The sequence below is a fragment of the Roseateles sp. genome (genome assembly GCF_047654805.1).
Lineage (GTDB): Bacteria > Pseudomonadota > Gammaproteobacteria > Burkholderiales > Burkholderiaceae_C > Pelomonas.
Genome location: NZ_JASGIV010000001.1, coordinates 5,841,478 through 5,953,974, shown reverse-complemented (window position 1 = coordinate 5,953,974; position 112,497 = coordinate 5,841,478). Strand labels below are relative to the sequence as shown.

At 68.3% G+C, this 112,497-nt stretch carries 101 protein-coding genes and 1 riboswitch (2 of these 102 cut by a window edge); of the genes, 43 read left to right on the top strand and 58 right to left on the bottom strand.

Annotated elements, in window-relative coordinates:
- A protein-coding gene (locus tag QM732_RS26985) for a substrate-binding periplasmic protein (RefSeq protein WP_415659172.1) crosses the window boundary here: on the bottom strand, positions 1-561 show its 5' portion. 222 nt of this gene lie to the left of the window's left edge; only the first 561 of its 783 coding nucleotides appear in the window; it begins with the start codon at positions 559-561; its stop codon lies beyond the left edge, outside the window.
- A 117-nt stretch (positions 562-678) separates the two neighbouring features.
- On the opposite strand from QM732_RS26985, the gene QM732_RS26980 reads away from it, so the two are divergent.
- On the top strand, positions 679-864 hold the full coding sequence (locus tag QM732_RS26980) for a hypothetical protein (protein ID WP_415659171.1): 186 nt from the start codon (positions 679-681) through the stop codon (positions 862-864).
- Positions 865-872: 8 nt separating this feature from the next.
- Here the strand turns inward: QM732_RS26980 and QM732_RS26975 are convergent, their stop codons facing one another.
- Positions 873-1,523: a response regulator gene (locus QM732_RS26975; protein ID WP_415659170.1), complete on the bottom strand. Its 651-nt coding sequence runs from the start codon at positions 1,521-1,523 to the stop codon at positions 873-875.
- A 189-nt stretch (positions 1,524-1,712) separates the two neighbouring features.
- Here QM732_RS26975 and QM732_RS26970 point away from each other — a divergent pair, with 189 nt between their 5' ends.
- From QM732_RS26970 to QM732_RS26955, 4 genes are all read left to right on the top strand, one after another.
- Complete coding sequence (locus QM732_RS26970; protein ID WP_415659169.1) at positions 1,713-2,042, top strand: BON domain-containing protein; 330 nt, start codon at positions 1,713-1,715, stop codon at positions 2,040-2,042.
- Between the two features lie 134 nt (positions 2,043-2,176).
- On the top strand, positions 2,177-2,590 hold the full coding sequence (locus tag QM732_RS26965) for a response regulator transcription factor (protein WP_415659168.1): 414 nt from the start codon (positions 2,177-2,179) through the stop codon (positions 2,588-2,590).
- A complete protein-coding gene (locus tag QM732_RS26960; RefSeq protein WP_415659167.1) occupies positions 2,553-4,022 on the top strand; it encodes a CHASE3 domain-containing protein in 1,470 nt (489 codons plus the stop codon). The genes QM732_RS26965 and QM732_RS26960 overlap by 38 nt, the downstream gene beginning before the upstream one ends.
- A 115-nt stretch (positions 4,023-4,137) precedes the next feature.
- A complete protein-coding gene (locus QM732_RS26955) occupies positions 4,138-4,578 on the top strand; it encodes a hypothetical protein (RefSeq protein WP_415659166.1) in 441 nt (146 codons plus the stop codon).
- On the opposite strand, the gene QM732_RS26950 is transcribed toward QM732_RS26955, so the two are convergent.
- Entirely contained in the window at positions 4,575-7,070 is a 2,496-nt protein-coding gene (locus QM732_RS26950; protein WP_415659165.1) for an EAL domain-containing protein, read from the bottom strand. The two genes, QM732_RS26955 and QM732_RS26950, sit on opposite strands and share 4 nt — an antisense overlap.
- A 212-nt stretch (positions 7,071-7,282) precedes the next feature.
- On the opposite strand from QM732_RS26950, the gene QM732_RS26945 reads away from it, so the two are divergent.
- Complete coding sequence (locus QM732_RS26945) at positions 7,283-7,717, top strand: hypothetical protein (RefSeq protein WP_415659164.1); 435 nt, start codon at positions 7,283-7,285, stop codon at positions 7,715-7,717.
- 12 nt (positions 7,718-7,729) lie between these two features.
- On the opposite strand, the gene QM732_RS26940 is transcribed toward QM732_RS26945, so the two are convergent.
- Entirely contained in the window at positions 7,730-9,148 is a 1,419-nt protein-coding gene (locus QM732_RS26940) for a M28 family metallopeptidase (RefSeq protein WP_415659163.1), read from the bottom strand.
- Between the two features lie 71 nt (positions 9,149-9,219).
- Here QM732_RS26940 and fusA point away from each other — a divergent pair, with 71 nt between their 5' ends.
- From fusA to QM732_RS26915, 5 genes are all read left to right on the top strand, one after another.
- A complete protein-coding gene (fusA, locus tag QM732_RS26935; protein WP_415659162.1) occupies positions 9,220-11,274 on the top strand; it encodes an elongation factor G in 2,055 nt (684 codons plus the stop codon).
- Between the two features lie 76 nt (positions 11,275-11,350).
- The gene (locus QM732_RS26930) at positions 11,351-11,932 is read left to right on the top strand and encodes a hypothetical protein (protein ID WP_415659161.1); all 582 of its coding nucleotides are present in this window, start codon (positions 11,351-11,353) and stop codon (positions 11,930-11,932) included.
- Between the two features lie 356 nt (positions 11,933-12,288).
- Complete coding sequence (locus QM732_RS26925; protein ID WP_415659160.1) at positions 12,289-12,480, top strand: hypothetical protein; 192 nt, start codon at positions 12,289-12,291, stop codon at positions 12,478-12,480.
- 76 nt (positions 12,481-12,556) lie between these two features.
- The gene (locus QM732_RS26920) at positions 12,557-12,793 is read left to right on the top strand and encodes a hypothetical protein (protein WP_415659159.1); all 237 of its coding nucleotides are present in this window, start codon (positions 12,557-12,559) and stop codon (positions 12,791-12,793) included.
- Between the two features lie 68 nt (positions 12,794-12,861).
- The gene (locus QM732_RS26915; protein WP_415659158.1) at positions 12,862-13,704 is read left to right on the top strand and encodes an HDOD domain-containing protein; all 843 of its coding nucleotides are present in this window, start codon (positions 12,862-12,864) and stop codon (positions 13,702-13,704) included.
- Here QM732_RS26915 and QM732_RS26910 read toward each other — a convergent pair.
- The 3 genes from QM732_RS26910 to QM732_RS26900 all read right to left on the bottom strand — a co-directional run bounded on the left by QM732_RS26910 (position 13,689) and on the right by QM732_RS26900 (position 15,469).
- Complete coding sequence (locus QM732_RS26910; RefSeq protein ID WP_415659157.1) at positions 13,689-14,315, bottom strand: PEP-CTERM sorting domain-containing protein; 627 nt, start codon at positions 14,313-14,315, stop codon at positions 13,689-13,691. The genes QM732_RS26915 and QM732_RS26910 overlap by 16 nt on opposite strands.
- A 100-nt stretch (positions 14,316-14,415) precedes the next feature.
- Positions 14,416-14,934, bottom strand: a complete 519-nt coding sequence (locus QM732_RS26905) for an RNA polymerase sigma factor (protein ID WP_415659156.1) — start codon at positions 14,932-14,934, stop codon at positions 14,416-14,418.
- Between the two features lie 52 nt (positions 14,935-14,986).
- A complete protein-coding gene (locus QM732_RS26900) occupies positions 14,987-15,469 on the bottom strand; it encodes an Lrp/AsnC family transcriptional regulator (RefSeq protein ID WP_415659155.1) in 483 nt (160 codons plus the stop codon).
- A gap of 118 nt (positions 15,470-15,587) precedes the next feature.
- On the opposite strand from QM732_RS26900, the gene hppD reads away from it, so the two are divergent.
- Positions 15,588-16,727, top strand: coding sequence for a 4-hydroxyphenylpyruvate dioxygenase (gene hppD, locus QM732_RS26895; protein WP_415659154.1), 1,140 nt, complete (start codon positions 15,588-15,590; stop codon positions 16,725-16,727).
- Here hppD and QM732_RS26890 read toward each other — a convergent pair.
- On the bottom strand, positions 16,679-17,545 hold the full coding sequence (locus QM732_RS26890; protein ID WP_415659153.1) for an esterase/lipase family protein: 867 nt from the start codon (positions 17,543-17,545) through the stop codon (positions 16,679-16,681). The genes hppD and QM732_RS26890 overlap by 49 nt on opposite strands.
- Positions 17,546-17,581: 36 nt before the next feature.
- Here QM732_RS26890 and QM732_RS26885 point away from each other — a divergent pair, with 36 nt between their 5' ends.
- Together QM732_RS26885 and QM732_RS26880 are read left to right on the top strand one after the other, a co-directional pair.
- Positions 17,582-18,259, top strand: a complete 678-nt coding sequence (locus QM732_RS26885) for an FFLEELY motif protein (RefSeq protein WP_415659152.1) — start codon at positions 17,582-17,584, stop codon at positions 18,257-18,259.
- Between the two features lie 95 nt (positions 18,260-18,354).
- A complete protein-coding gene (locus QM732_RS26880) occupies positions 18,355-20,106 on the top strand; it encodes a long-chain-fatty-acid--CoA ligase (protein ID WP_415659151.1) in 1,752 nt (583 codons plus the stop codon).
- 70 nt (positions 20,107-20,176) lie between these two features.
- On the opposite strand, the gene QM732_RS26875 is transcribed toward QM732_RS26880, so the two are convergent.
- Genes QM732_RS26875 through purE form a run of 4 tightly spaced genes read right to left on the bottom strand, consistent with a single transcriptional unit; the run spans position 20,177 to position 23,775 of the window.
- Positions 20,177-21,136, bottom strand: a complete 960-nt coding sequence (locus QM732_RS26875) for an esterase (protein ID WP_415659150.1) — start codon at positions 21,134-21,136, stop codon at positions 20,177-20,179.
- Between the two features lie 25 nt (positions 21,137-21,161).
- A complete protein-coding gene (locus QM732_RS26870) occupies positions 21,162-22,148 on the bottom strand; it encodes an L-threonylcarbamoyladenylate synthase (RefSeq protein WP_415659149.1) in 987 nt (328 codons plus the stop codon).
- The gene (locus QM732_RS26865; RefSeq protein WP_415659148.1) at positions 22,148-23,311 is read right to left on the bottom strand and encodes a 5-(carboxyamino)imidazole ribonucleotide synthase; all 1,164 of its coding nucleotides are present in this window, start codon (positions 23,309-23,311) and stop codon (positions 22,148-22,150) included. Before QM732_RS26865 ends, QM732_RS26870 begins: the two co-directional genes overlap by 1 nt.
- On the bottom strand, positions 23,308-23,775 hold the full coding sequence (purE, locus tag QM732_RS26860) for a 5-(carboxyamino)imidazole ribonucleotide mutase (protein WP_415659439.1): 468 nt from the start codon (positions 23,773-23,775) through the stop codon (positions 23,308-23,310). The genes QM732_RS26865 and purE overlap by 4 nt, the downstream gene beginning before the upstream one ends.
- A 113-nt stretch (positions 23,776-23,888) precedes the next feature.
- Here purE and QM732_RS26855 point away from each other — a divergent pair, with 113 nt between their 5' ends.
- Positions 23,889-24,833 (top strand): tetratricopeptide repeat protein, encoded by a 945-nt coding sequence (locus QM732_RS26855; RefSeq protein WP_415659147.1) that lies wholly within the window; start codon positions 23,889-23,891, stop codon positions 24,831-24,833.
- A gap of 31 nt (positions 24,834-24,864) precedes the next feature.
- Here QM732_RS26855 and QM732_RS26850 read toward each other — a convergent pair whose 3' ends face one another.
- The 7 genes from QM732_RS26850 to fba all read right to left on the bottom strand — a co-directional run bounded on the left by QM732_RS26850 (position 24,865) and on the right by fba (position 33,937).
- Complete coding sequence (locus QM732_RS26850) at positions 24,865-26,517, bottom strand: serine/threonine protein kinase (RefSeq protein ID WP_415659146.1); 1,653 nt, start codon at positions 26,515-26,517, stop codon at positions 24,865-24,867.
- Between the two features lie 128 nt (positions 26,518-26,645).
- Positions 26,646-27,767, bottom strand: coding sequence for a hypothetical protein (locus QM732_RS26845; RefSeq protein ID WP_415659145.1), 1,122 nt, complete (start codon positions 27,765-27,767; stop codon positions 26,646-26,648).
- Positions 27,768-27,912: 145 nt separating this feature from the next.
- Positions 27,913-28,809 (bottom strand): phosphoribosylaminoimidazolesuccinocarboxamide synthase, encoded by an 897-nt coding sequence (locus QM732_RS26840; protein ID WP_415659144.1) that lies wholly within the window; start codon positions 28,807-28,809, stop codon positions 27,913-27,915.
- A gap of 30 nt (positions 28,810-28,839) precedes the next feature.
- Positions 28,840-29,211: a response regulator gene (locus QM732_RS26835; protein WP_415659143.1), complete on the bottom strand. Its 372-nt coding sequence runs from the start codon at positions 29,209-29,211 to the stop codon at positions 28,840-28,842.
- A gap of 2 nt (positions 29,212-29,213) precedes the next feature.
- On the bottom strand, positions 29,214-32,348 hold the full coding sequence (locus tag QM732_RS26830; protein WP_415659142.1) for a PAS domain S-box protein: 3,135 nt from the start codon (positions 32,346-32,348) through the stop codon (positions 29,214-29,216).
- Between the two features lie 102 nt (positions 32,349-32,450).
- Entirely contained in the window at positions 32,451-32,876 is a 426-nt protein-coding gene (locus QM732_RS26825; RefSeq protein WP_415659141.1) for a gamma-glutamylcyclotransferase family protein, read from the bottom strand.
- Positions 32,873-33,937 (bottom strand): class II fructose-bisphosphate aldolase, encoded by a 1,065-nt coding sequence (fba, locus tag QM732_RS26820; RefSeq protein WP_415659140.1) that lies wholly within the window; start codon positions 33,935-33,937, stop codon positions 32,873-32,875. Before fba ends, QM732_RS26825 begins: the two co-directional genes overlap by 4 nt.
- Before the next feature lie 145 nt (positions 33,938-34,082).
- Here fba and QM732_RS26815 point away from each other — a divergent pair, with 145 nt between their 5' ends.
- Entirely contained in the window at positions 34,083-35,102 is a 1,020-nt protein-coding gene (locus QM732_RS26815; RefSeq protein WP_415659139.1) for an STAS-like domain-containing protein, read from the top strand.
- 6 nt (positions 35,103-35,108) lie between these two features.
- On the opposite strand, the gene QM732_RS26810 is transcribed toward QM732_RS26815, so the two are convergent.
- Complete coding sequence (locus QM732_RS26810; RefSeq protein ID WP_415659138.1) at positions 35,109-36,008, bottom strand: pirin family protein; 900 nt, start codon at positions 36,006-36,008, stop codon at positions 35,109-35,111.
- Entirely contained in the window at positions 36,005-36,562 is a 558-nt protein-coding gene (locus QM732_RS26805) for an NADPH-dependent FMN reductase (RefSeq protein ID WP_415659137.1), read from the bottom strand. The genes QM732_RS26810 and QM732_RS26805 overlap by 4 nt, the downstream gene beginning before the upstream one ends.
- 53 nt (positions 36,563-36,615) lie before the next feature.
- On the opposite strand from QM732_RS26805, the gene QM732_RS26800 reads away from it, so the two are divergent.
- Positions 36,616-36,810 (top strand): heavy-metal-associated domain-containing protein, encoded by a 195-nt coding sequence (locus QM732_RS26800; protein ID WP_415659136.1) that lies wholly within the window; start codon positions 36,616-36,618, stop codon positions 36,808-36,810.
- Between the two features lie 11 nt (positions 36,811-36,821).
- Here the strand turns inward: QM732_RS26800 and QM732_RS26795 are convergent, their stop codons facing one another.
- The 6 genes from QM732_RS26795 to QM732_RS26770 form a co-directional block, all read right to left on the bottom strand.
- Positions 36,822-39,044, bottom strand: a complete 2,223-nt coding sequence (locus QM732_RS26795) for a molybdopterin cofactor-binding domain-containing protein (RefSeq protein ID WP_415659135.1) — start codon at positions 39,042-39,044, stop codon at positions 36,822-36,824.
- Positions 39,045-39,054: 10 nt separating this feature from the next.
- On the bottom strand, positions 39,055-39,510 hold the full coding sequence (locus QM732_RS26790) for a (2Fe-2S)-binding protein (protein ID WP_415659134.1): 456 nt from the start codon (positions 39,508-39,510) through the stop codon (positions 39,055-39,057).
- Between the two features lie 129 nt (positions 39,511-39,639).
- Entirely contained in the window at positions 39,640-42,393 is a 2,754-nt protein-coding gene (locus QM732_RS26785) for a TonB-dependent receptor (protein ID WP_415659133.1), read from the bottom strand.
- A gap of 238 nt (positions 42,394-42,631) precedes the next feature.
- Positions 42,632-45,025 carry a CHASE2 domain-containing protein gene (locus tag QM732_RS26780; RefSeq protein WP_415659132.1) on the bottom strand — a complete coding sequence of 798 codons (2,394 nt, stop codon included), beginning with the start codon at positions 45,023-45,025 and terminating at the stop codon, positions 42,632-42,634.
- Positions 45,022-46,668: a FecR domain-containing protein gene (locus tag QM732_RS26775; protein WP_415659131.1), complete on the bottom strand. Its 1,647-nt coding sequence runs from the start codon at positions 46,666-46,668 to the stop codon at positions 45,022-45,024. The genes QM732_RS26780 and QM732_RS26775 overlap by 4 nt, the downstream gene beginning before the upstream one ends.
- 44 nt (positions 46,669-46,712) lie before the next feature.
- A complete protein-coding gene (locus QM732_RS26770) occupies positions 46,713-47,405 on the bottom strand; it encodes a TetR/AcrR family transcriptional regulator (RefSeq protein ID WP_415659130.1) in 693 nt (230 codons plus the stop codon).
- Positions 47,406-47,556: 151 nt separating this feature from the next.
- On the opposite strand from QM732_RS26770, the gene QM732_RS26765 reads away from it, so the two are divergent.
- From QM732_RS26765 to QM732_RS26715, 11 genes are all read left to right on the top strand, one after another.
- Positions 47,557-49,164 (top strand): carboxyl transferase domain-containing protein, encoded by a 1,608-nt coding sequence (locus QM732_RS26765; RefSeq protein WP_415659129.1) that lies wholly within the window; start codon positions 47,557-47,559, stop codon positions 49,162-49,164.
- Positions 49,165-49,169: 5 nt separating this feature from the next.
- Positions 49,170-49,721 carry a GNAT family N-acetyltransferase gene (locus QM732_RS26760; RefSeq protein ID WP_415659128.1) on the top strand — a complete coding sequence of 184 codons (552 nt, stop codon included), beginning with the start codon at positions 49,170-49,172 and terminating at the stop codon, positions 49,719-49,721.
- Positions 49,718-50,503, top strand: coding sequence for an enoyl-CoA hydratase/isomerase family protein (locus QM732_RS26755; protein WP_415659127.1), 786 nt, complete (start codon positions 49,718-49,720; stop codon positions 50,501-50,503). The genes QM732_RS26760 and QM732_RS26755 overlap by 4 nt, the downstream gene beginning before the upstream one ends.
- Positions 50,504-50,511: 8 nt before the next feature.
- The gene (locus tag QM732_RS26750) at positions 50,512-51,111 is read left to right on the top strand and encodes a DUF4126 domain-containing protein (protein ID WP_415659126.1); all 600 of its coding nucleotides are present in this window, start codon (positions 50,512-50,514) and stop codon (positions 51,109-51,111) included.
- Positions 51,108-52,409 carry an adenosylmethionine--8-amino-7-oxononanoate transaminase gene (bioA, locus tag QM732_RS26745; protein WP_415659125.1) on the top strand — a complete coding sequence of 434 codons (1,302 nt, stop codon included), beginning with the start codon at positions 51,108-51,110 and terminating at the stop codon, positions 52,407-52,409. The genes QM732_RS26750 and bioA overlap by 4 nt, the downstream gene beginning before the upstream one ends.
- A complete protein-coding gene (locus tag QM732_RS26740; protein ID WP_415659124.1) occupies positions 52,396-53,610 on the top strand; it encodes an 8-amino-7-oxononanoate synthase in 1,215 nt (404 codons plus the stop codon). Before bioA ends, QM732_RS26740 begins: the two co-directional genes overlap by 14 nt.
- Positions 53,607-54,284 (top strand): dethiobiotin synthase, encoded by a 678-nt coding sequence (gene bioD, locus QM732_RS26735; RefSeq protein WP_415659123.1) that lies wholly within the window; start codon positions 53,607-53,609, stop codon positions 54,282-54,284. The genes QM732_RS26740 and bioD overlap by 4 nt, the downstream gene beginning before the upstream one ends.
- A complete protein-coding gene (gene bioB, locus QM732_RS26730) occupies positions 54,281-55,321 on the top strand; it encodes a biotin synthase BioB (RefSeq protein WP_415659122.1) in 1,041 nt (346 codons plus the stop codon). The genes bioD and bioB overlap by 4 nt, the downstream gene beginning before the upstream one ends.
- A gap of 98 nt (positions 55,322-55,419) precedes the next feature.
- Entirely contained in the window at positions 55,420-57,138 is a 1,719-nt protein-coding gene (locus QM732_RS26725; protein ID WP_415659121.1) for a hypothetical protein, read from the top strand.
- Positions 57,139-57,151: 13 nt separating this feature from the next.
- A complete protein-coding gene (locus QM732_RS26720; RefSeq protein WP_415659120.1) occupies positions 57,152-59,134 on the top strand; it encodes a biotin carboxylase N-terminal domain-containing protein in 1,983 nt (660 codons plus the stop codon).
- Position 59,135: 1 nt separating this feature from the next.
- Positions 59,136-60,047 (top strand): hydroxymethylglutaryl-CoA lyase, encoded by a 912-nt coding sequence (locus tag QM732_RS26715; RefSeq protein WP_415659119.1) that lies wholly within the window; start codon positions 59,136-59,138, stop codon positions 60,045-60,047.
- Here the strand turns inward: QM732_RS26715 and QM732_RS26710 are convergent.
- The 4 genes from QM732_RS26710 to QM732_RS26695 form a co-directional block, all read right to left on the bottom strand.
- Positions 60,044-60,472 carry a nuclear transport factor 2 family protein gene (locus QM732_RS26710; RefSeq protein ID WP_415659118.1) on the bottom strand — a complete coding sequence of 143 codons (429 nt, stop codon included), beginning with the start codon at positions 60,470-60,472 and terminating at the stop codon, positions 60,044-60,046. The two genes, QM732_RS26715 and QM732_RS26710, sit on opposite strands and share 4 nt — an antisense overlap.
- A gap of 127 nt (positions 60,473-60,599) precedes the next feature.
- Complete coding sequence (locus tag QM732_RS26705) at positions 60,600-62,852, bottom strand: M56 family metallopeptidase (RefSeq protein WP_415659117.1); 2,253 nt, start codon at positions 62,850-62,852, stop codon at positions 60,600-60,602.
- The gene (locus tag QM732_RS26700; RefSeq protein WP_415659116.1) at positions 62,849-63,247 is read right to left on the bottom strand and encodes a BlaI/MecI/CopY family transcriptional regulator; all 399 of its coding nucleotides are present in this window, start codon (positions 63,245-63,247) and stop codon (positions 62,849-62,851) included. Before QM732_RS26700 ends, QM732_RS26705 begins: the two co-directional genes overlap by 4 nt.
- Before the next feature lie 130 nt (positions 63,248-63,377).
- Complete coding sequence (locus QM732_RS26695; protein ID WP_415659115.1) at positions 63,378-63,833, bottom strand: VOC family protein; 456 nt, start codon at positions 63,831-63,833, stop codon at positions 63,378-63,380.
- A gap of 63 nt (positions 63,834-63,896) precedes the next feature.
- On the opposite strand from QM732_RS26695, the gene QM732_RS26690 reads away from it, so the two are divergent.
- Positions 63,897-64,349 (top strand): YciI family protein, encoded by a 453-nt coding sequence (locus QM732_RS26690; protein ID WP_415659114.1) that lies wholly within the window; start codon positions 63,897-63,899, stop codon positions 64,347-64,349.
- Positions 64,350-64,433: 84 nt separating this feature from the next.
- Positions 64,434-66,236, top strand: a complete 1,803-nt coding sequence (locus QM732_RS26685) for a hypothetical protein (RefSeq protein ID WP_415659113.1) — start codon at positions 64,434-64,436, stop codon at positions 66,234-66,236.
- A gap of 14 nt (positions 66,237-66,250) precedes the next feature.
- Here the strand turns inward: QM732_RS26685 and QM732_RS26680 are convergent, their stop codons facing one another.
- The 5 genes from QM732_RS26680 to QM732_RS26660 form a co-directional block, all read right to left on the bottom strand.
- Positions 66,251-67,468, bottom strand: coding sequence for a 6-phosphofructokinase (locus QM732_RS26680; protein WP_415659112.1), 1,218 nt, complete (start codon positions 67,466-67,468; stop codon positions 66,251-66,253).
- A gap of 132 nt (positions 67,469-67,600) precedes the next feature.
- A complete protein-coding gene (locus QM732_RS26675) occupies positions 67,601-69,814 on the bottom strand; it encodes a putative bifunctional diguanylate cyclase/phosphodiesterase (protein WP_415659111.1) in 2,214 nt (737 codons plus the stop codon).
- A 127-nt stretch (positions 69,815-69,941) separates the two neighbouring features.
- Positions 69,942-72,215: a YgiQ family radical SAM protein gene (locus tag QM732_RS26670; RefSeq protein WP_415659110.1), complete on the bottom strand. Its 2,274-nt coding sequence runs from the start codon at positions 72,213-72,215 to the stop codon at positions 69,942-69,944.
- An 85-nt stretch (positions 72,216-72,300) separates the two neighbouring features.
- Complete coding sequence (locus QM732_RS26665; RefSeq protein ID WP_415659109.1) at positions 72,301-72,516, bottom strand: cold-shock protein; 216 nt, start codon at positions 72,514-72,516, stop codon at positions 72,301-72,303.
- Positions 72,517-72,644: 128 nt separating this feature from the next.
- Entirely contained in the window at positions 72,645-72,869 is a 225-nt protein-coding gene (locus QM732_RS26660) for a bacterioferritin-associated ferredoxin (RefSeq protein ID WP_415659108.1), read from the bottom strand.
- Positions 72,870-72,975: 106 nt separating this feature from the next.
- Between QM732_RS26660 and bfr the strand changes: the two genes are divergently transcribed.
- On the top strand, positions 72,976-73,452 hold the full coding sequence (gene bfr / locus QM732_RS26655) for a bacterioferritin (RefSeq protein ID WP_415659107.1): 477 nt from the start codon (positions 72,976-72,978) through the stop codon (positions 73,450-73,452).
- Between the two features lie 4 nt (positions 73,453-73,456).
- Here the strand turns inward: bfr and QM732_RS26650 are convergent, their stop codons facing one another.
- Positions 73,457-73,933 carry a DUF1854 domain-containing protein gene (locus QM732_RS26650; protein WP_415659106.1) on the bottom strand — a complete coding sequence of 159 codons (477 nt, stop codon included), beginning with the start codon at positions 73,931-73,933 and terminating at the stop codon, positions 73,457-73,459.
- Positions 73,930-76,134 (bottom strand): ABC transporter ATP-binding protein, encoded by a 2,205-nt coding sequence (locus QM732_RS26645; protein WP_415659105.1) that lies wholly within the window; start codon positions 76,132-76,134, stop codon positions 73,930-73,932. The genes QM732_RS26650 and QM732_RS26645 overlap by 4 nt, the downstream gene beginning before the upstream one ends.
- A gap of 123 nt (positions 76,135-76,257) precedes the next feature.
- Between QM732_RS26645 and cphA (QM732_RS26640) the strand changes: the two genes are divergently transcribed.
- Positions 76,258-78,432 carry a cyanophycin synthetase gene (cphA, locus tag QM732_RS26640; RefSeq protein WP_415659104.1) on the top strand — a complete coding sequence of 725 codons (2,175 nt, stop codon included), beginning with the start codon at positions 76,258-76,260 and terminating at the stop codon, positions 78,430-78,432.
- 11 nt (positions 78,433-78,443) lie between these two features.
- Positions 78,444-81,014, top strand: a complete 2,571-nt coding sequence (gene cphA, locus QM732_RS26635; RefSeq protein WP_415659103.1) for a cyanophycin synthetase — start codon at positions 78,444-78,446, stop codon at positions 81,012-81,014.
- Here cphA (QM732_RS26635) and QM732_RS26630 read toward each other — a convergent pair.
- Positions 81,011-81,766 carry a substrate-binding periplasmic protein gene (locus tag QM732_RS26630; RefSeq protein ID WP_415659102.1) on the bottom strand — a complete coding sequence of 252 codons (756 nt, stop codon included), beginning with the start codon at positions 81,764-81,766 and terminating at the stop codon, positions 81,011-81,013. The genes cphA (QM732_RS26635) and QM732_RS26630 overlap by 4 nt on opposite strands.
- Positions 81,767-81,935: 169 nt before the next feature.
- Here QM732_RS26630 and QM732_RS26625 point away from each other — a divergent pair, with 169 nt between their 5' ends.
- Together QM732_RS26625 and QM732_RS26620 are read left to right on the top strand one after the other, a co-directional pair.
- Positions 81,936-83,384 (top strand): ArnT family glycosyltransferase, encoded by a 1,449-nt coding sequence (locus QM732_RS26625; protein WP_415659101.1) that lies wholly within the window; start codon positions 81,936-81,938, stop codon positions 83,382-83,384.
- Entirely contained in the window at positions 83,381-83,749 is a 369-nt protein-coding gene (locus tag QM732_RS26620) for a GtrA family protein (RefSeq protein ID WP_415659100.1), read from the top strand. The genes QM732_RS26625 and QM732_RS26620 overlap by 4 nt, the downstream gene beginning before the upstream one ends.
- Here QM732_RS26620 and QM732_RS26615 read toward each other — a convergent pair.
- The 5 genes from QM732_RS26615 to QM732_RS26595 form a co-directional block, all read right to left on the bottom strand.
- Positions 83,736-84,527, bottom strand: coding sequence for a ChbG/HpnK family deacetylase (locus QM732_RS26615; RefSeq protein ID WP_415659099.1), 792 nt, complete (start codon positions 84,525-84,527; stop codon positions 83,736-83,738). The genes QM732_RS26620 and QM732_RS26615 overlap by 14 nt on opposite strands.
- Positions 84,524-85,480, bottom strand: a complete 957-nt coding sequence (locus tag QM732_RS26610) for a glycosyltransferase family 2 protein (RefSeq protein ID WP_415659098.1) — start codon at positions 85,478-85,480, stop codon at positions 84,524-84,526. Before QM732_RS26610 ends, QM732_RS26615 begins: the two co-directional genes overlap by 4 nt.
- 81 nt (positions 85,481-85,561) lie before the next feature.
- Complete coding sequence (gene pyk / locus QM732_RS26605) at positions 85,562-86,992, bottom strand: pyruvate kinase (protein ID WP_415659097.1); 1,431 nt, start codon at positions 86,990-86,992, stop codon at positions 85,562-85,564.
- A gap of 69 nt (positions 86,993-87,061) precedes the next feature.
- Entirely contained in the window at positions 87,062-87,556 is a 495-nt protein-coding gene (locus QM732_RS26600) for a GNAT family N-acetyltransferase (RefSeq protein WP_415659096.1), read from the bottom strand.
- Between the two features lie 17 nt (positions 87,557-87,573).
- Positions 87,574-88,146 carry a helix-turn-helix domain-containing protein gene (locus tag QM732_RS26595; RefSeq protein WP_415659095.1) on the bottom strand — a complete coding sequence of 191 codons (573 nt, stop codon included), beginning with the start codon at positions 88,144-88,146 and terminating at the stop codon, positions 87,574-87,576.
- Between the two features lie 21 nt (positions 88,147-88,167).
- On the opposite strand from QM732_RS26595, the gene QM732_RS26590 reads away from it, so the two are divergent.
- The gene (locus tag QM732_RS26590) at positions 88,168-89,118 is read left to right on the top strand and encodes a DMT family transporter (RefSeq protein WP_415659094.1); all 951 of its coding nucleotides are present in this window, start codon (positions 88,168-88,170) and stop codon (positions 89,116-89,118) included.
- Here QM732_RS26590 and QM732_RS26585 read toward each other — a convergent pair.
- The 10 genes from QM732_RS26585 to def all read right to left on the bottom strand — a co-directional run bounded on the left by QM732_RS26585 (position 89,060) and on the right by def (position 98,727).
- Complete coding sequence (locus QM732_RS26585) at positions 89,060-91,399, bottom strand: NADP-dependent malic enzyme (protein WP_415659093.1); 2,340 nt, start codon at positions 91,397-91,399, stop codon at positions 89,060-89,062. The two genes, QM732_RS26590 and QM732_RS26585, sit on opposite strands and share 59 nt — an antisense overlap.
- A gap of 136 nt (positions 91,400-91,535) precedes the next feature.
- Entirely contained in the window at positions 91,536-92,702 is a 1,167-nt protein-coding gene (locus QM732_RS26580; protein ID WP_415659092.1) for a hypothetical protein, read from the bottom strand.
- Positions 92,703-92,736: 34 nt separating this feature from the next.
- Entirely contained in the window at positions 92,737-93,930 is a 1,194-nt protein-coding gene (locus QM732_RS26575) for a phosphoglycerate kinase (RefSeq protein ID WP_415659091.1), read from the bottom strand.
- Between the two features lie 64 nt (positions 93,931-93,994).
- The gene (locus QM732_RS26570; protein WP_415659090.1) at positions 93,995-94,324 is read right to left on the bottom strand and encodes an AzlD domain-containing protein; all 330 of its coding nucleotides are present in this window, start codon (positions 94,322-94,324) and stop codon (positions 93,995-93,997) included.
- Entirely contained in the window at positions 94,321-95,037 is a 717-nt protein-coding gene (locus QM732_RS26565; RefSeq protein WP_415659089.1) for an AzlC family ABC transporter permease, read from the bottom strand. Before QM732_RS26565 ends, QM732_RS26570 begins: the two co-directional genes overlap by 4 nt.
- A gap of 26 nt (positions 95,038-95,063) precedes the next feature.
- On the bottom strand, positions 95,064-95,822 hold the full coding sequence (locus QM732_RS26560) for a head GIN domain-containing protein (protein ID WP_415659088.1): 759 nt from the start codon (positions 95,820-95,822) through the stop codon (positions 95,064-95,066).
- Between the two features lie 133 nt (positions 95,823-95,955).
- A complete protein-coding gene (locus QM732_RS26555; RefSeq protein ID WP_415659087.1) occupies positions 95,956-96,318 on the bottom strand; it encodes a hypothetical protein in 363 nt (120 codons plus the stop codon).
- Positions 96,319-96,354: 36 nt separating this feature from the next.
- Complete coding sequence (gene htpX, locus QM732_RS26550; RefSeq protein ID WP_415659086.1) at positions 96,355-97,200, bottom strand: zinc metalloprotease HtpX; 846 nt, start codon at positions 97,198-97,200, stop codon at positions 96,355-96,357.
- A 58-nt stretch (positions 97,201-97,258) separates the two neighbouring features.
- Positions 97,259-98,191: a methionyl-tRNA formyltransferase gene (fmt, locus tag QM732_RS26545; RefSeq protein ID WP_415659085.1), complete on the bottom strand. Its 933-nt coding sequence runs from the start codon at positions 98,189-98,191 to the stop codon at positions 97,259-97,261.
- Entirely contained in the window at positions 98,191-98,727 is a 537-nt protein-coding gene (gene def / locus QM732_RS26540; RefSeq protein ID WP_415659084.1) for a peptide deformylase, read from the bottom strand. The genes fmt and def overlap by 1 nt, the downstream gene beginning before the upstream one ends.
- A 127-nt stretch (positions 98,728-98,854) precedes the next feature.
- Here def and QM732_RS26535 point away from each other — a divergent pair, with 127 nt between their 5' ends.
- From QM732_RS26535 to QM732_RS26525, 3 genes are all read left to right on the top strand, one after another.
- Positions 98,855-100,018, top strand: a complete 1,164-nt coding sequence (locus QM732_RS26535) for a LysM peptidoglycan-binding domain-containing protein (protein ID WP_415659083.1) — start codon at positions 98,855-98,857, stop codon at positions 100,016-100,018.
- Positions 100,019-100,155: 137 nt separating this feature from the next.
- On the top strand, positions 100,156-101,262 hold the full coding sequence (gene dprA / locus QM732_RS26530; RefSeq protein ID WP_415659082.1) for a DNA-processing protein DprA: 1,107 nt from the start codon (positions 100,156-100,158) through the stop codon (positions 101,260-101,262).
- An 86-nt stretch (positions 101,263-101,348) separates the two neighbouring features.
- A complete protein-coding gene (locus QM732_RS26525; protein ID WP_415659081.1) occupies positions 101,349-101,801 on the top strand; it encodes a DUF494 family protein in 453 nt (150 codons plus the stop codon).
- Positions 101,802-101,871: 70 nt separating this feature from the next.
- Here the strand turns inward: QM732_RS26525 and QM732_RS26520 are convergent, their stop codons facing one another.
- The 4 genes from QM732_RS26520 to yajC are packed head-to-tail and all read right to left on the bottom strand — an operon-like array spanning position 101,872 to position 107,664.
- Positions 101,872-104,316, bottom strand: coding sequence for a DUF1631 family protein (locus QM732_RS26520; RefSeq protein ID WP_415659080.1), 2,445 nt, complete (start codon positions 104,314-104,316; stop codon positions 101,872-101,874).
- A 44-nt stretch (positions 104,317-104,360) separates the two neighbouring features.
- On the bottom strand, positions 104,361-105,395 hold the full coding sequence (gene secF, locus QM732_RS26515) for a protein translocase subunit SecF (protein WP_415659079.1): 1,035 nt from the start codon (positions 105,393-105,395) through the stop codon (positions 104,361-104,363).
- A 12-nt stretch (positions 105,396-105,407) separates the two neighbouring features.
- Entirely contained in the window at positions 105,408-107,285 is a 1,878-nt protein-coding gene (secD, locus tag QM732_RS26510) for a protein translocase subunit SecD (protein WP_415659078.1), read from the bottom strand.
- A 58-nt stretch (positions 107,286-107,343) separates the two neighbouring features.
- Positions 107,344-107,664, bottom strand: coding sequence for a preprotein translocase subunit YajC (yajC, locus tag QM732_RS26505; RefSeq protein WP_415659077.1), 321 nt, complete (start codon positions 107,662-107,664; stop codon positions 107,344-107,346).
- Positions 107,665-107,823: 159 nt separating this feature from the next.
- Between yajC and QM732_RS26500 the strand changes: the two genes are divergently transcribed.
- The 4 genes from QM732_RS26500 to ahcY form a co-directional block, all read left to right on the top strand.
- The gene (locus tag QM732_RS26500; RefSeq protein ID WP_415659076.1) at positions 107,824-109,572 is read left to right on the top strand and encodes a diguanylate cyclase domain-containing protein; all 1,749 of its coding nucleotides are present in this window, start codon (positions 107,824-107,826) and stop codon (positions 109,570-109,572) included.
- Complete coding sequence (locus tag QM732_RS26495) at positions 109,556-110,647, top strand: DNA glycosylase AlkZ-like family protein (protein ID WP_415659075.1); 1,092 nt, start codon at positions 109,556-109,558, stop codon at positions 110,645-110,647. Before QM732_RS26500 ends, QM732_RS26495 begins: the two co-directional genes overlap by 17 nt.
- 68 nt (positions 110,648-110,715) lie before the next feature.
- Positions 110,716-111,885, top strand: a complete 1,170-nt coding sequence (gene ppk2 / locus QM732_RS26490; protein ID WP_415659074.1) for a polyphosphate kinase 2 — start codon at positions 110,716-110,718, stop codon at positions 111,883-111,885.
- Positions 111,886-111,919: 34 nt separating this feature from the next.
- Positions 111,920-111,999, top strand: a riboswitch (S-adenosyl-L-homocysteine riboswitch).
- Between the two features lie 74 nt (positions 112,000-112,073).
- On the top strand, positions 112,074-112,497 hold the start of the coding sequence (gene ahcY, locus QM732_RS26485) for an adenosylhomocysteinase (RefSeq protein ID WP_415659073.1). The gene runs 989 nt beyond the window's last position; only the first 424 of its 1,413 coding nucleotides appear in the window; its start codon is at positions 112,074-112,076; its stop codon lies off the right edge, out of view.

Sequence of the window (112,497 nt, the reverse complement as noted above, 5' to 3'; positions counted from 1 at the left end):
GGCGAGCACGCCGTCGATCCGACCGATATCCAGCATGTGCCACAGGCTGCGCCGGGCCGACACCTGCGTCAGCGCCGCACGGAAAACCTCGTTGCCCAGCAGCTCTGCATAGTCAGGGCCATAGACGACGCCGATCTGGACACCCAGCTTCAGGCCGGGCCGCCAGGCCTCCTGCAACCGCGTCGCGGAGCCGAACTCGTTCGCCCGGCCCGCGCGCACAAATAATCGGTTGGACAGGGCGATGTGCTGCGGCACCCAGTGGGCGTAGGCCTCGCGCTCGGGCCGGCGCAAAGCGCCCGGCAGCATGTCGAGGCGGCCGGCCTCCAGCTCGACAAGGGCCCGAGCCCAGGGTAGCTCGACCCAAACCGCGCGGCAGCCCAGGCGCTGAAGCGCCTGCTCTATCAGGTCGACCTGCAGGCCCGTGACGCGGCCTGCCTGATCACGCATGGTGTAGGGCGGGTCGGGATTCCAGCGCACCCGCAGCTCGCGGGCGGCCAGCGGCAACGCGACGAATGCCAAGCAGGCCAGGCCCAGGCGCAGCAATGACCGGAAGAAGAGCACCCCCGCATTCTGCTGCGAGATGCGCGTGTCGGCGCTCTCCGACACGCGACAGCGTTGCAGACCGATATCTGGCACGTCGGGCCGACGCGAAGCTCAGGCCCACAACCGGAGCCGCCCATGCCACCCGACGCAACGCTGCACACCCCTTTGGCCGAAACCCGTCCGCATCGCCACGTCTGGTCGTTGCTGACGTGCTGGTGGTCGTCCTCCACGGCCTCGCACGAGGCAGAGCTCGGTTATGAGTCGGCGCTGCCCTGGACGCTGGGCGACGAGGCCCCGCCGGATCTCGGCGAGACGCGCTGACCGCCCCGCTACTGGATCAATCCGTTCTTCAGCGCGTAGTAGGTCAGATCGCTGTTGGTCTGCAGCTTGAGCTTCTCCAGAACGCGCGTGCGATAGGTGCTGACGGTCTTCACGCTGAGGAATAGCGCCTCGGCGACATGCCCCACGGTCTCGCCCTTGGCCAGTCGCAGGAAGACCTGGAACTCACGTTCTGACAGCGCCTCGTGCGGGGGCTTGTCGGCCGCCGCACCGGGGCCCGAACCGCCGACGACGCTCTCCGCCAGTTGCTCGGCCACAGCCGGACTGATGTAGCGCCGTCCACGCGAAACGAGGCGGATGGCGTTGGCGATCTCTTCGGGATCGCATTCCTTGTTCAGGTAACCGCTGGCACCCTGGCGCAGCAGCGTCGTCGCGTAGTGCGCCTCAGGAAAACCGCTCAGGATGAGCACGGGCAGCTCCGGGAAGCGTGCCTTGATGGCTGCCAGCGCATCCACACCGCTCTGGTCAGGCATGGAGATGTCCAGCAACAGCACGTCGACCTCGCCGCCGCGTGCCATCTCCAAGGCATCGTGGCCGCTGGAGCCTTCGCCGGTGACGCGCAGATCGACGTGGTCGGACAAGTACTGGCGCAGGCCGGTGCGCACGATGGCGTGGTCGTCGACGATACCGATACGGATCATGGTGGGTTGCTTGGTACAGGCAGTGCCGCCAGCGTAGCAGTCTGGTGCACAGGCCGCGAGAGTACCCGTCCTACATCGGCGCCGGCCGAGTCCCACAGGGGGCTGCGCTGCAGGACTATGCCGACGGGTCTTGACGGGCGCGATAGTGGTTCCAGCGACTCCCCAGGTCGCCCACCACAGGAGATTCAAATGTTCAACAAGCCCATCCTGACCGTCGCCCTTGCCACCGCCCTCACGGCCACGCTGGCCACTACCAGCGGCTGCGCCGTCACCCGCAACCAAGAGACCGTGGGCACCTACGTCGACGACGCAGCGCTGACCACCCGTGTCAAGGCCAAGTTCGCCGCAGACCCCACCGTCAGCGCCATGGCCATCAGTGTCGAGACGATGAAGGGCACAGTGCAGCTGTCCGGCTTCGCCAAGTCGTACGAGGAGAAGTCCATGGCAGAAAAACTGGCCCGCGAGACGTCGGGCGTCGTCGCAGTACGCAACGACATCGCGGTGCGGCAAGGCTCCTGAGGGCGTGATGGGGCCTGCTCATTTAGCCAGCCCCTAGGACAAGTCCTACAACGCGATGCGTTGCCGGCACTGCCGGCGCCAGGCCGAAGCGGTCCATACTTCAGCCTCATCCTCCCTACCCCAGTCGTCGGGTCATGCCAGCACTCAAAGCCTTCATCGTCGAAGACAGTCCGGTGATCCTTGAGAACCTCATTGCGACGCTGGAGGAGCTGGCCCAGGTGGAGGTGGTCGGCTCGGTAGCCGACGAGGCCGGCGCCGTGCGCTGGATGAAGCGCGACCCTGGCGCCAGTGCTGACCTCTTCATCGTCGACGTGTTCCTGCGCTCCGGCACAGGACTGGGGGTATTGCAGGCGGCCCAGCAGCTCGGCGTGCGGGCCCGCCGCGTCGTGCTGACCAACTACGCTACGGAGGAGATGCGCCGCCGCTGCGCCAGCCTGGGCGCGGAGCGCGTCTTCGACAAGAGCCGCGAGCTCGACGACCTGATCAGCTATTGCGCCGAACTGGCGGAACATGCCCCATCCGCGCGCCCTGCAGCCGCGGCCAGCTGAACGGCTGCGCGTGCTGCGTCATCTCGATCCTTGGCTGGAAGGCGCCAGCCGCAACCGTGGCCTGGCGCTGGGTCTGGCCACGCTGGCGGCCGCGGCCGTCATGGGTGTCAGCGAGGTGGCCTTCCGCGGTGCCGACGAGGCGTTGAAGGTTTCGCAAGCCCGCCACGTCGCGCGCAACGATGGCCTGCGCCTGCGCGAGCTGCTGACCGACGCCGAGACAGCCCAGCGCGGGTATCTACTTACCGGCCGCGACGACTACCTCGCGCCCATCCGGCTGGCCGAGCGCGAGCTGCCCAGCGTACTGGCGCGGCTGCGCGGCCAGTACGCCAGCTCCGAGTGGGAGGCACTGGTGGCCGACGCCAGCCGGCGCGCGAGCGAAAAGCTCTCAGAGCTGCAATTGGTCGTCCAGCTCTACCGCGAGGGCCAGGACACGGCCTGGCAGGGACTGGTGGAGACCGACATCGGCCGAGAGAAGATGCAGGCAGTGCGTGACGCCGTTGCCCAGCTCGACCAGCACGAGTTGGTGCAGATCGCCAGCGAACGCGACGCCGTCTTCCGCTCCCTGACCTATGGTCGCATCGGCACGCACGGCCTTACGCTGCTGAGCCTGTTCGGCCTGGCCGTCTTCCTGCGTCGCAACGAGGCGCTGCACCGTGCACGCCGCGAGCATGCCCAGGAACTCGCGCTGGAGCGCGACCGGCTTGATGGCGAGGTGGCGCGCCGTACCGCGGAGCTGACCGAGCTGGCCCACCACCTGCAGACGGTGCGCGAGGACGAGCGCGCCCACCTTGCCCGCGAACTGCATGACGAGCTCGGCGCACTGCTGACGGCAGCCAAGCTCGACGTCGCGCGCATCCGGCGCATGACACGAACGCAGGCCCCGGAGATCGACGAGCGCCTCGGGCACATGAGCGAGTTGCTGGACCAGGGCATTGCGCTCAAGCGCCGCATCATCGAAGACCTGCGCCCCTCGGCGCTGTCCAACCTTGGGCTGATCCCGGCGCTGGAAATCCTGACGCAGGAGTTCGCCCAGCGTTCCGGCCTGCAGCTCAGTCTGGAGCTGGTCGACGCGCCCACCAACGAGGCGGGGCGACTGGCGCTGTATCGCCTGGTTCAGGAGGCACTGACCAACGTGCTGCGCCACGCCAAGGCCAAGCATGTGCGGGTGTCTCTGAACGAGGCCGACGACTGGCTGCAGCTACATATCCGCGACGACGGCCAGGGCTTCAACCCCGAAGCCGTGGGCGCCGGCCATCACGGCCTGCTGGGCATGCGTTATCGCATTGAGAGCCTGGGGGGCACGCTGCAGCTGCTGTCCGCCGCAGGCCGCGGCACGCTGGTGCTGGCGCGCCTGCCTCGTGCCGAGCCGGAACCCGAACCCGAGCCGCCACCGGCCACGATGCCGGGCGACCTGGGCGGACCGATACGCTAGCGGCGCCCTCTTCGCACCGTCCTACAGGCCAAGACTGCACAGGCCGACAACGCGCCGCCGGCCGGCCACCCAAACTCTTGCCAGCGCGTCACGGACGCAATCAAGGAGAGGGGCCATGCGACTCCCGAATTCCCTGCACGCTGAAGGCTGGCGCGAGCAGATGACAGCGCAGCAGCGCCTGCCCGCGAGGCCCTTCGCCTCACACGGCGCCGACTCGGCCTCGCCGCCCCTGCACAGCAGGCAGCGCCATGCGCTGGCCATCATCGCCGTCGTCGCGGCGTTGGGCGCGAGCGCCGGGCTGAACCTCATCGACGACCCGCGGCCGCTCGATGTTCAGATGAGCTCCGCCCTGCGCCGCGCCGGAGAAGCGCTCAAGGATTGGCAGAACCAGCTGTCGCACGGCCTGCAGGTTTCCCTGCGCTCCGTGGCCGACGGCAGCGAGCATCCACCCACGGAGGCTGCCTTCGTAGCCGATACCGCGCCAGATACCCCGCAAGCTGCCGTCCTGGATGCCAACGATCGCGTCCAGTCCGTCCAACCTGTCGGGCGACGCTAGGCCGGCTGAACCTCGCCGGTGCTGGCCAGCACGTCAGCCAGTGGCTGCGGCCGGTGCAACAGGAAACCCTGCACCTCCCCCACCCCCAGGCGTACCAGCTCCAAGAGAACCTCGGGCGTCTCCACGCATTCGGCCACCGTCGTCAGCCCCAGCGTGCGCGCCGCATCGACAAAGCTGCGCACAGCCACCTGGTCCAGCGGGTCGGTCATCAGCGCCCGCACAAACTGGCCGTCGATCTTCAGCAAGTCCACCGGTAGCACCTTAAGGTAGCTGAAGGACGAGGAGCCGGCGCCAAAATCGTCCAGCGCGATGCGCGCGCCCAGGGCCTGCATCTGCTTGATGAAACGCGCCGCCTCGTCGAGCTGCGTGATGACGGCAGTCTCGGTAATCTCCAGGCACAGGGCCGCTGCGCGGGTTTGGCCGAGGGCGGTCAGCAGCGCCCTCGCCTCCTGGTGGTATGCCGCATCCTGCAACGTCAGCGCCGACACGTTGATGGCCAGCGACGCAATCTCCGGCACATCAGCACGCTGCAGCAGCTCGACGGCCCGGCGCAGCACCCAGCGATCCAGCCGCGGCGCGAGGTGAAAGCGCTCTGCCGCCGGCATGAAGGCGCCCGGCAGCACGCGGCTGCCGTCACGCTCGCGCAAGCGCAGCAGGAGTTCGCCGCGCAGCCGGCCGTCGTCCTGCCCCTGGGCGGGCAGCACGCGCTGCAGATCCAGCTCGAAGCGGTCCTCGTCCAGCGCCTGCTGCAGTCGCGTGGCCCAGCGGTGCTCGCTCTGATGGGCACGCAGTGCGGCATCGTCGGGCGACCACAGTTGCACGCGATTGCGGCCCTGCTCCTTGGCCGTCATGCAGCAGGCATCGGCCTCGCGCAGTACCGTGTCCGCGTCGGGCCAGCGCGCGTCCAGCGGCGCCACGCCGATGCTGGTACCAATGCGAAAGCGCTGCTCGCCATGCACGTAGCGATACTGGTCCATCGTGTCGCAGAGCTTCTGCGCCACGTGCCGCGCCTCTTCCAGCGAGCAGTTCTCCAGGATGGCGGCGAACTCGTCTCCACCGAGGCGGGCCACGGTGTCGCGACCACGCACGCCGGCCTCCAGACGCCGAGCCACCTCGCGCAGCACTTCATCACCGGCGGCATGGCCGCAGTGATCATTGACGAGCTTGAAGCGGTCCAGGTCGAAGGCCAGCAGAGCATGCTGACTGCCGTCGCGGCGCGCCCGCTCCAGCGTGCGCGTCAGGCGCTGACCGAACTCGACGCGGTTCACAAGGCCGGTCAAGCCGTCATGGCTGGCGCGCCAACGGATCTCGTCGAACTGGCGGCGCTGCTGCGTCACGTCGCGAAACACCAGCACAGCGCCCAGAACACGGCCCTCCGCGTTGCGTATGGGGGCCACTGAATCGTCCACCGCGCGCAGGGCACCGTCGCGCCCCAGCAGCACGGCACCGGCAGGCAGTCGGGCCGGACGGCCGCTCGCGAGGCAGCGCTGCACCGGGTCGCCCAGTGGTTCACGGCTCTCCTCGTGCTGCGCCACGAAGACCTGTCCGGCAGGCCTGCCGCGCGCCTCGACGGCGGACCAGCCCGTCAGCCGTTGGGCCACTGGGTTGAGCCAGGTGACGCGTCCCAGTGCATCTGTCGTCAGCACCGCGTCGGCGATGGACTGCAGCGTCACTTCCAGTAGCTCATGCTGCTCCTCCAGTTGCTGCTGCAGCCGCCGCGCCTCGCTGACGTCCCAGCACACGCCCGACAGGCGCAATGGCCGGCCCGTCGCGTCGCGCAGCACGCGGCCGGAACCACGCAGCACGTGGGCACTGCCGTCGGGCCAGCAGATCCGCCATTCACCCTCCAGCTGCGGGCCGCCGTGCAGCGCTTCGCGCACCGCTCGGGAGGCCGCGCCGCGGTCCTGCGGATGCAGGCGCCGCCGCCAGCGCGCGATGCTGACCTGCTGCCCGTGGGCCGCCTCGCCATGCAGCCGCCACATCGTGTCGTCCCAGGCCAGCCGGCCCAGGCGCAGGTCCAGGTCCCAGACGCCGATGCCGCCGCTGTGCGTGGCCAGGTCCAGACGGTCCAGAGTGCGTTCAAGTTCGGCGCGTACCTCGGCCGGCTCGCTGACGTCCAGCATGACGACGCCGACGCGGCGGCTAGCACTATCCTCGTCGGGCCGGCCGACGACGCGCAGCACGCGGCGCGCAGGCGCCTCGCAGGGAAGCTCGACGTCCCAGCCCTGGCCTTCGCCTGCGGCACGCTGCAGGGCCGCGTCCAGCATGGCGGCGCCGTCGGGGCCGAAACGCTGCAGCAACGCCACCAGCGTCGGCACCTGGCCGACCGGCAGACCCAACAGCTCACAGGCCGAGTCCGACAGCGTCAGTTGGCCGGTGTCGGCCTGCCATTCCCACGCGCCGACGCCGGCCAGCCGGCTACAGCGCTCCAGGAAGCGCGCGTTCTGTGCCAGCGCCAGCTCGGCAGCCGACAGCGCCGTGGATTCGCTCATCAATGCTTGCTCCGTCGACAGGACGGGCAAGCTTCAGACCTGGGGCCACGCCGCAACGTCGGCAGGGCGGGCGCAACCGTGTAGGACAACGCCGCGATCAAGCCCAACTGCCCGCTGTCCTACAAGCCCGGCGCCGTCGCGCTGACAACGGGGCCGCTTGCGGCAACGTTCCACTGGGGCAGCGGCGGCGCCGCGCCTTTCAGGAGAACACCATGCACACAAGCCGAAACACCTCTACACGCTGGCTCGCACCCGTCCTTGTCGGCCTGGCCACGCTGGCGACCCTGCCATCGGCCCACGCGGCCGATGTAGGCGTGTCCATCGGCTTCAGCCAGCCAGGCTTCTACGGCCGGGTGGACGTGGGCCGCTATCCGACACCGGTGCTGGTCGCGCCACAGCCTGTCGTCATCGGCCGTCCGGCCTACCGCGCCGATCCGGTCTACCTATGGGTACCGCCCCAGCAACGCCGCGACTGGCGCCACAACTGCTACCGCTACCGGGCCTGCGGTACGCCGGTCTACTTCGTCGACGACGGCTGGTACCGCCAGAACGTCATCGTCCACCGCGATCGCCGCGGGCACGACCACCGTCGCGATGATCGGCACGACCATGACCGCGGCCGCGGCCATGGGCACGGCCGGGACTGACGGCCCCGCCCATCAGCGACGCGGCAGCGGATAGCTCGCCAGACTCGCGAAGCCCTTCTTGGATACCGCCTGCACGCCGAACACCACGTTGTCCTTGGACACCGGCAGCGTCACTCGCGTGGCACGTCCTACGTCCTTGGACTGCTGCCAGGCGGCCGAGTCGGTCTCGCGCCAGACGATGCGGTAGCCGGCGACTTCGGGATCGTCACTGGCCTGCCACTCAAGCGTGGAGTCGTTGGTCAGCTCGCGTGCGTCCAGCCTCACGCCCTTGAGCGGAGCCGGCGCCCAGGCCAGCGTCGCCAAGCCTGCCAGGTTGGCGCGGGTCACATCGGCCACGAAGCCAAAATCGACGAATTCAGGCAGATCCCCGTAAACCACGCCGTTCTCCGTCCTGGGATTCTGGTGCTGGTGGGCGAAGTTCTCGAAGGGTTCGGTAATTCGCACGGCAGCGTAGCCACGCTCCAGAAAGGGGATGTGGTCGCCGCCACGCAGGTAGCGGTCACGGCGCTGGATGAGCTGCACCGTGAAGCCGGGCATGGCGGCCTCGGCCGCGGCCTTGACGTGGCGGCCCAACTGGTGAGTCGGCAGGTCCTCGTTGCCCCCGGCCTGCAGCAGCGGTAGCAGTTCGGCTTGCATGGCCGCGACGACCTTGGCGTCGGTCTCGCTGGGCGCGCGGTTGGCGTTGGCTGCCATCAGCAGCCGCAACAGGGGATCGAGTCCGTCGGCGAACAGGCGCAGGCGCTTGGGGTCGTACTGCCCGGCATCGCCGCGCGAGCTGCCGATGATGTCGTTGGTGATCATTGCCTCGACGTTGGTGCCGGCGGCACGCGCCTCGCGCGCCCATTGCGCGGCGCCCAGCAGCCCCTGTTCCTCGCCGGGCACGGCCATGAAGACCAGCGTCGCGTCGAACTGTCGTTTGGCCATCACGCAGGCCAGCTCCATGACCGCGGCCGTGCCCGAGGCGTCGTCGTTGGCGCCGGGCGCCTCGCCCAGGCTGTCCATCACGTCGCTGTTGCGCGAGTCATAGTGGCCGCTGACGACCAGCGTGCGTCCCTTGGACGCGCCGCGCCCCGGCAGCGTCGCGACGACGTTCACGAGCTCTGTGGGCTGGTTGACGCGGTTGCCGGCCGGTTCGACAAAGCTTTGCTCCTCCACCTGCAGCCGCCCGCCGGAGGCCTTGGCGCAGGTTGACAGTTCGGCAGTGATCCAGCGCCGCGCCGCGCCGATGCCGCGCGTGTCAGAGCCGATGTCGGACAGCGTGTGCCGGGTGCCGAAGCTCACCAGCTTGCGGATGCGTGCCTCGATGCGCGCCGGGCTGACCTCGGCCAGCATGACCTTGAGCTCGTCGGCCGGCAGGGGTTGTGCCTGGGCCATGGCGGCCCCGGACGCGGAGGAAAGGACTAGGGCGAGGGCAGTGAGGCGTGCGTGCATGCAAACGATTCTGCCCTTGCCGCGCCGACCGGCTTCTTCTACGCTGGGCCCACCACCGATGGAGGGCTGCCATGAGCGAGAGCCTGGACGCACGTATAGGCACGATCCGCACGGTCGCGCTGGTCGGACCGGCCGCGGCCGGCAAGACGCTGCTGCTGGATGCACTGCTGGCGCATGCCGGCGCCATCCCGCAAGCCGGCAGCATCGAGCGCGGCAGCACGGTCAGCGACCATGACCCGCTGGAGAAACGCCTGGGGCATTCGCTGCAATCCAGCCTCGCCCACTTCACGCATGGTGGCATCCGGGTGCATGCCATCGATACCCCCGGCGCCCCGGACTTCGTCGGCCAAGCCCTGCCGGCGCTGGAGGCGGCAGACACGGCCATCGTCGTCATCAACGCGCTGAACGGCATCGAGTTGATGGCGCAGCGCCTGCTCATCGCCGCCGGCGAACGCGGACTCGCCCGCCTCATCGTCGTCAACAAGATCGACTGCCCGGATATCGACCTGGCCCACTTGCTGGCCCAGATCCGCGAGGTCTTCGGCAGGGAGTGCCTGCCGCTCAACCTGCCCAGCGATGGCGCCAAGCGCGTCGCAGACTGCTTCTTCGCGGCCTCAGGAGAGGCCGATTTTTCGTCCGTGGCCGACGCGCACCGCGCGCTCGTGGAGCAGGTCGTGGAGGTGGACGCCGCCTTCGTGGACCGCTACCTGACCGACGGCGACGTCGACCCACGCGAGCTGCATGCGCCCCTGGAACAGGCGCTGCGCGAGGGCCACCTGATCCCGGTCTGCTTCTGTTCCGCGAAGACCGGCGCTGGCGTCGCCGAGCTGCTGTCTGTCATCGAGCGGCTATGCCCCAACCCAGCCGAGGGCAACCCGCCGCCCTTCCTGGAAGGCAAGGGTACCGAGCCGGCACCCTACCCCGCCCGCCCCGACCCGGAGGCCCATGTGCTGGCCCATGTCTTCAAGATCGTCTCAGACCCCTACCTGGGCAAGCTGGGTGTCATGCGAGTGCACCAGGGTCGAGTGGCCAAGGGCGGCCTGCTCTTCGTCGGCCACGCGCGCAAGCCGATCCGTGTAGGCCACCTCTTCATGCTGCAGGGCGCCAGGCATGTGGACATCGACGAGGCCCTGCCCGGCGACCTCTGTGCTGTCGCCAAGGTGGACGACATAGCCTTCGACGCCGTGTTGCACGACGCTCAGGAGGACGAGCACATCTTCCTTCAAGCCCTGGACTTTCCGACACCCGTGCACGGCCTGGCCATCAGCCCTGCGCGGCGCGGCGACGAGCAGAAGCTCTGGGAGGTGCTGGCGCGGCTGGTGGACGAGGACCCCTGCCTGCGCATCGAGCAGGTCGGGGAAACCCACCAGACCCTGGTCTACGGGCTGGGCGAGCTGCACCTGCGCCTGCTGCTGGAACGGGTTCGCGAGCTGTACAAGGGCGAGGTCGTCACCGAGCCGCCGCGCATCGCCTACCGCGAGACGGTCGCGGCGCCGGCCGAGGGGCACTACCGTCACAAAAAGCAGAGCGGCGGCGCCGGCCAGTTCGGCGAGGTCTATCTGCGCATCGAGCCGTTGGAGCGCGGCGCCGGCTTCGAGTTCGTCGACGCGGTCAAGGGCGGCACCATCCCGGGACAGTTCATGCCCGCCGTCGAGAAGGGCGTGCGCTCGGCACTGGCCAGCGGCGTCATTGCCGGCTACCCGCTGGTGGACCTGCGAGTGGTCGTCTACGACGGCAAGCACCACTCAGTGGACAGCAAGGAAATCGCCTTCGTCACCGCCGGCCGCCGCGCCCTGATCGCGGCCGTACGCGAGGCCCGGCCGCTAGTGCTGGAGCCCATCGTGCAAGTCGAGATCACCGTCCCCGAGCACAGCATCGGCGACATCACAGGCGATCTGGCCTCGCGCCGCGGCCAAGTCAACGGCACGCGCGCCGCCGTGCCAGGCAGTCTGATCGTGCAAGGGCTGGCGCCACTGGCCGAGCTCTCGAGCTACCAGTCGAGACTCAACGCGATGACGGCCGGCGAAGGCCGCTACACGCTGCTGCTGTCACATTACGAAGCTGTGCCGCCCAACACGCAGGCGACCCTGGTGGGGGCCTACAAGACGGGCGACGAGGCCGAATAGCCCGTGGCCAGGGGGCAGCGCACTGCCATCCTCCCTTCGGGCGCTGGAGGTGAAGAGCAATTTATCATTGCACCCCATGCCCAGCGCCCCCCGCGACGTCGCGCAGATCCGATTGGACAACGCGATGCGGCTGTTCGAAGAGTTCGTCAGCGCCACCGTCAAACATGCCGATGCAGCCACCTTGCGTGGCCTGGAGCGGCGTTTCGCCGAGAGACTTCAGATCCAGCCGAGCTACTGGAGCCAGATCAAGGGCCGTTCGCGCCAGATCGGCGAACGCCTCGCGCGCCAGTTCGAGCAACTCTGCCACAAGCCGCCGGGCTGGATGGACCTGGAGCACGGTCTGGCCGCAACGCCCGCGCCACTGACGTCCATGGCCGCCGCACTGGCGCCGGCCGCGGCTCCGACCGAGCCCTCCCCCAGCCTGCCCCACGATGACGACGAGCGCTTCATCATCGGCCTGGTGCTGACCTACTACCGCCGCCACCCGCAGCGCGCCCGCACGCGGCTGCTGGACCTGCTCGGCGAAGTGCTGACGCCCGAGCCCACAGGTGCCCCGCGCACGCCCCCAAAACCGGCCGCGCCCAGCCCGCAGGCCGAGTTGGACGAGTGGCGTCGACTGCAGGCCGGCATCGCCCCGCTAAAGCCCAAGAAGCGCTAAGTTCCAAACCGAGGACAGCGCACGCTGTCCGACGCGGGACAAAAGGCAGCCGGTCTGCATGCCCGTCAGCATCGGCCAGCACATCCACCGTTGGACGGCGCCAGCGCCCCATCTTAGGGGTGTTGGATAAAAACCGCTTGCGCAAGGGCAACGTTTGTTTATCATTTGCGCAAGTCGTGATGCAGAAGTCCCCTGGCATCGCGGCGAGGTCGCACACCCCAGCCCCTGACCGCCCGGCCCGCCTGTCTCGAGTGCAGGCCCCGGGCCCCAGAACCTTTTCGCGCAAAAGCCGGCCCATCTAGGTCGAGCCGCTGCATTGCCCGCCGTGCCGCGCATGGCATCCACCGGAGCACACCATGCCCCAGTTCACCTCCCCGCGTCCCATGCAGCTGAATCTGCGCAAGCCGCGCAACCCGCTCGTCGCACCGGCCTTGAAACGCCAGGCCGGCCGACACCAGAGCCCGCAGGACGCCCGTGCCCAACGCCAGCAGGCTCGCCTGGACCTGCGACGACTCCTGCGCGAACGCTTCCCCGACGACAGCCCCTGACCCAACCGCACCGTCCGCCCGTCATCCATGGTCGATCCATGTCATGAGGGCCGGCCGGCTGCCCAAGGAGACCCTCATGAGATTGATCGAGCTGAGCGGCCCCGATGCCGCCGACACCCATGCCGCCTGGGCCCGCCGCTGGGCTCGGGTGAAGCGCGCGGCGCGCGCCATCCGGCTGGTGTTCTCGCCCGCCTACCGGCGACGCCGCGCCCGCAACCACCTGGAGTTCTACGCCGAGGCCGGCGCGCCCGAAGGGGCGCTCTACGTCGACGGCAGGCTGACTGCGCAGCTGGAAGGCGTGCGCAGGCTGTGAACTGAGGCCGAAATGGGGGTCGCATGCGACGAGCATGCGGCCCCTCATCGTCCTAGCATCGGGGCATCATGCCCTCCCCCTTGCGCATCACCATTCCGTTGCCCAGCCTCGATGACTGGGTCGATGCCTTCGCCCGGGCGGAGATCCCTGTGCTTGCCGAGACGGCCGAGGCGCTGGAGCAGATGCGCGCGACAGAGGATGACGTTGACGCACACAGCCTGGGCGAGATGATGGCGACTGATCCGCTGATGACGCTGAAGGTGCTGGTGCATGCCAGCGAGCAGCGCCGCGGCCGCGACGCCGGGCTTCGGGCCGACGCCGAGACGGTGACTGCGGCCCTGGTGCTCACGGGCATCTCGCCCTTCTTCCGCGACTTCGGCCCGCAGCCGACGCTTGAGGCGTTGCTGGCAGACCACGAGGAGGCCCTGCTGGGTCTGTCACGCGTGATGCAGCGCGCCGAGCGGGCATCCCGCTACGCGCTTGGCTTCGCTGCCCATCGCGCCGACCCTGACGCCGCCATCATCCACAGCGCCGCGCTGCTCCACGACTTCGCCGAGATGCTGCTGTGGGTGCACGCTCCCGAACTGGCACTGAGGATCGCCGAGCTGCAAGAGGCCGACCGGCAACTTCGCAGCGCCGTCGCCCAGCGCCAGGTGCTGGGCATCGCGCTAGCCGACCTGGAGCAGGCGCTGATGCGGTACTGGCATCTGCCAGAACTGCTCACCCGGATCACCAGTGACAAGGACGGGCGCGACCCGCAGGTCCGCTGCGTCCAGCTCGCCGTGCGGCTGGCAAGGCATACGGCCCGGGGCTGGGACGACGCGGCCGTGCCGGACGACCTGCACGACATCGCCGACCTGCTCAATCTCGGCGAAGCTCACACCCTCAAGCTGCTTCACGAATTCGACTGACGCCGACGCCAGGCCAGAAGTCCCGCCAGCCCCAGCGTGCCCAGCACCGCGGTGCCCGGCTCCGGTACGGCCGCCGCCGTGAAGTTGGCGTTGTTGGGCGCGAAGTCCGAGATGGCCGCATTGCCCGCGAAGGCGCCATCGCGCGGCCAGAGGTTGAAGGTGTAGTCCAGCTTGTTCGTGAAGCCGGTACTTGGCAGCAGGCTGCCGCTGACGACTCCGGTGATGGTCCGGCCGCTGATCGTCACCGAGCCTGCCGGTAGCGCACCAGCGCCGGCCACCGTGCCGGTACCGTCCGGCCGCAGGATGACGACGCGGTCGAAACGCACGCCATTCAGGCCCAGACTGCTGAAGCCGGTCGTGCCCGCGCCGCGATTGACTCCCCAGACGTAGAAGCCCGTGGCTGTGCTTCCGACATTGCCATCCATCGTGGCGGTCAGCGTGAAGAGATCGGTGGAGGCGTTGTAGAAGACGCTGGCGCTCAGCACGTCGAGGTCGGCGCTGGCGCTGCTGCCGGCAAAGGTGGCGAGAAAGTCGCCCCTCGGGTCGGTGATGCCGTCCAGCGCCTGGCTGGCCAGCGGAAGGCCCAGCAGGGCGAGGGCGGCTAAGGTCATGACAAGAAGGCGCATGGGGACTCCTGAGAGGCGTTCATTGGCGGGGCCGATACGCCCCACCCAGGTGGACGGCCGTCATGGCACGCTATTCCCCGCATCCCTAGAACTTCGGTCGCCGGGCTTCCTGGGACATCAACTGGCGCAGCCTCTCGCGGCCGCGCGACAGGCGCGACATGACCGTGCCCGCCGGGATGCCCAACGCCTGCGCGACTTCGGCGTAGGCCATGCCGTCCAGCGCGACGAGGAGCAGCACGTCGCGCTGCTCCCGAGGCAACGCGAGCAAGGCGCGCTGCAGATCGCGTAGCGCAAGCCGTTCGGCCTGCGCGGCAGCGACCGGGATCTCCGGCGCCTGCCCGTCCAGGTCCACGGTCTCAAGGCGCCCGCGCCGCAGCGCGTCGACATGCAGGTTGTGCATGATGCTGAACAGCCAAGTGCGCATGTCGCCCACGCCCTGCCAGTGCCCCACGCGCGACCAAGCGCGCTCCAGCGTGTCCTGAACCAGATCGTCGGCGTCCTCCCTGTTGCGCCGCAGCACCCGTGCGTAGCGGCGCAGCCGCGGCAGCCAGCCGAGCACCTGCACGGGGTCAGGGCGGGATGGGATGGGATCGAGCGTCGCCATGGCCGGTGGATTCCACCTCCCGTCGGCCCGGTTCAAGCCGGGCGCGGCCCGCTCAAACCGGCACGGCAGTCGTGTTCTTCAACCGCTCCAGCACGAAGCTCGTCTTGCAGTCCTGCACGCTCGGATGCATCAGCAGCGTGTCGCTGATGAAGCGCGCGTAGTGCTGCATGTCCTGCACCAGCACCCGCAGCAGATAGTCCATCTCGCCGGTCAGCGCAGCGCATTCGACGACCTCGGGCCAGGTCTGCACCGCAGCGCGGAACAGGTCACGCGGGTTGCGCAACGGGTTGTCGGTCTGCTTTTCCAGCCTGACGTTGATGTAGGCCGTCAGCCTCAGGCCTACGCGCTCAGGTGGCACCAGTGCCACATAGGCCGCGACGACACCCGCCTCCTCCAGCCGGCGCACGCGGCGCAGCACTGCCGACGAGGACAGGCCGGCCTCGCCGGCCAGCGCGTCGTAGGTAACCCGGCCATCCTGCTGCAGCGCCCGGAGGATGCGGCGATCTATGGCGTCGAGCTCCAAAGAAGCTTCCATCGGGCACATTTTGCAGCATTCCAGCTTCACCAAGGAATATTGCGCCGCATATTGCATGAAACCTGCGCAACACGCGCCGGAGAATTTCCTGCTTAAGACATTTCCTGACGAGGCAGACATGGCCAAGTTCACTCCCTGGGACAACCCCATGGGCACCGACGGCTTCGAGTTCATCGAGTTCGCCGCGCCGGATCCGGCCGCGCTCGGCAAGCTGTTCGAGACCATGGGGTTCGCCGCCGTGGCGCGCCACCGCCACAAGAACGTGACGCTGTACCGTCAAGGCGGCGTCAACTTCATCATCAACGCCGAGACCGACTCCTTCGCCCAGCGCTTCGCGCGCCTGCATGGCCCGTCGATCTGCGCCATCGCGTTCCGCGTGCAGGATGCAGCGCATGCCTACCAGCGGGCCCTGGAGCTGGGCGCCTGGGGCTTCGACAACAAGGCCGGTCCCATGGAGCTGAACATTCCAGCCATCAAGGGCATCGGCGACTCCCTCATCTACTTCGTCGACCGCTGGCAGGGCAAGAGCGGCGCCAAGGCCGGGGCCATAGGCAACATCTCCATCTACGACGTGGATTTCGTGCCGCTGCTGGACGCGGCCGGCCAGCCGGTGGACCCCAACCCCGCGGGCCACGGCCTGACCGAGATCGACCACTTGACACACAACGTCTTCCGCGGCCGCATGAAGGAATGGTCGGAGTTCTATGAGCGCTTCTTCAACTTCCGCGAGGTGCGCTACTTCGACATCGAGGGCAAGCTGACCGGCCTGAAGAGCAAGGCGATGACCAGTCCCTGCGGCAAGATCCGCATCCCCATCAACGAGAGCTCCGACGACAAGAGCCAGATCGCCGAGTACCTGGACCTGTACCACGGCGAAGGCATCCAGCACGTGGCGCTGGGCACGACCGACATCTACGGCACGGTCGAAGGCATGAAGAACGGCGGCGTGGTGTTCCAGGACACCATCGACACCTACTTCGACCTCATCGACAAGCGCTTGCCTAACCACGGCGAGAATGTCGACGAGCTGCGCCGCCTGCGCATCCTGATCGATGGCGCCACCCATCTCGGCGTGGACAACGAGCTGCTGCTGCAGATCTTCACCAAGGAAGTGATTGGCCCGATCTTCTTCGAGCTGATCCAGCGCAAGGGCAACGAAGGCTTCGGCGAGGGCAACTTCAAGGCCCTGTTCGAGAGCATCGAGCTGGATCAGATCCGCCGCGGCGTGCTGAAGGACGAGTCGGCCAAGGTCGTTTGAAGACACCGCCAAGCCTGGCCAGAGTGGACCAGGCCCATGTGGCCCACGCTGTCAACGCGGTGCGCCCGCGCACCGCTCAGTATGGCGGTCTCCGCCGGATTGACGACCTGGTCGCAGGGCGTCCAGAAACAGTCGAGATCCGGCAGGCCGGGGAGGTCCGCCAGCCAGGCACTGCCCTGGCGCATCTGAGCAGCGTTGACGCCCATGCCCAGTGCCGCCATACGCGTACCCTGGTGGGGGGAGCCCAGCGTGATCGCCCGCGGCGCTTCGTCGTGCCCGTCCCCGTAGCGGCGCCACCAAGCCCTCAGCGCCAGCCCGCCCATGCTGTGCGCGCATAGCACGGGCATGCGTCCCGTGAGGGCCTTGAGCCGGCGCACGCCGGCTTCGATCTCATCGGCGTAAGCGTCGATGCTGCCGAAGGCGGGCTCCAGCGATGGCGCCACGAAAGCGATACCCAGCCTGCGCAGTCGCCTCATCCAGCCGTTCCAGCGCCCGCGGTTGCAGGAGAAGCCGTGTACCAGCAGCACGCCAACCCGCGCGCCCGCCGGCAGATGGTCGGGTTCAGCCCATTCGCGCCAGGGCTGCCGCCACGAGAACGCCAGCTCGCTGGCGATGGCCTCTCCCCCCCAGGCCCGCAGCAACTGACCCCAGCCCGGCGCCGGCCGGTTTACCCATCGCAGCTGCACGAAGCCGAAAGCCAGCACAAGGCTCTGCAGACACAGCGTCAGCAGCCCCCAGCCCCATCCAGCCAGCCAGCCCACCGCCAGCGCCAGCGCCAGACGCAGCACCATCCAGATCCTCTGCAGCCTCCCGTTCATCGGCCCAGTCTAAGCGGGCAGAATCGCCAGCGCCCCATGGATGAACTGAGCGCCGAATCCCTGCTGAAGGAACTGCGAGCCGTCGATGCCGAACGCGCCCGCCGTGCCGCCGACCCCGAGCTCGACGCGCGCGTCCAGGCCCTGAAGGCCTACCAGCAGCGCCGCTTCGCCGATACCTACGCCGACCTGCTGGCCCACCCGCGCTACGAGGCCGCGACGCGCTTCTTCCTGCACGAGCTCTACGGCCCTGACGACTACCGCCAGCGGGACGCCCAGTTCGCCCGAGTCATCCCGACGCTGACGCGCCTGTTCCCTGACGAAGTCGTCGACACCGTGGCCAGGCTGGCCAGGCTGCATGCCTTGTCAGAGCACCTGGACACACGCATGGCCGACCACCTGCTGTCGCCCGATATCACGCCAGCCGAATACGCCATCGCCTGGCGCGCGTGCGGGGAGCCTGCCTCGCGCCAGCGCCAGATCGACCTGACGATGGCGGTGGGCCAGTCGCTGGACCGGCTAACGGCGAAACCGCTGCTGCGCCAGACGCTGCGGCTGATGCGGGGGCCGGCGCAGGTGGCGGGGCTGGGCACGCTGCAGGCCTTCCTAGAAAGCGGCTTCGACACCTTCCGCGCGATGCGGGGCGCCGGAGAGTTCCTGGCCACAGTCAGGCAGCGCGAAGAGGCGCTGGCCCGCACCTTGTTCAATGGCGGCTGAGAGCTGTTGTCGCCGCGGCGACGTAGGGCAAGTCCCCTAGGCGAGGGACACGAGGCAACCCAAGATCAGAGACCTTCTCCCGCCGAGGTCTGCCGATGACTGCCGCCGTTGCCGCCCTTGATGACGCCCACGTCCTGAGCTCACGCGACAAGCCCTGGCTGGCCAGTTACCCGGCCGGCGTGCCGGCGCAGATCGACAGCCGCATCCATGGCTCGCTGGTGGACCTGCTGAACGAGGCCTTCCGCCAGCATGCCCAGCGCGACGCGGCAATCTGCATGGGCCAACGCATGCGTTTCGCCGAGATCGACCAGCTGTCCACCCAGCTCGGCGCCTGGCTGCAGGCTCAAGGGCTCAAGCAGGGCGACCGCGTGGCCATCATGATGCCCAACCTCCTGCAGTACCCGGTGGCCATCGCAGCCATCCTGCGCGCGGGGTTCGTCGTCGTGAACGTGAACCCGCTGTACACGCCGCGTGAGCTGGAGCATCAGTTGAAGGACTCCGGCGCCCGCGCCATCGTCGTGCTGGAGAACTTCGCCCACACGCTGTCGGAGGTCATCGCTGCAACCGACGTGCGCCATGTAGTGCTGGCGTCCATGGGCGACCTGTTGAACTGGTGGAAGGGCCCGCTGATCAACTTTGCCGTGCGCCACGTGAAGAAGATGGTGCCGGAGTTCCGCCTGCCGGCAGGCGACGGCCGCACCGTCGTGCGCTTCAACGAAGCGCTGAGCCACGGCGACCGCCTGCGCCTGAAGAAGCCCGAGCTTGGGCCTGACGATGTCGCCTTCCTGCAATACACCGGCGGCACGACCGGCGTGTCCAAGGGCGCCACGCTGCTGCATCGCAACATCGTCGCCAACATCCTGCAGGTCGAGGCATGGTTCCAGCCCATGCTGGCCAAGGTACCCGGCTATGCGGACGGCAACGTGCAGTTCACCAATGTCTGTGCGCTGCCGCTGTACCACATCTTCGCGCTGACGGCCTGCTTCATGCTCGGCGCGCGCATGGGCCACCTGAACATCCTGATACCCAATCCGCGTGACATCCCCGGCTTCATCGAGACACTGCGCGGCCACAGGATCCATATATTCCCGGCCGTCAACACCCTTTTCAACGCGCTGGCCAACGAGCCCGGCTTCTCGCGGCTGGATTTTTCCGAGCTGGTCATCTCCAACGGCGGAGGCATGGCCGTGCAGCAGGCCACGGCCGAGAAGTGGCTCAAGGTCACCGGCTGCCCAGTCGTGGAGGGCTACGGCCTGTCCGAGACCTCGCCGGCCGCCACCATCAACCCGCTGGACCAGCGCGCCTTCAACGGCAGCATCGGCCTGCCCATCCCATCCACCGAGATCGCCATCCGCGACGACGATGGCCGGGACGTCCCCCTCGGCGAGCGCGGCGAGATCTGCATCCGCGGCCCGCAAGTCATGGCCGGCTACTGGAAGCGCCCTGACGAGACAGCCAACGTGATGGACGCCGACGGTTTCTTCAAAAGTGGCGACATCGGCATCATGGACGAACGAGGCTATGTGCGTATCGTCGACCGCAAGAAGGACATGATCCTGGTCAGCGGCTTCAACGTCTATCCCACGGAGATCGAGCAGGTCGTCAACCTGTACCCCGGCGTACTGGAGTGCGCTGCGGTGGGCGTGCCGGATGCCAAGTCCGGTGAAGCCGTCAAGCTCTTCGTCGTCAAGAGCGACCCGGCACTGGCCGAGGAAGACCTGACCAGCTATTGCAGCCAGCAGCTGACAGCCTACAAGCGCCCTCGCTTCATCGAGTTCCGCGACGAACTGCCCAAGAGCAACGTCGGCAAGATCCTGCGCCGCGAACTCAGGACCAACACCGCCTGAGTTCCTGCAGGCGCCGCCAGGGGCCTTGGCGGCGCGACCTTGAAGGGGCGGTCAGCGCGCAGGGACGGGTTTAGAACGGATTGTTCCGCGCCCGGCTCAGATACATCGTGCCGATGCGGCTCTGCGCACTGGGGCCCAGCAACGTATCACCGGCCCACAGCCACTGCGAGGCGTTGGCGTCGACTTGCAGCGTACTCGTCGTGCAGTCCTGAGGAGCGACATCGGCACGGCAGGCCGCATGCGTCACGTCGGTATAGCCGAAGGCGGACGGGAAGCGCGCGATCTGCTGAATGGTTTCATCCGTCAGCACCAGACCGATCAGCCGGCCGTCGTTCAACAGGTTCAGTCGCAGCGCGGTGTTGAAGGCCGTGCTCAGATCGTCCAGGAAAATGGCGCGATCGATGTCCGTCTGCTGCTCCTTCTCCTTCTGGCCGAAGGGCGTCAGGCCCACGTCGAAGATCGTGCTCACCACCACGCGGCCGTTGGCGTTGGCGATGCGGTTGACCTGGTCGGCCAGCAGCTTCCCGCGGGCCTTGGCCTCGCCGAGCAGCGATTCGCGGCTCTGCAGCGGGAACTGGCGGTAGAGCTCCACGATGTCATTGACACCCACCATGATGGTCACCAGATCCTTGGGACCAAAGCGGTCGTTGGACAGGTGCTGGTCGATCTTGTCTCGCACGTCGGCGACCTTGACGCCGGCAGCGGCGTACATGATGCCCTGTGGCAGCGCGACGAAGTCGCTGTTGCATTGCGGATAGACGAAGTTGAAGCCACTGGCCACAACCTGGCTCCAGACCGGGTTGAGCCTGCAGTCCGGAAGCTGGGTGTCGGTGCTCAGGCCGTTGATCGTGTACTTCTTGCCGGTCTGCAGGATGGCGGCGCTGTCGTCGCCGAAGGTGATGATGCGGGTCGGCGCGAACGGGTCGATCTGCTCGGTGCTGCCGCCGCCGCAGCCGGCGACCAGCGCGGCCACGCTTACCGTGGCCAGGGCCAGGCCGCGCTTCAATTTCTGGGAGACAACACGTTGCATGACGATGAACTCAGGGCAGGAAAACTCAATCGTTGAAGGCAGCTGCGGCCCGGCTGAGCCGGTCCCGGACGCCATCCCAGGCCGGGTCGCGCGGAGGCGCCTCGACCCAGATCTCGCGGGCGCCGGCCGCATCCATGGCCCGCAGCACCGCAAACAGTTCGTGGGCCGACGCCGCCGGGTCGGCCGGCATGGCCTGCCAGCGCCACGCCGGCAACTGGGCGCGTGAATATACCGCCACCCCTTCCAGGCTTCCGCTGGCGACAGCTGTGGCAAAACGTAAAGCCAGATGCTCGGCGTCCAGCAAGCGCACGCGGGCACTGGGCGCATAGTGGGCTGCCAGCGTTCCCGAGGCCTTGGGCGCGGCGGCGTCCGGCTCGTGCAGCGCCTCGCCCAGCACGGCCTCGATGCGTGCGCGGCCGACCAGTCCCGGGCGCAGCAGTGCCGGCCTCGCGCGGCTGCAGTCCACGATGCTGGACTCGATGCCCACCTCGCAGGCCCCCCCATCCAGCACCATCAGCCCGGTGCCGAACTCCTCGACGACATGGCGGGCCAGCGTCGGGCTGACACGGCCGAAGCGATTGGCGCTGGGTGCGGCCACGCCGTCGACGCCCAGCACGCGCGCAGCGGCCAGTACCGCACGAGCGACCGGGTGGGCTGGCGAGCGCAGCGCCACCGTCGCATGGCCGCCGGCCGCAGCCTCGGCCATGCCGGGTCGGCGCGGCACGATGACTGTCAGCGGCCCCGGCCAGAAGGCCTCCATCAACCGGCGCGCCGTGGCGGGCAGGTGGTCGGCGAAGGACTCGGCGCTGGCTTCGTCCAGCACATGCACGATGAGCGGGTGGTCGCTGGGCCTGCCCTTGGCGGCAAAGATCTTGGCAACCGCGGCGTCACGGTCCGCCCGCGCGGCCAGGCCGTAGACGGTCTCGGTCGGCAGGCCGAGCAGCTCGCCGTCCGCCAGCCGCTGCGCGGCAGCCTGGATGGCCGCGGGATCGTTGCCGGGCAGAAGCAGCATCAGAACGAGGTGGGCAGGCCCAGGATGGCAGCTGCCTCGGCCGCGACCAGCCGCGCCGCCTGCGGCGTCTCAGCGGTGATGTTCAGGTGCCCCATCTTGCGGCCGTGACGGGCCTCGGCCTTGCCGTACAGGTGCAGGTGAGTGCCAGGCAGGGCCAGCACGCGGTCCCAGGCGGGCGGCGTCGGCCCCCCGTCATCGTTGAACCAGAGGTCGCCCAGCAGGTTGAGCATGACGCTGGCCGAATGCTGGCGTGGCTGAGGCAACGGCAGGCCGGCCAGGGCACGCACCTGCAGCTCGAACTGCGACACGTCGGCACCATTCATCGTCCAGTGGCCAGAGTTGTGCGGGCGCGGTGCCATCTCGTTGACAACCAGGCGACCATCCTCCAGCCAGAAGAACTCGATGCACAGCACGCCGACATAGCCCAGGGCATCGGCCACCTGCCGGGCGGCGGCGACGGCCTGGCCCTGCACCTCGGCCGGCACGGCGGGCGCGGGCACCTCGGTAACGGCGAGGATGCCTGCACGGTGCAGGTTCTGCTGCACGGGGAAGTTGACGAGCAGCCCGTCCGCGCCGCGCGCGACAAGCACGCTCAGCTCGGCCTTCAGCGGTAGCAGCTGCTCAAGCACGCAGGGCACCCGCTTGAGCCGGCCCCAGGCCTCGGCAAGCTCAGCAGCCGTCGATACGCGCACCTGGCCCTTGCCGTCATAGCCCATGCGGCTGGTCTTCAAGATACCCGGCAGCAGGGCCGGATCCACTGCCGCCAGCTCGATGTCATTCGTGATCACTGCGTGCGGCGCACAGGGGACGCCGGCCGCCTCGAAATGGGCCTTCTCGACCGCGCGGTCCTGGCAGACGGCCACGGCAGCAGCGGCAGGCGCCACGACACGCATGCCGGCAAGCGTCTCCAGCGCGACGGCGGGCACGTTCTCGAACTCGGTCGTGATCGCATCGCAGTCACGAGCCATCTGGGCCAGGCCCACCGGGTCCAGGTAGTCGGCCTTCACATGCTTCTCGGCCACGGCGCCAGCCGGGCTGATGGCGTCCGGGTCCAGCACGATGCAGCGATAGCCCAGCGCCTGGGCGGCATGGACAAACATGCGACCCAACTGGCCACCGCCGAGGACACCCAGCGTTGCGGCACCAGGGAGCAGCGCCGTCATCCGTGCAGCTCCGCGGTCATGGCCTGCGCGGCGGCCGTCTGGCGGGCACGGAACGCGTTGAGCCTGTCCAGCAGCACCGCATCGCCCGTGGCCAGCATCGCAACAGCGAAGAGCGCCGCATTGGCCGCACCGGCATTGCCGATGGCGAAGGTCGCGACCGGGATGCCCTTGGGCATCTGCACGATGGAATGCAGCGAGTCGACGCCCTGAAGATGGCGGCTGGCCACCGGCACGCCCAGCACCGGCACCGTGGTCTTCGCTGCCAGCATGCCCGGCAGGTGGGCCGCGCCGCCGGCGCCGGCGATGACGGCTTTCAGGCCCCGGCCGGCGGCGGCCTCGGCATAGGCGAACATTTCGTCCGGCATGCGGTGGGCCGACACCACCCGGGCCTCGAACGCGACACCGAACTCGGTCAGAATCTCGGCCGCCTGCTTCATCGTCTCCCAGTCACTGCTGGAGCCCATGACGATGCCGATGACGGCGTCCGGGTTCTGGGGGGCTGGGGTGGACAAGGTCGCGCTCCGGGGCTCAGAAAAGCCTTGAATTGTAGGTGGCGCGTCCACAACTGCCCTCAGCCATGATTGACATCACCCTCCAGAACTTCGAAGCCGAACTCATCCACGCCTCCCAGCAGTGCCCCGTGCTGCTGGATATCTGGGCGCCCTGGTGCGGTCCCTGCCGCACGCTGGGCCCCATCCTGGAGAAGCTGGAGACCACCTACGCCGGCCGCTTCAAGCTGGCCAAGCTCAACAGCGACGAGGTGCCGGAGATCGCCACGCAGCTCAGCCAGATGTTCGGCGTGCGCTCCATCCCGTTCTGCGTGATGTTCGTCGACGGCCAGCCAGTGGACGGCTTCGTCGGCGCCCTGCCAGAGGCGCAGATCCGCGAGTTCCTGGACAAGCATGTGCCTCCCGGCGAGCAGTTGGAGGCCGAGGCCGACCTGGCTGACGCCCAGGACCTGCTCGCCGACGGGGACCTGGAAGCTGCGCTGGGCAAGCTCGCCCATGCCGTGGAGACCGACCCGGGCAACGATACGGCCCGCTTCGACTACGTCAAGGCCCTGCTGGAGCTTGGGCTGGTGCAAGACGCCCGAGCCGCCTTCGCTCCGGTGGCCACCAAGGCGGCCGATACGCTGACGCCCTCGCCCCGCCTGGCCGCGCTGGCCATCTGGCTGGCGGCCTTCGAAGCCGGCGGCGACCCGGCCGCGCTGCAGGAGTCCATCGCCGCCAACAAGCGCGACTTCGATGCCCGCTTCGCGCTGGCCCAGCACCATCTCGCCCAGCAGCGCTTCACCGAGGCCATGGACGAGCTGCTGGAAATCATCATGCGTGACAAGGCCTGGAACGGCGAGGCCGCACGCAAGGCCTATGTGGCCATCCTGGAACTGCTGACCAAGCCCGCGCCCAAGCCGGCGGCCGAAGCCAAGAGCGGTACGCTGGAGCTGGCCGGCAAGGCTGCCATCGTGCAGACCGATCCGCTGATCGACCAGTACCGCCGCAAGCTGTCGATGGCGCTGTTCTGACGCCTGCCCCCAGCGCGACCGTTCAGGACGCTCAGGGCGCGCCGATCCGGCTGCTGCGGATCTCCCGCAGCTTCACGCACTCGGGATCGTTCTGGTAGATGGGTTTCTCGCACTGCCGGTCGATGCACCAGGCACGGGCGAACAGCACGCGCTTACCGCAGGCCTCGCTGGCCGTCTTGGGTTCGTTCGAGGCTGGCGCGGCCGCAGAGGCGGGCACGGCTTTGGCCGGCAACGTCCCGGCCGTGGCGGCAGCCGCCGGCTCGGACGGGGCGGATACGGGGCTGCGCTGCGCGGGGCGGAAGTCGCCGGCCTTCTCTGTGAGGACGGGTTTGGGCGCCGCGTCGCGGCGCGGCGGCACAGATGCGGGCGCTGGCACTGGCCGGGCAGGCGCGGCCGCCAGCGAAGCGGGCGCGGATGGCGTCGCCACGGGCTGCGGGGTCGGAATGCTGGCTGGCGGTTCGTGCCGGGGCGCGAGCATGGCCGCCGAGGCTGCCGGTTCGGCGGGCGTGCCCTCGGGCTGGGGCGGGTTGCCGCGCAACTGCATGACGAAGAGACCGAGCAGCAGCAGCGCGACGACACCGCCACCCGCCACGGCCACCCTCGGCCAGGAGCGCTGGCTGGTGGATGCCGGCGGACTGCGCACAGGGGCCGGGGGCGGCGCCCCCTTGCGCGGCGGCATGACGACGGTCGCAGCGGGATCGTTCGGCTGCGACGGCGTACCCAGCACGCTGTCGGCGAACTCGATATCCAGCGGCGCGGTCCGCTGCAGCGCCGGCTGGGCTGGAGGCACTTCGGCACGGCCGTCGAGCACCTCCCGCCAGGCCGCCACGCTATGCGGCCGCTGGTGGGGCGGCACGCGCAACGCCCAGTCCAGGCCGGCAAGGAACTCCTTCGAATAGCCAGGGACGGCCAGCGGCGTGAGCTCGTCGCCCATGGCCCGGGCCGTGGCCGGTGGCGGCGGTCGGCCGGTAAGCAGCTCGTGCATGGCGGCTGCCAGCGCGTAGAAGTCGGTCCAGGGGCCTTGGCGCAGCGACGTGGCCTCGGCGTATTGCTCGATGGGCGCGAAACTGGGCTTGAGAATGGCCGTGAAGACCTGTGTGCGGTCGCTGATGGCCTGGCGGGCGGCACCGAAATCCAGCAGGATGGGTGGGCTGCCGTCAGCAGGGAGGAAGATGTTGTCGGGCGCGACGTCGCGGTGCCAGACCTGCTGGGCATGCAAGGTTTCCAGGCCGTCGAGGACGGCGTCGAAGATGCGCCGGACCCAAGCCTCGGGCGGCGGCGTCGGGCGTGTCTTGCGGGCCTCGCGCAGGTTCTGGCCGACAAGGCGGGGCATGGCCATGTAGGCCGTGCCGTTGGCCTCCCAGAAGCGGTAGACCTTGAGCAGCGACGGGTGGTCGAAGCGGGCCAGCAGCTTGGCCTCATTGACGAAGCTTCGGCGGCCAAGCTCGAAAGTCTCCTTCATAGACACCGAACGCACCGACACCTGGGAGCGCCCATCGCGTGACGCGAACTGGCTGGGCATGTATTCCTTGATCGCGACCTCGCGCTCAAGGGAATGGTCGCGCGCCAGGTAAACGATGCCGAAGCCGCCGACGCCCAGCGTGCCGAGGATCTCCAATTCGCCGAACCGCGTGCCGACGGGCAAGGCGTTGATGGCCTCGTGGTCGTGCGCGTCGCTGCTCACGGACGCGCCTTTCGCACTACGTGCGGCGCCGCCATGTGGGATCGAGCCCCGTGGGGCGGCCATGCGTTGCTCATAGGCCGGCGAGGGTAACGCAGCCAGGCCACACGGGCAGCCCGGAAAAAGCCCGGTCAGCGTGGCGGAGTGCCCATTCCTGCCGTACTCAGCCGCCCGGCCCAGAGGTGGCGCTGGTCAGCGTCCTGGCCCCAAGCCTCCTGAGCGGCGTCACCATGGCGGGCCGCCAGGCCGTCCTCGTGCAGCCGGGCATAGACCTGGGCGAGCCGGGCGTGCAGCGCGGCTCGCTCGTCGATGTCGCAGTGGGGCGAGTCCTCGGCCAACACCTCCACCGCGGCCTGGTCGGCGAGCGCTCGCGCGCGCGAGGCCTCGCCAGTGTTGGCCCAGCACCATGCCAGGTCGGCCAGCAGGCTGCCACCGGTGCGGGCCAGGCCAGCACCCACGGCCTCGGGCAAGTGCGCTTCCAGCAACGCAGCGGCGGCCGTGAAATCCCCCTGCACAGTCAGCAGTTGGGCACGCAGCAGCGGCGTCAGGTCGGCTCGGGCCGAACCACCCACGGCGTCGTCGAAATGGCCGATGGAATCCACGCCCAGTAGCACAGCCGGCGCCTCACCGGGCTCACCAGCCAGCGCCGCATGGCGGATGCGCAGCGCGCGCATCTGCATCTGGTTGTAGAGCAGGGCGGCGAGGCCGGCATCGTCACCATCCGCGCTGGCGGCGCGGCGACCCCAGGCATACCAGGCGGACGCGGCGGCCTCGTCCTGGGCAAGGTCCCAGGCCATGCCCAGGGCCGAGGCGACGCGGCAGGCTGCGGCGTTGTCCGCCGGCGCGGCCAGCACGGCGGCCGCATGGGCGACGAGGAGGTCGATGTCACGGTCGACGAAGGCCATCTGCGCCAGCCAGGCGTCGCATAGCGCCTTCAGCGTGGTCAGGCCGCCGGCCTGAGCCATCACCAGGGCTCGGCGCACACGCTCACGGGCCCCGCCACCGAAGGCGCCGAAATAAGCCGTCAGGCCTTCGGCCAGATGCAGCCAGGCGGCCAGATCGACCCGTGGATGGGCCAGCGCCCGGACCTGCAACCGGCTGAGCTCCTCGCGGGCCTCGGCCTCGCGGCCATGGCGCAGCCACAGGATGGCGCGCTGGACCTGCAGCACGGCGGCGCGCGCCGGCATCGCAGCGGCGGAAGCGATCTCGGCGTCAAGACGCTGCGCCAGCCGACTGCGAAGCCTGACGCTCACGGACGCGCCCTTCGCACTACGCCCTGCCCGGCCGACGTCACCGCCAGGTACTTGCCAGCCATGCAATGCCCGCAGGGGTCTTGCAGGTCCGGGCTCACTCCCGTCCGGCGAAAGCAAGCTTGCTGGATATGCCCCCGCACGGCGCTCATGCGGTCAGCCGCTGCAGGGCCTCTTCATACTTCTGCACGGTGTTGGCGATGACTTCGGCGGGCAGCGCTGGCGCAGGAGCCTTCTTGCCCCAGGGCTGACCGTCGATACGCACTGCTTCCAGCCAGTCGCGCACGAACTGCTTGTCGTAGCTCGGCGGGTTGCTGCCGGGCGCATAGCTCTCGACTGGCCAATAGCGCGAGGAGTCGGGCGTCAGCACCTCGTCCATCAACGTCAGCGTGCCGTCTGCATCCAGGCCGAACTCGAATTTGGTGTCGGCAATGATGATGCCCTTGGTCAGCGCGAAGTCGGCGGCGCGCCGGTAGAGCTGGATGGAGATGTCGCGCACGCGTGTGGCCAGTTCAATGCCGATGATGCCGGCAGCCTGCTCGAACGAGATGTTCTCGTCGTGGTCGCCCATCTCGGCCTTGGTAGCCGGAGTGAAGATGGGAGCGGGCAGCTTGTCGGCATTGCGCAGGCCAGCCGGCAACGCAACGCCGCACACACTCTGCGTCTTCTGGTACTCGGCCCAGCCGCTGCCGGCCAGGTAGCCGCGCACGACGGCCTCGATGGGCAGGGGCTTGAGGCGCTTGACCAGCATGGCACGGTCGCGGATCTGCTCGCGCTCCTCGCCTGTGACGACGGACAGCGGATCTTCACCGGTCAGGTGGTTGGGCACGATGCCGTCGAGCTTGTCGAACCAGAACAGCGCCATCTTCGTCAGCAACGCGCCCTTCCCCGGGATGGGCTCGCCCATGATGACGTCGAAGGCCGACAACCGATCACTGGCGATCATCAGGATCCGATGCTCGCCGACGGCGTAGTTCTCGCGCACCTTGCCGCGGCCGAGCAGCGGGAGGGACTTCAGGCTGGATTCGTAGAGAGCTTGGGGCATGGCGGCGGCTTCAGGGAGAAGGCCGGGATTTTAGGTGCCGAGGTAGGCCCGAACCGTGGCGGCAAAGCTGTACACGTCGATGGGCTTGCTCAGATAGCCGTCGCAGCCGGCAGCACGGAAGCGCTCTTCGTCGCCCTGCATGGCATAGGCTGTAAAGGCGATGACGGGCAGATCGGCGAGGTCGGGCGTGGACTTGATGGCACGCACGAGGCTGAGACCGTCCGCGCCGGGCAGCTGAATGTCCACTAGCGCGATGTCGGGCCGGCATGCTCGCAGCCGGGCCCAGGCCTCGTCCACGTGCAGGGCACGATCGACAACGAAGCCGTCGGCCTCGAGCACGTACTGGGCCAACTCGAGATTGAGTTCGTTGTCGTCGACGACGAGAACACGTTCTCCGGCCATGTTCAGCTCCCGGGGCGGCGGCGGCCGCGGCGTTCCTGGCGGGCGGCGCGCAGCAGGGCATCGCGCACCTCGGCCAGGGGTTGGGCACGGCCCGGCTGGGCGCTGCCCGCAATGACGCTGGCCGAACGCGCCAGCGCCTCGATTTCCTCGACTCCCAATGCCAGCGCCGTCCAGACGATGACGGGCAGTTCGACCCACCGCGGGTCGGAGCGCAGCTCGTGCAGCACCTGGAAGCCGTCGACACCCGGCATCATCAGGTCGAGTACGACGACCGCGGGTTGCAGCGTCTGCAGGCGCTGCAAGGCCTCTACGCCGCCGGTCACCGCGACGGCCTCTACGCCCGCAGCCTGCAGCGCGGCGCACATCAGGTCGCGCGACAAGGCCTCGTCATCGACGACCAGCACGGGCCGGCCCGGGCCGAGGCGTTCGCGCAGCGGCACCAGGGCGCGCGCCAGCGCGGGCCGACGCAGTGGTTTGGCCAGCACGTCGGAAACCGGGAAGGCGACGCCTGCGCCGGTGGCGGGCGTCAACGCCAGCGCCTTCACCGACGCATGCATGGACGGCCCGCCGCTGCGCAGCGCAGCCAGCAGGCCCAGCCCCGGTGAATCTGGCAGGCCGAGGTCGATGGCCAGCTCCGTGTAGCGGCGCACGCGCGCCAGGCGCAGCACCTCGGCCGCCGTGGCCGCGGTGTCGGCCGCCACACCGGCCTGCGACAGCTCACGTGCGACGCCGTCGCGCAGTGGATGGTCTCGCAGCGCCACCAACTGCTGGTGGGCCGGCCGAGGCGCCTGGCCCTCATCATCGACCGGTTGACGCGGTAGCACGGCATAGAAGCGGCTGCCCTGGCCGGGCTGGCTGTAGACGCCGACACGCCCACCCTGGGCCTCAACGAGCCGGCGCGTCAGCGCCAGGCCCAGGCCGGTGCCCTGGTGCTGCTTGGCCAGGCCGTCGTCGAGCTGCTGGAACTCGACGAAGAGCTGCCCGACCCGCTCAGGCGGGATGCCGATGCCGCTGTCCTCGACCTCCAGCCGCCACAGCCTCGGCCCCTCGCCCACCATTCGCAGCTCGACCCAGCCCCCGGCGGGCGTGAACTTGATGGCGTTGGACAAGTAGTTCAGCAGTACCTGCCTGAGCCGCGCGGCGTCCAGCACCAGGTCATGCAACTCGGGCGCGATGGAGGACTTGAGGCTGAGCCCGCGCTGCTCCGCCAGCACGGCAACGGTGGCCATCACGTCGTCGACCAGGGCCGGCAGGTCGATGGCTGCGGGGTGGAAGTCGATCTTGCCGGCCTCGATCTTGGACAGGTCCAACACGTCGTTGATCATGCTCAGCAAGTGGCGGCCGCTGCTGGCTATGTGCTGCAGCCATTCGCGCTGACGCACCGGCTCAGGTGTCGGACCGTCCATGGTCAGCAAGTCGGAGAAGCCGATGATCGCATTCAGCGGTGTGCGCAGCTCGTGGGACATGTTGGCCAGGAACAGGCTCTTGAGCCGGCTCGACTCCTGGACGCGGCGGTTTTCGGCGGCAAGCCAGACGGCCTGTTGGCGAGCCTGCTCGGCGGTGCGCATCGCAGTCACGTCGGCAACGATGCCCACCAGGCGCGGCGCGCCGGCCTCGTCGCGCGCGACACGCGCATCCAGACGCAGCCAGTGGGAGCTGGCATCCGGCCAGACGACGCGGAACTCGGCGTGCCAGGGCAGTTGCCCCGTTCCGGTATCCAGCAGCGCATGGAGGCCGGCCTCCACCAGCGCACGGTCCTCGGCGTGAACGGCAGCCAGCAGCCGCGCGCGGTCCCAGGGACCAGCAGAATCGTCCAGGCCGAAGCACTGGTCATAGCGGCGCGAGCGGTGGATGACGCCGGTCTCCAGCTCCATCTCCCAGTCGCCGATGGCGGCGGACTCCAGAGCGAAGCGCAGCCGCGCCTCGCTCTGGCGTAGCGCGACCTCGATCTGACGCTGGTGAGTCAAGTCCCGCGCGGACTTGATGCCGCCGACGATGCGGCCGGCGGCGTCACGCAACGGCGAGACCTGGATCGACACCTCCACGCGACGGCCGTCCTTGGCCAGGCGCACCGTCCGCAGTGGCGGCAGTGCCTGCCCCTGGGCGATGCTGGCCAGAATGCGCGTCTCCTCGGCCTCGCGCTCCGGGGGCACCAGCATCTGCACGGGCTGGCCAACGGCCTCCGCGGCTGTGTAGCCGAACATCTGCTCGGCCGCTGCGTTCCAGTTCGTGATGCGCCCGTCCAGCGTCTTGACAACGATGGCGTCGGCTGACGATTCGACGACCGCGGCCAGGCGCCGCACCTCCGCCTCGGCCTCGGTGAGGCGGCCGACGTCGCGGAAGACGATGGCGACGCCGCGCGCACGGCCATCGGCATGGTGGGTCAGATCGGCATGGACCTCAACGGGGCGGGTGCTGCCGTCGCGGGATACACAAACGGCCTGGCGACGCAAGGCCGCGTCTGGCAGGCGCTGACGCACGACGTCGACCGGGTTGCGCCGGGCCAGCTCGGCTGGCATGCCTTCGCGCACGAAGACCTCCCAGATCGGACGGCCCAGCGCCTCGTCGGCCGGCCAGCCGGTAATGCGCTCAGCCACCGCGTTGATACGCGTGATACGCCCCTCCCCGTCGGTCGTGATGAAGCCGGCATCGATGGTCGACAGCGTGGCGGCCAGGCTCTGCTCGGCCTCCAGCCGGTGATCCTCTGCGCTGTGGCGGCGGTCCACCTCGCGACGCAGCGCCTCGTTGGCCACGCGCATCTCGTCCAACGACGGCACGGCCAGCAGCGTTGGCATCAACCGCCAGGCGACTGCCGCCGTCAGCACCGAGGCCAGGGCGGTGAAGACCTTGCCCGCAGCCTGCAACTGATAGTCGGGGCGCCAGATCGTCCAGACGTCCAGCACGTGGGTCACGCCGCAGGCGAAGATGAATACAGCGAACAGCGTCGCGATGCGCCCGAGGTTGACCTCAGGGCGCTGGCGCGCGTAACTGGCGATGACGAGCGGGATGGAGAAATAGGCCAGGGCAATCGACAGATCGGCGCCCACCATGCTCCAGAGCAGGCCCGGCGACCACTGAAAACAATAGCCGTGCGGCAGGAAGCCCGCGCGCGCGACGATCCCGGTCAGCTCGTCCATCTCATGCTCCCGGCCCCTGATAACAAAGGGTTACGCCGCGGCATTGTGGACCGGACGGTGCCAGGCGGCCATCCGCAAACGTGGCGTATTGCCGCGTTGCCGTCAGCGCGGGCCGAGGAGGTCGAACCCGATGTAGCGCGCCGTGAAGCGTGCGTGGCCTTCGCGCTCGAAGGCCATCGCGTCCCACTCGCCGGGCAGCAGGCGCGAAGAGAACTCGGGGCGAAAGCGATAGACCCAGGCGGCGACGCGCGCACCATCCTGCAGCCGCACCTCGACGCTCACGCGCTCGTACTCCTCGCCCTCGAAGGCGTCCAGCCGCGCCCAGGCCACCGCGTCAACGTTGCGGCAGAGCCGGCCAACCACGGCACCGCCGGGTGCGGGCCGCAGGCCGGGATAGTCCTGGCCGTGCACGGGATGACGGGCATGGTCGGCCAGCGAGGCCGTCTCGCCGACGAACTCGCGTCCGCAGACCCGGGCCATGATGTCGGCCCACATCAGTGAGCCATAGGTGAAGCAGTGAGCGGTCACTGGACCTTTTGCGCCAGTTCGCCACGCGCGTAGGCGCCAGCGATGTCGGCCAGCGTCCGGCCCTTGATCTTCGCGGCCTGGCCTTCGCAGCCGAACTCCAGGTAGCGCTGCTTGCAGACGGCCTTCGCGGCCTCACGGGCCGGCTTGAGCCACTCGCGGGCATCGAACTTGTCGGGGTTCTCGGCAAGGAACTTGCGCACCGCGCCCGTCATCGCAAGGCGGATGTCTGTATCGATGTTGATCTTGCGCACGCCGTGCTTGATGGCCTCCTGGATCTCCTCGACCGGCACGCCGAAGGTCTCCTTCATCTTGCCCCCGTACTGGTTGATGACGGCCAGCAGTTCCTGCGGCACGCTGGACGAGCCGTGCATGACGAGATGGGTGTTGGGGATGCGCGCGTGGATTTCCTTGACCCGGCCGATGGCGAGGATGTCGCCCGTGGGCTTGCGGCTGAACTTGTAGGCGCCGTGGCTGGTGCCGATGGCGATGGCCAGCGCGTCGAGCTGAGTGGCCTTCACGAAGGTGGCAGCCTCCTCGGGGTCGGTCAGCATCTGGCTGTGGTCCAGCTTGCCTTCGGCGCCGATGCCGTCCTCCTCGCCGGCGTCGCCGGTCTCGAGATTGCCCAGGCAGCCCAGCTCGCCCTCGACGGTAACGCCGACCTTGTGCGCCATCTCGACGACCCTGCGGGTCACGTCCATGTTGTAGTCGAACGAGGACGGCGTCTTGCCGTCTTCCATCAGCGAACCGTCCATCATGACGGAGCCGAAGCCCAGCTCGATGGCGCCGGCGCAGACCTTGGGGCTGGTTCCATGGTCCTGGTGCATGACCAGGGGAATGTGCGGGAAGGCCTCACAGGCGGCCTGGATCAGGTGCTTGATGAAGGGCTCGCCGGCGTACTTGCGAGCGCCGGCCGAGGCCTGCAGGATGACCGGCGCACCGACCTCATCGGCTGCCGCCATGACGGCCTGCACCTGTTCCAGGTTGTTGACGTTGAAGGCTGGGATGCCGTAGCCGTTTTCGGCGGCGTGGTCCAGCAGCTGGCGCATGGAAACGAGAGGCATGGGATGTCCCCGGTAAAGTTGAGAAATCTGGGCCGACTGCGGCTTCCAACGTAGTTGGTAACCTCGCCGTAACTGATTGGGGATTCTATGGAGTCGGTAGCAGCCCCACCCCCCGTGATTGAAGTAGTCAGCACAATGCGCGGTCATGACAAGACTGGTGTTCGACCACCTCACCAACTGGATCACCGCCGCTGCAAGCGAGCACTCGCATGACCTGGCCGCCCACATCGAGGAACGCACCGGTGCCAGCCGGCGCGCCTCGCTTGGCGCGCTCAAGCGCCTGGTGGACGCTGGCTGGCTGACCCGCTCCGGCACCAGCCGCCGGCCTGTCTTCGCGCCGGGCACTCTGCGTCAGGTGGCGCGCAGCTACACGCTCTACGGCCTGCAGGAAGATCTGCCCTGGCAGCGCGACTTCGCACCCCACTTCGCGCTGCCCAGGCACGTCGAGCGCATGATCCGGCACGGATTCACCGAGCTGGTCAACAACGCGGCTGACCATTCCGGCGGCAGCAGTGTCACGGTGTCGCTGCGCCAGACGCCCACGCACGTGCAGCTGCTGGTCAGCGACGACGGCGTCGGCGTCTTCGACAGGATCTGCAGTGCCTTCGAGCTTGAGGACCCGCAGCACGCAATGCTGGAACTCAGCAAGGGGCGCCTGACCAGTGCACCCGACGCCCACACCGGTCGGGGCCTGTTCTTCAGCAGCCAGTTGGCCGACGTGTTCGACATCCACGCCAACAACACCGCCTACCAACGCCGCGCCTGGGAAAGCACGGGCTGGCGCAAAGGCCGTGCGCTACCGCGCCAGGGCAGCTCCATCTACATGGCCATCGCGCTGAACACCACGCGTACTCTGGACGGCGTCATGGAGGCCTGGAGCACGCAGGGCGACGGCATCGAGTTCGACCAGACCGTCGTGCAGCTGCGACTGCTGGCCGGCGAAGGCCAGGCGCTGGACTCGCGCGCCCAGGCCCGCCGCGTCGGCACGCGGCTGGCGACCTTCAGGCGCGCCGAGATCGACTTCGACGGCGTCACCGACGTGGGCCACGGCTTCACGGACGAACTCTTCCGCGTGTTCGCCAAGGCGAACCCGCAGATCGAGCTGGTGGCGACCAACGCCACGCCGCGCATCCAAGCGCTGGTGAAGAGCGCCCGCGCGGCCTGAACCGGTCTAGGGCTTCCTGAGTGCCGGCACTGGCGGCACCATGATGCGCGGGCCGTCGTATCCCGGGACGACGCCGAAACGCCCGCCGTCCTCGCGCGCCCAGTCCTGCGCCCAGACCTGCATTTCCGCTGGCTCGCGCCCGACGAAGTTCCACCACAGCAGCGGCGGCTGCTCCCAGGGTTCCCCCCCCAGCAGCAGCAGCCGGGCAGCGGCCGCACAACGCAGCTCGATGGCCTCGCAGCCTGGGCCGACGTAGAGCAGGGTGCCGGGCGTGATCGTCTCGACCGTGTCGTGCCCCGCCGGCGCAACCTCGACCTCCCCCTCCAGCAGCATCAGCCCGTGCTCGAAGCCGGGGCGCACGGCGAGCACCGCGTCAGCTGGGCCATCGGAAGCGAGGTCCACACCTAGCAACGGCGTGAGACTGGGCACCGGCGAACGTTGGCCGTCAAGCTCACCGACCAGCAGCGTCGCCTCGAAGCCGCCCTGGGCAAGGCGCGGCAGGTCGGGAAAATGCTGGAAGCTGGGCGCGCGCTCGCGCTCGGCGTCGGGCAGCGCGATCCATAGCTGGGCCAGGTGGATGCGATCGGACAGCGACTCCTCGCTATGCGCGATCCCGCGCCCCGCAGTCATCAGGTTGACCTCGCCGGCGCGCAACACCTGCTCGGAGCCCAGGCTGTCACGGTGAAGGATCTCGCCCTCGATCATCCAGCTGAAGGTGGACAGCCCCGTATGCGGATGCGGGCCGACGTTCATGCGCCGCTCAGGAGCTAGCGTGGCCGGGCCTGCATGGTCGGCAAAACACCAGGCACCAATGGCGCGCCTGGCCTTGTTGGGCAGGGCCCGCTGGATAGGCAGGCCGCCGACGTCGCTGACGTGACTGGTGATGCGCTCGACGTGCAGACTCATGGCGCGCTCCTCTTCCTCACGAACTCGACAAAACCGTCCACGAACTGCTGCAGTTGCCCCTGCACCTTGTCGTCGGCCAGCCGGCCATCGGCGTCAAATACCGTGCCGGCGCGCGACACCATCATCCGCCCGGCCATCCAGAAGTCGCTGCCGAAGGTTCGCAGCACCGACAGCAACGCATCCTGCGACTGCACGGTGCCGAAGCCGCCCGGCGTGGCACCGATGAGCCCGGTCGGCTTGCCGCCAAACAGCTTGGCGCCCTCCCCACTGGGCCGCGACAGCCAGTCCAGGCCGTTCTTCAGCACGCCTGGGATGGAGTTGTTGTACTCGGGCGTGCTGATCAGCAGCGCGTCAGCCCCGCGGATGGCTTCGCGCAGCGTCGTGACGGCCTCGGGGATGCCCTGGGCCTCGACGTCCCCGTCGTACAAGGGAATGCCGTGCAGCGTGCGCAGCTCCATCGTGACGCCTTCGGGCGCCATCGCGATGGCCGCGCGCAGCAGGGCGGTGTTGTAGGACGCGCGGCGAAGCGCGCCGCTGAGGGCGATGATGTGCATGGCGGTACCGCAAGCCTGGATGCAGGCATGATGCCAGCCTCCAGGAGCCTCCGATGTATCGATTCACCCTGCCAGACATGAGCTGCGGCCACTGCGTCGCCGCCATCACCGAAGCGCTGAAGGCCAAAGACACCCAGGCCCGCGTCGAGATCGACCGCGACGCCCGCACGGCCGAGGTTGACAGCACCCTGCCCCGTGAGGCTCTGGTGGCCGCGCTGACCGAGGCCGGCTATCCGCCGGCCCCCTGACAAGGCTTCGCTCAGGCGAACCTGAAAGGCAACTCGCGCTGGCGCTGGCCGGTCAGCCGCGCCACCGCGTTCGCGAGCGCTGGCGCAAGCGCCGGCAGGCCTGGTTCGCCCATGCCCTTGGGCGGATCGCTGCTGGGCACGATGCTGACCGTCATCACCTTGGGCGCGTCCGGCATGCGGGGCATGGCAATGTCGTAGAAATTGTTCTGCTCGACGACGCCGTCCTTGAACGTGACGTGGTGCGTCGGCATCGTCGTTCCGAGGGCCATGATGGCGGCGCCCTGCACCTGGGTTTCAACCGACTTCGGGTTCACGCAGAGGTTGCAGTGCACGCCGGCATGCACCTCCTGCAGCACCGGCTGGCGGTCCTTGCCCTTGCCCTTCATGCTGGCGACGACGATGTAGGCGACGACGGACTCGAAGCTCTCGTGCACCGCGACTCCCCAGGCCTGGCCGGGCTTCAGCTTGCGCTTGCCATAGCCGCTCTTGTCCGCAGCCGCCTGCAGCGCCGCGCGATGGCGATCGGCCTTGGCGTTGCCTGCCATCAACTTGAGCCGGTAGGCTACCGGATCTTGCTTGGTAGCGAAAGCGATCTCGTCGACCAGCGTCTCCATGACATAGGCCGTGTGCGTGGATCCCACCGATCGCCACCACAGCACCGGCACATTGACGTCGGGATGATGGACGCTGAGGTTCATTGGCAACTCATAGGGCTCCCGCATGCCCTCGACGGTGGTGCCGTCCACGCCGTCCTTGTAGCCGAAGCCCTCCAGCGGCGAGCCTTTCAGGATACTCTGGCTGACGATGCGGTGCTGCCAGCCGAGGACCTTGCCGCTGGCGTCGAAGCCGATCTCGGCACGGTGCACCGTCATGGGTCGGTAGTAGCCCGCCTTGACGTCGTCTTCTCGGCTCCAAATCACCTTGACCGGCATGCGCTGACCCGCCTGGGCCAGCGCCACCGCCACCGCGGCGGCCTCGCGAGGCCACTCGCTGGCGGGCGTGGCACGGCGGCCGAAGCCGCCACCGGCCATCTGCACGTTGATCTGCACCTGCTCCGGCTTCAGGCCCACCGCCTTGGCGATGTTCATCGCGTCGATGCCAGGCATCTGCGCCGCATAGTAGAGGTCGCAGCGATCGTCCTTCAGGTCCACCGTACAGGCCAGCGGCTCCATCTGCGCATGGTTCAGATAGGGGAAGATGAAGTCGGCCGTGATCTTCTTCGGCGCCTTGCTCCAGCCGCCAACGTCGGCATCGAGCTTGGGCACCTGCGTGCCGGGCGTCTTGGACAGGGCCAGGTACTGGGCCGTCAGCGCCTTCGTGTCGGGCTTGGCGATGCCACCCAGATCCCAGTCGACCTTGAGCGCGTCGCGCCCCTTCTTGGCAGCCCAGTAGCCGCTGGCGACGATGGCCACACCCTGGCCGCCGCGGTCCAGCGGCACCCGCAGCACGGCCTTGACGCCCTTGACCTTGAGCGCCTCTGCCGCGTCCAGCTTGGCCACCTTGCCGTTGAACACGGGCGGACGCTGGATGACGGCCACCGCCATGCCGGGCAATTGCACGTCCATGCCATAGGCCTGGGCGCCAGTACTCTTGGCCTTGCCGACGACCAGGCCGGTGGGCTGGCCGACGAGCTTGAACGCCTTGGGATCCTTCAACGTGACGGCTTCAGGCACCGGCAGCCTCATCGCCGCGTCGAAGAACTCGCCATAGCCGGCGCTCTTGCCAGCGCCGCTGATGACACCGTTCTCGGCTTTCAGCGATGCGGCTGGCAGCCCCCAAGCCTGCGCGGCGGCGGCGACCAGCATTGCCTTGGTGCGCGCGCCAAGCTCTCGATACTGCTGGTAGCTGTTCTTGACCGAATTGGAGCCGCCCGTCAGGTGGATTCCGAACAGCGGGTCCACGTACTTGGCTTGCTGGTCGCCAAAACCGGTGCGGACCTTGGACCAATCCGCATCCAGCTCCTCGGCGCAGATCATTGCAAGGCCAGTTTCGATGCCCTGGCCCATGTCCATGCGGTTGCACAGAATGGTGGTGGCGCCGTCCGGGGCGATGCTGACGAACGCCAGCGGCTGCTCGGTGGGTTTGGAGCCGGGCTTGGCTGCGGCGCCCTGCGCAGCAGCAAGGTTGGGCAGCAGCGCCAGGCCCACGGCGCCGCCGAGGGTGGTGGCGACAAAGCTGCGCCGGGAAAGGCCGCGACCAGCAACGGCGGCGTCGATGCGACGGGGGTTCAGCATGGCGACCTCCTCAGGCGAGTTGGGCCGCGGCCGCATGGATGGCGGCGCGGATCCGGGTGTAGGTGCCACAGCGGCAGATGTTGCCCGCCATAGCTTCGTCGATCTGGGCGTCGCTGGGCTTGCGGTTGCCCTTGAGCAGAGCCACGGCACTCATGACCTGTCCGCTCTGGCAGTAGCCGCACTGGGCCACGTCGTGCGCCACCCAGGCGGCCTGCACGGCCTGGCCGACCTTGTCGTTGGCAAGGCCCTCGATGGTGGTTACAGGCCCTTGCACCGACGAGATCGGCGTCAGGCAGCTGCGCACCGGCGCGCCGGCGACGTGCATGGTGCAGGCGCCGCACTGGGCCGCACCGCAGCCGAACTTGCTGCCGGTGAGCTGAAGCTCCTCGCGCACCGCCCAGAGCAAGGGCATGTCGGGGTCGGCGTCCAGCGAGACGGCGCGCCCGTTGACGGTCAGGTTGATCATTGCGTACCTCCGGGGGGTGGAAGCCGGCGACTCTAGCCAGAAGCAGCGCCCCAGTACATCACTCAGGCATTGCTCTGCACCGGACACAAAAAGAGGCCCCGCGAGGCCCCTTGGCAGCAGCCCTCGGGCCTACTTGAACTGGTAGCTCGCCGTCATGTACCAGAAGCGTCCCCGCGGATCCACGAAGGAGCCGGCATAGCCGGCCACGTGCGAGCCGTAGCTCGACACGGCCGTGAACGGCGGATCCTGGTTGAAGAGGTTGCGCGCGCCAAGGCGCAGGGCCAGCGGCGCGATGGGCTTCCAGCCGACCGACATGTTCCAGCGGCTGCTGTCCTTGACCTTGTGCTCCACGGCCGGGCCGACGTTCGCCTCGACGAGGCCCGCGGATTCAGTCCAGCCCTTGACGAAGACATTCTCCAGCGTGACGTTCCAGTTGCCGGCGTTCCAGTCCAAGCCCAGCGTGTGCTGCCACTTGGGCACCGGCTGCACGCTGGCACCGTCGCCGGCCGTGCCCTGGTAGGACACGAAAGGCGTGCCTTTGCCGTTTTGCTGCTTCCAGGTGTTGACATAGGTACCCACGAAGCTCGCACCCAGCTTGCCCCAGCCGCCCAGGCCCCAACTGGTCTTCACGTCGACGTCGAGGCCGCTGGTCTTGAGCTCGCCGAGGTTCTCAACCGGCGTCTCGATATAGCTGATGAAGCCGTTCGCCAAGCGATGGATGCGGGCGTTGTAGCGCTGGTAGAGCGTCGTGTCGGCCATGATGGCATCGCCACCGATGACGCTGATCTGGTCCTTCTTCTGGATGTGCCAGTAGTCCAGCGCGATGGACAGGTCGCGCAACGGCTCGAAGACGGCGCCGAAGGAGTACTGGCGCGACTTCTCGGGCTTGAGGCCAGGATCGCTGGACAGGCGCACATTGAACTGAGTCTCGCAGCGCGGATCGTTGGCATGGCCAGCCGGGCAGTCGGGATCGACCAGGGAGTTGGCCGTATTGGTGAAGGCCATGGGGCTGTTGACGTCCCACAGCGTCGGTGCACGGAAGCCGGTTCCGGCGCTGGCGCGCAGCAGCAGCGCCTTGTTGGGCTGGAAGCGCATCGTCAGGCCGGGATTGAAGGTGCTGCCGAAGTCGCTGTAGTGATCGTAGCGGGCCTTGACGGTCGCCTCCCAGCCCGGGGCGAATGGCATGGACAGCTCGCTGAACACCGCATAGATGCTGCGCGAAGCCGTGGTGTTGGGCACCGTGCCCTCGCCACCGATGTGCAGGCCCTGCTCATAGTCGGGGTTGACGGCGCGGTCGTTGGCCTTTTCCTTGCGCAGGTCGGCGCCCACCGCAAGCATCATCGGGCCGCCGGACATGGCCATCAGCTCGCGGCTGGCCTTGGCGTCCAGCGCGTAGGTCGTGCTCTTGGAACGGCGCATTGGGCCTTCCATGCGCGCCCTGTCCAGCGCCGCGAGGCCTGCGGCGTCCTGCGGGCCGAAGGGATTGATGACGCCAGAGGCCAGCTCGGTGATGAAGCGGCCCTCGTGCAGGTAGTTGAAGTAGTCCAACGATCCCTTCGCCTGCGACACGGTCAGGCCCGCGTCGTAGTCCCAGCCGGCGGCCATTCCGGTCATGCCGGCGACGAGGCGGGTCTGCTCGTTCAGCGTGTTGTTGGTGCGCAACCCTACAGGCACCGAGCGCATCGCGATCTCAGTGAAGCCGCCGCCCAGCGTATCGAACTGGTCCGGCGTGTAGCCCAGGCTGGCCAGCAGCGCGGCCGGGAAGTACTTGCTGCTGATCGGGAAGGCGAAGGACGGATAGGTACCGTCCGGCTTCACATGGCCGGCCGTCGAGTCGATGGGCACGGGCGCCGTGCGGCCTATGCCCTTGCTGCGCGCATAGCTGGCCTCGAAGAACAGCGTCGAGTCCCGCCCCATGTCCAGCGACAGTCGCCCGAAAAGGTCGGCCTTGGTCGTGTCGGGGAGGTTCTCCTGCACGGCGGGGTAGATGAAGCGGCACCGCTTGATCGGGGTACCGTTGGGCGTGGTGTCGGTCAGCGTCTGGATGGTGTTGTAGTTGGGGTCGCAGGGGCTGAAGCTGGCGCCCGCATTGGCGTACGCGCCGGGCGTGATGCCGAAGTCCACCAGGCGGCCCGGGAAGGAGCGTCCAGAGGTCGGAGGATCGGAGCCAGGGATCTCCTGCAGGCCGCGCAGGTACCACTTCTGGTCGATGGCGCTGAGCTTGGTCTGCTTCTTGACATTGCCGGTGACGAGCAGGTTGTAGCCATCGCTCTTCAGACCGCCCATGCCGAAGGCCACCGAGGCGCCGGTCTCTTTGCCGCCGATGCCCTTCTCGGTGTCGCCGTACCGCAGCGTGAGTTCACCCTTGTCGTAGTCCTTGCGGGTGATGAAGTTGATGACACCGCCGACGGCGTCGGTGCCATAGACCGCGGAGGCACCGTCACGCAGCACCTCGATACGGTCGATGGCCGCAAACGGAATGCTGTTGAGGTCCACCGATGAGTTGCCACCGATGGAGCCGAAGGCAAAGTTGGCCAGGCGCCGCCCGTTCAGCAGCACCAGCGTGGAGTTAGGTCCCAGGCCACGCAGGTTGGCAAAGCTCTGCGCATAGCCGGCGCCCTGCGTCGTGTCGGACTGCAGCGCTGTGTTGGCACCGATACGGCGCAGGATGTCCTCGACGTTGGTAGCGCCGGACTTCACGATCTGGTCGCGCGTGACGACGCTGACGGGCAGCGCAGTCTCGGATTCCAGCCGCTTGATCGACGAGCCAGTAACGGTGATGCGCTCCAGCTGCTGCGACTGCTCCTGGGACCGGACCGGCAGCGAGACAAGCCCGGCGCCGAGCAAGGCCAGCACCAGGCGGGTGTTGCGATGTTGGTTCATGTTCACTCCTTGATGTGCGCGGGCTGTGTGGTGGGCCCCCGAGCGCTCTTGCCGACAAGCGGCTTGTTGCCCGCGCGCAAAGAAATGTTGAGCCAGCTCCTTCGAGCCCCCCCCTGCGGGAAGTCAGGCTGTGGCGATGGCGCAGCGGACAAACTAGGGGCTGACTTCCCGGACTGGCGGCGCCCATCCGCTCCCCCGGATCCTGTGGGGTTTGCCGGAAGGCGGCTGACCGCCCGCTTCAGTGGCGGGCGTACTTCGCCAACGCCTGCAGCAGTGCGGCAAGGCTGATGGGCTTGGTCAGGTGGGCGTCGCAGCCCGCCTCGAGCGACCGCTGCACGTCGGCGTCGAAGGCGTTGGCCGTCAGCGCGACGATGGGCGTGTGCGTCCGGCCTTTGCCGATCTCTGCGGCCTCGATGGCCCGCCACTCTCGCGTGGCAGCGAGCCCGTCCATGCCAGGCATCTGCATGTCCATCAGCACAAGGTCGAAGTCGCCATCGCGCAGTGCGGCCAGGGCCTGCGCGCCGTCGACCACACGCGTGATGCAATGGCCAAGCGGCGCCAGCATGCCCTCGATGACGAGGGTGTTGACGTCGTTGTCCTCGGCCAGCAGCAGGCGCAGTGCGCGGCTTGGCGCAGCACGCTCACCGCGCGGCTCCGCCGGCTCGGTCAGCCCCCCGTGCAACGGCCGCGCGTCCGGCAGGTCCAGACGCACTTCGAAGCGGCTACCCTCGCCCGGGCGACTCTGCACACTCACGTCGCCCCCCATCAGTCGCGCCAGGCTGCGCGTGATGGACAGCCCCAGACCGGTGCCCCCGAACTCGCGGGCAATGGCGGCATCCGCCTGGGCGAAAGGCTGGAAGATGCGCTCCAGCCGGTCCGGCGCGATGCCGATGCCGGTGTCCTGCACGCTGATGAGCAGCTGGCCGCCGGCGTCGCGCGACAGCTCGACGGTGACGCCGCCGGTGCGGGTGAACCGAATGGCATTGCCGACCAGGTTGGTGACGATCTGTGCAACGCGCTGTGAGTCGCCGAGCACCCAACCGGCCGCCTCGGTGCGGGCGAACACGCGCAGCCACAGGCCCTGGCTCTGGGCGCGCTCGCGCATCAGCTCCAACTGCAGTTCAACGAGGTCGACGAGATTGAAGGGGTGCGAAGCCAGCTCCAGCCGTCCGCTCTCAATGCGGGCGTTGTCCAGCAGGTCGTTGATGAGGGCGAATACCTGACGGCCGGCATGCCCCAGCACCTCGACGTAGTGGGCCTGCTCAGGCCGCAGCGGCGAGCGAGCCAGGATGTCAGAGAAGCCCAGCACGGCGTTCATCGGCGTACGCATCTCGTGGCTGACCTGGGCCAACAGTTCGGTCTTGGCACGGCTGCGCGCCTCGGCCAGCTCGCGTTCGCGGGTCAGTTCCCGCTCGCGCTCGCGGGCACAGCGCTCGTGCTCGATGGCGGTCAGCAGCAGGGCGAGCGCCAGCAGGTACAGGCCCGGCGCCGGCGATATCAGCAGGCCAGCCTGCACCGCGGCCCAGGCCGCGCCGAGGATGCCGGCCAAGCCCAGGCCGGCAGCCAACGCCTGGCGGCGAAGCAACAGTGGCAGGGCACCCAGGGGCAGCAGCAGCGCCTCCAGCGCCCGCACGGCCGGCCCGCCGTCGCGCAGCAGCGGCAGCGGCTCGGCGCCCAGTCCCTCGAACACGGCTGCGTTGAGCGCCGCGCCAGACCGCCGTCCCTGCGGTGTCATGACCTCGTCGGCAAAGAAGGCACTGCTGCCGACGAAGACGCTGCGGCCGGCCAACAACCGGGCCAGCTCGGCATCATCCGTTTCCCCAAGGGCAGCGCGCATCAGGCGCTGCCAGGACACCGCTGGTGGCCCGCCGTCGCCCCCCCGCCCCGCCAACGGCAGGCGCAGGCGTAGCCGCCCCTGGTCGTCCACCGGCCAGCGGCGCGTGCCGGCGACGAGCGCCCCCGGCTCGTACCGCCAGGCCTGCGCGCCGTCGGCCCGCAGGCGCGCAGCGAAGGCCAGGCTGGGCAGGCTGCGACCCTGCACGCGATGCAGCAGCGGCAGGTGGCGCAGCAGGCCATCGTCGTCCAGGGCCACCGAGACCAGCCCCAGGCTGGCCGGCCCGGTCAGCACATCCAGCAGCGCGTCCGCGGGTGCCGTCAGCGCGTCCCAGTCCAGACCCGGCGCCTGGGCCGCACCGAGGCGCGCGAGGGCGCGCTGCTCGGCCGCGCTGGCCGGCGCCAACTCGACGGCAGCGCGCTGGCGCAGCCCCGCTGCCGCCAGCACCACCGGTGGCCCGGCAGCCAGCGCGGATGCAAGCCGCTCGTCACCCTCGCGCGAGCCGGCCAGGACGATGTCGATGACGACGAGGCGTGCGCCTGACTGGCCGAGATAGTCCAGCATCAGCGCATAGACCTCGCGCGAATAGGGCCACTCTCCGAGTGTCTGGCGCAACACGCGCAGTGAAGCGTCGTCGATGTCGACGACAACGCTGGCCGGCTCGCCGGGCTGCGGCGCTGCAGCGCGCACCAGCAGGTCGCCCAGCGTTCGATCGATGCGCGGCTGGGCGCCCGTCAGGCTCAGCAGTGCCCACAGCAGCAGGACTGCCGGTAGGGCGAGCCAGGGCCAGCGCTTCAAAGCAGTGGCACGAGAAGCAGGGGCAGCAACCAGAGCCAGCGCGGGTAGGGCTGCTCGATCACCTGCGTCTGGCCCCAGGGGCTGGCGGCGCCCGAGGAATTGAAACCCCGGGCCCGCAGGAAGTACTTGCCGGGCGAAGGCTTGGGCAGGATCAGCTCGGCATCGTCGGTCGTGAAACGCCGGACGTCGACGCCGTCAAAGGCCTCCGTGCCGGCCCATTCCAGCTCATAGCGCGCGATGCCAGGGTCGGCGCGCCAGCGCAGCCGAAGCTGGTCGCCGCTGACCTGGGCTTCGGCGGGCTGCGGCACTGGCGGCGGCGGCTTGATCTCGAAGACCTGCGCGTCGCTGAAGGGGCCGGCGCGGCCGCCCGCCTCGACCGCCGCGATGCGCCAGTGATAGGTTCCAAAACCTCCCAGCTCTGGCAGCCTGGCCTCGAAACCCGCGGCGGCTATTGGCGGCGGCTGCATGGCCAGGTCCTTGAACTCGGCATCGCGCGCAATCTGCAGGCGTACGTTGGGGGCTGCCGTGTTGCGCGTCCAAGCCAAGGCCATAGCGCCGTCGTAGCTGACGCTGCCCGGCGCCGGCGCCTGGATGAATGGCGGCTCGGGGCGGGCTTGCAGGCGCACGGCAGCATCGGCCGCTGCGCCCTCCTGGCCACGCGCGTCAATGCTGCGCACGCGCAAGGTGTAGTCGCCGTCGGCCAGATCTCGAGCCTCAGGCCATGTGGCCGCTGGCTCGCCGACAACCGCGTCGAGCAGCAACCGATCGAAGTCGCCTGCGGCATAGAGCTGCGCCCGCCACGCGACAGCGCCAGCCGGGCCTCCGACCCACGACAGGTGCAGCGGCAACCGCTCCGCCAGCGGTACCAGCCCGCCAAGGTCGGGCGCAGACAGCAATGGCGCAACACTGCGCTCCTGGCCTTGGGCGAGCAGGCCCTGGCCCGGCGCCACGTCCGGGGCCAGACCGTCGGCATGCACTGCGCCGGCCAGCACCTGCATGCGGCTTTGCGAGCCGGCCGTCTGCACGCGGAACTCGGTGCCGCGCACGCCAAGGTTGACATGCGGCGTGCGCACTTCGTACATCGGCACGCGCTGGGCATTGGGCACCACGCGACTGTCGGCCCCGCCCTGCTGCACGCCGACGCGCACGGCAGGCAGGGCGCTGCGGCCAAGGACCAGCAACTGGTCGAGGCTGACGTCGCTGTCCGGCGGGATCAGCAGCCTCGAGCCGTCGGCAAAGCGCAGGCTGGCGCTGGACTGGGCGCCGGTGCGGATGCGGTCGCCACTGTGCAGCGCGGTGCCCGCCGTCAGTGGCTCCCGGGCCGCGCTTGCGGCGCCGCGCTCGCGCGTGACCTGGCCGCGCGCGAACACGGTCTCGGCGACGCCGGCCTCACGCCGCAGCCATGCCACTGGCATGCGCAGCGTGGTGCCTGGCATCAGCCGCAGCGGGTCGGGCACGCGGTTGAGCTTCTGCAGGTCGCGCCAGCTCCGAGGCGGGGCCAGCCAGTTGTCGGTCAGCGTGATCAGCGTGTCACCGGGCTGGATGCGATAGCGCCAGTCGGCATCGGCAGCGTCGGGCTGCGCGCCCGCCACGCCGGCGCCCGTCAGCAGGGCCCATGCCAGCCAGACTCCCGGTCCATTCATCGCCGCCTCCCGTCCGCGAAGGAGCCCGCATCGTAGCGAGCGACTCAGGCTTGCGCGAGGACGTCCTGCAGTTGTGCTCGCAGCCGGCGCAGCCGCTGCAGCTCCTGGTCGGGCGCCTGCAGAGCCGGCCACAGCAAGGCCACGAGGTCACGCGCACTGGCCTCCACATCGATCTGGCGGCCGGTGATGACCACCTCCCACAGCATTTGCTCGATGGGGCCGAACACCAGCGAGCGCAGCAGCCGCAGCGGGATGTCGCGCCGGACCTCGCCCGCTTCCTGGCCTCGGGCCAGCAGCTCCATCAGCGGGGCCGTGTAGCGCCGCTGGAGCTCCACGAGGCCGGCGCCCAGGTCCTGGCCCTTGGCCCGGCCTTCCGACAACACCAGCGCGCAGATCCCCCTGCCCTGTACGAGAAAGACCTGCAGGTTGGTCAGCACGAGGTATTCCAGCTGCGCGCGCACCGAAGCATTGCGCGGCAGGCCGGCCTGCATGGCGGCGATGTTCTCGTCGTACCAGTCCTGGATGACACGCTGGCAGAGTTCGCGCTTGCCGCGGAAGTACGTGAAGATGGTGGCCTCTGAAATGCCCAGGCGCTGGGCGATCTCGGTTGTCGTTGCACCCTCATAGCCACGCTCGGCAAACACCCCACGACCGACGCGCAGGATGTCTCGCACCCGCTGCTCGGCCTTGGGGCCGGAGGGAGCGCGGCGCTGGAGCGGAGCGGCAGCCGTCGTCATCGGGCCACATTCTGCGCAATTTTTGAGTAACACTCAAGTCCACGTTGCATCCGGGTTCACCCTGGATTATTCTGACGCCCCTCACGCGGCTCACGAGGCCGATAGACCATCAAGTTGAGTTCTGCTTAGACAGAACTTGCCGGGAGACACCATGCCGGTTTTGAACACCCAGCTCAACCCCCGTTCGGCCGATTTCAAGGCCAATGCCGATGCCATGCGCGGGCTGATCGCCGACCTCAACGCCAAGCTCGCGCAGATCGCCCAGGGCGGCGGCGAAGCCGCACGCGCCAAGCACACGGCCCGCGGCAAGCTGCTGCCCCGCGATCGGGTCGAGATGCTGCTGGACCCCGGCACGCCCTTTCTGGAACTGGCGCCACTGGCCGGCCTGGACCTGTACGACAACGCGGCGCCCGGCGGCGGGGTGGTGGCCGGCATCGGCCGGGTGTCGGGCGTGGACTGCATGATCGTATGCAACGACGCGACGGTGAAGGGCGGCACCTACTACCCCATCACCGTGAAGAAGCATCTGCGTGCGCAGGAGATCGCACAGCAGAACCGCCTGCCCTGCCTCTACCTGGTCGACAGCGGTGGCGCCAACCTGCCCAACCAGGACGAGGTCTTCCCGGACCGCGACCACTTCGGGCGAATCTTCTTCAACCAGGCCAATCTCAGTGCGGCAGGCATTCCGCAGATCGCCGTGGTGATGGGCTCGTGCACGGCCGGCGGCGCCTATGTGCCGGCCATGAGCGACGAGACCATCATCGTCAAGAACCAGGGCACCATCTTCCTCGGCGGCCCGCCGCTGGTGAAGGCCGCCACCGGCGAAGTCGTCACGGCCGAGGACCTCGGCGGCGGAGATGTGCACACGCGCCTCTCCGGCGTGGCCGACCACCTCGCCAACAACGACACCCATGCACTGGCCATCGCGCGCAACTCGGTCGCGCGGCTGAACTGGACCAAGGCCAATCCACTGGCAATGCAGGCATCCAAGGCACCGGCCCACGACCCGGCCGAACTGCACGGCGTCATCCCCACCGACACGCGCAAGCCCTTTGAGGTGCGCGAGGTCATCGCCCGCATCGTCGACGGCTCGGAGTTCGACGAGTTCAAGGCCCGCTACGGCTCTACGCTGGTGTGCGGCTTCGCCCACATCGAGGGAATGCCAGTGGGCGTCGTCGCGAACAACGGCATCCTGTTCGCTGAGAGCGCAAACAAGGGCGCGCATTTCATCGAACTGTGCTGTCAGCGCAAGATCCCGCTCGTGTTCCTGCAGAACATCACGGGTTTCATGGTGGGCCGAAAGTACGAGAACGAGGGCATCGCCCGTGCCGGAGCCAAGATGGTGACGGCCGTGGCCTGCGCCCAGGTACCCAAGTTCACCGTCATCATCGGCGGCAGCTTCGGCGCCGGCAACTACGGCATGTGCGGCCGAGCCTACTCACCTCGCTTCCTGTGGATGTGGCCCAATGCGCGCATTTCCGTGATGGGTGGAGAGCAGGCAGCCAGCGTGCTGTCGACGATCCGCCGCGACGCGATCGAATCCAAGGGCGGCAGCTGGAGCACTGACGAAGAAGAGGCCTTCAAGGCCCCGCTGCGCCAGCAGTACGAGGAACAGGGTCACCCCTACTACGCCTCCGCTCGACTGTGGGACGACGGCGTCATCGACCCGGCCGACACGCGACGAGTGCTGGCGCTGGGGCTGGCGGCGTCGCTGAACGCGCCCATCCCGGACACCAAGTTCGGCGTGTTCCGCATGTGACGTCCATGAGCACCGTCGACATCCGCCCCCTCGATGCCACGGACAGCGTGGAAGACCTGACCGAGCTGCTGCATGCGTCCTACGCCAGCCTCGCCGCCCAGGGTTGGAACTTCACGGCTGTGGACCAGGGCGTGGACGTCACGCGCCAACGTCTGGCGGACGGTCAGGCCTTCGTCGCCGTGGCCGGCGCGCAGCTGGTTGGCACCGTCGCCGTGCGCGGCCCCAAGCCGGCCGGCGAGGCCTACATCGCAGACCCGCCCCCGCCGCTGTACACGACGGCCGGCACGGCCATCCTGTCGCAACTGGGCGTGCATCCGGACTGGCGAGGCCAGGGCCTGGCCGAGCGTCTCATCGACACGGCCGAAACCTGGGCGAGCGACCAGGGCCACCACCAGATCGCACTGGACACAGCCGAGCCCGCCGCCGTGCTGCGCCGCCGCTACGCCCGCCGCGGCTACGCCGAAGTGGGTGTGGTGCAGTGGCAGGGCAAGACCTACCGTTCCGTGCTGATGTGCAAGCCGCTGGCCGTACCCCAAACCGAGCCGACATCGCCATGAACAGCTGCCTGAGCCTCACAACCGCGGGCCATGTCGCCCGCGTCACACTGAACCGCCCCGAAGTCCGCAACGCCTTCAACGAGGTGTTGATCCAGGAACTGACGGCCACCTTCATCGAGCTTGGCCAACGCGCCGACCTGCGCGCCATCGTCCTCGCTGCCGAGGGCAAGGCCTTCTGCGCAGGTGCCGACCTGAACTGGATGAAGGCCATGGCCAGCTATTCATGGGACGAGAACCACGCAGACGCGACCAAGTTGGCCGACATGCTGTGGGCCCTCTACAGCTGCCCGGTTCCGGTCATCGCGCGCGTGCAGGGCGATGTCTACGCAGGCGGCATGGGCCTGGTGGCCTGCGCCGACATCGTCGTCGCAGTGGATGGGGCAGGCTTCTGCCTAAGCGAGGCAAAGCTGGGCCTGATGCCCGCGACCATCGCCCCCTACGTCGTCAAGGCACTGGGTGAACAGGCCTCGCGGCGCTACTTCCTGACGGCCGAGCGCTTTTCCGCCGATGAAGCCAAGCGGCTTGGCTTCGTGCATGAGGTCGTCGCCGCAGACGCGCTGGATGCCAAGGTCGACGACCTCGCCGCCGCCCTTTGCGCCAACGGCCCCGCCGCCACCCGCGCCTGCAAGCGCCTCGTCAAGGACGTGGCAGGCCGCGAGATCACCGACGCGCTGCGCGATGACACGGCACGCCGCATCGCCGACATCCGCGCCAGCGCCGAGGGCCGCGAGGGCGTGCTGAGCTTCCTGAGCAAGGGCAAACCGGGCTGGCAGCAGGGATGAAGCTCGACATGGTCCACTTGCTCGCGCTGGCCGCAGCCCTCGGCTGGGCCAGCGGCCTGCGCCTGTACCTGACGGTGCTGCTGGTCGGCATCGCCGGGCACTGGGGCTGGATAGCGCTGCCGCCGGGCCTGCAGGTGCTGGCCTCTCCGCTGGTGATGGCATGCGCCGCGGCACTCACCGTCGTCGAATTCCTGGCCGACAAGGTGCCGCTGGTCGACAGTGCCTGGGACGCACTGCACACGCTGATCCGCATCCCCGCTGGCGCAGCGCTGGTGGCCGGCCTCGTCAGCGGCTGGGCCGGCGACCACGGTGAGACCTGGACGACAGTGGCTGCGCTGCTCGGCGGCGGCCTCGCGGCCGCAGCGCACACGGCCAAGGCCAGCACACGCGCTGCGGCCAACACTTCGCCCGAGCCCTTCTCCAACCTGGGTCTTTCACTGGCCGGCGACGTGGCCGTGCCCGCCATGCTGTGGCTGGCCTGGGCCCATCCCTTCATCTTTTTCCCGCTGCTAGCCCTCGCGCTGGCCGTCATGGCTACGCTGACCTGGCTGTGCTTCAAGTTCCTGCGCGCGCTGCTGAGGCGCATGAGTCGCCCGTCCCCCGCATGACCCCCTCTCAAGACCTCGCTGCCCGCAGCCGCGCCGCGGTATGGCACCCCTGCACACAGATGGCACGCCTGGCCGACTTGCCGCCGTTGCCCATCGCTCGCGGTGACGGCCCCTGGCTCATCGACACAGAGGGCCGCCGCTACTTCGACGCCAACTCGTCCTGGTGGGTCAACCTCTTCGGCCACAGTGACAAACCATTGCTCGGTGCGATCAAGACTCAGCTGGACACCCTGCCCCACGTGATGCTGGCCGGCTGCACGCACGAACCGGCCGTCCGGCTGGCCGAGCGGCTGTCCGCCCGCACCGGCGGTGCGCTGGGCCATGTGTTCTTCGGCAGCGACGGCGCCAGCGCTGTCGAGATCGCGTTGAAGCAGAGCTTCCACTCGTGGAAGAACCGCGGCCAGACGACCAAGCGTGAGTTCGTCTGCCTGAAGAACAGCTATCACGGGGAGACGCTGGGCGCCCTCAGCGTGACCGATGTTCAGGTCTTCCGCGATGCCTACGATCCGCTGTTGATGCGTGCCCACATCGTGGCCTCGCCGGATGCGCGGCTCGACAACGAGACCGAGGCTCTTGCCGCGATGCGCGCGCTGCTGGCTGCACGGCATTCCTCGATAGCCTGTGTCATCGTCGAGCCGCTAGTCCAGGGCGCCGCCGGCATGGTCATGCACTCGCCGGCCTACCTGAAAGGCCTGCGCGAGCTGACGCGCGAGTTCGGCGTGCACCTGATCGCCGACGAGATCGCCGTCGGCTGCGGCCGCACGGGCACCTTCTTCGCGTGGGAGCAATCGCACGCAGCCTGGCCCGATTTCCTCCTGCTGAGCAAAGGCATCACGGGCGGCACGCTGCCGTTGTCGCTGGTGCTGACGACGGACGAGGTGTTCTCCTCCTTCTGGAGCGAGGACGTCACGCGCGGCTTCCTGCACTCGCACTCCTACACCGGCAACCCGCTGGCCTGCGCAGCAGCCAACGCGGTGCTGGACCGCTTCGACGCCGGCCAGCTCGACTCCAACCGCGAGCAGGCCGAGCGCCTGGCCCGCGCCTTCGCGCCCTTGGCCCCCGGCGTAGCGAATCTGCGCCAACGCGGCATGATCCTGGCCTTCGATGTGCTGGATGAAAAAAAGCAGGCGCCACCGCGCTTTGCCGAGCGCTTCCACCTCGCAGCGCGCGCACACGAGCTGCTGATCCGACCGATCGGCGCCACCGTCTACCTGATGCCTCCTTACCTGATCGACGACGCGACCGCAGCCTTCCTGGCGGGGGCCGTGACGGCGACGCTGAACGATGTCCTTGCTTGAACACCTGAGCGCCAAGCTCAATGCCCTCTCCGCGCAGAGCCTGACGCGTTCGCTGCGCCGCGCCGACTCACCTACTGCGCCGCGCCAGACCATCAACGGCCGCGAGCTGCTGATGTTCTGCTCCAACGACTACCTGGGCCTGGCCGCAGAGCCCGCAATCGCCGACGCGCTGGCCGAGGGCGCCCGTCGCTGGGGCGGCGGCTCGGGCGCGTCGCCGCTGGTCAGCGGCCACAGCGCCGCACACGAAGCCGTCGCCGGCACGCTGGCGCGCTGGTACGCGCCGCACATCCCGCAGGCTCGCGCCATCGGCTTCTGCACCGGCTATATGGCCAACCTCGCCGTCGTCACATCCCTGGGCGACGAGCACACCGAGATCTTCTCGGAGCAGCTCAACCATGCGTCGCTGATCGATGCGGCGCGGCTGGCCAAGGCCAGGGTCACGCGGTTCCCCCATGCCGACCTGGCCGCGCTGCGGCAAGCGCTCGCCGCCAGCACCGCCACGGTGCGCCTCATCGTCACCGACGCCGTGTTCAGCATGGACGGCGACCTTGCGCCGCTACCAGGCCTGCTGGCACTGGCCGACGAATTCAACGCCTGGCTCATCGTCGACGATGCCCATGGCTTCGGCGTACTGGGCCAGCAGGGCCGCGGCTCGCTGGAACACTTCGGCCTGCGCAGCGAGCGCCTCATCCTCGTCGGCACGCTGGGCAAGGCCGCCGGCCTCGCGGGAGCATTCGTCGTGGCCCATGGCACCATCGTGGAGTACCTGCTGCAGGCGGCGCGCAACTTCATCTTCTCGACCGCGTCACCGCCGGCCATCGAGCATGCGCTGCTGACTAGCTTCGCGCTCATCGAAGGCCCGCTGGGTGCCACGCGACGTGCCAACCTCGTTGCGCTGCAGGCCCGGCTGCGCAACGGCCTGCTGGCGCTCATTGCCCGCCACCCGCGCCTGGGCTGGTCGCTGACCGATGCCGCCACGCCCATCCAGCCACTGGTCGTCGGCGGCAATGCCGAGGTCATGGCGCTGGCCGCCGCGCTGGAGTCGGCCGGCCTGCGCGTGCCGGGCATACGGCCGCCCACCGTGGCCGCCGGCACGGCGCGGCTGCGCATCACGCTATGCGGCACGCACACCGAAGCCGACGTGGACACACTGCTGACGGCGCTCGAACGCGCCGCCGCCGCTCAGGAACAGGCTGCATGAAGGGCTTCTTCATCACAGGCACCGACACGGAGATCGGCAAGACCTTCGTCACCGCCGCGTTGACCCGCGCCCTCGCTGCGACCGGCTGGCGCGTAGCGCCGATCAAGCCCCTCGCTGCGGGACAGGAGCTCATCGAAGGCCGCTGGGTCAATGAGGACGTTGCCACGTTGCTTGCGGCGCAGAACCTCGGCCTCGCGGACACCGACGTCGGTCCGCTGCAGTTCCGCGAGCCTTGCGCACCGCACATCGCGGCCAGGCTCGAAGGCCGCCACATCGACCGCGACACGCTGCTGGAAGCCGTGCGCGCGACGGCGGCCAAGGCCGACCTTGCACTGGTCGAAGGCGTCGGCGGCTTCCGTGTACCGCTCACCGACACCTGGGACACCGCCGACCTCGCCGTTGACCTGGGCCTGCCCGTCATCCTCGTCGTGGGCCTTCGCCTGGGCTGCATCAACCATGCATTGCTGACGGCCGAAGCGATTTGCTCGCGTGGGCTGACTCTCGCCGCCTGGGTCGCCAACACTGTCGACCCCCATCAACCCCATGTCGCCGACAATCTGGCCTCTGTGCAGGCTGGCTTGAACGCGCCCTGCCTCGGGCATCTGCCCCGTCTTTCCGACCCGCTGGCCGCGCCGGCTCGTCTCGATGTCTCCCCCTTGGTTGCCTTCGCATGAACCAGATCCACACCCTCACCCCCACGACTGACGCCGACCGCCGCCAGGCCACCCCATGGACGGTCAAGGACGTCGTGGCGCTGTTTGACCTGCCCTTCAACGACCTGCTGTTCCGCGCGCAACAGGTGCACCGAGAACACTTCGATGCCAACGCGGTGCAGCTGTCCACGCTGTTGTCCATCAAGACTGGCGGCTGCGAGGAGGACTGCGCCTACTGCCCGCAGTCGGCCCACTTCGACACCGGCCTGAAGGCCGAGAAGCTGATCCCGCTACAGGAGGTCATGGAAGCCGCACGCGCGGCCAAGGCCAACGGCGCGACGCGCTTCTGCATGGGCGCCGCGTGGCGTAGCCCAAAGCCGCGCCACCTGGAGGCCATCGGCGAGATGATTTCCGAGGTGAAGGCGCTGGGCCTGGAAACGTGTCTCACGGCCGGCATGCTTGAAGACGGCCAGGCCGAGCAGCTCGCCGCAGCCGGCCTGGACTACTACAACCACAACCTGGACACCGCGCCGGAGTTCTACGGCCAGATCATCACGACGCGCACCTACCAGGACCGCCTCGATACGCTGGATCGCGTGCGCCAACAGGGTCTGAAGGTCTGCTCCGGCGGCATTGTGGGCATGGGCGAGACACGCCGCCAGCGCGCCGGCCTCATCGTGCAGCTCGCCAACCTGGACCCCTACCCCGAAAGCGTGCCTATCAACAACCTCGTGCAGGTTGAAGGCACCCCGCTGTCCGGCACCGCGCCACTGGACCCGCTGGAATTCATTCGCACCATCGCCGTGGCCCGCATCACCATGCCTCGCGCCATGGTGCGCCTGTCGGCAGGCCGCGAGGAGATGCCCGAGACCATGCAGACCCTGTGCTTCCTGGCCGGCGCCAACTCCATGTTCTACGGCGACAAGTTGTTGACGACCAGCAACCCGCAGGCCGAGAAGGACCGCGCGCTACTGGACCGGTTGGGCATGCGCTGCTCGACCGAATCGGGTCTGGCAACGGACGCCGCGGCCAAGGTCGAGGTGTGCCGATCACATTGATCGACTGAGCCGCCGGCTCAGAACCTGCGCCAGGGTCCATCGACCCGCGGCGCTACCCCGACCCTGAATCCACAAGAAGACGGCAGAGGAGGCAACGAATGTTCAAGGCGATGGCAACCTGCCTGGCAGCGCTGGTGATGGCCGGCGGCGCCTCGGCGAGCGAGCTGCTCATCGAACAGCGCGTGACCGAGGATGGCGCGCTGCTGGTGAGCTACACGCCGCCGGAGGGCGTGCGCGAGCTGCCGCTGTTCAATCGCGCATCGACCATGGCCACCGTCTGGGGCGAGATGGCCGTGCCGTTGGGCAACTGCTCCAGCGTCACGCTGAAGCCGCGCGTAACGATCAAGCTGGCCGACGGCTGTACCTCGGCCATCTTCCGCATGAAGCCGCGCCTGCTGAACCGCTATGCGGTCAACGAGCCGGCCTTTGCCGTAGGCGGTAGTGCAGTCATGGCCTACCTCGGCTACTACGCCGTCGCCTTACCCGGCCACGCGCTGCACTGGCGCTGGACGCCCGGCCCCGGAGCACATGCCGTGGTCGCAGGCCGGGTGTCCACGCAGCCCATTGACCGGGTGCTGCCCGCCGAGCAGATGACGTTCGCGGCCACCGACGAAGGCCGGACGGCGGCGGGTTTCGCAGCTACGGCCTCCCATGAGTACGTGCTTCTCGGCAAGGTCGAGATCGAGACATTGCCCGGTGGCGCGCTGATCCATGACCAGACCATAGACGCCATTCGACTGGGCGCGGTCCGCGAGTCGCTGCTGCGGGTCACGGCGCGGCTGGCGCGCGCCTACGACGCCAGGCCTGCCGGCCCCTGGGCCGTGGTGGTGAACGTGCCCGCCGGGATGCAGGGTTTCCGCGGCGACGTCACGTCTGGTCGCATGATGAGCCTGCGCTTCGACGCCAGGGCGCCGAAGGATGTCACTGAAGCAGCCCGCGCGGTGCAGCAGTTCGTCGCGCACGAGGTGACGCACTGGTGGGACACCGGCCTGTTCCGCACCGACGGCGATCGTCCCTGGATCCATGAAGGCCATGCCGACTGGATGGCCGGACTGCTGGCGCAGGAAGCCGGCCAGCCCGATGCCGTCTGGCGAGAACGCGTCGACCTCGCGCTGAACAACTGCCAGTTCGCCCGCGGCGACCGAGTTTCGGCCGCGCTTCCGACCGGTCACCACAAGGACGACGATGCCTACGCCTGCGGCCAGGTGCTGTGGATGCTGGCGCAATGGGCGCAGCCACGCGACGGCACACCAGTGGACGTGGCCGCCGGCCCGTTCCGTGGCAGCACTGAGCCCATCGACGCTCGGGCCATCGCCCGCTGGGCCGACGGTGGCGATGCTGGACCCATGCACCGGCTGCTGTTCGACCCACAACTGGGCTTTCGCAGCGCGCTGCTGCGCGACTGGGGCGATGCCATCGAGGCGATCGAGCTGAAGCGCGGCGAGTCGATGCCGGCCGCCCTCCGTGGTCGTCTGGGCACCGCGCTGATGGCGGCGCTGATGAGCGCCGACTGCGACGGCGTGATGAGTTTCTGGACCCAGGCCGATCACTTCCGCATCGACACGCAGCCCGCCTGTCGGAGCCTGCGCGGCAGCCCCAACGTCCACCGCATCGCGGGCGTCTCGCCGTTCGAGGATCCCGTCGGCGCATGGCAGGGCGTGCGCACCACCTGCGCGGCCGGTCAGCCCATCCTCCTGGACATCAGTGCTGGCGAGCCCATCGCGCTTGCCTGCCCGGAGAAATTGCCCGACATGCCCATCCAGCAGACCCTGCGCCTGCGGCCACAAGCCGCGCAACGCCTGGGACTCGGCCTTTGAGGAGACATCACACATGTTCAAGAAGATCCTGATCGCGAATCGCGGTGAGATTGCCTGCCGCGTCGCCGCCACGGCGAAGCGCCTCGGCATCCGGACCGTCGCCGTCTATTCCGAGGCCGATGCCGATGCCCAGCACGTGAACGCTTGCGACGAGGCCATCCTCATCGGCGGCCCCGCGCCGCGAGACTCCTATCTGCAATGGGAGCGCATCCTCGATGCAGCGCGTCGCACGGGGGCCGAGGCCGTCCACCCTGGCTATGGCTTCCTCAGCGAGAACGAAGCCTTTGCCCAGGCCTGCGCCGATGCAGGTGTCGTCTTCATCGGACCACCACCGAGCGCCATCCTGGCCATGGGCCTGAAGGCCGAGTCCAAGCGGCTGATGGAAGCTGCCCGGGTTCCGTTGGTGCCGGGCTATCACGGCGCCGATCAGGACCCGGTTCTGCTGAAGGAGGAAGCCGACCGCATCGGCTACCCCGTGCTGATCAAGGCCAGCGCCGGTGGCGGCGGCAAGGGCATGCGCGCGGTCTACAGCGCGGACGAGTTCGGCGCAGCGCTGGCCTCGTGCAAGCGCGAGGCCATCAACAGCTTCGGCGACGACGCCGTGCTGATCGAGCGCTACGTGCAGCGCCCGCGGCACATCGAGATCCAGGTTTTCGGCGACACGCACGGCAACTGCGTCTACCTGTTCGAGCGCGACTGCTCGGTGCAGCGCCGCCACCAGAAAGTCTTGGAGGAAGCGCCCGCTCCCGGCATGACGCCGGAGCGCCGTGCGCAGATGGGCGAGGCCGCCGTGGCTGCTGCCAAGGCCGTGGGCTATGTCGGCGCCGGCACCGTCGAGTTCATCGCCGAGCAGGACGGCCGCTTCTACTTCATGGAGATGAACACGCGGCTTCAGGTGGAGCATCCGGTCACGGAAGCCATCACCGGGCAAGACCTGGTCGAATGGCAACTACGCGTCGCGGCCGGCGAGCCGCTACCGCTCAGGCAATCGGAGTTGGCCATGCACGGTCATGCGATCGAGGCCCGCATCTGCGCCGAGAACCCGGACGGCGGCTTTCTACCCGCCACCGGCACGCTGGACGTAGCGCGCTGGCCCGCGCATGCGGCTTTCCGCAGGGCCGACGTTCGCATCGACGCGGGCGTGCGCGAAGGCGACTCGATCAGCCCGTACTACGACTCCATGATCGCCAAGCTCATCGTCTGGGGCGAGGATCGCGACCAGGCACTGGCCCGGCTGGACGCGGCACTGCGCGACACGCACATCGTGGGCCTACAGACCAACGTGGCCTTCCTGCGCCGCTGCGCAGCGACGGCCTCGTTCGCGAACGCCGACCTAGACACCGGGCTCATCGAACGTGAGAAGGCAGTGCTGTTCGACCAGCCCGGCTTGCCGCTGCGCGTCTCCGCCGCTGCTGTCGTCGCGCACACGCTGGCTGTCGAGGCCACGACGCGGGACCACGACCCGTGGAGCGCCCGTGACGGTTTCCGCCTGTTCGGCACGGCCACGCGGCGCTTCGACCTGGAGGCCGGCGGCACGCACCACGAGGTGCTGCTGTCACGCCAGCACCGCGGCGGCATGACGCTGACCGTCGGTGGGCAGGCCTTGACGTTCTCCGTGCAGTCGCAGGACGCCGAGACACACGAGCTCTTCCTTGACAGCGATCGCACCCGCGTAAAGACCTATGCGCAAGGCGAGCGCATCGCCGTATTCGCCGCTGAAGGCTCGGCCATGCTGACCGAGGTAGACCTGATCGCCCACGCCGGCGACGGCCCGGCCGAGGGCGGCCGGCTGACTGCACCCATGCCCGGCAAGCTGGTGGCCTTCCTGGCCAAGGCCGGGGACAGCGTCGCCAAGGGCCAGCCACTGGCCGTCATGGAGGCGATGAAGATGGAGCACACCATCTCCTCGCCGCGAGACGGCAAGGTGGCCGAACTGCTGTTCGCCGTCGGTGACCAGGTGGGCGACGGCGCCGAGCTGTTGAAACTGGAGGTCTGACATGGCCGCGCTGCCCACCACCGTCAAGATCCTCGACGTCGCTCCCCGGGACGGTCTGCAGAACGAGAAGGAGAACGTCTCCACCGAGCACAAGGCCCGGCTGGTCGCGATGCTGCAGGACGCCGGGCTGAAAGAGATCGAGGTCACCAGCTTCGTCAGCCCGAAATGGGTGCCGCAGATGAGCGACAACACGGCCGTGATGGCAGCGATAGCTCGGCGTGCCGACGTGAGGTATTCGGTGCTGGTACCCAACACCAAGGGACTGGAGCCGGCACTGGCGAGCAAACCCGACGAGATCCTCGTCTTCACGGCGGCCAGCGAGGCCTTCACGCAGAAGAACATCAACTGCTCAATCGCCGAGAGCCTGGAGCGCTTCGCGCCGGTGATAGAGGGCGCCCATGCGGCGGGCGTGAAGGTGCGCGCGGCGCTGTCCTGCGCACTTGGCTGTCCCTATGAGGGAGAGATCACCGCCGATCAGGTCGAATCCGTCGTGAAGCCACTGCGTGCGCTGGGCGTGGACGCCATCGACATCGCCGACACCATAGGCGTGGGCACGCCGCGCAAGGTGCAGGCGGCGATGGAGCGCGCGCTGAAGCACTTCCCGCTGGCCGAGGTGTCGGGCCATTTCCACGACACCTATGGCCAGGCGCTGACCAACATCTACGCCAGCATGGAGCTGGGCGTGCACAGCTTCCATGCAAGCGTGGCCGGCCTGGGCGGCTGCCCCTATGCCAAGGGCGCGACGGGCAACGTCGCGACGGAGGACGTCGTTTTCATGCTCGACGGCCTCGGCATAGCGACTGGCATAGCCCTGGACAAGCTGGTCGATGCCGGCGCCTTCATCTCCAACGCGCTGGGCCGCCCGCCGGTGTCGCGCGTGGCCCGCGCGGTGCTGGCGAAACGGACCGCCTAGGCGCGCAGCTCCCACAGCACATTGACGATGCGCCAGCGGCCTTCGACCTGGGCCAGGTGCATGTAGTCGATCCAGTCATCTGCATCGACGCGCACGCTGGCCGTGCGGCCGAAGACGTCGAGGATCCTCACTTCGGCGCGCCTGCCGGCCTCGGGCCTCCCGGCGCGGGATCGCGTGTGCTGCACCAGGGCCATCGCGCCCATGTTCTGCAACTCGCCGCGACCATCGGGCAGGCGCCGGACGATGCGCTTGGCCAACTCGGGATGCAGCGAGCGCTCCATGCGTGCCGCGTCGCCCGCATACCAGCCCTCGATGTAGTCCCGCGCGCAGGGCTCGATGGCAGCCGCCTCGGGCTCCGACGCCGCCATGGCCGCCGTCGATGCACCGGCCAGGGCCGCACTGCTCATGAAAATGCGTCGTTGCAAGATGGACTCCGTCCGGATGGCAAACCGCGCGCAGCATCGCAGCAAGGCGCGCGACGCGAAAGTGGCTTTCGGGAAAGGCAGCCTTCCTGCGGCGCCGGACAAGCCTCAGGGCTTGTCCACGCTCAACTCAGCCCAGCCGGTCGAGCGCAGTCTCGATCTGGCCGCGCTCATGCTCACCCATGCCGCGGCCGGCGCGGCGGACACGGTCCACGAGCCCCGCATCCACCGGCCAGACTGCGCCCATCTTCTCGGCCACACGCAGCAGAACCTGCAGGCGCTCGAAGCCGGCATCCATGCCCTCCGCGCTGCTGAGCACACGCTCCAGGCCGGCGAGGCCCAGGCCAGGCCGGTCCAACAGCAGGTTCAGGGCCTCGCGCCGCTCGAAGCCGCCCGAGATGCCAGCCGCAGCGCGGGCATAGGCGTCGACCAGCTCTGCCTCGTCGCCGCGCAGCCGACGGGCGACGGCGCCAAGCGCCTCGCGCTTCTCAAAGTCGCCCTGGATGCGCGTCGCCGCCTGCAGGGCTGCCGCGAGCACGGCCGGCTGGGGCGTGGCGGCCACCTGCGCCACGATGGCCGAGCGCAACTCGAAATCACCGCCGATGCCACTCAGCGCTTGCTCCCATGCAGACAGCACGGCCGGGCTGTCGGCCAAGCGTGGTGCCAGCGCACCCAGCGCCTCACGGCGCTCGAAGTCGCCATCGATACCGGCGGCAGCGGCCAGCCAGGCCAGTTGCTGGGGCTCCGCCAGTGGCTGGCGAGCGACGGCGCTCAGCGCCTCGCGGCGTTCGAAGCCACCCTGCAGGCCGGCGGACGCGGTGATGAGACGATCCTGCACTGGCGCGGGCAGCGGCCCATCGAGCTGCAGCGCGGCCTCGATGCGACGGCGGCGCTGGAAGTCGGCCTTTGCGCGTTCGACGTCGGCCAGCACCGCGTCGAAGCCACCCCTGGCGAACAACTTGCGCGCGCGCAGCCGCGGGTCGGTGAGGTCCTCGGCCACACGTTGCACGGCCTGGGCCCACCACCGGCGCGCGACCTCGTCCATGGGCCGGGCCTCACCGCCGACGCGGTAGTCACGCTCGATGCGGCCCTCGCCCATGGAAGTCAGCCGCATCTCGCGCGTCAGCCCGCCTTCGCGCTCCTTCACGACAAGCGTGCCGCTCAGCGTCTGCACCTCGTCCTCGGCGTCGCTGAAGCCCGCCTGGCCGTCCAACGTCGCGGAGAAGCTGCCGCCGGGATAGCGGCTGTACGTCCTCTTGCCGCGCGCGGAGATGGACAGTTCGTCCGTCAAGCCACCGAGCCCGACTCGCTCCAGCAGGCTGCTCCCGTCGGTGCGGCTGACGACAACGGCAGGCAACGCGACGAGGGCCGCCAGCATGGCACCCAGCAGAGCCCAGCGCAGCCCCCGCCGCTCACGCGGCGCATCATCACCCTCGGAGCCGAGCAAGCGGCGTACCCGGGCCATCAGCGGCGAGCCGGCGGTCGCGGCCCCGCAGGCCAGGCCCGGGCCGCGGCCGCCAGCTTTCAAGGCCTCGGCGCAGCGCAGCAGGCTTTGCGCTAGCGCCAGACGCTGTCCCTGTGGCGCGGCTGCGGCGGCGTCACAGGCCAGCTCGGCGAGCAGGTCCAGGCGCTGCAGCGCGACGCGGTTGAGTAGCTGCGGCCAAAGCAAGGCCCTGAGCCCGGCAGCCAGCAATCGCCACGCCGGGTCGCGCCGGCGCAGGTGAGCAAGCTCATGGCCGAGCACCGCAAGGGCCTCGTCGTCGGGCAGCACCAGGCACCAGGCTGGCAGGCAGAGCACGCGGCCCGGTGCCATCAGGGGGCTGGCCCAGCCGGGGCGAGCCTGGCGCAGCATGGGCAGGGGCAGCGCCATGTCGGCCGCCCGCTGCGCGGCGAGCCTGTGCCAGCGCACGTCATCCAGCTCGGGCAGCCGGCGCACGGCGCGGCGCAGCCAGACCCATTGCAGAATCAGCGCGGCCAGCAGCAGCGCGGCGCCTACCAGCCAGAGCAGCACGAAGCCGATGGCCGTGTCATGCGTCCTGGGCGCCAAGCTGGCAGCCAGTGGCAGAGCGCCGAGCCGGGCCGTGGGCAGGGCAGCCGGCGCCACTTCGACGCGCGCGGGCTGCAGGTCCGCTACGACCTGAGCAGGCTCGTGAACGACGAGGGCAACGGGAGCGTCAGCGGGGATCGGGTTCGGCACCCCAGGCAGCAACGGCAGGCTGGCGCTGACCAGGCCGCCCAGCAGGGCCAGGCGCCACAGCCCTTCCTGCGTCGTCGTGGACAGTCGGGCCAGCAGGCCGGCGCGGTCGGCAGCCCACAGGCCACCGATCAGCAGGCTGCTGTGCAGCAGATAGCTGCACAGCCAGGTCAGCAGGGCATCAGTCATCGCGCATCTCCCTTGCGTTGCTTGAGCAGCGCCTGCAGCTCGGCCAGTTCCTTGGCATCGACGCCACGCGCATCCAGCAGATGGCTGACCAGGGCACTGGCCCTACCAGCGAAGAGGTTGTCCAGCAGGCTGCCCACCATGGATCGCTGCACCTCGGCCTCGCTGACCCGCGGCGTATAGAGCAGCGCCCGGCCTTCGCGCCGGCTGGCCAGCAGGCCGCGCTTCTCCAGCCGCGTCAGCAGCGTGGCCACCGTCGTGTGCGCCAGATCGCGCTCTCCGCGCAAGGCCTCGGCCACCTCGGCCGTGCTGGCCTCGCCGCGCGCCCACAGCGTGCGCATCAGGCTCAGTTGCAGATCGCTCAGCGAGACTTCTCCCGCGCCGGCTTCTTCGTCCATGGTGAACTTCTACAGTTGTCGTACTACAAATGTAGAAGATTCAATGGGGGCGTGGCAAGTGCAATTCGGCACGGGTGGCAGAACCCGAGTGGCGACGCCGAGCGCCCCCGGCGCGGATGAGCCGGCGGTCTTACATGCCCGGCGGGTTGCGCATGCGCTGGCTGAACCACCAGAGGTGGCCGTCCGGGTCCACGCAACCGTAGGTACGGTCGCTCCAGTACTCAGCGCCGTAGTCGTTCTCGGTCAGCTCATAGGTCACCCGGGCGCCTGCCGCGCGCGCCTGGGCGCAATGAGCGTCGACATCGTCGACATAGAGGAACAGCGCCTGCGTGTTTGCGCCAGCGACCAGCCGGGGTGCCCGGCCCGTCACACCGAACCGGGCCTCGCGCGCGGCCCCGCCCTCGGCCACCATGACGATGGCCTCGCCGTAGCGCAGCTCGCTATGCATGACGCTGCCGTCGGGCGCGTCAACGACGATTTCCACCGCGAACCCGAAGGCGCGCTCGTACCAGGCGATCGCAGCGCGCGCGTCTTCGCAGTACACGGCTGAGGACAGGCGCGGCCAGCCAGGTGGGGTGGGTTTCATCGCGGTCTCCGTGACGGGTGGGTGCGGTTCAATCCTCGCACCGAGACTCTTCCGCCGCCACCCATGAAACGCCTCACCGCCTGCGCCGTCGCGCTGTTCGCCGCCCTGTCCGCCCAAGCCCAGGAGCCGCCCACCTACGATGCCGCCAAGGCCCAGGCGTGGGGCGCCAACGACCAAGGCCTACGCTCCTATGTGTTCGTGCTGCTGAAGACCGGTCCCAGGCGCATGCCCGATGGACCGGCGCGCGACGAGATGTTCAAGGGCCATTTCGCCAACATGCAGCGCCTGGCGAAGGAAGGTCTGCTGGCCTATGCCGGTCCCTTCGACGGCGTCGACAGCTGGCGTGGCCTGTTCATCTTTGCCACATCAGACATGGAGCTCGCCCGCAAGGCCGTGGAGAGCGACCCCGTCATCGTCAACGGCGAGATGGTGGCCGAATTGCACAAGCACTTCGGCTCGGCAGCACTGCTTGCCGTCAACGAGTGGCACCCGAAGCTAATCAAGCCGAAGCCGTGAGCATCGCCATTGAGCGGCTAAGCTCCCCCCGAGGGAGAACACGAGATGAAGATAGTCTGGGCAGCGCTGGCCTGCACGGGGGCCATGGCCGCTTCCGGCTGCGGCGGCGGCACAGCCGGCGACACGGCCGGCCCGCCACGCGCGCCGGCGCTGCAAATCACCGCAGCCGCCAACGACAGTGACCAAGTCCCAAGTGGCGTCGTGCACGGCCACCGCATCGAGCTGCGCAACGTCGGCAATACAAGCGCGATCGCCGTGGCCGTTTCGGTGAGCCTGGATGCTCAGGCCCAGCAGATGCCCTTGAGCTGCGAATCGTCCAACTGCACGAGGCGCAGTGACGGTGGCATCGATATTGCCGAGATTCCAGCTGGCGGCACGGTGACGCTGCGGCAAAGCTTGCGGGTCAATCCCGGCTATCGCGGTGCGCTGCGCAACCACTGGCAGGCCACGGCCGGCGCCAGCAGCGCCAATTGGCGGCAGGAACTCACGGCCTACGTTACCAACCTGGCCGTCACGGTGGGCGAGGCTGTGTCCGCGGAAGGAAACCCTCTTCGGCGCAGCTATGAGGTCGCCCTGACCAATCAGGGCCCGGATGATGCAATCGATGTCGACTGGGACGTGCTGACCATGCCTGGCCAGGTGTGGCGCGCCAGCTCCTGCACCGCGAGCACGGGTGCGAGCTGCCCGGCCGATCTTGGCGAAGCCATGAAGGTTGCGCGCCTGCCAGCAGGTGCCTCGCTACGGCTGGAAGTGCAGGTGGACCAGAGTGCTGCGCCCGTTTCACGGGTCCAAGGCGTCGGCACCCGAGCCGAGGCGGCGGGCGATCCGGATCCGCGTGATAACGAAGCGACCAGAGATCAGGACGGCGCCTTCCATCTCTTCATGTCGGACCTGGAAGGCCGTCACTACCGGCTGACCACGGATGCCATGAGAACACTGCGCGCGACGGCAGCGGGCACCGATTACCACGCTTCGATCGCGTTCGACGTCACAGGCCAAGGTTTGCTGGGTGTACCAAGCGATCCCGACCCGCCGTGGCAGCGCGGCAGCTTGAGTGTTTTCGGACCGCTCATGGTGCTCGGCCTGGACATCCGCGGGGTCCGCAAGCCCTACCTGGCCCCCAAGCAACTCGTCGGCCAGCTCAGCGAGCTGGAAGGGCATACCTTCAATGTGCTCGGTTCACGGGCCGACGCAAACGGGACACCCCAAGATGCCTACACCGGGTCCGCGCGCTTCAAGGACGGGGCGCTTCAGGTCTGCCTTCCGGAGCTGCCCATGCCCTTCGAGCAGTGCCCGGCTTCCCGTTTGACACGCTTTGAAGCCTCGCTCGTTGGCAGCGAGATCGAACTGTTCGCACGAGACAAAGTGACCAGGGTCAGGGCCGCGCGCAGCAAGGATGGCCCTGTGCTGGTGTCCTCGTCCAGGGACAGTGCCACCGGCGCCAGCGAGTTCTGGATCGCGTTGCCCAACGCTGCGCACAATCCGTTCTCGCTCATCGAGAGCTCGCTGCACGAGGCCACATTCGAGAGCCAGAGCGGCAACGCCACCGCCATGCTCGGCAGCCTCGACCGCGACAACAATGCCAATCCACGGCTCGTAGCCGTGCGAGGACTTCCGATTGTTGTCCTTCAGCGCCTGAACACTGCAGGCGTCCTGGGCATCTGCGGCCTATCGTCGCAACTGGCAAGCAGTGGTCAGCCAGGACTGTTCCAGGGTGGACTGCGCGGCGACTGGCTGACCGGCGCATACGAGAACGGCGAATTCGTGAAAGAAAGGCCGTGCTTCTCCGGCACCGTCCATCACACGCAGACAGGGAGCTTCGCTGTGTTCCTCGGCGTGAAAGGCGGCGACCTGCCGGGCCGCTGGATGTTTGCCGGCCGCCTCTGACCGGCGGCCACGGCTCAACCCTTCTTGAGCACCTTGGCTACCGGGTTGGGCCGCAGCCGGAACGCGTCCGGCATGCCCGAGCCGAGCAGCGGGCGCAGGTACATGCGAAAGGCATCGGTCACGTCGGTGCCGCTTTCGGTGATGAAGTGGTCCTCCATCGTCCGGGTCTTGCCCGCCACGGCGGCCAGCGGCAGCAGCTCGTAGTCCACCGAGTAATAGCCCACGCGCTTGATGGCCACCGAGCCATCGCGGTCGCCGTGAAATGCGTACTGCACGGCCTTCTCGCCGACCTCGCGGGCCTCGCGCGCGTCCACGTCGCTGACGCAGCCGAGAAAGCTGCGCTGCAGGTAGCCGAAGGTGTCACCTCGCACGCGCTTGATGCCTAGCTTGGCCTTGATCTCCTCGCACAGCAGGTCAGCAAGTGCACCGGTGCCGCTGAGCTGCACGTTGCCATGCGCGTCGCGCTCCAGGTCGCCGGCCAGCTTGGACAGCATGGGCGCGCCGGAGGCGTCGTGGATGCCCTCGCTGACGGCAATGACGCAGCGGCCATAGCGCTGGTGCGTTGCCTTCACGTCGCGCAGGAACTGTTCGGTGTCGAAGCTGCGCTCGGGCACGTAGATGAGGTGCGGGCCGTCGTCGTCGAATTTCTTGCCCAGGGCGGCGGCAGCGGTCAGGAAACCCGCATGACGGCCCATGACGACACCCACGTAGACGCCAGGCAGTGCCGCGTTGTCGAGGTTGGCGCCAGCGAAGGCCTGGGCCACGAAGCGCGCGGCGGAGGCATAGCCGGGCGTGTGGTCGTTGCCGACCAGGTCGTTGTCGATGGTCTTGGGGATGTGGATGCAGCGTAGAGCGTAGTTCGCCGCTGCGGCCTCCTCGGACACGATGCGCACGGTGTCCGATGAATCGTTGCCGCCGATGTAGAAGAAATGCGTGATGCCGTGGGCCTGCAGCACCGTGAAGATCTCGTGACAGTAGGCGGCATCCGGCTTGTCGCGCGTCGAACCCAGCGCCGAAGCGGGGGTGCCCGCCACCAGCTCCAGGTTGTGGCTGGTCTCCTGTGTCAGGTCGACGAAGTCCTCATTGACGATGCCACGCACGCCATGACGGGCACCATAGACCAGGCCCACGCCACGCTGGCGTCGTGCCTCGAGCACGACGCCCACGAGGCTCTGGTTGATGACGGCGGTAGGGCCGCCGCCCTGGGCGACGAGGATCTTCGCGAGGCTCATGGACGCTCCTGGCTGTCGTCAATCGACGCGCGGAGTTTAGGGGCCTCGGGCGCATTCCGGGCTGAGCACCGGGTCGCCCCAAGCCAGGCCATCTGCCGATGTGCGCGCGGCTCGATGCCGGGCGGGGAGCCTCTACCTTCCCATCCAGGTTTCCAACTGGTCGGCCGGCATGGGCTTGGCGAACAGCCAGCCCTGGCCCTCGTGACAGCCCAGCTCGATCAGGTAGCGGCGCTGCTCTTCGGTCTCGATGCCTTCCGCGATGACCGTGAGGCCCAGGCCGCGGCCCAGGTTGACGACCATCTGCGCGATCGTCGAGCCGGCGCTGGACGACTGCGCCTCCTGCACGAAGGCACGGTCGATCTTGAGACGATCCACCTGCAGCTGGCGCAGCTGGCTCAGGGACGAGAAGCCGGTACCGAAATCGTCGATGGCGACGCTGAAGCCCAGGCGCTTGATGTCAGCCAGAACGCGCAGCACGAGCTCGGCGTCCTCCATGGCCATGGATTCGGTGATCTCCAGCTCGATGCTCTCCCCGTCGACGCCGCCGTCCCGCAGGGAGCGGGCCAGCATGTCGATGAAGCCGGGATGGCGGAACTGCGCCATGGAGACGTTCACGGCCATGCGGAAGTCGGCATGACCCAGGATCTGCATCTTCTTCAGCTGGGCGCAGGCGGTGCGCATGACGAACTCGCCGATAGGAATGATGAGGCCACTCTGCTCGGCCAGCGGAATGAACTGGTCGGGCGGGATGAATCGATCATCGGCCGTGCGCCAGCGCAGCAGGGCCTCGGCGCCAACGACGCGGCCGCTGTCGAGGTCGACCTGGGGTTGGTAGACAACGAAGAGCTGGCTCTCCTCGAAGCCGGTGCGCAGCCCCTTGAGCAGCTTGAAGCGCTCGCGCGCATCGCTGCCCATGGCGGCCGAGAAGTACTGCGACGAGCCGCGCTGCTGCTGCTTGGCACGCTTGAGCGCAATCTGAGCATCGAGCAGCAGCTCGGATCCGACGGCCTTGGATTCGCCCAGGCGCACAAGGCCGGTAGTGGCAGACAGCTGCAGCCGCTCGCCAGCGACGACGAAGGGCTCGGCGAAGACGCCGTTGACGGTTTCCGGGCAGACCTTGCCATGCTCGCCCAGCACGCCGAAGGTATCGGCGCCGACGCGGGCCATCGCGGTGTTCAGTCCCAGCATCTCGCTCAGGCGATGCGTGACGGCCTGCAGCACCTGGTCGCCGAAGTGGTGGCCGAAGGCGTCGTTGATGTCCGAGAAGTCGTCGATGTCGATCAGTGCCAGCGTGACGCCAGACGGATCCTTCAGGTTCTTGTCAAGCAGCTCGACGAAGCGGTTGCGGTTTGGCAGACGCAGCAGCGGGTCGTTGTAAGCCTGGTCCAGCAACTGGCTGTAGAGGACGACGTTCTCGAAGCCGACGGCGATGTTGGAGCAGAAGGCGCGCAGCAGTTGCTGGTCCAGTTCGTCGAGCTCACGGCCGACGTCCACCAACGCAGCCATCGCACGCCCCCGGCCCATGCCGAAGTACAGGCAGGTGCCATCGTCGTAGAGATTCTTCTGCTCGCGCAGGCAGCGCTCCAGGCGCTCGCGCACGGCAGCGATCTTGACCTGGGCCAGCGGCCGGTCGATGAGGCCGCTGTACTGGCCCGCGGCCGCCACGATGCGCACCTCCTCGCCCGCCTCGCCATTGACCTGCGCACACACCAGCCCCTCGGGCAGGATACCCAGCAGCGCACACAACTGCGTGACGACGCCCTCGGCGAAGCGGCTCAGGCCGCGCATGCGGGACAGCGAGGTGCTGCTCTCGACGATCATCTCCAGGCCGCGGCGGTTGGCTTCCAGCGCGCAGATCTGGCGGTACGAGCGCACCGCGGCCGTCAACACCGTGTACAGGCGAGTGCGGGTCAGCTCCGACTTGGTCTTGTAGTCGTTGATGTCATAGGCCTGCACCGTCTCGATCTCGGGGGCGTAGCCCGGTTGACCTGTGCGCAGCACGATGCGCACGGCGTTCAGGCCCAACTCGTCGCGGATGTGACGCACCAGTTGCAGGCCAGCGTCCTCGCTCTCCATGACCACGTCCAGCAACACGACGGCCAGGTCGTCCTCGCTGGCGAGCAACTGACGGGCCTGGGCCGCGGAACTGGCATGCAGGAAGACGAGCGGCTGGCCTTCGACCGTCAGGCCCTGCATGGCCAGTTCGGTGGCCTTGTGAACGTCGCCGTCATCGTCGACGATGAGGATGCGCCAGGGCCGATCGTTGTGGCGATGTTCGCCGTCAGCGTGCTCAGGCTCGTCGAGCAGTTCGAGCAGATCGTCGTCAGCGGCGGGTGTCTCTTGCATGGGGGAGAGGGCTCCGGGCACGGGGGCAGCCGCTGCTGCGGCTACCTCGTCGGTCTAGAGCCGCAAGCGTAGTGCATCCACACACGGCCTGTCACAAAAAGCGCGGGCAAATGTCCCGCAGAGCGCATCAACGCTTACCGGGTTTGCCCGGACGCACGCCGCTTGCACGCGCAGCGCCGGTAGCACGCGGCGGCAGTCCGGTGTGCTGCGTCAAGAGCTGCCCCTTGCGTGCCTTCTGCTGGCCCGTGGCCGGCTTGGCTACGGTCGAGTTCTTGCGCCGCGCGCTGTCGTAGCTGCCGTCGGTGATGGGCTGGTAGCTCGGGATCAGGTGATGCTTGCCGTTGCCGATGAGGTCCGCTCGGCCCATGGCCTTCAGCGCCTCGCGCAGCAGCGGCCAGTTGTTGGCATCGTGATAGCGCAGGAAGGCCTTGTGCAGCCGGCGACGGCGCTCGCCACGCACGATGTCGACCTTCTCGCCACGACTCTCGTCGCGACTGATGCCCTTGAGCGGGTTCATGCCCGAGTGGTACATGGCCGTGGCCGTCGCCATGGGGCTGGGGTAGAAGGTCTGCACCTGGTCGGCGCGGAAGCCGTTGCGCTTGAGCCAGACGGCGAGGTTCATCATGTCCTCGTCGCTGGTGCCGGGATGGGCAGCGATGAAGTACGGAATCAGGTACTGCTTCTTGCCGGCGGCAGCGCTGGCCGCCTCGAACATCTGCTTGAAGCGGTCGTAGGTGCCGATGCCCGGCTTCATCATCTTGGACAGCGGGCCTTGCTCGGTGTGCTCCGGCGCGATCTTCAGGTAACCACCCACGTGGTGGGTGACCAGCTCCTTCACGTACTCGGGCGACTGCACGGCCAGGTCGTAGCGCAGGCCGGAGCCGATGAGGATCTTCTTGACGCCCGGCAACGCGCGGGCGCGGCGGTACATCTTGATCAGCGGATCGTGGCTGGTGTTCAGGTTCGGGCAGATGCCGGGGTAGACGCAGCTGGGCTTGCGGCAGGCGGCCTCGATCTCGGGGCTCTTGCAGCCGATGCGGTACATGTTGGCCGTAGGCCCGCCCAGGTCCGACACGATGCCGGTGAAGCCTTTGACCTTGTCGCGCATCTCCTCGATTTCGCGGATCACGGAGTCTTCCGAGCGGCTCTGGATGATGCGCCCCTCATGCTCGGTGATGGAGCAGAAGGTGCAGCCACCGAAGCAGCCGCGCATGATGTTCACACTGAAGCGGATCATCTCCCAGGCCGGGATCTTGGTCGCGCCATCGTGGCCGCCGGCCTCATCGGCGTAGCTCGGGTGCGGGCTGCGCGCGTACGGCAGGTCAAAGACGTGGTCCATTTCCGGCGTCGTCAGCGGGATGGGCGGCGGATTGATCCAGAGGTCCCGCGCGATGCCGTTGAAGTCGTAGCGCTGCACCAGCGCGCGCGCGTTGCCGGGGTTGGTCTCCAGGTGCAGCACGCGGTTGGCGTGGGCATACAGCACCGGGTCGCTCCTGACCTGCTCGTAGGCCGGCAGGCGCACCACCGTATGGTCGCGTGGCGGCATGGTGATGCGACCGGTCTTGTGCAGGGTGATGGGCTTGGCGCCGTCATCGCCGGACGCGCAAGCCTTGTTGTCGTCAATGATCTGGTAGGGGCTGATCAGCTCGTCTATGCGGCCCGGACGGTCCACTTCGGTCGAGTCCAGCTCGAACCAGCCTTCGGCCGTGGGATCGTCTGTGCGGCGCATGAAGGCCGTGCCGCGGACATCGGTCAGGGCCTCGATGGGTTCGCGGCGCGCCAGGCGGTGGGCGATCTCGACGATGGCACGCTCGGCGTTGCCGTAGACCAGCAGGTCGGCCTTTGCATCTACGAGGATGGAACGGCGTACCTTGTCCTGCCAGTAGTCGTAGTGCGCGATGCGGCGCAGCGACGCCTCGATGCCACCGATGACGACAGGCACGTCCTTGAAGGCCTCCTGGCAGCGCTGGGTGTAGACCAGCGTCGCGCGGTCAGGGCGCTTGCCGCCTTCGCCGCCCGGCGTGTAGGCATCGTCGCTACGGATTTTTCGATCAGCCGTGTAGCGATTGATCATGGAATCCATGTTGCCGGCCGCTACGCCGAAGAACAGGTTGGGCTTGCCCAGCGCCTTGAAGGCGTCGACGCTGTTCCAGTCCGGCTGGGCGATGACACCGACGCGAAAACCCTGGGCCTCCAGCGTGCGGCCGATGACGGCCATGCCGAAGCTAGGGTGGTCGACGTAGGCGTCACCAGTGACGATGATGATGTCGCAGCTGTCCCAGCCGAGCTGCTCCATCTCCTGCCGGCTCATGGGCAGGAAGGGCGCGGGGCCGAAACGCTTGGCCCAGAACGGGCGGTAAGCGGTCAGGGCCTTCGGGGCGGCGATGGGCAGTGCGGACATAGGACGTCGATTGTCGTTGGACCGGCCCAGAAAGCACAAAGCCCGCGCTGGGCGCGGGCTCGGGGCACAAGGCCGGGTGCGTGAATTACAGCGCGCGGATGTTCGCGGCCTGCAGACCCTTGGGGCCCTGCTTCACTTCGAATTCGACTTGCGCGCCTTCGGCCAGCGTACGGAAACCGCCGCCGTTACGAATCTCGCTGTGGTGGGCGAAGAGGTCCTTGCCGCCGTCGGCGGGGGTGATGAAGCCGAAGCCCTTGCCGTCGTCAAACCATTTGACGATGCCGGTCTGGAGGGTGCTCATGGAATTTCCTTGCTGTTGTCGTGCTGTGCGGCCCGCTCCAGGGCAAAGCGGCTGCGGAATTCACAACAACTTCAGGAAACAAGGCCACAAAAAAAGCGCCGGATGTCGGCGCCGGCGAGCATTCTAGTTCAGGCTGCCATCAGGGCCTTGATGGGTATCGTTGCACCACGCACGCGCGACGCCCCACCTTCGACGCGGCTCTCCTCGAAGATCGAGCAGGCACAGTCATGACAGGCACCACAGGCCGTGGCCACGCGAAGATCGTCCTGCAGCGCCTCGAAGCTCGGGCAGCCGCTGGACGCGGCAATCGCGATGTCGCGGTCAGAGACGCGGTGGCAGACACAAACAATCATGGACACGAAGTCTAATGCGAATCGGTCTCATTTGCAAAAAGAGCGGTTTTGCTGAAGGGCTTTCCCTGGAGATACTGCGGCCCAATTTCACATTTCGGAGCCGGCCATGAAAGGCGATCCTCAAGTCCTCGTCCACCTGAACCAGCAGCTCAAGCTGGAGCTGACCGCCATCAACCAGTACTTCCTGCATGCCCGCATGCTGAAGAACTGGGGGCTCATGAAGATGGCCAAGCACGAGTACGAGGAGTCCATCGAGGAGATGAAGCACGCCGACAAGCTCATCGAGCGCGTGCTGACGTTGGACGGTCTGCCCAACCTGCAGGACCTCGGCAAGCTCTACATCGGGGAAAACGCCGTCGAAACGATGAAGTGCGACCTGATCATCGAAAAGGCGTCACACGTGCACCTTAAGGAAGCCGTCGCCTATTGCGAGCAGGTGCGCGACTACGTGTCCCGCGAGCTGTTCGTGCAGATCCTCGATGACACCGAGGAGCACATCGACCATCTGGAAACCCAGATCGAGCTGGTCGACACGGTCGGCGAACAGAACTATCTGCAGTCGCAGATGGGCGAACCCTCCTGAGCTTCTAGAGGAAACGCTCCAGCAGCCGCTTGGAGTGCTTGTCCAACGCCCAGCGATCGGGTACTTCCAGCTGCACGCCGTGGCTGCTCGTGATGAGCAGCCGCCCTTCCTCTAGGCGACGGATGTCCTCCTCGCTTTTCAGCACGAAGTCGACCTCGCCCCGGTCCGTGTCAATACGCCAGGTGCTGGGCGTCGCAAAGGTGTTGACCGAGATCAGCCGCTTTAGCGTCGGGTGGAACTCGCGCGCAGCCAGCTCGGTCTCCAGCAACCGGCGCGGGCCGTCCGGCAGCGCCGAGAGACGCGCCACCCAGGCCAGCTCGTGGCCGTGCGAGCCCACCAGTGACACACCCTCATCGGGCGCCGTAATTGGATGGGCACGCACGGGCGTCACACCAGAATGGTGCTCACCGTTCAGGTCCGTCAGCATCAGCCGGCCGTGAGCGTCCAGCTGCAGGTCGCGAAAAGGCAGCGTCGTGCTCATGCGTTCTCCGTGTGGGCGCTAGGGTTGGGCGCGACGAAGGCCTCTTCGGCCTCGGCATCGACACGGCGGGCTTGGGCTTCCCACAGGCGCCAGTAGTGCCCCTGCCGGGCGATCAGCTCATCGTGCGGCCCCAGCTCGACGATCTCGCCGCGATCCATGACGACCAGGCGGTCGGCCTTGCGCAACGTGGACAGCCGGTGGGCAATGGCGATGGTGGTGCGCCCCTTCACGAGGTTGTCCAACGCGCGCTGGATCTCCTTCTCGGTCTCGGTGTCCACGGCCGATGTGGCCTCGTCGAGGATGAGGATGGCCGGGTCGATCAGCAAGGCGCGGGCGATCGAGATGCGCTGGCGCTCGCCGCCGGACAACCCCTGGCCGCGCTCGCCCACCAAGCTGTCGTAGCCATGCGGCAGGCGCAGGATGAATTCGTGGGCATGGGCCGCGCGCGCCGCTGCAACGATCTCGTCTCGGGTCGCGTCGGGCTTGCCATAGGCGATGTTCTCGGCGATGGTGCCGAAGAACAGGAAGGGCTCCTGCAGCACCAGGCCAATGTGGCGGCGGTAGTCGGCCACCTTGATGCGACGCAGGTCAGTGCCATCCACCTTGATGGAGCCCTCTGTCACGTCGTAGAAGCGGCAGATCAGATTCACCAGCGTGCTCTTGCCCGAGCCACTGTGGCCCACCAGGCCCACCATCTCGCCCGGGCGAATGTCCAGGTTCAGGCTGCGGATGACCGAACGCGAGCCGTAGCGGAAGTTCACGCCCTGCATCGAGATCGCGCCGGTCACGTTCTCGAACGGCAGCGGGTTGACCGGATCGGGCACGTTGGAGACATGGTCCAGAATGTCGAAGATGCGCTTGGCCCCGGCCGCCGCCTTCTGCGTGACGGACACGATGCGGCTCATGGAATCCAGCCGCGCATAGAAGCGCCCGATGTAGGCAAGGAAGGCGGTCAGCACACCCACCGTGATGCTCTGGTGAGCGATCAGCCAGATGCCTATCCCCCAGACCACCAGCAGCCCCATCTCCGTCAGCAGCCCGACAGTGGGCGTGAACAGGCTCCAGGTGCGGTTAAGCCGGTCGTTGACATGCAGATTCTTGGCGTTGGCCTCCTTGAAGCGTGTGGCCTCGCGCCTTTCCTGCGCGAACGCCTTGACGACGCGAATGCCGGGGATGGTGTCGGCGAGCACGTTGGTGATCTCGCCCCAGACACGGTCGATCTTCTCGAAGCCGGTACGCAGCCGGTCGCGCACGAGGTGGATCAACCAGGCGATGAAGGGCAGCGGCACCAGAGTCGCCAACGCCAGGCCGGGATGGATGCTGAACAGGATGATGGCCGTCATGCCCAGCATCAGCACGTCGGTGATGAAATCCAGCGCGTGCAGGGAGAGAAACACCGAGATACGGTCCGTCTCCGAGCCGATGCGCGCCATCAGGTCACCGGTGCGCTTGTTACCAAAATACTCAAGCGACAACCCCAGCAGGTGCTCGAAGGTGGCCGTACGCAGGTCCGCCGCGATGCGCTCTGACACCAGCGCCAGCAGATAGGTCTTGGCCCAGCCCAGCGCCCAGGAGAACAGCGCCGCGCCCAGCAGCCCCGCCAGCAGCAGCATGACGAGGTGGGGGTCGATAGCCTGACCGTTCTGGAACGGGATCAGCACCTTGTCCATCAGCGGCATGGTCAAGTAAGGCGCGACCAGCGTCGCGCCGGTAGCGCCCAGCATCAGCGCAAACCCCAACAGCAGCTGCCCCTGGTAGGGCTTGGCGAAGCGCCCCAGGCGCAGCAGTACCCAGGTGCTGGGCGGGGCGCCGGCGTCGCCGAAGTCGAAATCGACCTCTTCGCCCTCGTCGTCGTCCACGGGCACCACCCGGCCTTCCAGCCGCTGCACCTCGCGCTCGAAGGCATCGACAAAGCGCACCGCTGCGGGATTGCAGGCCAGCGTGAAGCGCCAGCGCGCCAGACGCTGCCGGCTGTCGAACAGCTCCATGAACGCCAGGCCGCCGTGGTCGCTGAGCTTGAGCTGCTGACCGGCGGTCACCGGGAACTCGATCCAGGCGCCCCCCGAGGGTTCGCAGGCAAGCAGCCGCGAATTTGTCAGCGCGATCAGCCCCTGCGCGAAGCGTCCCTGGCCGTCCAGGTCAACCTCCAGGGTGGCCACGACGTTCTCGCCAGCAGGAAGTCGCCCGAGAAGGGCGGCCATTTGAGGATGAGGCACTGTCGTGGGAGGAAGGTCATTCATGTTGTTCTTGGCTCTGACGGGCTGCCGCAATTCTCCGCCATGAGTTCGGCGCAAAATGCCTCGCGCCTCTCACACCTCCAAGCCATGAGCAAGAAGAACGACATACGCCTGCTGCGCATCAACTATCTGCGCGGGCCCAACATGTGGACCTACCGGCCGGTGCTGGAAGTCTGGCTCGACCTGGGCGAGCTGGAGGACCACCCCAGTCATCAGCTGCCCGGATTCAACGACCGCCTCACAAGCGCCCTGCCCGCCCTCATCGAGCACCACTGCGGCGTCGGTGAACGTGGCGGCTTCATCGAGCGGCTGCGCGACGGCACCTGGATGGGGCATGTGCTGGAGCACATCGTGATCGAGCTGCTCAACCTGGCCGGCATGCCCACCGGCTTCGGCCAGACGCGTTCGACCAGCCAGCGTGGCGTCTACCGCATGGTGTTTCGGGCACGGGATGAGCAGGTCGCCCGCGCCGCACTGGCTGAGGGCCATGCCCTCATCATGGCCATGATCAACGACGAAGCCTTCGACGTGCCTGCCGCCGTGGCCCGCGTGCGCGACAAGCTGGACGACTGCTACCTCGGCCCCTCCACCGCCGCCATCGTGGCCGCCGCGACGGACCGCCGCATACCGCACATCCGCCTGAACGACGGCAACCTCGTGCAGCTGGGCCATGGCGCCCGCCAACGCCGCATCTGGACGGCCGAGACCGACATGACCAGCGCCATCGCCGAAGGCATCGCCGGCGACAAGGACCTGACCAAGACGCTGCTGAAGGCCGTTGGCGTGCCGGTCCCTGCCGGCCAGGAGGTCAAGTCCGCCGCCGAGGCATGGGAGGCTGCGCAAGACATCGGCCTGCCGGTCGTCATCAAGCCCAGCGATGGCAACCACGGCCGAGGCGTCACGCTGGACATCCAGACCGAGGCCGACTGCGAGGCCGCCTTCAAGCTCGCCGACGCGGAAGGATCGTCGGTGCTGGTGGAGAGCTACATCCGCGGCAACGAGCACCGCGTGCTAGTCGTCGGCGGCCAGGTCATCGCCGCCGCACGCGGCGAGGCTGCCTGGGTGCATGGCGACGGCCAACACACCGTCGCCCAGCTGATCGACATGCAGATCAACACCGACCCGCGCCGCGGCCTGACCGAGGACTTCCCCCTGAACCGCATCACGCTGGGCGAAGACCCTGTCGTGCTCCTGGACCTGCAGCGCCAGGGGTTTGCGCCCGAGTCCGTGCCGCTCGCAGGCAAGGCCGTGCTGATCCAGCGCAACGGCAACGTCGCGATCGACTGCACGCCCGAGGTCCACCCCGAGGTCGCACATGCCGTGTCCCTGGCCGCGCGCACCGTGGGCCTGGACATCGCCGGCGTGGACCTGGTGACCGAGGACATCGCAAAGCCGCTCGCCGAGACCGGCGGCGCCATCGTCGAGGTGAACGCCGGACCGGGTCTGCTGATGCACCTGAAGCCTGCCGGCGGCGCGCCGCAACCGGTGGGCCAGGCCATCATCGACCACCTGTTCGCCGAAGACGAGTCGGGCCGCATCCCAATCGTCGGCGTGGCCGGCTCACGCGGCGGCCAGCAGATCGCCCGCCTGGTCGCCTGGTTGCTGCACCTCAACGGCCGCCACGTAGGCCTGGCGTGCCGTGACGGTCTCTTCCTCGGCACGCGCCGGGTCGAGAAGGCCAACAGCGCCCGGTGGGACGCTGCGCACCGCCTGCTGATGAACCGGGGCGTGAACGCCGTCGTCGTCGAGAACGACCCAGCCTCCATCCTGCGCGACGGCCTGGCCTATGACCGCGCCCTCGTGGGTGTCGTCACCGACATGGACGGCATCGCCGATCTGGCCCACTACGACGTTCAGGACGCCGACCAGCTCTACAAGGTGCTGCGCACCCAGGTCGACGTGGTGCTCAGTGACGGCGCCAGCGTGCTGAATGCAGCCCACCCGCGCCTCGTCGACATGGCCGAGCTGAGCGACGGCGAGGTTGTCTTCTACGCCGAGGACGGCGGCCTGGAGGCGCTGCGCCACCACCGTGACCGCGGCGGCCGTGCCGTGTTCCTGCGTGGCGGCGCCGCCGTGCTGGCCCAAGGCCCGGCGGAAACGCCCGGTGCCAACATCGATGCCCTGCTGCACCGCTTCGGCCCGCAGGCCACCGATGCCTCGACGCTGCTCGCCGCCGTGGCCGCGGCCTGGGCCCTGGGCATCTCGCCCGAGCTCATCGCCGCCGGCCTCGACACCTTCGTCCCCGACCTCCACCTGGCATAAACGACAAGACCATGGACGTTTCCCGCACCCGCGCGCTGCGCGGCCCCAACATGTGGAGCCGCCACACGACCATTGAAGCCGTCGTGCATTGCCAGGAGGCCGAGCGCTCGCTTGAACGCCTGCCCGGCTTCGAGCCTCGCCTGCGCCAGCTCTTCCCAACCATCGGCGAGCTGCGCGCCGACACCTCGCTGGCCCAGGTGCTGGAGCAGGCCACGCTGGCCCTGCAGGCCCAGGCCGGCTGCCCCGTCACCTTCAGTCAGACACACGTCACGCCCGAGGCCGGCACCTACCAGATCGTCATCGAATACAGCGAAGAAGACGTAGGCCGCCTGGCCTTCGAGCATGCGGTCAAGCTCGTGAGTGCAGCGCTGGATGGCGGCGAGTTCGACGCCGACGCCGTGCTGGCCCAGCTGCGTGAACTGGATGAGGACATCCGCCTCGGCCCGTCCACCGGCTCCATCGTCAACGCGGCGCAGGCCCGCGGCATCCCGTTCCGCCGCCTCACCCAGGGCAGCCTGGTGCAGTTCGGTTGGGGTGCCAAGCAGCGCCGCATCTGGGCCGCCGAGGTGGACGCAACCAGCGCCGTCAGTGAGTCCATCGCCCAGGATAAGGACCTGTGCAAGCGCTTGCTTCAGGCCGCCGGCGTGCCTGTGCCTATCGGCCGCCCGGTGGACTCGCCGGACGACGGCTGGGCCGTGGCCCAGGAAATCGGTCTGCCGGTGGTCGTGAAGCCGCAGGACGGCAATCAGGGCAAGGGTGTGACGGTCAACGTGGTGGACCGCGCCCACTTCGACATCGCCTACAAGGCTGCCGATGAGATCGGCCAGGTCATGGTCGAGAAGTTCCTGCCTGGTGGCGACTATCGCCTGCTGGTCATCGGCGACAAGCTGATCGCCGCCGCGCGCCGCGACCCGCCCCACGTCATCGGCGACGGGCAGCACACCGTCAAGGAGCTGGTCGACAAGGTCAACTCCGACCCGCGCCGCGGCGACGGACATGCCACGTCTCTCACCAAGATCCGCTTCGACGACATCGCCGTCGCGCGACTGACCCAGCAGGGCCTGGCCCCCGAGTCCGTGCCCGAGAAGGGCCAGCGCGTGATCCTGCGCAACAACGCCAACCTGTCCACCGGCGGCACCGCCACCGACGTGACGGACGACGTGCATCCGGAGGTCGCCGCGCGCGCCATCGCCGCTGCCCAGGTCGTTGGCCTGCATGTATGCGGCGTGGACGTGGTGGCGGAGAGCGTGCTGCGTCCGCTGGAGGAGATCAACGGCGGCATCGTCGAGGTCAATGCCGCGCCGGGCCTGCGCATGCACCTGAGCCCCAGCTTCGGCAAGGGCCGCAATGTCGGAGAAGCCATCATCGGCCACCTGTTCGGCAGCGGCCAGAAGTCCGGCGGCGCCGAGGACGGTCGCATCCCGGTCGTCGCCGTCACCGGCACCAACGGCAAGACCACGGTTACCCGCCTGATCGCCCACATGTTCGCCAGTTGCGGCCTCAAGGTCGGCATGACCAACACCGACGGCGTCTACGTGGATGGCCGCCAGATAGACAGCGGCGACTGCTCCGGCCCCAAGAGCGCCCGCAACGTGCTGATGCACCCCGACGTCGAGGCAGCCGTGCTTGAGACCGCCCGCGGCGGCATCCTGCGCGAGGGTCTTGGCTTCGACCGCTGCCAGGTGGCCGTCGTCACCAACGTTGGCGCAGGTGACCACCTGGGCATGAACTTCCTGCACACCGCCGAGGATCTGGTGCTGGTCAAGCGCGTCATCGTGCAGAACGTGGCGCCCAACGGCTACGCGGTGCTGAACGCGACCGACCCGCTGACGGCCGAGATGGCCGCAGTCTGCCCTGGCCAGGTCATCTACTTCGCCGCCGACCGACACCACCCGCTGATGGCCACGCACCGCGCCCAGGGCAAGCGCTGCGTCTATGTGGATGGCGAGCAGCTCGTCGCAGCGCAAGGCGTGTGGCGCGAGAGCATTCCTCTACGCGACATTCCGCTGACGCGCGGCGGCTTGATCGGCTTCCAGGTCGAGAACGCAATGGCTGCAGTCGCCGCCGCCTGGGCCGTTGGTCTGGACTGGGACACCATTCGCCGCGGCGTGGGCAGCTTCGCCAACGACGCCGACAACGCGCCGGGCCGCTTCAACGTGATGGACTACAGGGGCGCCACCGTCATCGCCGACTACGGCCATAACGGCGATGCGATGAAGGCGCTTGTCGGCGCCGTCGCGGCGCTGCCGGCCAACAAGCGCTCGGTCGTCATCAGCGGCGCCGGAGACCGCCGCGACGAGGACATCCGCGTGCAGACCGAGATCCTGGGCGCGGCCTTCGACGAAGTCATCCTCTACGAAGACGCCTGCCAGCGTGGCCGCGCGGCCGGCGAGGTCGTCGCGCTGCTGCGCCAAGGCCTGGAAGGCGCGTCGCGCACAAGGCACGTCGAGGAGATCGTCGGCGAGTTCGTCGCCATCGACCGAGCTCTCGCGCGCCTGCAGCCAGGCGACCTCTGCCTTGTGCTGGTCGACCAGGTGGAGGAGGCCCTGGCACACCTGGCCCGGCGCATCGCCGAGGCCTAACGGTAGCGGGCCAGCAGGCGGCTCAGCTCGCCGTCGCTGACGAGGCCCTGGATGGCGGCATTCAACGCCGCCAGACCGACCGGGCTGCTGGGTGACAACGCACACTGAGCCATCACCTCCGACACAACCAACGGTGTGTGCAGGGCCAGACGGAAACGCCCGATGCGCTGCTGGTACTCCAGCACGCGTCGCCCCGTCAGCGCATGCTTGATGCGGCCCAGCTCAAGCTTCTGCAGATTGGCCACTGCGTCAGGCGCGTCGTCACGGATGAAGGCAGCGCGCAAGGCGTCCGCCACCTCTGGGTAGACATAGCCACGCACCGTGCCCACCGGCTGGCCGGCCAGCGCTGCAAGCCCCGCCGGTGCCGGCGCCGTGGCGGCGCTGACGAGCAGTGCCTGGTCGGGAAGGAAGGGGCGGCTCCAGGCGAAGGCGCCGGGCAGCCAGTCGCTCTGGTAGTCGCACAGCAGGTCGCCCTCGCCACGCTGCAATGCCTCGGCCAGGCGCTTGCGCGGCACCGGCCGCGCCACCAGCTCGCGCCCCAAGCGCCTGGCAAGCGCCTGTCCCAGGTCCAGGTGCAGTCCTTCGACGACACGGTCGCCCTCGATACGGGCCTGGGGCATCAGCGCGCTGTTCTCCACCAGCATCAGCAGCGGCCTGACCGGCTCGGCGCGAACGGACGGCAGCACGCACAGCAACAGGGCTGACAGCCCGCCCTGCACTCCCCACCCCCAACGACGCCACGCACTGAACATTCACGCATCATGCCCCGCCCACCGGCTCCGGGGCGACTTTGCATGGTGCGACCGTGACCGGCGCACGCGAAACATGCCGGGCCCGCCCGCGACGGCAGTGACGCCTCCCCGCAAGCCCGCGACCAGTTCCGCGACAAACCCCGTCACAGGTATCGCCTAGGCTGCCGCGATGCGCTCTCTCGCCGACGTCCCCCGCCGCCTGCCACCCTGGTGGCCGCTCGCGCTGTTCGCCCTGTGGCTCGTCGCGCTGGCCGGCTGGCGACCCGTGGCACTGCCCGACGAGGGCCGCTATGGCGGAGTGGCCTACGAGATGTTTTCGGACGACCAGTGGCTGACGCCCACGCTCTTCGGCCTGCCCTACTTCCACAAGCCGCCGTTGATGTACTGGATAGACATCGCGGCCATTCACCTGCTCGGTCCGACGCCGCTGGCGCTGCGCGCCGCGCCACTGCTGGGCGCCTGGCTGATGGGCCTGGCCCTGTGGATCGCGGCTCGAACCCGCTACCCCGCCGAGTACGATGCGCGGCGGGCGCTGGCAGTGCTGGCGACGTTACCGCTGTTCTACCTGGCGGGCCAGTACGCCAACCACGACATGCTGGTGGCGGGCTGGATCTCGCTGGCCATCGCCAGCGCGCAACGCGCGCTGCAGCCGCAGCGACACAGCCTGGCGTGGCTGTGCGCAGCCTGGGGCGCAATGGGGCTGGCCCTGCTGTCCAAAGGGCTGATCGGCGTCGTGTTGCCCGGCCTGGTGATGCTTCCCCGGCTGCTGTGGCAGCGGCGCTGGGCTGCGCTGAGGTTCGCACTGCATCCGCTTGCTCTGGCCGTCTTCGCCGCGGTCGCGCTGCCCTGGCTGGCAGCCATGCAGTGGCACCATCCGGGCTTCTTCGACTACTTCATCGTCGAGCAGCACTTCCGGCGCTACACCGAGGCACGCTTCAACAACATCCAGCCCTGGTGGTTCTTCCTGGCCGTGCTGCCGCTGGGCACGCTGCCGCTGAGCCTGCGCCTGCCCAGCGCGCTGCGACGCGCGGGTTTCGAGCTCTGGTGGATCGCCGTCATCCTGGCCTTCTTCTCACTGCCACGCTCCAAGCTCGTTGGCTATGTGCTGCCAGCCTTGCTGCCGACGGCCCTGCTGTTGTTCGAGGCCTGGCGTGGCCGACGGGGTGCGCGCTGGGCATGGCTGTCGGGAGCGCTGATCTGCGTGGCCGCCGTGCCGGCCATCGCGCTCTGGGGTCGGCCCGACCATGCCGACGTCGGCGCCGCGCTGCGTGCCCGCCTGGCCCCCGGCGACCGTGTGCTCGTGACCGGCGAGCCCTTCTTCGACCTGCGCCTGCAGGCCCACCTCGCCACGCCGCCGGCGGTTCTGGCCGACTGGGACAGGCTGCGCACCCAGGGCGGCGACAGTTGGCAGCGCGAGTTGCTGGACGCGGCCCGCTTCGACCCCGGCCAAGGTGATCGGGTGCTGTGGACGCCTAGGCGGCTTGCGACCGAACGCTGCGCCCCGGGGCGGCTCTGGCTCGTCGCCTCGCCGGCAGACGCCCTGCCCGGCGCCGTGACCGTCTTCTCCGGCCAGCGCGCAACGCTGTTCGAGCTGCCGCGCCCGGCCTCCTGCCCATGAAGCGGCTGGCACGCTACGCGACGGTGGGCGGGGCCGCAACGGTCGCGCACTACGCGCTGCTGGCACTGGCCGTCGAGGCGGGGCACTGGCCGCCCTGGCTGGCATCGGGCGCAGGTGCGCTGCTGGGCGCACAGATCGCGTTCTGGGCCAACCGGCGCTACACCTTCGGTCATCGCGGCCCCTGGGTACCGGCCTGGTTGCGCTTCCACCTGACGGCAGGTGCCGGCGCACTGCTCGGCATGGGACTGGTCGCCGCGGGCGTGCACCTGGGGCTGCACTACCTGCTCGCCCAGGCCGGGGCGACGCTGATCGTCATGGGGGCCGGCTTCGCGGCCAATCGTGCCTGGGCCTTCAGGCGAGCCTGACACCGAACTCGGCAAGGTCCACGGCGAAGGCCTCGCTGCCCAGGTAGGCCATCTCGTTGGCACGCGCGGCGGCAATGGCATCGCCCGGGTCAGACTGGCCGAGGGCCGGGTGACAGAACAGCAGCGCGCCGTCTGGCACCGTGCGCAGCCAACCACGCACCAGAGCACGGTAGTCGGCCTGCGGGTCGAAGTCGTAGACGCCCACCAACGCCGGCACCGCAGGCAGGCGCTGGGCCTGCATCTCGGCCTTTAGCGCCCAGCCGCCGCAGGCCTCGATGACATGGCGCTTGAACGCGAAGCCGGGCCCGGTGACGCGGCCGGTGCTGCGCAGCGGCAGCCCGAGGCGCTGCGCCGCCGCGAGCATGATCGGGCGCACTCCCGGCAGGGCATGGACATGCTGGTGCCCATCCATGAAGTCAGGCGCCCGGCCGGTGACGGCGACGAAGCGCTGCAACTGGGCCTGGAACTCGTCGGCCAGCGCCGCCGGCAGCCGCCCCAGGAAGGCCTGGGCCATCAGCGCGCCAAGGCCTGGAAAGCGCGACCAGCGGCGGCGCAGCGCCGGGCTGAGAGGTTCGCCCTCGGTCAGGTTGAAGTGCAGGCCGGTGGCGATGACGCAGTCCTGAAGTACCGGCCCTGCCGCCTCCCAGCGCGGCGGCGTGACGAGGCAGCTCAGCGCCGTGATGCGGCCCCGCGCTGCCAGCGCGAGAATGCCTCGGTCGATGGCCGGGCCGAGGCCGTAGTCGTCCGCACAGACGGCCAGATGGCGCAACGGCGTCATGGCGGGTTGCCGGTGTCCTGCGCGACGAGATAGACCGGCCGCTGCTTGACTTCGTCGAAGATGCGGCCCACGTACTCGCCCATGATGCCGATGGACAGCAGCTGCACGCCGCTGAAGAACATCAGACCGACGACCACCGTGGGCCAGCCCGGAATGGGATGGCCATAGAGCAGGTGCTCGATGACGAGCCAGCTGCCATAGCCCAGCGCACCGAAGGCGATGACGCCACCGAGCGAGCTCCAGATGCGCAGCGGCAAATTGCTGAAGGCCGTCACGCCATCCAGCGCCAGACGCAGCAGCCGCCCCAGCGAGAAATGGCTGCGGCCACCAACGCGCGGATGCGGCGTGTAGGGCAGGAACTCGGTGCGATAGCCAACCCAGGCGTACAGGCCCTTCATGAATCGGTTTCTCTCGGGCAGGGCGTTGAGAGCGTCGACGACCCGGCGGTCCAGCAACCGGAAGTCACCCGCATCGGGCGGGATGTACAGCCGCGTGGAGGCGTTGACGAGCCTGTAAAAGAGTCGAGTGCCCCAGCGCTTGATCCGGCCTTCCTCGTCGCGATTGGCGCGCACGGCGCAGACCATGTCGGCCCCGCGCAACCAGGCGGTGTGCATGGCGGCGATGAGTTCGGGGGCGTGCTGGCCATCGGCATCCATCAGCAACACGCGGTCGGCGTCCGACAGGGCCAGGCCGGCGCTCAGGGCGGCCTCCTTGCCGAAGTTGCGCGACAACCTCACGTAGCGCAGCGGCAGGCCGGCATCGCGTGCCGCGAGCGCGACGACGCCGGTATCGTCGCTGCTGCCGTCATCGACGAGCAGGATGCGCCAACGCGGCGTCAGCGCGCCCAGCACGCGCCGCAGCTGGGCGAACAGGACCATCAGGTTAGGCGCTTCGTTGAATGCCGGCAGGACCACGTCCAGGCTGGCACCGGGATCTCGGGTCGCGGCAGACATGGCGGCATTGTTCCGGCCGCCGATGACGGTGGGCTTGTGCCTGGCTGACCGTAGCCTTTCCCGGCCCCCTCCGCTTGAGGGTCAGCCCACCCGGCAGACCTTCAGCATGTTGGTGCCGCCGGGATAGCCCATGGGCTCACCGCAGGTGATGGCGTAGGTGTCGCCGGGCATCAGGACGCCACGCTCGACGAGGATCTTCTCGGCCACGGCCAGGGCCACGTCGCGATCGTCGAACTTGGGCATCAGCAGCGGCAGCACGTTGCGGTACAGCGCCATCTTGCGCTGGCTGACCTGCTGGGTCGTCAGGCCGAAGATGGGCACGTTGATGCGGTGGCGGCTCATCCACAGCGCCGTCGAGCCGGACTCGGTCAGCGCCAGGATGGCCTTGCAACCCAGGTGATGGGCCGTGAACAGAGCGCCCATGGCGATGGACTGGTCGATACGGCCGAACTGGCGGCCGGCGAAGTCGGTATCGAGCGTGACGAACTCGGCACGTTCTGCCTCAAGCGCGATGGCGGCCATCTGCTCAACGGTCTCGATGGGGAAGCGGCCGGCGGCCGTCTCCGCGGACAGCATCACCGCGTCGGTACCGTCCAGCACCGCGTTGGCCACGTCACTGACCTCGGCGCGCGTGGGCACCGGGTTGACGATCATGGATTCCATCATCTGCGTGGCCGTGATGGAAACCTTGTCCATCTCGCGGGCCAGCTTGATCATGCGTTTCTGCAGTGCCGGCACGGCCGCATTGCCGACTTCCACGGCAAGGTCGCCGCGCGCCACCATGATGCCGTCGCTGGCCTTCAGGATGGCCTCCAGGTGGGGGATGGCCTCGTAGCGCTCGATCTTGGCGATCATGGCCGGCTTGTGGCGCCAGGGCTCGCCGGCCACGTTGGCCAGTTGGCGGGCCATCTCCATGTCGGTGGCGTTCTTGGGGAAGCTCACCGCCAGGTACTCGCACTGGAAGGACATCGCAGTCTTGATGTCGTCCATATCCTTGGCGGTCAGCGCCGGAGCCGTCAGGCCACCGCCCTGCTTGTTGATGCCCTTGTTGTTGGACAGCTCGCCCCCGAGCTTGACGACGGTGTGCACCTGGGCGCCGCGCACGGCCTCCACGGTCAGCACCAGCAGGCCATCGTTGAGCAGCAGGGTGTCGCCGGGTTTCACGTCGCGCGGCAGTTCCTTGTAGTCCAGGCTGGCAATGTCCTGGTTGCCCAGTTCGGTACGGTCGGCGTCAAGGATGAACTTGGCGCCAGGGATGAGCTCGATCTTGCCGCCCTCGAACTTGCCGACGCGGATCTTGGGGCCTTGCAGGTCGGCCATGATGGCCACCGACTTGCCGACGCGCTCGGCCGCTTCGCGGACCATGGTCGCGCGGTCGATGTGGTCCTGGGCCTTGCCGTGCGAGAAGTTCAGGCGCACGACGTCAACGCCGGCGCGGATCATCTTCTCCAGCACCTCGGGCGTGTTGGAAGCGGGGCCGAGGGTGGCGACGATCTTGGTAGCGCGGGTCATGGCTTGTCTCAACTTTCTGGGAGGCGCGGAATTATGGTCCGCCTGATCTCGCAGAAGTTTCGCCTCATTTCATGGCGCGGGCGGCTGCAGAACCCGCTCGAAGAAAACACTCAGCGGGTCGACTACATAGTCACCGAAGGGCTGGCACTCCCGGTAGCCCAGGCGCTTGTAGAGGCCGATGGCCTCGGGCTGGAGGATGCCCGTCTCCAGCCGCGCGAGGCGCACGCCGCGCGCGAGCAGCTCTCCCTCCAGCCGGACCATCAGCATCTTGGCGACGCCGCGGCCACGAGCGCTCTCCGACACGAAGAGCCGCTTGATCTCGCCGTAGGACGGCCCGTCTGCTGGGGCCAGGTGCTTGACACCACCACAGCCCACCAACGTGTCACCGAGCCAGCAGCCCCAGAATGCCCCGAGGGGCGCACGCAGCCCATCGGGTGGTTCGAAATGGTTGCTCTCGGCGGGGTAGAGGCTGCTGGCGAGTGCCTCGGACTGGGCTATCAGCACCCTTGCGTCGGGGTGGCCAGGATCCAGGGGTGCAAGGCGCGGGGTCAGGTGTGAACTCATGCGAGGTTAGCAACCGGTTACAGGCTGGGCACCGTCATCGCGAGCAGATAGCGCGCGGTACCGGTCCCGGGATTGGCGAAAACGCTGCGCCCGAGGCAGCGGAAGCTGATGGAGTCGCCAGCCGCCAGTTCGAAGGGCTGGCCTTGCAGCGTCAGCCGCAGCTGACCGTCGAGCAGGCACAGGTGGTGCTCCAGCCGCGCGACGGTGGGCTCGTCGTAGGCCAGTTCGGCGCCGGGCTTGAGACAGGCTTCGATGACCTCGGTCGCGAAACCGGCCAGCGGCGGACAGCGCATCCGGCGCTCGAAACCGCTGCGCTGGTCGTGCCAGCGGGGCTGGTCGGCCGCGCGCAGCAGGCGCACGGGCAGGGCCTCGGCATCAGCCAGCAGGCGGCTCATCGGCAGGCCATGGGCACGGGCCAGGCGCGACAGCAGCGTGGCCGTGGGGCTGGTCTGCGCCCGCTCCAGCCGGCTCAGCGTCGCGCGGCTGACGCCACTGCGTGTGGCCAGTTCCTCCAGCGACCAGCCCGCCGCCGTGCGCAGCGCAGCCAGGCGTTCGGCCAGTTGCCGCTCGAACTGTCTTTCCTCGCTCAATTCAGAGAATTCTTCTCTCATATGAGAAGTTGCTACAACATGAAGGATCGCCACGCCGCCCCGCTCTCTGCCGCCCTCGCCGTGGTGCTGGTGTGGGGGCTGAACTTTCCGCTGTCGAAGGCGCTGTTCAACCAGATCGGGCCGGCCGGCTTCCTGGGCGTGCGCTACCTGCTGATGCCGCTGTGCGCGGTGACGCTGCTGTGCTGGCGCTTCCGCCTGCGCTGGCCGCGCCTGGACCGCGGCGAGATCTGGCCGCTAGTGCGGTTGACGCTGATCGGCAAGGGTCTGCATCTGCTGGCCTCGACCTATGGCATGCAGGGCTCCACCGCCTTCAGCGCCAGCGTGCTCTTGGCCTGCGGACCGGTGTTCACGCTGTTGATCTTGCGGCTGAGCGGCGTGGAGAGGCTTTCTCCGGGGCAGGTTGCGGGCGTTGCGACAGCTGCGACCGGCGCGCTGCTGTTCACGGCAGACAAGTTGCTGGCCGCCGACTGGCAGGCCGGCCTCGGCGACCTCACGCTGCTCGCTGCCGCGGCGCTGTTCAGCTACTACACGGTGGCCGCCAAGCCGCTGATCCAGCACCACGGCGGCGTGACGGTGCTGGGCTATGGCAGCCTGGTTTGCACCCTGCCCATGTTGCTGTGGTGCGCACCGGCACTGGCGGCGCTGGACTGGCAGGCACAACCACGGTGGGTCTGGTCCGGCATCGTCTGGCAGGTGGCCGGCGGCGGCTTCATCGGCTGGCTGGCCTGGGGCTGGGCCAACGAGAAGCGCGGCGTGGCCCGCACCGCGCCGCTGATCTATCTGATGCCGCTGGTCGCCGGTCTCGCCGCTTGGGCCTGGGGCGGTGAGCAGTTCAACACACACAAACTGCTGGGCGCCGGCATCATCCTGGCCGGCGTGGCGCTGGCGCAGTTCAGCCCCGCGCTGCCTGGGCTTCGCGCGCGTCCGCAACCGCCAGAGCCGTCATGTTGACGATACGGCGCACTGTTGCAGACGGCGTCAGGATGTGCACTGGCGCCGCTGCGCCAAGCAGGATGGGCCCGACCGTCACACCCTGACTGGCGCTGATCTTCAGCACGTTGAAGAGGATGTTTGCGGCGTCCAGCGTCGGCAGCACCAGCAGGTTGGCTGCACCCTTGAGCTTGCTGTCGGGCAAGAAAGCCTGGCGCACACTCTCGGACAGCGCCGCATCGCCATGCATCTCGCCATCGCATTCCACCTCAGGATGCCGGGCGGCAAACAGCTCGTGGGCACGGCGCATCTTCAGCGCCGACGGACGCGTGGACGAGCCGAACATGGAGTGGCTGACGAAGGCCAGCTTGGGGGGCAGCCCGAAGCGTCGCAGCTCCTCGCAGGCCATCGCAGCGATATCGGCCAATTCCTCGGCGCTGGGATCGTCGTTGACGAAGGTGTCGGCGATGAACAGCGTCATCTTCTCCATCATCAACGCATTCATCGCCGCGAACTGCCGTGCACCCTCGCGCAGGCCGACGATGTCGCTCACCTGCTCCAGGTGTCGGTCGAAGCGGCCCACCATGCCGCAGATCATCGCGTCGGCGTCACCCAGCCCGATGGCCAGCGCACCGATGGCCGTGTTGGAGCGACGTACGGCCGACTTGGCCATCTCCGGCGTGAAGCCGTTGCGCTTCATGCGCTGGTGGTAGGCCTCCCAGTACTGGCGGAAGCGCGGGTCGTCCTCGGGGTCGATGACCGCCACGTCCTGGCCCAGCTTCAGGCGCAGGCCGGCACGCTGGATGCGCGCGGCCAGCACCGCAGGGCGGCCGATCAACGTGGGCTTGCACAGCCCTTCGTCCAGCGCCACCTGCACCGCGCGCAGCACGCGCTCGTCCTCGCCCTCGGCATAGATGACGCGTGCCGGTGCGGCCTTGGCGGCCGCGAACACCGGACGCATGAACATGCCAGTCTGGTAAACAAAGCGCTCCAGCGACTGCCGATAGGCAACCAGGTCCGTGACGGGCCGCGTGGCCACACCATCAGCCGCAGCCGCCGCCGCGACGGCGGGCGCGATGCGCAGGATGAGGCGGGCATCAAATGGCTTGGGAATCAGGTAGTCCGGACCGAAGGCCAGTTCCTGCCCTGCGTAGGCCGCCGCCACCTCATCCGAGGTTTCGGCCTTGGCGAGCGCCGCGATCTCGCGCACGCACGCCAGCTTCATGCCGTCGGTGATCTTGGTCGCACCGCAGTCCAGCGCCCCGCGGAAAATGTAGGGAAAGCACAAGACATTGTTGACCTGGTTCGGATAGTCGCTGCGCCCGGTGGCCACGATGCAGTCCGGCCGCACGGCCTTGGCCAGTTCGGGACGGATCTCAGGCTCGGGGTTGGCCAGCGCCAGGATGATGGGCTGCGTACCCATGGTCTTGACCATGTCGGCCGTCAGCACGCCGGCCGCCGAACAGCCCAGGAAGACGTCAGCGCCGGTCACCACGTCGGCCAGTGTGCGCGCAGCCGTGACCTGGCAGTAGCGCTGCTTGGATTCGTCAAGCTTGCCGGCCCTGGCGTCCTCACGCTCGCTGTGGATGACGCCACGCGAATCGCAGACGAACACGTTCTGTCGACTCACGCCGAGGCCCACCATCACGTCCAGGCAGGCGATGGCCGCCGCGCCGGCGCCGGACACGGCGACCTTCACATTGGCGATGTCCTTGCCCACCAGCTCCAGGCCGTTGAGCAGTGCGGCCGACGAGATGATGGCCGTGCCATGCTGGTCGTCGTGGAACACCGGAATGTTCATGCGCTTGGACAGCTCCCGCTCGATATAAAAGCACTCGGGCGCCTTGATGTCCTCAAGGTTGACGCCGCCCAGCGTGGGCTCCATCGCCGCGATGATGTCGATAAGCTTGTCCGGGTCGCGCTGGGCCAGCTCGATGTCGAAGACATCGATGCCGGCGAACTTCTTGAACAGACAGCCCTTGCCCTCCATGACTGGCTTGGCGGCCAGCGGCCCGATATCGCCCAGGCCCAGCACGGCAGTGCCGTTGGTGATGACGCCCACCAGGTTGGCGCGCGACGTGAAGTCGGCTGCCAGCGAGGGGTCGCGTTCGATGTCCAGGCACGGATAGGCCACGCCTGGCGAGTAGGCCAGCGACAGGTCGCGCTGGTTGGATAGGGCCTTGGTCGGCGTGATCGAGATCTTGCCGCGCGTAGGGCTGCGGTGATATTCGAGGGCGGCGTCACGCAGCGCGCTCTCTGCGGGCGAAAGGGCGGCTGACGCGGCTGCGTTGTTCTTTTCCATGAGTGCGTTTCTCCAGGGGGAACCCTGTAGGTTACGCCGCGTTTCACCAACCGCCGATGCCGGTTTTCTGGCGATCCATGCCGAAGCGGATAGTGCGGCTTCGGCCCGCGCACAGGCCCCGCCACCACGCGCTGGATCAGAGGGGCTCGAACTCGAAGCGGAACTCGCCGGGAGGCAGCATCAGCGCCGGTGCGGGGCGGCCGGCCTCGACGATGACGAGGTCGGCCGGGATGGCGTCGGCCGGATGCCCTTTGTGCACGGCGTAGATGAGGCGGCGCCCCTGGGCGGGCACCCAGTCCTGCGGGATGGGGACGGGCCGCCTCAGTGCCCACGACACCAGCCAGGCAGGCCGAGCGTCGACGACGGCCGGCGGTGGGTGGATGACCTGCAGATCCACCGACCCCGGCGCGTGCCGCAACAGTCGCGCGCTGCCATCAGGCCTGCGCAGCACGAACGGCTCCGGCCCGTCGTGCCGGGCCAGCGCCGCGCGATAGCCGGCCACCTCGCGCACCGGATCCGGATGGGCGAAGGTCCAGGCCTGATCGATGCTCAGCGGGTCGAGGCCGGTCAACTGCTTGAGTTCACCGGCCATCCACAGCGCGCGTCCGCCCGCGCCCATGGGCTGCGGCGTCTTCAGCGCATGGCCAAGTCCGACGTAGACGAAGAGCTTGGCGCGCGGCCGCCTGGCCAGCACGTGCTCGACGAGGTTGCGCGCCTGCTCCCGCTCACGCCGGCGCAGGCGCTCCGGGAGCGGCAATGCTGGGTCCGGCGACTCTGCTTCATAGGCCACCAGCGTCCAGCCGTCGCGCTTGGCCTCGCGGAGGAACTCGGCATACACCGGGTCCTGCGTGTAGGCGCCACTGGCCTGGTCGACCACGCCCAGATTGGGGTCATGGCCGCGCCTGAGGGTCTCGCAGGCCAGGTGGTCGAAGCCCAGCTTGCGCAGCTCGCGAGCCAGCCGCATCGCGAACGCGCGGTGCATGGGCACGTGATGGGCCTCGTTGAGGATGACGATCTGGCGCGCGGCCGCCTCGCGAAGGATGGCGGCCAGCGCGTCCTCGGCACGGTCCTGCGAGAGATCGATCGCGGGCTGCGGCAGGCGTGGCTGGCTGGCGTCATAGGTCGCGATGGCGGTATCCACGTCACCCAGCATCGCCTGCACCGGCGCCACGATCTGCGCAGACCCGCCCGGCCCCGACGGCAGCACGGCCACATTGCGCAGCTGCTCGGCATAGCTGAACGCGCCGACGCGAGGCTGCAGCACCGGCGGCGCCGTGGCACAGCCGGCCAGCAGCGCGGCCATCGCCCATCCTGCCGCCCTGCACAGCATCAGGGGATCAACCCGCCGCGCGCTTGCTGAGGATCTCGAAGGCCGGCAGCGTCTTGCCTTCCAGCACCTCCAGGAAGGCGCCACCACCGGTGGAGATGTAGCCGACGTCCTTCTCGATACCGTACTTGGCGATGGCCGCGAGAGTGTCGCCGCCACCCGCGATGCTGAAGGCCAGGCTCTCGGCGATCGCACGGGCGATGGTCTCGGTACCCTGCGCGAAGGCCGGGAACTCAAACACGCCCACCGGGCCGTTCCAGACGATGGTGCCGGCAGCCTTGAGCTTGTCTGCCAGCTTGGCGGCAGTCCTGGGGCCGATGTCGAGAATGAGGTCGTCGTCTTCCACTTCGGTGGCTGCCTTGACGGCCGCCGTGGCGCCGGCCGCGAAGGCCTTGGCCGTCACGACGTCCTCTGGGATGGGCACCTCGGCACCGCGCGCGGCCATGGCGGCGATGACGGCCTTGGCCTGATCAACCAGGTCCGGCTCGGCCAGCGACTTGCCGATATTCAGGCCCGACGCCAGCATGAAGGTGTTGGCGATGCCGCCGCCGACGATAAGGCCGTCCACCTTGCTTGCCAGGCTCTGCAGGATGGTCAGCTTGGTCGAGACCTTGGAGCCCGCGACGATGGCCACCAGCGGGCGGCGGGGATTGGCCAGTGCCTTGGTGATGGCGTCGATCTCGGCCGCCAGCAGCGGGCCGGCGCAGGCGATCTTGGCGAACTTGGCAATGCCATAGGTCGTGGCCTCGGCACGGTGGGCGGTGCCAAAGGCATCGTGCACGAAGATGTCGCACAGCCCGGCCAGCTTGCGCGACAAGGTCTCATCGCACTTCTTCTCGCCCTTGTTGACGCGGCAGTTCTCCAGCAGCACCAGTTCACCCGGCGCCACGGACACTGCATCGACCCAGTCGCGCTGCAGCGGCACCGGGCGCCCCAGCAGCTCGGCCATGCGCTCGGCGACGGGCGCCAGCGAGTCCTCGGGCTTGAACTCGCCCTCGGTCGGGCGACCCAGGTGGGACGTGACCATGACGGCGGCGCCCGCATCCAGGGCCATCCTGATGGCCGGCAGCGACGCTCGGATGCGGGTGTCTTCGGTGATTTTGCCGCTGTCGTCCTGCGGCACGTTGAGGTCAGCGCGGATGAAGACGCGCTGGCCGGCCACCTTGCCGGCGGCGATCAGGTCGGAGAAGCGGATGACGTTCATGTTCGGGTGAAGCGGTTGATGACAAAAACTACCGCGATTCTCTCCGCCTTGCGCACCGCCGCGGTTACCAGCCGAGTCCGAGTTTCAGCGGCAGCATGACAGCCATGCCGACCAGGATGGTGCCGAGGATGCCCTTGCGCCAGAAGTAGTAAGCCGTCGCAGCCAGTGCGGCGGGCCAGCGGGCGTCCTGCCAGGTCGCGATGACCTGGCCCTGTGTCATGAAGACCTCCGGCGCTACAACAGCCACCAGGGCTGCCAGCGGCGCGACCTTGAGCAGTTCACGCAGCCAGTCGGGAATGGGCAGCGGCCGCTCGCCGATCATGAAGAAACCACGAGTCAGCACCGTGATTGCGCCAAGCCCGAGCAGTGCAATCCAGGTCATGGTTTCGCTCATGTCCGGCCCCTTCGCGCATCCAGCCACCAGCCCACCGCGCCGGCCGCGACGATGGCGCACAAGATGTTGAGCTTGAGCGGCAGGGAATAGGTGGCGATGGACACGGCTCCGGCCGTCAGAGCTACCCACCACAGCATCTTCTCGGTCAGCAATGAGTAGGACAGGCCGAGCAGCGCCAGCACGCCCGCGAAGCCAATCCCCCAATGCGTCGGGATGCGGTCGGCCAGCAGGATGCCGGCAAAGGAGCACAGCTGCCAAGCCGGCCAGTTCACGGCCACGCCGCCCCAGAAATAGCGCTGCTGCACCGTCGCGGGCACCGGATCGGGGTAGCGCTTGACGAAGTAGACGAAGTTCAGATCGGCCGCGAAATAGGTCAGCGTCAGCCGCTTGGCGCGCGGCAGATGGCCGAAGTAGTTGCGCCACTGCGCGCTGAAGATGACGAAGCGCAGATTGACGCAGAAGGCCGTGGCCAGCAGCACCCACAGCGGCGCGCCGGAGGCGATCAGCGGCAGGGCCGTCAGCTGTGCACTGCCGGCGAAGACCAGCAGCGACATGCCGCAGGCCAGCGGCAGGCTGAGCCCGCTCTTCACCATGGTGACCCCTGTCACGAGGCCCCAGGCAGCCAGGCCCAGGGAGGGTGAGGCCATATCGCGCGCGCCACGGCCGAAATCGGGATCGGCCGCCAGCGCGCGCAGTCGTTCAAGAAACTGCATCCCGCCATTGTCGGCGGGAGCGGGCGTCACTGGCCGATACGTCGGACTTTGCCGCTGCCGGCAATCGACGAGCTGACCTCCGGCGAGCCGGCGTACTTCACGTCTCCCGAACCGGCGATGGAGATGTTGAGCCGCTTCGTCGCCTGGACCTGGGCGTCGCCGCTTCCGGCGATGGTGACCTTGACCTCCTCGGCTGCCAACTCGGCCGCCTTCACGTTGCCGCTACCGGCAATGGAGACACTGGCGCTGGCGCAGCGGCCGGCAGCGACGATGTCGCCGCTGCCGCTGACCTTCATGCCCAGCCGCTCTGCATCCAGGCCGGCAAAGCGGATGTCCCCCGAGCCGGCGATGGCAGCATCGACGCCGCCGGTCTTCATGGCATCCACCTTGACGGTGCCCGAACCGGCCACCGCGATCGAACGCAGCGCCGGCATCTCGATACTGAGGCTGGGATTGGTCGAACTGTGCACGTTGACGCCCTTACGGGGCGCGATTTCCAGCGTGCGGCCCTTGCTGCCCTCCACGATGCGCGTCTCGATGTAGGGCAGCAAGTTGCGGTCGGCCTTGACCTCGACCTTGTTGCCCGCCCCCTGGCGGATGACGACATTGAAGCCTCCGCTCAGCGCGATGCCGTCAAAGGCGCCCACATCGCGAGCCTCGGTGGCAATGTCGCCGTTGCCGGTGACGCGCTCGCCCTTGATGCTCCAGCTCCAGGCCTGGGCGGAGCCGCTGGCGACGGTGGCGGCCACGAGGCTGAGGGCAAAGAGGCGGCGGGAGGGGTTCATGGCGGGCTCCATCGGGGGTTGCGTTGCGATGGTTCCCATGGTGCCCGGCCGCACCCGCATCGGACGGCGGCAGGCGACGATGCGCAGGATCCGGGGCCTGAAATGCCGCTGGACGCGCTAGCCCGGCGCCGCGTCAGTGGCCCTTGGCCTTCTCCGGCGCCTTCTCGGACGCCTTCTCGGCGGGCGCGGCATCGGCCTCGTCGGTCGACGGCTTGACCGTGCCCGGGCGAGGCACGACGGGAGCGATGCCTTCGAGCTTGTTCTCGCGCATGTACTCGTCCATCTCGCGCCAGCCGGCGTAGACCGCTGCTTTCTGCGCCTTGGGATTGAGCACGTAGCAGTCCTCGATGGCGCGCACCGCGTGCCGGCAGGCACTGCCTATAGCCTTGCCCTCGGCCTCCTTGGCGGCGGCCACCTTGACCGGGTCGTCGATGCCCAGTTGCTCGCAGGCCGAAAGGGTCGCGAGCAGGGGCAGGGCAAGGAGAAGACGCTTCATTTACTCAGGTATCGGCGATGCGACGGTGAACTTGAGTCAGCGCCTGGCCATCGCCAGCAGGCGCGCGATGCGCTCCTCGGTCGACGGGTGGGTGGAGAACAGGCCGCGCAGCCCCCCTCCCGACAGGGGGTTCATGATCATCATCTGCGCCGTCTCGGGGTGGGCCTCGGCAGGCGCCAGCGGAATACCCTGGGCGTAGCGGTGGATCTTGTCCAGCGCCGAGGCCAGCGCGGCCGGGTCGCCGGAGATCTCGGCGCCGCCGCGGTCGGCCTCGAACTCGCGGGCCCGGCTGATGGCCATCTGGATCAGGCTGGCGGCCAGCGGTGCGAGGATGGCCACGGCGATGCCGGCCAGCGGATTGGTGGGCCGGCCATGCTCGTCACGCCCACCGAAGAAGGCGGCGAAGTTGGCCAGCATGGAGATCGCGCCGGCCATGGTGGCGCTGATGGTGCTGATGAGGATGTCACGGTGCGCCACATGGGCCAGCTCGTGGGCCATGACACCACGCAGCTCACGCTCGGACAGCACGCGCAGGATGCCGGTCGTCGCAGCGACGGCGGCATGCTCAGGATTGCGACCGGTGGCGAACGCATTAGGTGCCGCCTCGTCGATCAGGTAGACGCGGGGCATGGGCAGGCCGGCGCGCTGGGCCAGCTCGGCCACCATGCCGTAAAACTGTGGCGCCGAACTCGCGTCCACCTCGCGGGCGTTGTACATCTTCAGCACCATGTCCGCGGAGAACCAGTAGCTGAAGAAATTCATGCCGACGGCGACGAGCAATGCGACCAGCATGCCCGTCTGGCCGCCGATCATCTGGCCGACAGCCATGAACAGGGCCGTGATGGCAGCCATCAGGACGGCGGTCTTCACGAGATTGAACATCGGGGCAGGCTCCGGTTAAAGGCAGGTGACGCAGCAGATGGTGCCACGCCAGGAATTCTCAAGCGTCGAAACGCTCGCCCGGCAGCAGCGGCCGAGCCTGAAGGAAGGCCGCGGCGGGACCGCGCTTGCCGCCCGCGCGCTGCAGTTCGGTGAGCAGCAGCGCGCCTTCGCCGCAGGCGACGACCGGGCCCGGCGCGATGACTTCGCCGGGTGCACCCTGGCCCTCGGCAAGCTCGGCACGCCAGACCTTGACCGCCTCACCCGCCAGGGTCGCGACGCCGCCCGGAAAGGGGTCGAAGGCGCGCAGCCTACGCTCGATCTCGGCGGCAGGCCGGTGCCAGGCTATGGCACTCTCAGCCTTCTCGATCTTGTTGGCATAGGTGACGCCCTCGGCCGGCTGCGGCGTGCGCGGCAGCACGTCGGCCCGCAATGCCTCGACAATGAGGCGTCCGCCCATTGCTGCCAGGCGATCATGCAATACAGCCGTCGTGTCGGCGGCGCGTATGGGCTCCCGGCCCACCAGCAGCATGTCGCCCGTGTCCAGACCCGCGTCCATCTGCATGATGGTGATGCCAGTCTCGACGTCGCCGGCCTCGATCGCGCGATGAATGGGAGCCGCGCCGCGCCAGCGCGGCAGCAGCGAGGCGTGGATGTTCAGACAGCCGCGGCGCGGAGTCTCCAGCACCCATTGCGGCAGGATCAGCCCGTAGGCCGCCACGACCATCACGTCGGCATCGGCAGCCAGCAGCGCCTCGCGGGCCGCCGCGGCATCAGCGGCGTACCTGCCGTCCAGCTTCAGCCCCTGTGGCTGCGCGACCGGTATGCCGGCCGCAAGCGCCCGCTGCTTGACGGCGGAGGCATGCAGCTTCATGCCACGGCCGGCCGGGCGATCGGGCTGGGTCAGCACCAGCGGCACGGTGAAACCGGCACCAAGCAGCGCATCCAGCGCGACGGCAGCGAACTCGGGAGTCCCCGCAAAGACCACGCGCATCACAGCCTCTGGTTGCGCTTCTTGGCTTCGGCTTCTTCTTCGCGCGTCTTCTTGATCATCTTGGTCTTGATACGGTCGCGCTTGAGCGGGCTGAGGTACTCGACGAAGACCTTGCCCATCAGGTGATCCATCTCGTGCTGCACGCAAACGGCCAGCAGACCATCGGCATCGAATTCATAGACCTCTCCGTCGCGGTTGGTCGCGCGCACGGTGACCTCGGCGTGGCGAGGCACCTTGTCGTAGATCTGCGGCACGGACAGGCAGCCTTCCTCGCCGTCGACCATGCGCTCGCTGGTCCGGACCAGCTCGGGGTTGATCAGCACGCGCGGCGTGTCGCGCTCCTGCGACGTATCGATGACGATGACGCGCTCGTGCACGTCGACCTGGGTGGCGGCCAGCCCAACGCCATCGGCGGCATACATGGTCTCCAGCATGTCGTCGACGAGCCGGCGGATGCGCTCGTCAACCGCCTCCACGGGCGTGGCGACAGTGTGCAGGCGCGGATCGGGGTAGCGAAGGATGTGCAGTTGAGCCATGGGGTGTGGGCCGCCGGCCACGGCTTGAGCTTTGTAAGCACTCGCAAGCGGGGGCCGGCCAGGTTGAATGCGGGCAGAATCACCCGGATTTTCGCCGATCCGGCAACCCCTTCGGAGACCGTGCCCGATGCCCGCTGCTCGCACCGCCCATCTTCCAGTCCTTGCGGCCTGCCTTGCCCTCGCGACGGCCTCGGCCTGGGCCCAGACCAGCCCCTATCCCATCACGCCCGAGCAGCGCCGCGTGGCCGACCAGGTCGCGGGTGCCGGCGTGCCGTTGGCGGAGCTGGCGCCGGATGCACCGGACAGCCATACGGTACAAGCTGGCGACACCTTGTGGGACATCTCCAAGATCTTCCTGAGGAGCCCATGGCGCTGGCCGGAGCTCTGGGGCATGAACCGCGAGCAGATCCGCAACCCCCACCTGATCTATCCAGGCCAGGTGCTGCTGCTCGTCAAGATCGACGGCCGCGCTCGGCTTCAGCTGGCCCAGGGCGTCAGCGGCAACACGGCCGGCGACGCTGTCAAGCTGCGCCCCCAGATGCGCATCGCGGCGCTGGACTCCAACGCCATCACGGCCATCCCCCTGCACCTGATCCAGCCCTTCCTCACCGACGCCGTCGTCTTCGAGACCGACCAGCTCGCGACGGCGCCCCGCGTCGTCGCCGCCCAGGAGGGCCATGTGCTGCTGGGCCGGGGCGACCTGGCCTACGCCCGCGGTGACTTCGGCGGCGCGACCGACTTCCGCGTCTTCCGCACCGCGCGCACGTTGCGCGATCCGGCCACGAATGAGATCCTGGGCTACGAGGCCCCCTATGTCGGCACGGCCGAGCTGATCCGTCCGGGCGAGGACCGCACGACCGCCGACGGCAAGACGGAGATCGTGCCGGCTACGGTACGCATCCAGCAGGCCAAGCAGGAGGTCGGCATCGGCGACCGGCTGGCGCCGGCGCCGCAGCGCAACCTCGAACGCTATGTGCCGCACGCCCCCGACCAGCCCATGGCGGGTCAGATAGCAGCAATCTACGGTGACGCGTTGAACGCAGGCCAGAACCAGATCGTGGCTCTGAACCGCGGCAAGCGCGATGGCGTCGAGCGCGGTCATGTGCTGGCCCTGTGGCGCGACGGCGCCGCCGTTGTGGACAAGACGCAGGACCGGGCCCAGGCCATCAAGCTGCCGGACGAGCGCCATGGCGTTCTGTTCGTCTTCGAGGTCTACGAGCGCGTGTCGTATGCGCTGATCATCTCGGTCAAGGACCCGGTCAAGGCCGGCGACCGCTTCACGCAGCCCTGAGATGGCGCCCCTCGCCCAAGGAGCACCTTGCCCGGTCTCCCGGGGGCGCGGCGGTGCTCAAGGCGGCAGGCTCACTCGCACATGCCCGAGCTGGCCGGTTTGGGAGCGGTTTAGGGCCGGGCTCGAGATCGCTTGACATGTTGGCCCCGGCCGAGCTGGCCGCCTGGCTTTGGCTGACGGAGAGTCTGGCTCCGGCTGCCGTGCGGCGGCTGCTGGCGATGGCCGGCAGCCCCCGGGCCGTCTTCGAGCTGCCTGCCGCTGCCCTTGACCGGGCGCTAACGGCACGGCAGCGCGAAGCGCTGGACCGGCCGCCCGAGCACCTGGACAGGCTGATCTTCCGGGCCGAGGCCTGGCAGGCCCAGCCCGGCAACGGCCTGCTCCCGCTGGGTGCTCCCGACTACCCACCTCGCCTGCTGGCCACCGTCGACCCGCCAACGCTGTTGTGGCTGCAGGGCCGGCGCGAGCTGCTGGCAGCGCCGTCCATCGCGGTCGTCGGCAGCCGCGCCTCGACGACTCAGGGCAGCGACAACGCTCGCGCGTTCTCCCGCGCGCTGGCCCGGGCCGGCTATGCCATCGTCTCGGGCCTTGCGCTCGGCGTGGATGCAGCGGCCCACGAGGGAGCCCTGGACGGCGGCGGCGCCACCATCGCCGTCGTCGGCACGGGACTGGACCGGGTCTACCCGCGCTGCAACGAGGCGCTCGCGGCCCGCCTGCTGGCAGCCGGCGGCCTCATCGTCAGCGAGTACGCGCTGGGCATCTCGGCGCGGCAGGCCAACTTCCCCAGGCGCAACCGCATCATCGTGGGGCTGGCCCAGGGCTGCCTTGTCATTGAGGCGGCCGTGCCATCGGGCTCGCTGGGCACGGCGCGCTTGGCGGTCGAAGCCGGGCGCAAGGTGTTCGCCATTCCCGGCTCCATCCACTCGACCCAGGCGCGCAGCCGCCACGCGCTGATCCGCCAGGGTGCCAAGTTGGTTGAATCGGCCGACGATGTACTGGCGGAATTGTCGGCCCTCGATCGGGCACCGGGCGCGGCGCCAGCAACAATCCAAGAGGGCACCGAGCGGCCGCACGAGTGGCAGATGCTGCTGGAGGCGATGGGATTCGCCCCCATCAGCCTAGACGCCCTGATGGCGCGCAGTGGCTGGCCCGCTGCCGAGCTCAGTGCCGCCCTGCTGGAGCTGGAGTTGGCCGGCCAGATCGCCCGCCTGGCCGGCCAGTTGTATCAGCGCCGCCAGCGGGGATGACGAGCTTAACCGCGGATATCAGAGGCCGAACCGAGGGGTTATTCGCGTCCGGGGTGGCGGAAGCGCTGGGCTATCATCACCTCACGATGCTCGATGTCCTGGTTTATCTGTACGAAACCTACTGGCGGCCGGACGCCTGCCCCGACCATGCCCAGCTTGCGCGCAAGCTGACGGCGGTAGGCTTCGAGACCGACGAAATCCAGGAGGCTCTGTCCTGGCTGGAAGGCCTGGCGGCCGCTGGCGAGGCCTATCACGGCGAGCAGAGTGAGCACGCACTACGCGTCTACTCGGCGGCCGAGGTGGAGCACCTGGGCGAGGCATCCATTGGCTTCATCAGCTTCCTGGAATCGGCCGGCGTGCTGCCCGGCGCAATGCGCGAAATGGTCATCGACCGCGCGATGGCCGTCGGCGGCAGCCCGATGGACCTGGAAGACCTGAAGATAATCGTGCTGATGGTGTTCTGGAGCCTGGGGGAGGAGCCCGATGCCCTCATCCTGGACGAGCTGTTCGTGGCTCCGGAAGACCGGCTGATCCACTGAGCCCGTTCCCTATCCAATAGCAGACGGCGCCTTGGGCGCCGTTGTTGTTCGTACGCCGGAACGAACCGGGCTAGTTCAGCAACCCGCTCGGGTCCGCATCCAGCTTGGCCAGCGCCTTGCGCGTTGCCTGCACGGTCAGCGCCTCGTCCTGGGCCGGCAACAGCAGGCCCGCCTGCAGGAAGGCGGCCATCCGGTTCAGCGAGAACAGCACGCCACGCCCCTGCGGCGTGACGAACAGCGCGAGCTGTTTGCGCAGTCCACGCCAGGCCAGTTGCACCTGCTCGTTGCGCCCCCTGTAGTCCAGCATGAACCAGCCGCCCACCTGCAGCTCGCGCGCCCAAGCGACCATGGCTGGGGTCGGTGCCGAGCCGCCCTCTGCAACGACCTCCATGCCCTCGGACTCGTGGCCAGAAAGGTCGCGCACCAGCATCTCGTCGACGTGGCTCTCACCCTCGACGTCCTCGGGCAGCATGGCCTCCAGCGTCTCGAGCTGGTCCATCAGTTCATCCAGGCGCTCGCGCGGGATGGCCGCAGTCTTGGCGGTGAAGGCGGCGGCCAGCGCGTTGTTGAGCTGCCGCACGTGCTCGTCCTGCTTTTCGATGGGCAAGCCGGCATGAACCATGCCATCACGCAAGGTCTTGAGCAGCGGCGGCAGACGGCGGATGACCTCGGCCCGTTCCTCACGCGAGGCTTTGGCACTGGCACTCCAGATCAGGTCGGCCGCGGCGCGCTTCATGGCCTTGGTGACGTCGGACTGCGCCCCCACCCGCACCGCGGTGACAGCCAGAACATCCGCCCAGACATGGAAAAGGAAGTCGCGCACGCCGTCCTGCACCGGCACCTCGGACAGCATCTTGCGCAGCTCGATGGTGTACTGGATGGCCAGCGTCTCGCGCTGCTCCACCTGCTGGGCCAGTGACACGCCGCGCCTCGAGGCCTGGTTCTCATTCTCGAAATAGTGGTCGAGGAACTTCTCGAACTCGGTCAGCACTGTCGCGAAGACACGCCGTCCGGTGTCCGGGTAGGCCTCTACGACCTGCACCACGCGCTTGATCTCACGCTCCAGCGCATCGTTGCTGGCGCGCTCCGCGCCGGGACTGCTGGCCTGCGCCGTGTTGAAGCCCATCACGCAGGCGCCCATGCGATCGATGAGGCGACGCGCCGGATGGTCGGCCGCAGCGAAGAAGTCGGGCTCGCTGACGGCCACGCGCAACACAGGCATCTGCAGCCGCGCGAACCACACCCGCACCGTAGCAGGGATTCGCTCCTCGGTCAGGATGCTCTGGAACATCATCGCGACGATCTCGATGGTCGCGCGCTCGGCCGGCGTGTTGGCGGCCTGCTTCAGGACCTGCTTGAAGGCCTGGTTGCGTGCGCCGATCTCCTCCAGCGCACGCGGTGAGCTCGCAGCGGCACCCGCGCTGTCCGCTCCGACGGCGGGGCGGCGCTGCAGTGATTCCTGCGCATGCTTGATGGCCCCCATCAGCCGGGGGGACGCGGCAACGGGAGGAGCATCTGCCAGCGAGGGCCGGGCGCCGGACGCAAGCGGCGCTTCTGCACCGGCGAGGCCCATACCGCCGGCCTGGCCGGGCGCCACATCGGCCAGGCTGGGCTTGCCGCCGCCGGGCCGCGCCGGCACCTGGCTGCGCGCGACCGGAAAACCGGGCACGTGCCGGGCAAGCACTCGCTGCAGCTGGGCCATCACTTCGTCGGCCTGGCTGCTGGCCTTGCTGCGCGCCATCGAGGCGGCTGGCGTGGGCGGCGGGCCGGAACTTGTGCCCAGCCCGGTATTGGCTGCCATGGCGGGCGGAGGCGGCAGTCCCGCAGGCGTGCCCGCTGCCGCCGCGCCGGCAGCCTGGGCAGTACGACGGATGAAGGGCCGCAGGTCAACCTCGGGGAGTACCTTCTGCGCGATCAGCCAGCGGTTGGTCTCGTGATAGGCCTCGCTGATGAGCTGGGCGAACTCCTCGTGCAGTTCGTGATGCAGCAGTTGCCAGATGTTGACCTCCAGGCCAACACGGCTCCAGGCGTCGAGCGCGATGCGAGCGACGACGTGTGCCCGCAGCAGGTCCAGCGGGTCCAGGTCATCGTGGGTCTCCAGGGCCTGCATGCGGGTGCGCAGGTCGGTGAACTCCCAGCTCGCGCGGTCCATCATGACGAGGGCCAAGCGCGAGCTGGTGATCTCGCGCTCAATGGTGGAATCGTCGACCAGGCTCATCTTGCTCGACTGCACCGGTGCCGCCGGCTCATGCTCGCGGGCGTTGTCCGACACGCCGTGCATGGCCGCATGACGCAGCGCGGCGACGACAGCCATCTGCCAGTTGGGGCCTGACTTCTGCCAGGCCTGCACAGCATCCCGCCGCGCCATCGCGACGGCGTGCGGGGCGCCCTGGGCCAGCAGTTGGTTGGCGCCCTGCCCCACCGCGGCGACCAGCGGCGTCAAGCCGCGCACCAGGGCCTCGAGATAGACGCGCCGAGCCTGGGTGGCCAGGGCCTGGTTGCGGGCGGCGGTCATGGATCGTGAGAGGGGATCAGCGTCGTTGCGAAGATCGCTTCACTCTACACGACGGCCCCGGAGTTCGGGTCGCTTGGATCGTCGCGGTTGACGGGAGCCTTGATCAGGTCCTCGCGCTTCACACCCAGCCACATCGCCAGGGCCGCGGCCACGAAGACGGAGGAATAAATGCCGAACAGGATGCCGATGGTCAGCGCCACGGCGAAGTAGTGCAGCGTCGGGCCACCGAACAGCAGCATGGACAGCACAACCAACTGCGTCGAACCGTGCGTGATGATGGTACGGCTCATCGTCGACGTGATCGCGTGATCGATGACCTCATGCGTGTTGAGCTTGCGGTACTTGCGGAAGGCTTCGCGCACCCGGTCGAAGATGACGACCGATTCGTTCACCGAGTAGCCCAGCACCGCCAGCACGGCAGCCAACACCGCCAGCGAGAACTCCCACTGGAAGAAGGCGAAAAAGCCCAGGATGATGACGACGTCGTGCAGGTTGGCGATGACGCCAGCCACGCCGAACTTCCATTCGAAGCGGATCGCCAGGTAGATCACGATGCCCAGCACCGTGAAGGCCAGCGCCTTGGCAGCGTCCCAAGCCAGCTCCTCGCCGACGGCCGGGCCGACGACCTCCGAGCGTGACAGTTTGATGGGCTCCACCCCATCGGCCTTGGCGCAGATCTGCTTGTCGATCTGTTCGCCCTGGTCCGTCACCTGCTGGTGATGGCTGACCGCGCCGGCCTCGGCCTTGCACAGCTCGGCGTACACCTTGTCAACCACTTCGGTCTGCTTCTCGCCGGGGCGCACGGGAAGGCGGATCATCACGTCGCGGGACGAGCCAAAGTTCTGCACCTGCACCTCGCCATAGCCCATCTGCTCGACGACATGGCGGGTCTTGGCGACATCGGCCGCCTGCGGGTAGGCCACTTCGATGACCGTGCCGCCGGTGAACTCAATGGAGAAATGCAAGCCGCGCGTGACCAAGAAGAACACGGCCACGGCGAAGGTGATGAAAGACACCACGTTGAAGATCAACGCGTGCTTCATGAACGGGATGTCCCGTTTGATGCGGAAGAGTTCCATGACGGGGTTTCCTTAGGCCGCGGTCTGCTCGGGCGTATCGGGCGTGGGCTTCCATACCTGGCCGATGGACAGGGACTTGAGCTTCTTCTGGCGGCCGTACCAGAGGTTCACGAGGCCGCGCGAGAACACGACGGACGAGAACATCGAAGTCAAGATGCCCAGGCAGTGCACGACGGCGAAGCCCTTGATGGGGCCGGAGCCAAACACCAGCAGCGCCAGACCTGCGATCAGCGTCGTGACGTTGGAGTCGAGGATGGTGGCGAAGGCGCGCTCATAGCCCGCGTGGATGGCCGCCTGCGCCGTGGCACCGGCGCGCAACTCCTCCCGGATGCGCTCGTTGATCAGAACGTTGGCGTCGATGGCCATACCCAGCGCCAGCGCCATGGCCGCGATGCCCGGCAGGCTCAACGTGGCCTGCATCATGGAAAGGATGGCCATCAGCAGCAACAGGTTGAAGCCAAGCGCCAGCGAAGAGAACAGGCCGAACAGCATGTAGTAGAGGCACATGAAGCCGGCCACCGCGACAAAGCCCCAGGTGACGCTGGCGATGCCCTTCTCGATGTTGTCCTTGCCCAGGCTTGGGCCGATGGTGCGCTCCTCGATGATGTCCATTGGCGCGGCCAGCGAACCGGCGCGCAGCAGCAGTGCGGTGTCGGCGGCTTCCTGCGTGGTCATCGCGCCGGTGATCTGGAAGCGGCTGCCCAGTTCTGAGTTGATGCGCGGCGCCGTGACGACCTCGCCCTTGCCCTTTTCGAACAAGAGGATGGCCATGCGCTTGCCGACGTTCTCGCGCGAGACCTCCTTCATGATGCGGGTGCCCTTGGCATCCACGGTCAGGTGCACGGCCGGATTGTGGTTCTCGTCGAAGCCAGGCTGGGCATCGTTCAGGTTGTCACCGGTCAGGATGACCTGGCGCTTGACGATGATGGGCCCGAAGCCGCGGTCGATGAAGCGCTCGGTACCGAACGGCACCGGGCCGGTGCCGGCCAGCGCGGCCTGGGCCTCGGCGCTGTCGTCCACCATGCGCAGCTCCAGCGTCGCCGTACGGCCGATGATGTCCTTGGCCTTGGCCGTGTCCTGCACGCCGGGCAGCTGCACGACGACACGATCCAGCCCCTGCTGCTGGATGACTGGCTCGGCCACACCCAGCTCGTTGACGCGGTTGTGCAGCGTCGTGATGTTCTGCTTGAGGGCCGCCTCCTGAACGGCGACCTGCGCCTGGGGCGACAGGTTGCCGGCCAGCTGCAGGTTGCTGCCGTCGCCCTGGAGCGTCCAGGTCACTTCCGGGATCTGGGCTCGCAGCAGGTTCAGCGCGGCGGTGCGCTGCTCAGCGTCGCGAAAGGCGATCTGCACCGTGTTGCCTTCGCGATTGATGCCGGCGTGGCGGACGTTCTTCTCGCGCAGCATGCTTCGCACGTCGCCCGTCAGCGCCTCGGCCTTCTTAGTCAGGGCTGCCTTCATGTCGACCTGCATCAGGAAATGCACGCCGCCGCGCAGGTCCAGGCCCAGGTACATGGGGTTGGCGTGAAGCGCCGTCAGCCACTGCGGCGAGCGCGACAGCAGGTTCAGCGCGACGATGTAGGTCGGATCGGCCGGGTCGGCGTTCAGGGCCTTGTTGATGGCGTCCTTGGCCTTGAGCTGCGTATCGGTATCGCCGAAACGCGCTTTGATGGAGTTGCCGTCGAACTGCACATAGTCCGCCTGGACACCCGCGTCTTTCAACGAGGACTCAATGCGGGCCTGCAGCGCTGGGTCGACCTTGACGGTGACTTTGGCGCTGGACACCTGCACGGCAGGCGCCTCGCCGAACAGGTTTGGCAACGTATAGAGCGTGCCGATCAGCAGCGCGACGAGCAGGAGCGCGTACTTCCAGAGCGGATAGCGGTTCATGAGGGACTTCCTTGTCAGCACCCGGACGGCGAGGCCCGGGAGGTGGGCGCGTCGCGGCTTACTTCAAGCTGCCCTTAGGGAGAACCTGGGTGACGGCGCCCCGCTGGATCTGAATCTCGACACCCTCCGCCACTTCGAGATGGATGAAGTTGTCGCCCAGTTTGCTGATCTTGCCGATGACGCCGCCTGCCGTGACAACCTCGTCGCCCTTGGTCAGCGCCTCGATCATGGCTTTGGCTTCCTTCTGGCGCTTCATCTGCGGCCGGATCATGACGAAGTAAAGCACCACGAACATCAGCACCAGCGGCAGCATGCCGAGGAGGCCGGACTCGGGAGAGGCGGCCGGAGCGGCCTGGGCGTAGGCGTTGGAGATGAACACGTTGATTTCCTTGGGTGTGAGGAGCGGCCGCGGGAACCGCAGGGCAACCTTGAATTCTAGTGCCGCCGCCCGGTCGCCCGGCGACGGCTCGCCTGGGCCGCGCGGCCCAGGCCGCAGCCTGCTAACCTGGGTCGCCATCCAACTGCCGCGGAGCCCCTCTTGCAGATCAGGTCGCTGACCGAACGGCTGAGTCTGCGTCGCTTGCTGACGCTGCCATACGTCGTTCTCATCCTGGCCGTGGTCCTGCTGATGGGCAGCCTGTCCTGGCAGGCCGGGCGCGACGCGGTGGGCAACCTGTCAGGCCGGCTGCTGGTCGAGGCGGTGAGCCGCATCGCGGTGTCCCTGGAGCGCCACGTCGGTGGCGCCGACGCGGTGCTGGAGACTGCCTTCCCCACCGGCCTGCCAGCACCCGACGACCTCGCCAGAGAGCTGGGGACGCTGCGCACCCGCTTTTGGCTGGCCACGTCGGTGCATCTGGACCCGAACAACTATGTCTATTACGGCGACCGACGCGGCCAATTCCTGGGCCTGTGGCGCTTCTCGGCGCAGGAGGCCGAGCTGCGCACACGTATCGGTGGAAGCGGGCCGCGGATCCTCTACCGCCTCAGCGGCATCGCCGGAAGCCCCCATGCACCAGTGACCGAGGACAGGGTCTTCGAGCCGCGCGAGCGCCCCTGGTACCAGGCCGCGATCACGAGCCCGGCACCCCTGGGCTGGACACCGGTCTACGTCGACTTCAAGACGCTGGACCTCGTCGTGACGCGCACCAAGCGCGTAGGCAACGACGTCGGCGAACCCGAGGGGGTGGCGGCGACGGACCTGCCGCTGCAGCAGGTCAACGCGCTTTTGCAGCGGATCGCCCTGACGGAGAACGCGGTCGCCATGGTCGTGGAGGCCGACGGCCAGCTCATTGGCGTGTCGCGCGGCGCGCACATGAAACCTCCGGCCGCAGGCCTACGCGAGCGGTTGAACGCGGCCCAAAGCCCTGACTCCCTCGTGGCAGCCGCCTTTGACGCCGTGCATCGGCGTGCCGCCGTCGCCCCCCTGGACGCAACGCCACGCACGGAGCGCTTCCGCGATGGCGAGGGACGCGACGTGCAGCTCGGCTATGCCCGTGTCGATCCGGCTCTGGGGCTGGACTGGTTCATCATCGTCGCCGTGCCGCGCGCCGATTTCCTTGCCGGCGTGCAGCGCAGCGTTACGCGGGCTGGCGTGCTGGCCGGGCTCGGCATCGTCGTGGCCCTCGGCCTGGGCTGGGGCGTGCTCGGCGTCGTCACCCGCGAGCTGCGCGAGCTCGCCGAGGCTGCCCGCCGTGTTGGCGAAGGGCTGCTGGACGAACCGCGCGAAGTGCACCGCCAGGACGAGCTGGGACAGCTCGCACGGAGCTTTGCCAACATGCAACGGCGGCTCCTGACCGACCAACTGACCGGCCTCACGAATCGCGGCGCCATCATCCGTCGCATCGAGGACCGTGTCTTGCAGCAGCGCCGTCGCGGCGACCGCTGGCCCTTCGCCGTCATGTTCGTCGACCTGGCGCGCGTCAAGGAGGTCAACAAGCGCTTCGGCCACGCTGTCGGCGACGCCGTGCTGAAGGAGACGGGCCAGCGCTTGCGCGCCGGCGTGCGCATCGGTGACGTCGTGGCCCGCTACGCTGGCGACGAGTTCGTGTTGCTGCTGGACTCGGTCGAGAACCGCGCAGACGCCGAGGCCGCACGCGGCCATCTCGAGATCGCCCTGCGCGCACCGCTCGCAGCCCTGGCCGACATCGCACCGCCCGACTTCGCCGTCGGCGCCAGCTTCGGCATCGCCCTCTACCCCGACGACGGCCAGGACACCGACAGCCTGCTCAGGCACGCCGACGCCGACATGTATGCCCGCAGGCAAGCCACCGATGCCGATACACCTTGACCTCGACGCGCTGCGCCGTCACGCCGTGGCGCGCAGCCTCTTCGCCCCCACCACCCTGCTCAAGGCCGTCGAGCAGCTCGGCGGCTTCGTCCAGGCCGACCCGCTGCGAGCACCTGCACGCGCCCAGGACCTGACGCTGCGCCACCGCGTCAAGGGTTACCGGGCCGGCGACCTGGAGCGCCGCTATCCGCGCCTGCCACTGCAGGAAGACTTCTTCATCAACTATGGCTTCGTCACGCCCGAATTGCGCGCGCTGATGCACCCGCGCTCCACCCGTCGCGTCTGGGACAAACCACGCTGGAAACTCGCCAATGCCGTGCTTGCCGAGGTGGAGCGCCTGGGGGAGGCTCATCCGGCCGAGGTTGACGCCGCACTGGGTCACGGGCCGGTGAAGAATTGGTTCGGCGGCAACAGCCGACTGTCGACCGAGCTGCTAGACGGCCTGCATTTCCGCGGTCACCTGGACGTCGTGCGGCGCGACAGCGGCACGCGTGTCTACCGGCTGGGGCCGGCTTGGCAGCCCCACGACGACCCGCAGACGGCCATGGACGCGATGGCCGACGTGCTCATACAGAAGTACGCGCCGCTGCCCGCCGGCAGCCTGTCCACGCTGATCAGCATGCTGGCGAGCGGCGCGCGGCAGTGGAGCGACCTGCGCCGCACCACCCTCGCCCGCGCCAAGCAGCGCCTGGCACATGCGCGCGTGGACGGCACGGACTGGTACTGGCCCGCTGACGAAGACCCGACCCGGGGCTGGCGCATCCCCAGCCAAGTGCGCCTGCTGGCGCCCTTCGATCCCGTCGTCTGGGACCGCCGCCGCTTCGAGCTGCTATGGGGCTGGGCCTACCGCTTCGAGGCTTACACGCCAGCAGCCAAGCGTGTCCGAGGTCACTACGCGCTGCCGCTGCTGTGGCGCGACCAGGTCATCGGCTGGGCCAACGCCGGTGTCAGGAGCGGTCGGCTGCAGGTGGATTGCGGCTATGTTGCCGGCCGCGCGCCGCGCGACACAGACTTCAAGACCGCACTTGCCGAGGAGATTGAACGGATGGCGACGTTCCTGGGCACGACGACTTGACGGGGATCAAGCCGCCGCGTCGAGTCGGCGCGCAGCATGATCGGTCTTGAGTCACCACCACTGCCGTCATGCCCACCCAGCCTCGCAAACCCGAAGCTAGCCCAGCCCGCCCAGGCCGCCACACGCCCGGCCGACGCACTGCCGCTGGCGACACACCACCTCGCCTGGATGCCGCCAGCCTGGAACAGCACCGCGTCAGCCGGGCGACCACACGCCAGCAGGTGGTGGGCAGCGAAACCCTGGCCGAGCTGTTGCGCCGCCACCATCAGGAGGAAGGCAGCCCCGAGGCCCTGGCTGACGAGCTGGCCACGCTGCTGGACGGCAGCTCGCCCGACGAGCGGCGCCATCTGCGCCGCGCGCTGCGCCAGCACGAGCAGGCCGTCGCACCGCCCGATGCGGTGGACGCCGACGGCGAGCTCAGCCCCGGCTGGCGCCAGGGCGGCTACCCCTACCGGAACCTGCTCTCCCGCCGGGCCTACGAACGCCAGAAGTACAGGTTGCAGGTCGAGCTGCTGAAACTGCAGGCCTGGGTGAAGGAAACCGGCGCGCGGGTCGTCATCCTGTTCGAGGGGCGCGACGCGGCTGGCAAGGGTGGCACGATAAAGCGCTTCATGGAGCACCTCAATCCGCGGGGCGCTCGCGTTGTGGCACTGGAGAAGCCAGGCGAGGTCGAGCGCGGTCAGTGGTATTTCCAGCGCTATGTGGAACACCTGCCCACGCGCGGCGAGATCGTGCTGTTCGACCGCAGTTGGTACAACCGCGCTGGTGTCGAGCGCGTGATGGGCTTCTGCAGCGAGGCCGAGTACCAGGAGTTCCTGCGCCAGACACCGGAGTTCGAGCGCCAGCTGGTGCGCTCGGGCATCCACCTCTTCAAGTTCTGGTTCTCGGTCAGCCGCGACGAGCAGCGCCGCCGTTTCAAGGAACGCAAGCTGCACCCGCTCAAGCAGTGGAAGCTCAGCCCCATCGACATGGCGTCCCTCGACAAATGGAGCGACTACACCCGGGCCAAGGAGGCCATGTTCCTGCACTGCGACACCTCGGACGCGCCCTGGACCGTCATCAAGAGCGACTGCAAGAAGCGCGCACGCCTGAACGCAATGCGCTTCGTGCTGAACCGGCTGCCCTACGCGGAGCGCAGGCCGGAACACATCGGCCCGGTGGACCCGCTGATCGTCGGGCGGCCAGCGCTGGTGTCAGCGCCGGGCGACGATTTGTTGGCATCCAGCGGGGCGGGATGACGCTTCGCGTGGCGACACGTCGCTAGAATGCAGGGTTTCCGAGGAGCGTTGCAACCTCAGCACCTTGAGGCCAGGCTCGGAAGTTCAGATCCCCTGCAACTGCGCTCACCCGCTGGCCGATCGCGCCTGGGGTGAGGTTCCCTCCCCTGTAGCGTCGCCAGCGGCTTCATTCGCCTGAAGGAGCCCGCATGACCGCACCCGCCCATATCGTCAAGGACCTGTCGCTGGCCGACTGGGGCCGCAAGGAAATCAAGATCGCCGAGCACGAGATGCCGGCGCTGATGGCCATCCGCAAGGAATATGCCGCGTCGCAGCCTCTCAAGGGCGCACGCGTCACGGGCTCGCTGCACATGACCATCCAGACGGCCGTACTGGTCGAGACGCTGCAGGCACTCGGCGCCGAAGTGCGCTGGGCCTCATGCAACATCTTCTCCACGCAGGACCATGCCGCCGCTGCGCTGGCCGCCGTGGGCACGCCGGTGTTCGCGTACAAGGGTGAGACGCTGGAAGACTACTGGGACTACACCCACCGCATCTTCGAGTTCGGCGCCAAGGGTACGGCCGGCGAAGGCCCCAACATGATCCTGGACGATGGCGGCGACGCGACGCTGC

Excerpts from the sequence above, each read along its gene's own strand:
- QM732_RS26560 (WP_415659088.1), bottom strand. The coding sequence starts at position 95,822 with ATGAACCCCTCCCGCCGCCTCTTTGCCCTCAGCCTCGTGGCCGCCACC.
- QM732_RS26720 (WP_415659120.1), top strand. The coding sequence starts at position 57,152 with ATGTTCAAGAAGATCCTGATCGCGAATCGCGGTGAGATTGCCTGCCGC.
- QM732_RS26770 (WP_415659130.1), bottom strand. The coding sequence starts at position 47,405 with ATGACGACGGCTGCCGCTCCGCTCCAGCGCCGCGCTCCCTCCGGCCCC.
- bioA (WP_415659125.1), top strand. The coding sequence starts at position 51,108 with ATGACCCCCTCTCAAGACCTCGCTGCCCGCAGCCGCGCCGCGGTATGG.
- QM732_RS26795 (WP_415659135.1), bottom strand. The coding sequence starts at position 39,044 with ATGCTGAACCCCCGTCGCATCGACGCCGCCGTTGCTGGTCGCGGCCTT.
- QM732_RS26525 (WP_415659081.1), top strand. The coding sequence starts at position 101,349 with ATGCTCGATGTCCTGGTTTATCTGTACGAAACCTACTGGCGGCCGGAC.
- QM732_RS26650 (WP_415659106.1), bottom strand. The coding sequence starts at position 73,933 with ATGAGCACGACGCTGCCTTTTCGCGACCTGCAGCTGGACGCTCACGGC.
- secD (WP_415659078.1), bottom strand. The coding sequence starts at position 107,285 with ATGAACCGCTATCCGCTCTGGAAGTACGCGCTCCTGCTCGTCGCGCTG.
- QM732_RS26750 (WP_415659126.1), top strand. The coding sequence starts at position 50,512 with ATGGTCCACTTGCTCGCGCTGGCCGCAGCCCTCGGCTGGGCCAGCGGC.
- def (WP_415659084.1), bottom strand. The coding sequence starts at position 98,727 with ATGGCTCAACTGCACATCCTTCGCTACCCCGATCCGCGCCTGCACACT.
- QM732_RS26920 (WP_415659159.1), top strand. The coding sequence starts at position 12,557 with ATGAGATTGATCGAGCTGAGCGGCCCCGATGCCGCCGACACCCATGCC.
- bioD (WP_415659123.1), top strand. The coding sequence starts at position 53,607 with ATGAAGGGCTTCTTCATCACAGGCACCGACACGGAGATCGGCAAGACC.
- QM732_RS26690 (WP_415659114.1), top strand. The coding sequence starts at position 63,897 with ATGAAACGCCTCACCGCCTGCGCCGTCGCGCTGTTCGCCGCCCTGTCC.
- fmt (WP_415659085.1), bottom strand. The coding sequence starts at position 98,191 with ATGCGCGTGGTCTTTGCGGGGACTCCCGAGTTCGCTGCCGTCGCGCTG.
- QM732_RS26520 (WP_415659080.1), bottom strand. The coding sequence starts at position 104,316 with ATGACCGCCGCCCGCAACCAGGCCCTGGCCACCCAGGCTCGGCGCGTC.
- fusA (WP_415659162.1), top strand. The coding sequence starts at position 9,220 with ATGAGCGAGAGCCTGGACGCACGTATAGGCACGATCCGCACGGTCGCG.
- QM732_RS26955 (WP_415659166.1), top strand. The coding sequence starts at position 4,138 with ATGCGACTCCCGAATTCCCTGCACGCTGAAGGCTGGCGCGAGCAGATG.
- QM732_RS26740 (WP_415659124.1), top strand. The coding sequence starts at position 52,396 with ATGTCCTTGCTTGAACACCTGAGCGCCAAGCTCAATGCCCTCTCCGCG.
- QM732_RS26800 (WP_415659136.1), top strand. The coding sequence starts at position 36,616 with ATGTATCGATTCACCCTGCCAGACATGAGCTGCGGCCACTGCGTCGCC.
- QM732_RS26535 (WP_415659083.1), top strand. The coding sequence starts at position 98,855 with ATGCCCGCTGCTCGCACCGCCCATCTTCCAGTCCTTGCGGCCTGCCTT.
- QM732_RS26645 (WP_415659105.1), bottom strand. The coding sequence starts at position 76,134 with ATGGCCGCCCTTCTCGGGCGACTTCCTGCTGGCGAGAACGTCGTGGCC.
- QM732_RS26625 (WP_415659101.1), top strand. The coding sequence starts at position 81,936 with ATGCGCTCTCTCGCCGACGTCCCCCGCCGCCTGCCACCCTGGTGGCCG.
- QM732_RS26875 (WP_415659150.1), bottom strand. The coding sequence starts at position 21,136 with ATGCAACGTGTTGTCTCCCAGAAATTGAAGCGCGGCCTGGCCCTGGCC.
- QM732_RS26890 (WP_415659153.1), bottom strand. The coding sequence starts at position 17,545 with ATGAACGGGAGGCTGCAGAGGATCTGGATGGTGCTGCGTCTGGCGCTG.
- QM732_RS26790 (WP_415659134.1), bottom strand. The coding sequence starts at position 39,510 with ATGATCAACCTGACCGTCAACGGGCGCGCCGTCTCGCTGGACGCCGAC.
- QM732_RS26765 (WP_415659129.1), top strand. The coding sequence starts at position 47,557 with ATGCCGGTTTTGAACACCCAGCTCAACCCCCGTTCGGCCGATTTCAAG.
- pyk (WP_415659097.1), bottom strand. The coding sequence starts at position 86,992 with ATGACCCGCGCTACCAAGATCGTCGCCACCCTCGGCCCCGCTTCCAAC.
- QM732_RS26775 (WP_415659131.1), bottom strand. The coding sequence starts at position 46,668 with ATGAATGGACCGGGAGTCTGGCTGGCATGGGCCCTGCTGACGGGCGCC.
- QM732_RS26630 (WP_415659102.1), bottom strand. The coding sequence starts at position 81,766 with ATGTTCAGTGCGTGGCGTCGTTGGGGGTGGGGAGTGCAGGGCGGGCTG.
- QM732_RS26610 (WP_415659098.1), bottom strand. The coding sequence starts at position 85,480 with ATGTCTGCCGCGACCCGAGATCCCGGTGCCAGCCTGGACGTGGTCCTG.
- QM732_RS26975 (WP_415659170.1), bottom strand. The coding sequence starts at position 1,523 with ATGATCCGTATCGGTATCGTCGACGACCACGCCATCGTGCGCACCGGC.
- QM732_RS26785 (WP_415659133.1), bottom strand. The coding sequence starts at position 42,393 with ATGAACCAACATCGCAACACCCGCCTGGTGCTGGCCTTGCTCGGCGCC.
- QM732_RS26810 (WP_415659138.1), bottom strand. The coding sequence starts at position 36,008 with ATGAGTCTGCACGTCGAGCGCATCACCAGTCACGTCAGCGACGTCGGC.
- bioB (WP_415659122.1), top strand. The coding sequence starts at position 54,281 with ATGAACCAGATCCACACCCTCACCCCCACGACTGACGCCGACCGCCGC.
- QM732_RS26575 (WP_415659091.1), bottom strand. The coding sequence starts at position 93,930 with ATGAACGTCATCCGCTTCTCCGACCTGATCGCCGCCGGCAAGGTGGCC.
- QM732_RS26880 (WP_415659151.1), top strand. The coding sequence starts at position 18,355 with ATGACTGCCGCCGTTGCCGCCCTTGATGACGCCCACGTCCTGAGCTCA.
- QM732_RS26900 (WP_415659155.1), bottom strand. The coding sequence starts at position 15,469 with ATGGAAGCTTCTTTGGAGCTCGACGCCATAGATCGCCGCATCCTCCGG.
- QM732_RS26855 (WP_415659147.1), top strand. The coding sequence starts at position 23,889 with ATGATTGACATCACCCTCCAGAACTTCGAAGCCGAACTCATCCACGCC.
- ppk2 (WP_415659074.1), top strand. The coding sequence starts at position 110,716 with ATGCCCACCCAGCCTCGCAAACCCGAAGCTAGCCCAGCCCGCCCAGGC.
- QM732_RS26580 (WP_415659092.1), bottom strand. The coding sequence starts at position 92,702 with ATGGCCGCGCTGCTGGCCGGCTGTGCCACGGCGCCGCCGGTGCTGCAG.
- cphA (WP_415659103.1), top strand. The coding sequence starts at position 78,444 with ATGGACGTTTCCCGCACCCGCGCGCTGCGCGGCCCCAACATGTGGAGC.
- fba (WP_415659140.1), bottom strand. The coding sequence starts at position 33,937 with ATGCCTCTCGTTTCCATGCGCCAGCTGCTGGACCACGCCGCCGAAAAC.
- QM732_RS26660 (WP_415659108.1), bottom strand. The coding sequence starts at position 72,869 with ATGATTGTTTGTGTCTGCCACCGCGTCTCTGACCGCGACATCGCGATT.
- QM732_RS26695 (WP_415659115.1), bottom strand. The coding sequence starts at position 63,833 with ATGAAACCCACCCCACCTGGCTGGCCGCGCCTGTCCTCAGCCGTGTAC.
- QM732_RS26870 (WP_415659149.1), bottom strand. The coding sequence starts at position 22,148 with ATGCTGCTTCTGCCCGGCAACGATCCCGCGGCCATCCAGGCTGCCGCG.
- QM732_RS26835 (WP_415659143.1), bottom strand. The coding sequence starts at position 29,211 with ATGGCCGGAGAACGTGTTCTCGTCGTCGACGACAACGAACTCAATCTC.
- QM732_RS26940 (WP_415659163.1), bottom strand. The coding sequence starts at position 9,148 with ATGCACGCACGCCTCACTGCCCTCGCCCTAGTCCTTTCCTCCGCGTCC.
- QM732_RS26885 (WP_415659152.1), top strand. The coding sequence starts at position 17,582 with ATGGATGAACTGAGCGCCGAATCCCTGCTGAAGGAACTGCGAGCCGTC.
- QM732_RS26565 (WP_415659089.1), bottom strand. The coding sequence starts at position 95,037 with ATGCAGTTTCTTGAACGACTGCGCGCGCTGGCGGCCGATCCCGATTTC.
- QM732_RS26670 (WP_415659110.1), bottom strand. The coding sequence starts at position 72,215 with ATGTCCGCACTGCCCATCGCCGCCCCGAAGGCCCTGACCGCTTACCGC.
- QM732_RS26925 (WP_415659160.1), top strand. The coding sequence starts at position 12,289 with ATGCCCCAGTTCACCTCCCCGCGTCCCATGCAGCTGAATCTGCGCAAG.
- dprA (WP_415659082.1), top strand. The coding sequence starts at position 100,156 with ATGTTGGCCCCGGCCGAGCTGGCCGCCTGGCTTTGGCTGACGGAGAGT.
- QM732_RS26755 (WP_415659127.1), top strand. The coding sequence starts at position 49,718 with ATGAACAGCTGCCTGAGCCTCACAACCGCGGGCCATGTCGCCCGCGTC.
- secF (WP_415659079.1), bottom strand. The coding sequence starts at position 105,395 with ATGGAACTCTTCCGCATCAAACGGGACATCCCGTTCATGAAGCACGCG.
- QM732_RS26805 (WP_415659137.1), bottom strand. The coding sequence starts at position 36,562 with ATGCACATCATCGCCCTCAGCGGCGCGCTTCGCCGCGCGTCCTACAAC.
- QM732_RS26760 (WP_415659128.1), top strand. The coding sequence starts at position 49,170 with ATGAGCACCGTCGACATCCGCCCCCTCGATGCCACGGACAGCGTGGAA.
- QM732_RS26495 (WP_415659075.1), top strand. The coding sequence starts at position 109,556 with ATGCCGATACACCTTGACCTCGACGCGCTGCGCCGTCACGCCGTGGCG.
- QM732_RS26715 (WP_415659119.1), top strand. The coding sequence starts at position 59,136 with ATGGCCGCGCTGCCCACCACCGTCAAGATCCTCGACGTCGCTCCCCGG.
- QM732_RS26590 (WP_415659094.1), top strand. The coding sequence starts at position 88,168 with ATGAGAAGTTGCTACAACATGAAGGATCGCCACGCCGCCCCGCTCTCT.
- QM732_RS26915 (WP_415659158.1), top strand. The coding sequence starts at position 12,862 with ATGCCCTCCCCCTTGCGCATCACCATTCCGTTGCCCAGCCTCGATGAC.
- QM732_RS26905 (WP_415659156.1), bottom strand. The coding sequence starts at position 14,934 with ATGGCGACGCTCGATCCCATCCCATCCCGCCCTGACCCCGTGCAGGTG.
- htpX (WP_415659086.1), bottom strand. The coding sequence starts at position 97,200 with ATGTTCAATCTCGTGAAGACCGCCGTCCTGATGGCTGCCATCACGGCC.
- QM732_RS26555 (WP_415659087.1), bottom strand. The coding sequence starts at position 96,318 with ATGAAGCGTCTTCTCCTTGCCCTGCCCCTGCTCGCGACCCTTTCGGCC.
- QM732_RS26600 (WP_415659096.1), bottom strand. The coding sequence starts at position 87,556 with ATGAGTTCACACCTGACCCCGCGCCTTGCACCCCTGGATCCTGGCCAC.
- QM732_RS26840 (WP_415659144.1), bottom strand. The coding sequence starts at position 28,809 with ATGCCCCAAGCTCTCTACGAATCCAGCCTGAAGTCCCTCCCGCTGCTC.
- QM732_RS26725 (WP_415659121.1), top strand. The coding sequence starts at position 55,420 with ATGTTCAAGGCGATGGCAACCTGCCTGGCAGCGCTGGTGATGGCCGGC.
- bfr (WP_415659107.1), top strand. The coding sequence starts at position 72,976 with ATGAAAGGCGATCCTCAAGTCCTCGTCCACCTGAACCAGCAGCTCAAG.
- QM732_RS26570 (WP_415659090.1), bottom strand. The coding sequence starts at position 94,324 with ATGAGCGAAACCATGACCTGGATTGCACTGCTCGGGCTTGGCGCAATC.
- QM732_RS26620 (WP_415659100.1), top strand. The coding sequence starts at position 83,381 with ATGAAGCGGCTGGCACGCTACGCGACGGTGGGCGGGGCCGCAACGGTC.
- QM732_RS26965 (WP_415659168.1), top strand. The coding sequence starts at position 2,177 with ATGCCAGCACTCAAAGCCTTCATCGTCGAAGACAGTCCGGTGATCCTT.
- QM732_RS26815 (WP_415659139.1), top strand. The coding sequence starts at position 34,083 with ATGACAAGACTGGTGTTCGACCACCTCACCAACTGGATCACCGCCGCT.
- QM732_RS26700 (WP_415659116.1), bottom strand. The coding sequence starts at position 63,247 with ATGGACGAAGAAGCCGGCGCGGGAGAAGTCTCGCTGAGCGATCTGCAA.
- QM732_RS26910 (WP_415659157.1), bottom strand. The coding sequence starts at position 14,315 with ATGACCTTAGCCGCCCTCGCCCTGCTGGGCCTTCCGCTGGCCAGCCAG.
- QM732_RS26685 (WP_415659113.1), top strand. The coding sequence starts at position 64,434 with ATGGCCGCTTCCGGCTGCGGCGGCGGCACAGCCGGCGACACGGCCGGC.
- hppD (WP_415659154.1), top strand. The coding sequence starts at position 15,588 with ATGGCCAAGTTCACTCCCTGGGACAACCCCATGGGCACCGACGGCTTC.
- purE (WP_415659439.1), bottom strand. The coding sequence starts at position 23,775 with ATGGGCTCCAGCAGTGACTGGGAGACGATGAAGCAGGCGGCCGAGATT.
- QM732_RS26680 (WP_415659112.1), bottom strand. The coding sequence starts at position 67,468 with ATGAGCCTCGCGAAGATCCTCGTCGCCCAGGGCGGCGGCCCTACCGCC.
- QM732_RS26615 (WP_415659099.1), bottom strand. The coding sequence starts at position 84,527 with ATGACGCCGTTGCGCCATCTGGCCGTCTGTGCGGACGACTACGGCCTC.
- QM732_RS26980 (WP_415659171.1), top strand. The coding sequence starts at position 679 with ATGCCACCCGACGCAACGCTGCACACCCCTTTGGCCGAAACCCGTCCG.
- QM732_RS26970 (WP_415659169.1), top strand. The coding sequence starts at position 1,713 with ATGTTCAACAAGCCCATCCTGACCGTCGCCCTTGCCACCGCCCTCACG.
- QM732_RS26950 (WP_415659165.1), bottom strand. The coding sequence starts at position 7,070 with ATGAGCGAATCCACGGCGCTGTCGGCTGCCGAGCTGGCGCTGGCACAG.
- QM732_RS26705 (WP_415659117.1), bottom strand. The coding sequence starts at position 62,852 with ATGACTGATGCCCTGCTGACCTGGCTGTGCAGCTATCTGCTGCACAGC.
- cphA (WP_415659104.1), top strand. The coding sequence starts at position 76,258 with ATGAGCAAGAAGAACGACATACGCCTGCTGCGCATCAACTATCTGCGC.
- QM732_RS26930 (WP_415659161.1), top strand. The coding sequence starts at position 11,351 with ATGCCCAGCGCCCCCCGCGACGTCGCGCAGATCCGATTGGACAACGCG.
- QM732_RS26865 (WP_415659148.1), bottom strand. The coding sequence starts at position 23,311 with ATGACGGCGCTGCTCCCTGGTGCCGCAACGCTGGGTGTCCTCGGCGGT.
- QM732_RS26675 (WP_415659111.1), bottom strand. The coding sequence starts at position 69,814 with ATGCAAGAGACACCCGCCGCTGACGACGATCTGCTCGAACTGCTCGAC.
- QM732_RS26945 (WP_415659164.1), top strand. The coding sequence starts at position 7,283 with ATGCACACAAGCCGAAACACCTCTACACGCTGGCTCGCACCCGTCCTT.
- QM732_RS26960 (WP_415659167.1), top strand. The coding sequence starts at position 2,553 with ATGCCCCATCCGCGCGCCCTGCAGCCGCGGCCAGCTGAACGGCTGCGC.
- QM732_RS26665 (WP_415659109.1), bottom strand. The coding sequence starts at position 72,516 with ATGAGCACCCTCCAGACCGGCATCGTCAAATGGTTTGACGACGGCAAG.
- QM732_RS26830 (WP_415659142.1), bottom strand. The coding sequence starts at position 32,348 with ATGGACGAGCTGACCGGGATCGTCGCGCGCGCGGGCTTCCTGCCGCAC.
- QM732_RS26585 (WP_415659093.1), bottom strand. The coding sequence starts at position 91,399 with ATGGAAAAGAACAACGCAGCCGCGTCAGCCGCCCTTTCGCCCGCAGAG.